This is a genomic window from Streptomyces sp. HUAS TT7, from assembly GCF_051550175.1.
Taxonomy (GTDB): domain Bacteria; phylum Actinomycetota; class Actinomycetes; order Streptomycetales; family Streptomycetaceae; genus Streptomyces.
Window position 1 is genome coordinate 3,456,811 of sequence record NZ_CP196175.1, and the last position, 112,136, is coordinate 3,568,946.

Here is a 112,136-nt window from a genome sequence, read left to right on the forward strand (position 1 = left end):
ATCCGTGGAGCTTCAGCGGGGTGATGGGCCTGGCGGAGCGCTGCCTCGATCCTTCGGAGTCGCCTCGTCTGGAGGCCCTGACGGCCACGCCGCCGGAGGAGGAGGGGTCGTCGCCGGGGGCCGGGGGGTACTGGGCGGAGGCGTTTCAGCGGCTGGTGGCGACATTGCGCTTGCGCGCGGCGATGCGGGAGGAACTCTCGGGCTAGCCCGGCCCGGGGGCTCCGCCCCCCCATTCCCCTTCCTCGCGCTTGCGCAGTTCCCCGCGCCCCTGGCGGGATGCTGGCGCGGGCGTCCCCGGGCTGCGCCCAGACCCCCGCCCCACGCCCCCTAGCGGGATACGGTGCGGGCTCCTTCGGGGCTGTGCCCAGAATCCCCCAAAACCCCATTTCGCCTGCGGACCGTGCATGGCTGGTCGCTCCCCCAAGTTCTCGGCTTCTCCCCCAAGGCCTAAAGGGCCAGGGGGGGACCCCCATGAACAGGGGGGACCCCCATCGCGGCGGAGCCGCACAATGTCGCGGCCCCGCGCCCCTAGCTGGGTTGACCCTGGCCAGCATCGGCATACCCAGCCCGTCATGGGGGTCCCCCTGGCTCTTAAGGCCTTGGGGGAGTTTGAGGACGAGCGCCCTTAAGGCGCGAACGGGGTCTGGGGCGGAGCCCCAGGGGACGACCACCGGGCCACAGCCGGGCATCAATCCCCCGGAGGGTCTCGGGAAGGGGCGGGGTGGGGAAAGGCCCCCAGGGTCGGTCGTTACGCTCCCGCCGGCTGGCGGACGTTCGCGTTGACCCAGGTGACGATCGACGCCGTGGTCGCGCCCGGAGTGAAGATCTCCGCCACCCCGAGTTCCTTCAGCGGCGGGATGTCGGCCTCGGGGATGATGCCGCCGCCGAAGACCTTGATGTCCTCCGCGTCGCGCTCCTTCAGGAGCTCCAGCACCTTCGCGAACAGGGTGTTGTGCGCACCGGAGAGGATCGAGAGGCCGATCGCGTCGGCGTCCTCCTGGATCGCTGTGTCGACGATCTGCTCGGGCGTCTGGTGCAGCCCGGTGTAGATGACCTCCATGCCGGCGTCACGCAGCGCCCGCGCGATGACCTTGGCCCCACGATCGTGACCGTCGAGACCCGGCTTGGCCACCACCACGCGGATCGGACCAGTTACACCCATCACTGCCTCCACATGTCCCACCTGCGCACCCCCGCGCCGAAGGGCCGGGGAAGTGAACGAACGTTATCTACAGCATCCCGCAACCCGCCGTTTCACGGTGGAGAGGGAGGGGGAAATCACACGTGGGACACGTTCGTTTTGCACCGTACCCGCATCAGTCGGCCCACCGGCACCGGCCGGAGGGCGGTCGTAACGGGGTGGGCGCGGTCGCAAGGGGAGCCGCTACGAAGGCGCCGCACCACCGTGCTGTCAGCCGCGCAGCACGGTGGTCCGGCCCCTCGTATTTCGGGGCCGGCTCAGGCGGGGGCCTTCAAAGGCGGAGCCCCATGAGGGCATACGGGGGACGGAGCGGCCTCCTGTGTGCCATTCGGGAGGTCGCCGCCGTGCAGTTCTTTTCGTTACTGCCGCTGTGTGTGCGCCGGGCGTGGCTGTCGGCGGCACTGATCAGGGCCACCGCGCTGGATCTGGCCGTGCTGGCCGGGCACCTGCTCCTGTATCCCTCAGGGCTGACCCCCGAGCGGCATCCCGCGTCCGATCCGGCCGCCGCGCCGCAGCTGCCGACGGCCGGCCGCTCGCACCCGCCCGTGGTCCTGCTGCACGGCTTCATCGACAACCGGTCCGTGTTCGTGCTGCTGCGCCGTTCGCTGGCCCGGCACGGCTGGCGGCACCTCGAATCGCTCAACTACTCGCCGCTGACCGGCGACATCAGGGTCGCCGCGGAGTTGCTCGGCCGCCACGTAGAGGAGATCTGCGCCCGCACCGGCCACCGCGAGGTGGACATGGTGGGACACAGCCTGGGTGGCCTGATAGCCCGCTATTACGTGCAGCGCCTGGGCGGCGACCTCCGGGTCCGTACGCTCGTCACGCTGGGCACCCCGCATTCCGGCACGCGCTCGGCACAGCTCGCGCATGCTCACCCGATCGTGCGGCAGATGTGCCCCGGCTCGGAACTCGTGGAGGAACTGCGCAGGCCGGCGCCCGGGATCCGGACCCGCTTCGTGAGTTTCTGGAGCGATCTGGACACGCTGATGATTCCGGTCGAGACGGCCCGCATCGAGCACCCGGATCTGATCGCGCAGAACGTCAGGGTGACGGGGATCGGTCATCTGGCGATGCCGGTTCATCCGGCCGTCGCGGCGGGGGTGCGGCAGGCGCTGACCGCCGGGGAACCAGAGGCCGCGGCCGAGGACGCGTTCTCGGTGGCCTGAGCGGAACGCCCCCCCCGCCCCGGAGCGGCACCGCCCGAGAAGACCACCGACCCTCGGCCGCCCGCACCGCCCGAGAAGGCCACCCGCCACCGGCCGCACGCACCAGCCCAAGGGCCCCTCCCCCGTGGCCTGATTCAGCCCCCCGCACCTCCCCGAACATCCCCGCTCGCCCCCCGCTCCACCCCCGCAGCAACGTATCCGCACCCCGACGCGCGTCGAACGAACTCCGAACACAGGGCCAAACCTCTGCCCACAGTCCACCGAAAGGCGGCTGATTGCCCGTTTCCCGTAACCAAGAAACCTGCCGAAGATTGTCGGTCTCGCATACCGCCGGGTACAGTCACGCCACTGCTGTCCCCGGGACCCCCGCCCCTTCGGGACCCGGCCGCAGGTTCTGTTGCCGAGGCGAGAGAGAAGTTGGTGACTGACCAGCACGCCCACGCCGGGTACGTCGGGCACGACGGTTACCTCAGCGGCAGCAGTGGCCATGACGGCAGCGACGCTCACACCGCGAGCACCGGAAGCTACGGCATCGATCCGTTCTTCGGCGCGATGCAGGACGGCTACGCCGGTCAGAGCGGCTACGCGGCGGGCCAGACAGGCCAGTTCGACACCGGCGCCTTCGCCTCCCCGTACGACACCACCGGCCAGTGGACGGTTCCGGCCCAGGCCACGGCGTACGAACCGGACGGCACGACCAGCACGTTCGACACCGGCACTTTCAGCACCGGCACGTTCGACACCGGCACGTTCGACACCGGCGCCTTCCAGACCAGCGCCTTCGGCACCGGCCAGTTCGACACCGGCACGTTCACCACCCCGGTCTTCCCCACCCAGAGCTCCGGCACCGAGACGTTCCACACCGGCGCCTTCGACACGACGGGCCAGTGGGACGCCAACGCGTGGAACCAGGCGCAGGGCACCGGCCAGTACGACAACACCGCGTTCACCTCCGCGTACGACACGACGGGCCAGTGGGCGGTGCCCGGCACGCAGTCCGAGACCGGGACGTACGACGCGACCGCGTGGAACACGATGGCGACGGCGGCCACGACGACGATGCCGGCCCAGCCCGAGCCCCAACTGGCTTACGAGACGGCTGAGTTCGCCCAGGCAGAGCTCGCGGACGAGTACGCGGACGCATTCGCCGAGTCGTTCACCGACGAGCCCGCTCCCGAGCCGGAGCCCACCGACCTGCCCGGCCCGGCCGTCCCCGGTTCGCGCGCCGAGGCCCGCCGCAACGCCGGCCGTCGGCGGCGCAGCCCCGCCAAGCGTTCGGCTCTGCTGACCGTCGCGGTTCCGTCCGTGTGCGTGATGGGGGTCGCGGGTGTCGCGGTCGCCTCCGTCGGCGGGCTCGGCGGCGGCAAGGACGACGGCGCCACCGTGACGGCCGCGGCCGACCCCGCGTCGGTCAAGCCGGTCGCCGCCAACACCAAGCTGGACACCCAGCTCGCCAATCTCAGCGCCGACGCGAACAGCTTCGCCGACCGGGCCAGCCGGACGCAGGAACGTATCGACCTCAAGGCCCGCCAGGACGCGGAGAAGAAGAAAAAGGAGGACGCGGCCGCCGCGAAGGAGGCCGCGCGCCCCAAGTTCGTCCTGCCGGTGACGCAGAAGGGCCTCAGCGCGTACTACGGGCAGGCCGGCGTCAACTGGATGTCGGTGCACACCGGCATCGACTTCCCGGTCTCGTACGGCACGCCGGTGATGTCCGCGATCGACGGCACGGTCCGCACGCAGTGGAACAGCGCGTACGGAAACATGGCCATAGTGACCGGCGCCGACGGCACCGAGACCTGGTACTGCCACCTGTCCAGCACCAAGATCCGCTCGGGTCCGGTGAAGGCCGGCGACCTCATCGCGTACTCGGGAAACTCCGGCAACTCCACCGGGCCGCACCTCCACTTCGAGGTGCGACCGGGCGGCGGCTCGTCGATAGACCCCCTGCCGTGGCTGCGCAGCCACGGCCTGGACCCGACGTAACCAAAGCTCGGTCAGAGCTTCTCCACCGGTGCGTACCGCAGCAGCAGCTTCTTCGGGCGTTCGTCGCCGAAGTCGATCGTGGCCTGGGCGTCCGAGCCCGAACCCGTCACCGACATCACGGTGCCCAGGCCGAACTGGTCGTGCGTGACGCGGTCGCCGACCGACAGGGCGATCACCGGCTTGTCGTTGCCGCGCCGCGTCGCGAAGCCCGAGGGCCCCGCCTTGGAGCGCGACGAGGACAGCGAGTTGCCGATCCCGCCGCCGAGCGACTTGCCCGACACGGGGCCCGCCGGGGCCGCCATCGGACCGGTGCGCTTCCACTCCAGGTGCTGGACCGGGATCTCCTCCAGGAAGCGCGAGGCCGGGTTGTACGAGGGCTGGCCCCAGGCACTGCGCATCGAGGAGCGCGTCAGATACAGCCGCTCGCGGGCGCGTGTGATGCCGACGTAGGCGAGGCGGCGCTCCTCCTCCAGCTCCTTGACCTGGCCAAGCGCCCGCATGTGCGGGAAGACGCCGTCCTCCATGCCGGTGAGGAACACGACGGGGAATTCGAGGCCCTTGGCGGTGTGGAGCGTCATGAGGGTGATGACGCCGGAGCCGTCCTCGTCCTCGTCGGGGATCTGGTCGGAGTCGGCGACCAGGGCGACCTTCTCCAGGAACTCGGCGAGCGTGCCCGCGCCCTCTTCCTCTCCGCGCTCCTGCTCGAACTCCAGGGCCACGGCGGCCAGTTCCTGAAGGTTCTCGATGCGAGTCTCGTCCTGCGGGTCGGTGGAGGCCTGCAACTCGGCGAGATAGCCGGTCCGTTCGAGGACGGCTTCGAGGACGACGGCGGGTCCGGCGCCGGAGTCCACGATCGTGCGGAGCTCCTCCATCAGCGCGTTGAAGCGCTTGACGGCGTTGGCCGAGCGGGCGGCCATGCCGTACGCCTCGTCGACGCGGCGCAGCGCCTGCGGGAAGGTGATCTTCTCGCGCAGCGACAGGGCGTCGATCATCGCTTCGGCGCGCTCGCCGATGCCGCGCTTGGGCACATTGAGGATGCGCCGCAGCGGGACGGTGTCCTCGGCGTTCGACAGGACGCGCAGGTAGGCCAGGACGTCCCTGACCTCCTTGCGCTCGTAGAAGCGGACGCCGCCGACGACCTTGTAGGGCAGGCCGACCCGGATGAAGATCTCTTCGAAGACACGGGACTGCGCGTTGGTGCGGTAGAAGACCGCGACGTCGCCCGCCTTGGCCTCGCCCTTGTCGGTGAGCCGGTCGATCTCGTCGGCGACGAACTGCGCCTCGTCGTGCTCGGTGTCGGCGACGTAGCCGGTGATCTGCGCGCCCGGCCCCGCGTCCGTCCACAGGTTCTTCGGGCGGCGGCTCTCGTTGCGCTCGATCACCGCGTTGGCGGCGGACAGGATCGTCTGCGTGGAGCGGTAGTTCTGCTCCAGGAGGATCGTCGTCGCGCTCGGGTAGTCCTCCTCGAACTGGAGGATGTTGCGGATCGTCGCGCCGCGGAAGGCGTAGATCGACTGGTCCGCGTCACCCACCACGCACAGCTCGGCGGGGGCCTGCGCCTCGCCGGAGGGGCCCACCAGTTCCCGCACCAGCGTGTACTGGGCGTGGTTGGTGTCCTGGTACTCGTCGACGAGGACGTGCCGGAAGCGCAGCCGGTAGTGCTCGGCCACGTCCGGGAAGGCCTGGAGGAGGTGGACCGTCGTCATGATGATGTCGTCGAAGTCCAGCGCGTTGGCCTCGCGCAGCCTCGCCTGGTACATCGTGTACGCCTGCGCCAGCGTCTTCTCGAAGCCGTCCGCGGCCTGGCCCGCGAAGGTCTCCTCGTCGATCAGCTCGTTCTTCAGGTTGGACACCTTGGCGCTGAACGACTTCGGCGGGAAGCGCTTGGGATCCAGGTCGAGGTCGCGGCAGACCAGCGCCATCAGGCGCTTGGAGTCGGCCGCGTCGTAGATCGAGAACGATGAGGTGAAGCCGAGCTTCTTCGATTCGCGGCGCAGGATCCGCACACAGGCGCTGTGGAACGTCATGACCCACATCGCGTTGGCGCGCGGGCCGACCAGCTGCTCGACGCGCTCCTTCATCTCGCCCGCGGCCTTGTTGGTGAAGGTGATCGCGAGGATCTGGCCGGGGTGCACCCCCCGGGTCGCCAGGAGGTGGGCGATGCGGTGCGTGAGCACCCGGGTCTTGCCGGAGCCGGCGCCGGCCACGATGAGCAGCGGCGAGCCCGCGTGCACCACGGCGGCGCGCTGCTGCTCGTTCAGCCCCTCCAGGAGGGCCGCCGCGTCGATCGCCGGGCGCGGGGCGCCGCCGCGGTAGTACGCGTCACGGTCCGCGGGCGCGTCGAAGGCGCCCCCGAACAGGTCGTCCGGCACCGCTTCGGGTGCGGGCGACTCCTCGGGCGGCGGCGGGTGCTCCTCCTCGGAGGGTTGGAGGTCCGCCAGGAAGCTGTCGTCAAAGAGGCTGCTCATCGTCTCCCGAGTCTAGGCCGACCCTCTGACACTCCGCCGCCGCCTTCGGAGAGACGGTTCGCGACTACGCACCGTAAAGGTCACGGGAATGTATCGGGCCTGTCGGACATCAACCTTCCCAGGGGCCACGGGAGTTGGCTAGCGTGCCGCAGCAAGCCGGGGAACGCCCCCGTCCGGAACGATCCGGAAGGAGGTGTCGGCCTTGCCCTCACACCGCAAGCCGCGCACTCGAATAGGCACTACCGCGCCCGCCCTGGGCGTGACGACGGCCGCGCTCGCCTCGGTGAGCCTGCTCGCACAGAGCGCGGACGCCGCGCCCGCCGAGCCGAAGCCGAGCATCGAAGAGGTACAGAAGAAGGTCGACGACCTCTACAGACAGGCGGATCTCGCCACCCAGAAGTACGACGCGGCCAAGGAGGCGACGGCCACCCAGCGCGCCAAGGCCGACGCGCTGCTCGACCAGGTGGCGGCCGGCACGGCGAAGCTGAACGAGACCCGCCGGGTGATCGGCAGCTATGCCGCGGCGCAGTACCGCGACGGCGGGGTCACCCCCACCATGACGCTGCTGTTCTCGGACGACCCGCAGGCCTTCTTCGACCAGAACCAGCTGATGGGCCGGCTCTCCGACGAGCAGCAGAAGACGCTGAGCACCTTCGAGACGGAACGCGCGGCGAACGCGAAGAAGCGGGCCGAGGCGAGCCGGAGCCTGGCCGCGCTGACCACCTCGCAGCAGACCCTGCGGGCCGGCAAGCAGGACGTGCAGACCAAGCTGGCGGCTGCCCGCACGCTGCTGTCGACGCTGACCACGCAGGAGAAGGCGCGGCTCGCCGCGATCGAGAAGAAGAAGCAGGACGAAGCCAGGCGCAAGGCCGCCGAGCTGGCCGCGCAGCAGGCGGCGGCCGCCGCGAAGAAGAAGTCCGCACCGCCCGCCGGCCACACGCCTTCATCGCCTTCGTCACCCTCGTCGCCTTCGGCGCCCGCCACGACCAAGGCGGCCAAGGCGCTCGCCTTCGCCCGCGCCCAGATGGGCAAGCCGTATGTGTGGGGCGCGACCGGCCCGGCCTCGTACGACTGCTCGGGGCTGACGCAGGCCGCGTGGAAGGCGGCCGGGGTGGATCTGCCGCGCACCACCTGGGACCAGGTGAAGGTGGGCACCCGGATCGCGACGGCCGATCTGCAACCCGGTGACCTGGTCTTCTTCTACGACGACATCAGCCATGTCGGCATGTACATCGGCAACGGCATGATGATCCACGCGCCGCACTCCGGGGCGTACGTACGCGAGGAATCGATCTACTACATGCCGATCTACGGCAGCGTGCGGCCCGCGTGACCCCGGCGGTCGGGCCTCAGGTCCAGAGCAGCGCGATGAAGATGTTCGCCACGGTGAGGCCGCCGACCACGCCGAACGCGGCCTTCTCGACCTTCTCCTCGTCCCGCTTCACATAGACGAGGCCCAGGATCACGATCAGAAGCGCGAGCTTCACACCGAGCTTGACGGTGTTCAGGGTGTGGTCGTCGGCCTGGTTGAGGCCGACCAGGGCGACGCCGGTGACCAGCATGGTCAGCGCGCCGTGCAGCATCGCCGGGACGAAGCGGGCGGTGCCCGCGCTCATCGCCTTCATCTGCGTCAGGAATCCGCCGAGCAGCGAAGCGATGCCGATGATGTGCAGGCCGACGACGACCTTGATGAGTACGTCCATGGGCCGGAGCCTAATTCCCTCGTAGCAGGCGTCGTGCAGCGGGTGGGGCCCAACCGGCACTTCGGTCACAGCAGGCGCGCACCCCGCGGGCCATCGTCCGGGCTTCGGTCGATGCCGGTCACGCGAACGCCGGAAAGAGGCACTTGCCGTCATTACGTCGCTCGACCGTGTCGCCCAGGTTTAGCGTCCTCCCCCAGGTGGCCGACTCCCCACCGCCGCCGCTCCACCGGGCGGCTGTCGGTCACCACCGCCGAAAGATCCGGCGGCGGGCCGTTCCCCCTGTGCGGTCCGTCGTCGGAACGGCTCCCCTCCCCGGAGCCGCAGCGCGGAAGCACTGCCGTACGGAAGGACGTGAAGGCCCTCGTGGCTGCGCACCGAAAGCCCAAGCAGCATCCGCTCACCGGCCCCGCCGCCCGCACCGCCGCGACGCTCGCCCTGGCGTCGGCGGCCACCGCCACCCTCTTCGAGGGCTCCGGGCACGCCGATCCGAAGCTCACTCCGGCGCAGGTCAAGGCCAAGGTCGACCAGCTGTACCAGGACGCGGAGGTCGCGACGGAGGCGTACGACGGCACGAAGGAGAAGGCGGACGCGACGGAGCGTTCACTGAACGAGCTGCGCGACGAGGCCGCTCGCAAGACCCAGCAGCTCAACACCGCGCGCAACGCGCTGGGTTCGCTGGCGGCCGCCCAGTACCGCAGCGGCACGGTCGCCCCCGAGCTCCAGCTGATCCTCTCCTCCGACCCGAAGCAGTACCTGGACGACGCCGCGATGGCCGAGCGCGCCGGGGACCGGACGGCCGTCGCGGTGTCCGGGGTGCAGAAGCAGCTCGGCGAGCTCGACCGGCTGCACACGACCGCCGACGGAAAGCTCACGGAGCTGCGTGCCCAGCAGTCCACGCTGCAGAAGCAGAAGAGCGACATCCAGTCGAAGATCACCTCGGCCGAGGCGCTGCTCGCCCAGCTCACCGCCCCGGAGCGGGCCGCATACGAGGAGCCGGCCGCGGCCCCCGCCGACACCCGGGCCAGCCGCTCGGCCGACGCCCCGCGCGCGCCGATGGCGGCCCCCATCGGGCGCGCCGCGGCCGCCGTCTCCTTCGCCTACAGCGCGCTCGGCAAACCGTACGTGTGGGGCGCGACGGGCCCCTCGTCCTTCGACTGCTCGGGCCTGACCCAGGCGGCCTGGCGCTCGGCCGGGGTGCAGCTGCCCCGGACCACGTACACCCAGATCAACGCGGGCAGCCGGGTGCCGCGTTCCCAGCTGGCGCCGGGCGACCTGGTGTTCTTCTACTCGGGGATCAGCCACGTCGGGCTCTACATCGGCGGCGGCCAGATGATCCACGCGCCGCACCCGGGGGCTCCGGTGCGGATCGCGCCGATCGACCAGATGCCGTTCGCGGGCGCCGTCCGGCCCGCGTGACCCGACGCCTGACGGTACGTCAGACCCCTTGCCCGGGCTCGACCTTGGCGCCCGCGCCCATCTCCTTGGTGAGCCAGCGGAAGACGTCCGGGACCTGGGTCTTCCACACCGCGCTCGCGTGGCCGCCGCCGTTGAGCTTGACCACGGTCACCGCGGTGGGCGCCTTGGCGGCCTTCTTCAGGGCGAGCCCGTCGTTGTAGCCGTCGGTCTGCTCACCGGAGACGAACAGCGAGATCCGCGGCAGCGTCTTGGCGTTCTTGAGGATCCACAGCGGGTTGGTCTCCTCGCGCAGCTTGGGGTCCTTCGCCGTGATGGAGTCCTTCTCGGCGGCCGGGTCGTTGTAGCCGGACAGGTCGACTCCGGCCCGGTAGCGGTCGGGGTGCTCGATGGCGAGCTTGGCCGCGCAGTGGGCGCCCGCCGAGTACCCGGCGACGGCCCAGCCCTCCGCGCGGGTGTCGGCCCGGAAGTTGTCGGTGACCATCTTGCGGACGTCCACGCTCAGCCAGGTATCCGCGTTCACGACCCCCGGCACGTTCGCGCAGCCGGTGTCCTTGCCGTCCAGGAGGGTGGTGCGCGGCGAGACCAGGATGAAGGGCGCGACCTCGCCCTTCTCCATCATCGGCGTGAGCTGCTCCTGCGTCTTGAGCGTGCCGAACCAGGCGCCTATCGACCCCGGGTAGCCGGGCAGCAGCTCGACCACGGGGAAGGTCTTGTCCTTGTACGCCGGGTCGTTGTACTGCGGCGGCAGCCACACCGCCACATCGCCCTCGACCCCGGAGACCTGCCCCTTGAGCGTGGTCTTCATGACGCCCTTGCCGACCTTGTTCGTGTACGGCTCGAACTTCTGCTTCACCTTGGGCTCGTTGGCCGCGTTCCTGCCGCCGGTGCCGTCGGGGCCGAGGTCGGGGGCGGCGTTCACATGGTTGCCGCCGCCGAGCAGGTCGTCCCAGGTGTCGTACAGGCCGTTGGCGTTGTTGACGAAGAGGAAGACCACGAGGATCGCGGTGACCTGGGCGAAGCCCAGCATGAGGAGCCGCGAGACCCAGCGCACGAAGGCCGGCCCACCGATTCTGGTCCACAGGACGAGCGGCAGCAGCAGCGCTGCCACCGCCGCGAGGATCGCGATCACGAGGAAGGGGGTTCCGGTCAGGCTCATCACGCCCCCCTAGAGGGGTGGCCGCGAACACCAGTTGCCCGATTTACCAGCGTTTTACCAAAGGGTGACGCCCCGTGCCCCTTACTTCTCACCCCGTACGCCACCGGCGCCCGTGGCCTGCACGACCGCCGCGTCGCCACTCCCGCCGACAGGCCGCGGGCCACCCTTGGCGTCCTGCACGTCCTTCGCGTTCTGCACGCCGCTGACCTGGCCGGACAGCCAGCGGAACACCTCCGGCAGGAGCGGCTTCCACACCACGTTCAGATGACCGCCGCCGGTCTTCTGCACCCACACCTTGGTGGGCGCCTTCGCGGCCGCGCGCAGCGCGAGCCCGTCCTCGTAGCCGTCGTGGGGCTGGCCGGTGAGGAAGAGCGAGGTCTTCGGCGGGTGTTTGGCGTGGGTCAGTATCCACAGCGGGTCGGTCTCGCGCCGCAGCGCCGGGTTGCCCGCCGTGATCGAGTCGGACTCGGCGGCCGGGTCGTTGTAGCCGGACAGCGAGACGCCCGCGCGGTAGCGGTCGGGGTGCTCGATCGCGAGCTTCGCCGAGCAGTGGGCGCCGGCCGATATCCCGGCGACGGCCCAGCCGTCCGCACCCGTCTCGGCCCGGAAGTTGTCGGTGACCATCTTGCGGACGTCCACGCTGAGCCAGGTGTCCGCGTTCACGACGCCCGGCACGTTGGCGCAGCCGGTGTCCTGCCCGGCGAGCAGCGAGGTGCGCGGCGCGACCAGGATGAACGGCTTGACCTCGCCATCGTCCATCAGCGGCCGCAGCTGCCCGGTGACGTCGAGGTTGGTGAACCAGTCCTTGGCCGAGCCGGGGTAGCCGGGCAGCATCTCGACCACTGGGAAGTCCTTGGCCTTGTACGCCGGGTCGTCGTACTGCGGCGGCAGCCACACGTACACCTCGCCGTCCGCCCCCGAGACCCGGCCGGTCAGATGCGTGACCTGGACACCGGTGCCCAGACTGGAGTCGTCGACCGGGGCGAAGGCCTGCTTGACGCGCGGCTCCTTGGCGATGCTGCGCCCGCCGGTGCCGTCGACGCCGAGGTCGGGGGCCGCGCCGACGTGGCTGTCGGTGCCGAGCAGGTCCCCCCAAGTGTCGTAGAGGCCGTTCGCGTTGTTGACGGCGACGAACACCACGACGACCGCCGAGGCCTGGGCGATGAGCACCATGAACAGCCGCACGGCCCCGCGCACCACGACCGGCCCGCCGACCTTGTGCCAGACAAGCAGCGGCACCAGAACGGCGAGCGCGGTCACCACGATCGCGGTGACGAAGAAGGGGGTTCCGGTCAGGCTCATCACGTCCGGCAAGAGTGACATGAGCGCGCCCGGGTTGCCGGTTTTGCCATGGTTTTACGAAGATGAAATCGTCGGTCACCCCCGTACGGCGACCGTTACGGGGGCTCAGACCAGCCGGCGTGCCGTGGCCCAGCGGGTCAGCTCGTGGCGGTTGGACAGCTGGAGCTTGCGCAGCACCGCCGAGACGTGCGACTCGACCGTCTTGACGGAGATGAACAGCTGCTTGGCGATCTCCTTGTAGGCATAGCCCCGGGCGATCAGGCGCAGCACCTCGCGCTCGCGCTGGGTGAGCCGGTCCATGTCCTCGTCGACCGGCGGCGCGTCCGTGGAGGCGAACGCGTCCAGGACGAAGCCCGCCAGGCGCGGCGAGAACACCGCGTCGCCGTCCTGCACCCGGAAGATCGAGTCGACCAGGTCGGTGCCGGTGATGGTCTTGGTGACGTAGCCGCGGGCACCCCCGCGGATCACGCCGATCACGTCCTCCGCCGCGTCCGAGACGGACAGCGCGAGGAAGCGGACCGGGTTCTCGGCGGCCGCCATCATGGCCGCCGAGCGGCGCAGCACCTCGACGCCGCCGCCCCCGGGCAGGTGCACGTCGAGCAGCACGACCTCGGGGCGGGTCGCGGTGATCACCGTGATCGCCTGGTCGACGTCGGCGGCCTCGCCGACCACCTCGACGCCCGTGCTCTCGGTCTGGCCGATCTCCGCCTGGACTCCGGTGCGGAACATCCGGTGGTCGTCGACGAGGACCACCCTGACGTGGCGGCCTGTCGTTTCCTCGGTCATCCCTCTGCCCTCTCCATTTCCAGCTCGACCTCCGTGCCCCCGCCGGGCACCGAACGCAGCCTGGCCGTACCGCCGTTGCGCTGCATCCGGCCGATGATTGATTCTCGTACGCCCATCCGGTCGGCGGGCACCGCGTCGGGATCGAATCCGGGGCCCCGGTCCCGTACGGAGACGAAGACTCTGCGGCCCTCGACCTCCGCGTACACCTGGACGGCGCCGCCCTCGCCACCGTACTTGGCCGCGTTCACCATCGCCTCGCGTGCGGCCTGCATCTGTGCGGTCAGGCCGTCGTCCAGCGGGCAGTCGCCCACGACGACCACTTCAAGGGGGACGCCGTGCTTGTCCTCGACCTCGGCCGCCGCCTTCTTGACGGCCTCGGCGAGCGTCGCGGGTTCCTCTTCCTTCTCCTTGCCGGTGCCCTCCGGCTTGTACAGCCAGGCGCGCAGCTCGCGCTCCTGCGCGCGGGCCAGGCGCCGCACCTCGCCGACGTTCTCCGCGTTGCGCTGGATCAGGGTCAGGGTGTGCAGCACCGAGTCGTGCACGTGGGCGGCGACCTCGGCGCGCTCCTGGGCCCGGATGCGCATCAGGCGCTCCTCGGACAGGTCCTGCGTCATGCGCACCAGGTAGGGCCCGGCGAGCAGGGCGATGCCGGCGAGCACCGCTATCGCCGCGGTCAGTACGTTGCCGAGCTGCGCGGCCGAGCCGTTGACGACGACGAAGCCGGTGAGCCCGGTGCCGACCAGGGCGACCCCGGCAAGCCCCCGGGCCACCGGGAGCCACCGGCTGCGGCGGGCGCCCTCGGTCCAGCGGGCCCGGCGCGTGTTGTCGGCCTGCCGCCACACCAGGATGACGCCGACGCCGATGAGGATGCTGGGGAAGATGTACGGGTTGGCCCAGCCGCCCACGTCCACCTTGGACGCGAAGATCGCGGCGCCGAAGACCAGCGCGATCAGCGCGACGACCTGGCCCTTGTCGGGCTTGCGCAGCCTTCGCCGGCCGTCCGGGCTGACCTCGAACGCGGAGCGCGGCTCGGCCGTCGTACCGCCGAGGCCCAGCGGCACCACGAACCAGAACACCGCGTAGAGCAGCGCGCCCAGGCCGTTGATCGAAAGCAGCCCCAGGAACGCCACCCGCACCCACACCACCGGGAGCCCGAGGTGCCCGGCGAGCCCGCGCGCGACGCCGCCGAGCATCCGCCCCTCGGCGGAGCGGTACAGCTTGCGGACCGGCGCTTCGTCGGCCTCGGGCGGCGACAGGCGGGGGGTGGCGACTGGCATGCCACGATCGTCACACGGCCACGGGCCCCCGGGCATCAGGGTTGGCCCCCAGGCTTCCCTGAGGACAGCCCCCTCGCACGGGGGAGGCCACCTCCCCCGTCAGGGGCGCTGCTCCTTTCCCTTCGGGGACGAAATCAGGGTGAGGCCAGGGTCGGGGCGGGTGCCGTGGGCCGCACGGGCCCGTCACCATGTACGTATGAGCACGCCGACCGAGACGCCCCTCGCGCCGCCCGATCCGGCCCCCGAGGCCCCGCAGCTGCGCCGCAGCAGCCGCAACAAGGTCATCGGCGGAGTCTGCGGCGGCCTCGGCCGGTACTGCGACCTCGACCCGGTGATCTTCCGGATCGCGCTCGGTGTGCTGTCCGTGACCGGCGGTCTCGGGCTTGTCTTCTACGGGTTCGCCTGGCTGATCGTGCCCATGGAGGGCGAGGACGAGAACGAGGCCCGCCGCCTGCTCACCGGCCGCGTCGAGGGCGCGGCGCTGGTGGCCGTGCTCATGGCCCTGGCGGGCTGCGGGATCTTCCTCACGATGCTGAAGAACGGCTCGGTGATGACGTTCGCCGTGCTGCTCGCGCTGCTCCTCGCGGGCGCGGCCGTCTGGTCGCAGCGCCGCTCCACCACTCCTGCGGACAGCCCGCTCGACCCGGTCGCGGCCCAGGCCGTCGCGGACGCGCCGCCCGAGACGAAGGCGCCGCCCGCGCCGTCCCCGCCGTCCTGGTGGCGGGACCCGATCGTCAAGGACGGCACCACCGGGCCGGTCCCGGGCGGCTATCTGTGGGGCCCGGCGGACGCGGACGCGCCGCCCGTCTCCAAGGCCACCCGCAAGGCCGCGAAGGCGGCGGTACGCGAGAGCCGGGGGCCGCGTTCCATCGGCGGGCTGATCTTCCTCACCGCGCTGCTGGCCTTCGGCGCCGGGTTCGGCGGTGCCTGGGACCACCAGCCGCTCGGCACCGGCCTGCAGATCGGTTTCGCGGCGGCGCTCGCGGTGTTCGCGCTCGGCCTGATGCTGAGCTCGTTCCTGGGCCGTACGGGGTTCGGCACGGTGTTCCTCGCGGTGCTCACGGCGGCTCTGCTCGCCGGGTCCGCGGCGCTGCCCAAGTCGATCGACTCGCACTGGGCCCGGACGGACTGGACGCCCGCCGCGATCAGCGACGTACGGCCGGGCTATCACCTCGGCACCGGCGTCGGCACCCTCGACCTGAGCCGGATCGCCGTGCCGCCCGGGCAGACCGTGACGACCGGCGCGGAGGTCGGCGCGGGCAAGGCGAAGGTCGTCGTACCGAAGGACGTGACAGTGAAGGTGACCTTCGACATGGGCCTCGGCGACATCCGGCTGCCCGGCGAGAAGCCGGACGACATCCACGTCACACCGGGTGAGAAGCGGACCGCGACCCTGGCTCCGCCCGCCGGGGCCAAGCCGGCCGGGACGCTCGAACTCCATCTCAAGGTCGGCGTCGGCCAGGTGGAGGTGGACCGTGCTGCGTCATGAGTTCCGCCCCGGCCGGCTCGTCGCCGGGCTCGCGCTCGCCGCGACCGCCGTCCTGTTCGCGGGGGACGCGGCCGGGCAGTGGAACACCCCCTCGCCGGTGGCGATCCCGCTGGTCTGCGGGGGCCTCGGGATCGCCTCGCTCGTGAGCTGGATCGACTACGGGGTGCGCAAGCGGCGCCGGTTGGCGAGGAGCGCGTCGGCGGAAAGGAACGGCGTCCCGGCCAGTACGAGCGGCAGCCAGGCCATCAAGTAGGCCAGGTCGTTGCCGTAGTAGTACGGGTTGGTCTGCCAGCTCACCGTGAGCCACAGGGAGAGCGAGATCAGCGCGCCGCCCAGTGCGGCGAGCCGCCCGAACAGGCCGAGCAGCGTGCCGATGCCGACGGCCAGCTCGCCGAACGCGATGGCGTACCCGAACCCCGCGGGGCTCTTCAGGGCGAGGTCCACGAGGGCGGGGATCGCGGAGCTGTCCCGCACGCCGTGCATCAGCTCGCCGATGGAGCCGGTGCCGGTCGCGTGGAAGAACGCGCTGTCCGTGAGCTTGTCGAGGCCGGCGTAGACGAAGGTCACGCCGAGGAAGATCCTCAGCGGCAGCAGTGCGTACCTGCGGGCCTGGTCGGCCCGGGTCCCTACCCCGGTCGCATGTCCATGTGCCATGGCTGATCCCGCCTCCATCCCATTCGCCTGTCACCAGACGATACGGACGAGGGGAACGGGTGTCTCATTCCCACCCCGGGTGGGGTCAGCCCCCTGGGGCTCCGCCCCGGACTCCCGGGGCGGGCCTCTACTCGGCCACCTCCACGTGTACGCCGTTCGTCTCCACCCCCGCCGCCGTCACCACCCGGACCTCCACCCGCCCCGCCTCCACGTCCACCGGCACCGGCACGGTCAGCACCCCGTCCGTCGGGTTCGCGAAGCCGCCCGGGACCGGGATCAGGGGGACGTGCACGTGGACCGCCCCGATGCGGACCACCATCCGGGCGAGCCGGTCCGGCGTGCCCGCGCCCGGCGGGACGAACCCCGCCCCGCGGATCTCGATGTCGTCCCCGGTACGGATCGGCGCGTCCAGGTCGCCCGCCTCCCGGGCCCGTACGACGGAAAGGACCACCGGACGGCCCCCCTCCGCGTACTTCCCCGCGACGTACGTCATCGCGGAGATCAGCACCAGGACCGCCAACCCCCAGGGAACATCCGGGAGTTGGTCCGGACGGCGGGCCAGACGCACGGCCGCGAACAGCACCCCGACCAGCGTCACCACCACGTACTGCGCGTCCGCGAAACTGCCCCGTCCCGCGTCGTCGGCGAGGAGGTCGGCCCCGCGCGGCCGGTCGGCGCGCACCTTCTGCAGCCGCTGCCCGTGGATGCGTACCGTCACGACCCGGCGGACCACCACCGCGATCAACGACACACAGAACACGATCGTCAACAGGCCGCCGCAGCGGGCCAGTTCGAGACCGTGTAAGACCTTCTCGCGCCCGGCCGAGCCGGAGGTCGCGGCCAGGCGCAGCGCGAGGAACAAGGCGGCGAAGGCCGCGAACAGGATCCAGGCCGCCGCGACCGCCCGCGAGGTGGAGAGGCGGTTGTCCTCGCCGAGCACGGGCGCGAGGAGGCCGCCGCGCGACCGGTGGAGGTACGCCGCCGCCGTCAGCAGGACCGCCGCCGCCAGGGCGGAGAGGAGTCCGACGGTGCGGGCCGCCGTCCAGCCCGCACCGACGGCCGTGGCGGTCTCGGCGAGGGAGAGGGCGAACACGCCGCCCCACACCGTCGCCAGCGTGCCGCGCCACACCCGTTCCGGCCAGGTCCGGCCCGCCTCCCGGCCGCGTTCGGCGACCAGCCGCGCGGACTGGGTGAGCTCGTCCGAGACCCACTGGCGGGACGCCCCGGCGGAGTGGGCCAGGGCGGCCGGCAGCCCCTCGCCCGCGGCGAGCCCGTCCCGCTTGGCGAGGAACGCCGCCACCGCGCGCCGGTGTCCGTCCCGCGCGCCGTGCGCGCAGTCACCCCCGCATTGCCGAGCCTCCTGCACTGCCACCGGGAACTCCGTCCGTGCGCCAAACCCCTTGAACCGTAAGCGAATTGTCGCGCACCAGAACCGCCCGGCGGTCGGCACCGCCCGGCCGGGCGGGTGATTGACGCACGATCAAATTGACGTACTACGACAGGAGTTCGGGCTCCGCCCGGCTTATCTGCCGCCACAGCGGCTGGTAGTTGATCCACGCCACGAGATCACTGCCGAGCTGGTCCCGGGTCGCCACCGCGTCCCGCCGGCCGATGAGTACGGGCTTGCCGGCCGCCCGCGCCGCGAGCTGCACCCGCGCGCACCGCTCCATCGAGATGAACCACCAGGCCGCCGCGTCCACCGAGTCCCCGACCGTGAGCAGCCCGTGGTTGCGCAGGACGACCGCCTTGTACGAAGCGAGCGCCGCCGCGATCCGCCGGCCCTCCTCGGTGTCCACGACCACCCCGGTATAGGCGTCGTACACGGCGTGATCCTCGAAGAACGCGCAGGCCTCCTGCGTGTACGGCTCGACGAACTCGCCCAGGGCCGCGAGCGCCCGCCCGTAGGTCGAATGCGTGTGGACGACGGCGACCGCGTCGGGGCGGGCCCGGTGCACCTCGGCGTGCACGGTGAACGCGGCCTGATTGACGTGGTGACTCCCCTGCACGACCTGCCCGTCCCCGTTGGCCAGGACCAGCTCGCCCGCGGTGACATGCGCGAACGGCACCCCGAACGGGTTCACCCAGTAGCAGTCCGCCAACTCCGGGTCCCGCGCGGTGACATGGCCCGACACGCCCTCCTCGTACCCGAACCGGGCGAAGAGTCTCAGCGCGCCCGCGAGCCGCTCCTTGCGGTGCTGCCGCTCCTCGGCGGGGCTTTCGTGCACGGGCGGCAGATCGAACCGCAGCTGGTCCACCGGTATCGGCTGGGGCATCTCAGTCATGGCCGGAAGCTACCTCGCGTTACCGCAGGTGAACAGAGTCGTGCGGTCCCCGGCGACAAAGGCGACGGCGCCGCCCCGGGTGCGGGACGGCGCCGTCGGTACGGCTGTGGGGACTACTCCCACTCGATCGTGCCCGGGGGCTTGCTCGTCACGTCGAGGACGACGCGGTTCACGTCGGCGACCTCGTTGGTGATGCGGGTGGAGATCTTCGCGAGCACGTCGTACGGCATCCGCGTCCAGTCCGCTGTCATGGCGTCCTCGGAGGAGACCGGGCGCAGCACGATCGGGTGGCCGTAGGTGCGGCCGTCGCCCTGGACGCCCACCGAGCGCACGTCGGCGAGCAGCACGACCGGGCACTGCCAGATCTCGCGGTCGAGGCCGGCCGCGGTCAGCTCCTCGCGGGCGATCGCGTCGGCCTCGCGCAGCAGGTCGAGGCGGTCCTTGGTGACCTCGCCGACGATGCGGATGCCGAGGCCGGGGCCGGGGAACGGCTGGCGCTGGACGATCTCGTCCGGCAGGCCGAGCTCCTGGCCGACCATGCGGACCTCGTCCTTGAACAGCTTGCGCAGCGGCTCGACGAGCTCGAACTCGATGTCGTCGGGCAGGCCGCCCACGTTGTGGTGCGACTTGATGTTCGCGGTGCCGGTGCCGCCGCCGGACTCCACGACGTCCGGGTACAGCGTGCCCTGGACGAGGAAGGCGACCTCGGGGCCGTCCTCCTGGAGGATCTCCAGCTGCGCCTGCTCGAAGACGCGGATGAACTCGCGGCCGATGATCTTCCGCTTGGTCTCCGGGTCGGAGACCCCGGCGAGCGCGGTGAGGAACCGCTCCTGCGCGTCGACGACCTTCAGCTGGACGCCGGTGGCGGCCACGAAGTCCTTCTCGACCTGCTCGGTCTCGCCCTTGCGCATCAGGCCGTGGTCGACGTACACGCAGGTCAGCTGGGAGCCGATGGCCTTCTGCACGAGGGCCGCGGCGACCGCGGAGTCCACGCCGCCGGACAGGCCGCAGATCGCGCGCTTGGTGCCGACCTGCTCGCGGATGAGGGCGACCTGCTCCTCGACGACGTTGTGCGTCGTCCAGGTCGGCTCGATGCCCGCGCCGCGGTAGAGGAAGTGCTCCAGGATCTGCTGGCCGTGCGTGGAGTGCAGCACCTCGGGGTGGTACTGGACGCCGTACAGCTTCTTCTCGTCGTTCTCGAAGGCGGCGACCGGGACGACGTCGGTGGAGGCCGTCACCGTGAAGCCCTCGGGGGCGGCCGAGCAGGCGTCGCCGTGCGACATCCACACCGACTGCTCGGCCGGGGTGCCCTCGAAGAGGGTGGAGCCGAGCTTGGAGACGGTCAGCGGGGTGCGGCCGTACTCGCGGGCGCCGTTGTCGTCGACCGTGCCGCCGAGCGTCGTCGCCATCAGCTGGAAGCCGTAGCACATGCCGAAGACCGGCACCCCGGCCTCGAAGATCTCGCGGTCCAGGCGCGGGGCCCCCTCGGCGTACACGGAGGACGGGCCACCGGAGAGGATGATCGCCTTCGGGTTCTTGGCCAGCATCTCGGCCACGGGCATGCTGCTCGGGACGATCTCGCTGTAGACCCGGGCCTCGCGGACGCGGCGGGCGATGAGCTGGGCGTACTGCGCGCCGAAGTCGACAACCAGGACGACGTCCGGGTTGCTGTCGGGCGCGGCTGCGGAGGGTGCTGCTGGCACGGGTGGCGGCCTTCCGGCGGTGGGAGGGGGTCGGTATTTGTCGATTCTACCGGGGCGGGCGGTGGCCGGTTCGTCTCACCATCCGAACCTGGATTGGCCCGCTTCCCGGGCGTCGGTCCATACTGTGCCCATGCGCAAGCACCAGACCTTCGTCTTTACCTATGGCATCCGGCCCGCCGGACGCCATGGTCGTGCTGCTTGAGCAACTGACGAGCGAACTTCCACAGAGCGCCCCGGGCCGACAAGGCCCGGGGCGCTCTGTCGGTTTCCGGTCCTTGCCGGTCCTGGGGCGCCGCACCGAATTCCGAGGAGCCCCCGTGAACATGTCCGTCACCGAGAAGACCGGCGCCCGCACCGACGAGGCCGCGGCCGTGATCACCGGCGCGCGCGAGCGCATCGACGCGCTGGACGACCACATCATCGGCCTCGTCCAGGAACGCATGGCCGTCTCGGCCGTCATCCAGGAGTCCCGCATCGCCTCCGGCGGCCGCCGGGTCAGTCTGAACCGCGAGATGGAGGTCCTGGCCCGCTTCCGCGACGCCCTGGGCAAGCCCGGTACCGCGCTCGCGATGACGATGCTGGAGCTGTGCCGGGGCCGTATCTGAGTTCGGTCGCTCCTCACCCGTACGGCACCGTGACCGTCCCCGGCCCGGCTTCGTTGGTGGGGTGTCCGTGCCAGCCAGGGGCGGGCCCGAAAAAACCACGCGTGGCTCCGCTGGGGCGTGTGACGCACCTGCAAGTGCGTCGTGGGACCTCGCCCCGGTGTGCGTGACCGGACGGCAGGGGACAGCAGCCCGGTCACCCCATAGGGGCGGTCGGTTCCGGGGACGCCCGGGGCCGACCGCATCCGGTCGAAACGGTTGCGCCGGGCGCAGCCCATCCAGCACGATGCAAAGACAAGTCCCGCACTCCGCACCCCTGTTGCCATTGGTCGACACCACTCGCGCGCCCCGCACGCGCCGGGTCGGCCACCCTGGCGCACCCGGACCAGCGGCGCACCCCCCGGCGCCGCCCCGCGGCACCGACGCTGCCCTGACGTCGGTGCTGACGGCCCAGGGCCCCGTCGGCCACCCGTACGAGTCAGCGGTACGGGGTGGCTGCGGGGCCCTTCGTCTGGTCAGCGGATTCAGCGGGTGAGGATGTAGCAGGTCGCGGCGTGCTGCGAGTCCCGCTTCCAGTCACCCTCGCTGGGCCAGGTGTACCAGAACGCCCCCTCGTCGACGCCTTCGCCGGTCCAGGCGGAAGGCGCGTCGTGGAAGGCCGTCTTGCACTCCGTGTCCGCCTGTTTCTTCGCTGCCGCGCTGCCGGGGTAGCCGCTGCCCTGGAGCTCGGGACGGGCGAGGATTCGGCCGTCGTGCGGGTGCCCGCACTCGGCCTTGACCACGAGGCTCGTGTCGGTCAGCCCCGTACCGAAGTCGACGCAGGCCCCGGCCTTGCTCCCCCGGAGCTGGACGACGGCGTCAGCCGCGGGGAGGACCTTGTCCGCGGCCGGTACGGCGCCGGGCGCCGAAGACCCGTAGCCGTCGAGCGTCAGCTTGATACGCGCGCTCTGCACCTGGGCGAGCTCGCTCTGATCCCCCTTGGCGACGGCCGCCGACGCGTCGGTCTCGACGGAGGTGATCCGGCCGTCCCGGTCCACGGTCATGGTGAGGGGGTAACGCGCCGTATTGCCGGCCTCGGCCAGCCCACCGTCGTGAACGATGCCCCTCAGGAGCTGAGTGACGGACCGTCCGACCAGGGCGGTCCGGTAGCGGCGGCCACCGTCCGGCAGCGCCTCCTCCTTGACCTCGGCGGTCGCCGCGAGGATTTCGAGCAGCGTGCCGTTGAGCGGCACCTGGGTGCCACGCCAGTCGTTGGCAGCCAGGGCCGCGTATCCGTACGGGTCCCCGGTCAGCGGGGTGGTTCCGGTGTAGCGCAGCCAGTAATCCGCCGTAGCCGAGCGGTAGTTGACGTTCTGGCGGTCGACGACCAGGCGGGCCACCCTGTCGTTCCGCTTGCGGTGGGCGTCCACCGTCCCCAGCGCCTTCGCCGCCCCCTCCGGGAACCCCTCCCCCACGTTCCAGCCCAGCGAGCCGTCCGCGCGGCCGCCCTCGAAGTCCAGCTTGCCGGTCGTCTTCAGGACCGCGTCGGCGCCCTTCGCCGAGAAGGTGACGGTCTGGGTGAACGTCGCGTTCTTCGCCGCCTTGGTCTGGCCCAGCGCCGCGTACGGGCGGGCGTCCAGGGGCTTGGAGAAGACCGGGTGGGCGGGCGAGGCGCTGGGTGCCGCCGGTTTCGCGGCCGGGGCGGACGGGCCGCAGGCGGTCAGGAGCAGCGCCCCCAGCGCCACCGCGGCACCGGCCGGCGCGGTACGGGTTCTCATGTCAACTCTCCATGTCTGCAAGGGAGTTCGGGAGAAGCAGCAGGACCTACGTGCGGCTGACCAGGCCGCAGCCCTCCGGGCGGTCCGGCGCCAGCTCCCTGCTGCGGTCGTACGGGTCGACGGGAGAGCCGCTCGGAGAGGGACCCGAAGGGGTCTCGTCGGCGAAGTCGGGGTGGAGATAGCCGTCGTTGCTGTCGCAGGCCGAGTTGGCGATGTCCACGTCGTACTTGACGATCCAGAGCTTTCCGGCGGTGGACCGCATGACGGACGGGTCGGAGACCTGGACGTCGAGGATCCGGCGCACGATCGTGCGGGCCACCTCCGTCGAGCCCGGCGCCGTCTTCACCAGCGGGTAGACGAAGGTGTAGTCGGCGTGCACGACGACCCCGCTCGTGGCGTCCTTGCCGACCGTCGTCCGGCCACGGGTCTTGACCACGTCCCCGACGAGCTTGACCTTCTTGGGGTCGAACCGGCTGAAGAAGTTCAGCGGGTCATGGTCCTTGTCCGGCTTGGCCAGGTCGGTGGTGAAGCGTGCGAGGACGTCCTTCTGCAGCGGGTCGATGAGCGCGAGGGCGGCCTCGGGGCGGCCGCCGCGCAGGGTCGCCGGGTTCAGGTTCGCGTCGATCAGGAGGTCGCGGGTGCGGGTCAGGGCCGCGGCCACCTGCTCCTTGGAGAGCCCGCCCAGGGCGGTGGCCTCGGGCAGCTCGATGCCAGCGGCGCCGTCCGCGTACTGCACCGCGGGCGAGCCGCGGAACGGCTCCTTCAGGGTGGGGCGGTCCGGGTCGGAGAAGGAGGGGGCGGCGGTGGGCGCGGCGGTCTCCGGCGGAAGCTGGGCCGTCGCCGAGTCGCCGGAGCTGTCGTCGCCGGTGATCAGGGACAGCGCGCGGGACGGGTTCAGTGCGACAAGGAGGACGCCGACGGCGGCGAAGATGCCGAGCACGCCCCACATGCGGCGCCTGCGCCCGGCGCGCCCGTTCATCTCCTGCCAGGCGGGGCCGGTGCGCCAGCCCTCCGGCTCGGCGGGGCGCTTCTTGCCCTTGCGGCCGCGGGCCCGGCTCTCGGCGGCCTCCTGCTCCCTGCGCAGCCGCTCGGTCACCATCCGGGCCCGCGCCGAGGGCTCCTTGGGCGCGGACTTCCTGATGTCCTGCTCGGTGTCGCGGACGAACTGCTCCCAGATCTCGTCCGGCATCCCGTCCGGCAGCGAGTCGTCGCCGGACGACCCCTTCGAGCTCGGCGGCTTCTCGCTCACTTCTGGTGGCCCCTCTTGGCATGTCCTGCGCAGCACGCACCGCGGCACGCGCCGCAGCAGCGGTTCGACATGCGGAGCCGCGCGAAGGTTGCCGCCAGAGAGCGGTGGCGTGGATCACATAAGGATTTCGTGAAGGCAGGACAACCATTCACAGGAGTCACAGGTCATGCATGCGGAACCAACAGCCTCGCCCGCGTTCTGTGCACGCCGGCGGGGCTCCACCAGGTCTCCGCATACGTAAGAGGCGCTGCACTCGGAGGGGGGTGCAGCGCCTCTTGCCGTGTGGGACCGGCGGCGTTACCCGTCCGCCTTCGGCGGCACGGCCGGCATTCCCAGGAACGGCAGCTTCAGGGCCCCGAACGCCTCCGCCGGGACCGCCGGGGACTTCGGCTCGACCGGGGCAAGGCGGACATAGGCGGCGCCCTGCGCGGGGCGCGGGTCCTCCTCGCCCTTGTTCGGCCAGAGCGACATCGCGCGCTCGGCCTGTGCGGTGATCGTCAGGGACGGGTTCACGCCGAGGTTCGCCGAGACGGCCGCCCCGTCGACGACCGAGATGCCGGGGTGCCCGTACAGCCGGTGGTACGGGTCGATCACTCCGGTCTCGGCCGAGTCGCCGATCGGGCAGCCGCCCAGGAAGTGCGCGGTGAGCGGGGTGCCCATGAGCTCGCCGACGTTCGAACCGGCGAAGCCGTTGATCTCCGCGGCGATCGCCGTCGCCCCCTCGGTGGCCGCCCTGATCTGCTTGGGGTTGGGCGCGCCGTGGCCCTGCTCGGCGGTCAGCAGGCCCTTGCCGACGCCGTCCGGCTTGAGATGGGTGGTGAGCGAATTGTCGAGTGACTGCATGACCAGGCCGATGATCGTTCGCTCGGACCAGCGGTGGTTGCTGATCGAACGCGCGAGGAGCAGGGGGTGCTTGGCCGCGTTGCCGAGCCAGTTGCGCACCCGGTTGACCCCGTACGGCACCTGGAGGATCGACATGCTGCCCATCGCGTTCGAGCCCCTGCCGTAGCGGACCGGCTCGATGTGGGTGTTCTCGTCCGGGTGGATCGAGGAGGTGATGGCGACGCCCCGGGTGAAGTCGACCCTGGGCGCGCCGTGCCGCCTGCGGTAGCGGCGGCTGGTGGTCTGCGCGCCGACGAGCGCCTCGGAGTTGGTCCGGGTCAGCTCGCCCAACTTCTTTGAGATGTACGGGAGTTGACCGCCAGCCTTCATCCGGTGCAGCAGGGTCTGGGTGCCGTAGGTACCGGCCGCGATGACGACACGACGGGCGGTGAAGAGCCGGCCCGCGGAGTTCTTGCGGTCGGTGGGCAGGGTGGCGACGGCGTGGCCGCCGCGCGAGTCGCCGGTCACCGAGACGACGGTCGTCATGGGGTGGACGACCGCGCCCGCCTTCTCCGCGAGGTAGAGGTAGTTCTCGTTGAGGGTGTTCTTCGCGCCGTGCCGGCAGCCCGTCATGCACTCGCCGCACTCGGTGCACGCCTTGCGCGACGGACCGGCCCCGCCGAAGTACGGGTCGTCAACCACCATGCCGGGCTTGGCCTTTGACGCACCGTCGGCGTCCCGGCCGTCGCCGAAGAAGACGCCGACGGGCGCCATATGGAAGGTGTCGCCGACCCCCATGCGCTGGGCGGCGGCCTTGAGGTGGACGTCGGAGGGCGTCATCGTCGGGTTGAGCCGCACCCCGAGCATGCGCCGCGCCTGGTCGTAGTACGGCGCCAGCTCGTCCTGCCAGTCGGTGATGTCCTTCCACTGCGGGTCGTCGAAGAACTGCTTCGGCGGCACATAGAGGGTGTTGGCGTAGTTGAGGGAGCCCCCGCCGACGCCGGCGCCGCCGAGCACCATCACGTTGCCGAGCAGGTGGATGCGCTGGATGCCGTACAGGCCGAGCTTCGGCGCCCACAGGTAGTTCTTGATGTCCCAGGAGTTCTTGGGGAGCGTGGCCGGGGTGAAGCGGCGGCCCGCCTCCAGAACGCCGACCCTGTACCCCTTCTCGGTGAGCCGCAGCGCCGTCACCGAGCCGCCGAAGCCCGAGCCGATCACGACGACGTCATAGTCGTAGCCGTGGCCGTCCCCGCTGTCCTCGTCCGGTTTCCGGGCTGGGGGTACCTGGGACATGGCTCTCCTCGTGCACAGGGGCGGACTGGTTTCCGGTGGGAGCTAGCGCAGGCGCAGGGCCTTCATCGCCTTCAGGCTGCGGCTCATGAAGGCCGCGTACTTCTCGTCGTCCATGCCGAAGGACGGGGCAAGGGGGAGGATGCGCTGCTGGGCGATGGTCTGGGCCTCGGTGTACTTGAGGATGCCCTCGGAGCCGTGCCGGCGGCCGAGGCCGGAGTCCTTCATGCCGCCCATCGGCGACTGGACGCTGCCGTACGCGGGCGCGTACCCCTCGTTGATGTTGACCGTGCCGGTGCTCAGCCTGGCCGCCACCTCGTGGCCGCGGCGCGAATCCTTCGTCCACACCGAGGAGTTGAGGCCGTACGGCGTGCCGTTGGCCTGCTCGACGACCTCGTCCTCGTCCTTGAAGCGGTAGATCGAGACGACCGGGCCGAAGGTCTCCTCGGTGCACACCGCCATGGGGGCCTCGACGCCGTCGAGGATGGTGGGCTCGTAGAAGAGCGGGCCGATGTCGGGGCGGGCGACGCCGCCCGCGACGAGCTTGGCGCCCTTGGCGACGGCCTCCTCCACGTGCCGGGTGACGGTCTCCAGCTGGCGCTCGCCGACCAGCGAGCCCATGTCCGCTCCGTACGCGAGTGATCGACCGAGCCGCATCGCCTTCGTACGTGCGGCGAATCGCTCGACGAAGGCGTCGGCGATCGATTCGTGAACGTACAGTCGCTCGATCGAAATGCAGAGTTGTCCTGCGGAGGAGAAGCAGGCGCGGACCGCGCCCGCGGCGGCCTTCTCCACGTCGGCGTCGTGGAGTACGAGCATGGCGTTCTTGCCGCCCAACTCCAGCGATACGCCGACCAGTCGGGCCGCGGCGCCCTGGGCGACCTCGCGGCCGGTACGGGTCGAGCCGGTGAAGGAGACGTAGTCGGCGTGCTTGACGACCTCGGGGCCGACGACCGGCCCGTCCCCGAGGACGACCTGGAAGACCTCGGCCGGAAGGCCCGCCTCGATCAGCAGGTCGCGCGCCCACAGGGCGGTCAGCGCGGTCTCGGTGTCGGGCTTCATGACGACGGCGTTGCCGGCGACGAACGCGGGCAGCGCGTCGCCCACCGACAGTTCGAGCGGGTAGTTCCAGGGCGCGATCTGCCCGACGACCCCGCGCGGCTGGCGCAGCTCGGTGACCTTGGTCAGGGTGGGCACAACTCCCGTGTGCCGCTTGGGCTTCAGATAGGCCGGGGCCTTTCGCCCGTAGTGCCGGGCGGCGACGGCGACGGCCTGCACCTCTTCGTGCGCGTGCAGGCGCGCCTTGCCGGTCTCCAGCTGGATCAGGTCGAGCACCTCGGCCTGGCGGGCGAGCACCAGGTCGTGGAAGCGGAGCAGCACGGCGGCGCGGGCACGGACCGGCGTCGCGGCCCAGGCGCGCTGCGCCGCGCGGGCGCGCACGAAGGCCTCGGCGACGTCCTCGGGCGTGGACTCGGGCAGGTCGGCCAGCTTCTCGCCGGTGAACGGGGTGTGGTTGGCGGTCCGTCCGGAGCCGGCCACACCCCGGGTGAGCTGGGCGACCAGCTGGCCCGTGACCACATCGGCGGCGGTGCGCGCGCCTGCCGGGGCCGGGGCGACCGGGTTGGTCCCGGCGGGCTTGAGGGTGGTCGTGGGCGAGGCCTGCGAGTCCGTCATGGGGCGAGCGTATGCCCGCCGGAGCACTTTCGGTACCCGTCGGTAACGGGTTTTCGGACCCCCGGTAACCCCGCCAGCGATCACTGGCTGCATAAGTGCTGATCAGCGACTTACGGCTACCAGGGGCCGAAGAAGTTACAGGTCGTGGATCTTCAGACCGTCCGCGACCCGAGTGAACAGCTCCTCGCCGTCCTTGGCCGCCTTGCCCGCGGCCGGCATGGACACCCGCAGCCGCCAGTAGGCGGTGCCCTTCCCGGGCACGAGCAGCTCGTGGTAGCGGTAGCGGGTCGGGTTGGGGTCGGAGGAGGCCGAGTTCGGGGTGTAGTCGGTGACGATGTCGTACGCCTGCTTGCCCTGGTGCTTGACGGTGGTGGTGGTCACCTTGCCGTCCCTGAACTCGATGCCGTTCCTGCCACCCTTCTCGTAGTACGTCTTCCACGCCCCGGGGTCGCCGGGCAGCGTGTTGTGGGTCTTGTCGGTGGCCGGGTCGAGCCGGTCGGCGTAGATCTGGAAGACGGCGCTCGGGTCCTTGTAGGAGACGTTGTCGCCGTCGGTGCCCTGGGTGCGCGCGTAGTCGTCGGGGACGGTGACGTCCGCGTGCAGCACCTCGTTCTCGGGCCGGACCTGCCAGCCCGCGGGCAGGCCGCCGCCGCCGAACGGGTCCGCCAGGAGCAGCACGAGCGCCGCGGCAACCGCCAACACACCGCCGCCGAGACCGAGTTGGGCCTTGCGGCTGCCGACGAGCACCGGCGGCACCCAGCGGCTCCCGCCGGTGGATCCCCCGTCGCCCGCGTACAGCCGGGTCGCCGCGAGCGGAGCCGGGGCCGGGTTTGCGGCCGGTTCCAGCGTCGCGCGGACCTCGGCGGCGCTGGGCCGGGCCGCCGGGTCCTTGCGCAGGAGCTGCATGACGAGGGTGCCGAACGCGCCGGAGCCGCGGGCGGGCATCTGCGGTTCGGCGGAGAGCACGGCCTGGAGGGTGGCGGGGGTGTTGCTGCGCCGGTACGGCGACATGCCCTCGACCGCCGCGTACAGCACGACGCCGAGCGACCAGAGGTCGGACTCGGGGCCGGGGCGCTGGCCGAGGACCCGTTCCGGGGCGATGAATTCGGGCGAGCCGACGAACGCGCCGGTCTCGGTCAGGCCCTGCTCGCCCTCGACCTGGGCTATGCCGAAGTCGGTGAGCACGACCCGGTCGCCGCGCCCGAGCAGCACGTTGTCCGGCTTCACGTCCCGGTGCAGGACGCCCGCCTCGTGGGCCGCCGACAGGGCGCCGAGCACGGCCAGGCCGATCCTGGCGGCCTCGCGGATGTCGAGGGTGCCTTCCTGGAGCCGGTCGGCGAGCGACTGGCCGCGCACCAGCTCCATGACGATCCAGGGCTTGCCGTCCTCCATGACGACGTCGTGCACGGTGACCACCGAGGGGTGGTCGATGCGGGCGGCGGCGCGGGCCTCGCGCTGCATGCGCAGGTATACGTTGGCTCGTTCCCGCTCCCCCAAGTGGTCGGGCACGCGGGGTTCCTTGACCGCGACGTCCCGGTCGACAACCTCGTCGCGGGCCCGCCAGACCGTGCCCATGCCGCCGTGCCCGAGCCGCCCCACCAGCCGGTAGCGGCCGCCGAGCAGCCGGCCCGTGCCGTCGCCGGTGCCGTCGGCCCGTTGCTGCTGCGTCGGCGCGTACGGCTTCGGTTCGTACGGCGTCTGCTGCGGCACCGGAGCGGGCTCCGGGGGCCGCAGGCCGTAGCTGGTGGGCTCGTTCGCCCGTCCCCCATCGTTCGTCATGTTCACATCCTGACGAACGGCCGTGCGGGGTGCCACATCGGGCCAAGTGCGGATGCACACCCGTGACAGAAGCGGGCGGCTCAGGGTCCCGGCACGAAGGAGTCGAGCGCGGTGTCGAAGGCCCGCTTCGCCTCGTCGAGCCGTCCGACCGGCGCCGACACCCACACGTCGTACATCCGCCCGAAGTCGTCCCAGCACTCGTCATAGGTGTGCCGGGCGCCCTCGGCCCGGGTGAATCCGTTCCAGGTGAACTCCCACAGCGCCGCGTCCCGCCCGTGGTGGGTGGTCGCGGTGACCTTGCCGTCGCGGTAACCGGGGTTGCTGGCGGGCCCGTTCGCGGCCGCGAGTTTCATGACGCCGAGCGGCCCGCCGGACACCGCGTTCTGAGTGCGGATGCCGATCCGGAGGGCGCCGTCCGGGGACTTGTAGAACACGCGCTGCTCGTCGGTGGTACGGACGTAACCCTCGGGCAGGACGAGTGTGAAGCCGTCCGGGTCGCGGACGGCGCGGAATCCGTCGGGCACCGGGGGCGGCGGGGCCTGCCCCGGGGGCGGCGGAGGAGGCGGCCGCCAGGAGGCGCCCGGCGGGGCGGCGCCGGTGCTCGGCGCGGACTGCTCCACCGAGGTACGGCCCCCTCCCGCGTCGCCGAGCGCGAGGACCGCGACGGCCGCGCCCGCCCCGGCGAGCACGATCACCAGCGCGGCTCCGACCAGCACACCCCGGGCCTGCCAGGGTCGCGCGACGGGCGAGGGCGATGTGACGGGTGTGGCGGGGAGTTCGGGGGCCGGCGGCACCGGCTGGTCGACGCGCTCGGTCGGCACGTAGCGCGGTCTGGGGGTGCTGCCCGTCGCGGCGAACGTACGCAGCAGCGACTCCGCCTCCACCGCCCCGAGCCGGTGCGCGGGGTCGCGCTCCAGGAGGCCGTGGACGACGGGGAGCAGCGGGCCGGCGGCCCGGGGCGGGCGGATCTCGTCGAGGACGACGGCGTGCAGGACGCCGCCCAACGAGTCGCGATGGAAGGGGGATTCGCCGCTCAGGGCCGCGCACAGCAGCGCGCCGAGGGACCACAGGTCCGACTCGGGCCCGGCGTTCGCGCCCTGCATCCGCTCGGGCGCGGTGTATTCGGGCGAGCCGACGAACGCGCCCTCCTCGCTGATGGTCGAGGTTCCCGGCACCTGCGCGATGCCGAAGTCGGTGAGCACGACACGTCCGCTGCCCTCCTCGATGAGGACGTTGGCGGGCTTGAGGTCGCGGTGAAGGACGCCCCGGGCGTGGGCGGTGGCGAGCGCGCCGAGGAGGGCGACCCCGATGCGGGCGGCCTCCTGGACCCCGACGGGCCCGGCGGAGGCGAGCCGGTCGGCGAGCGAGCCGCCGTCGACGAGTTCCATCACGATGTACGAACGCCCGCCCGCGCCTTCGGGGCCGGCCTCCTCGACGACGTCGTGGACGACGATGACGTGCGGGTGCTTGATCTGGGCGACCGCGCGGGCCTCACGCAGCGCCGCGGTGGCCGGCGCGCCGCCCTCGGGGTGCAGTTCCTTGACGGCGACCTGGCGGCCGAGCAGTTCGTCCTGCGCGCGCCAGACCGTGCCCATCCCGCCCCGGCCGAGCCTCCCCCCGAGGCGGTAACGCCCCGCCACCAGACGGGAATCGGGACGGCTTTGGGGATCTCTTGGATCCTGCTCTGCTGTGGTCACCGGGTCCCCCTCGATCCACCCGCACAACGTCCAGGGCCCATCATGCCGCACCCCGGGCGGGCTCCGACGGCGTTCGCCGCAGGTGGGAACGGCCCGGTCAGGCGCCGTTGGAGGAGGTGGGCTGCCAGCCCTGGAGCACCGTGTCGAACTGCTGGCGGATGGTCGCCCAGTCCTCGTCGGGGCCCGACATGTAGATGGCGTACTCGGGTTTGCCCCCCTCGCCGTAATACATCTGGTCGATGGCGTGCCGCTTGCCGGGGAAGTCCTGCTTCTCGTAGTAGGTGAACTCCCAGAGGGACGACTTCACCTGGTCCCGGAAGGTGTTGCTGTGCAGGGTGAGCCGCTTGTACTGCAGCCGCTCCTTCAGCGTCTTCTCCAGGTTGAGCATGTGCATGTACGGGTTCTCGAAGTCGGGCACCTTGTCGATGCTGATCCGGATGCGGTGCTTGCCGTTGTCCGGGGTGTAGTCGATCTCGGTGCCGTCCATCTGCCGCTTCCAGCCCTTGGGCACGAGCAGGGTGAAGCCGGCCGGGTCCTTGACCCGCTGAAAACCGGCGGGCACGGACGGGTCGCCGCCGGGCTTGTTGCCGGACTCGGGGGTGGTGGACGGGCTGGAGGCCCCCGTGCCGCCGCCCTCCGAGCCGTCCCTGCCCTCCTGGTACTTCATGTACGCGAATCCGGCGCCCACGCCGACGACCGCGGCCAGTACGACGACCAGGGCCACGGTGCGCCAGCGGCGCCTGCGCGGCGCGGGCCGGGTGGCGGTCTGCGGGGCGGGCCGCTCCGGGACCGGGCGCGGGGCTGCGTCGAGCTCGGTGGGCCCGGTCTGTGAGGCAGCGGCCGAGCGCATGTCCCGCTCGGACATCTGACGGGTCGGCACATAGGCCTGGGCGGCCTTGGAGGCACGCCCCTCCATCGCGTCGAGGAACATCCGCTCGGCCTCCGCGGCCGAGGGGCGCTCCTCCGGATCCTTGCGGAGCAGCGCGACGATCACGGGGGCCAGCGGTCCGGCCCGGTCGGGCGCCGGGGGTTCGTCCTCCACCACGGCCTGCATGGTGGAGATCGGCGAGTCCCGGCGGAACGGCGACTCGCCCTGCACGGCGGCGTACAGGGTGGCGCCGAGCGACCACAGGTCGGAGGCGGGGCCCGGGTGGGCGCCCTGGACCCGCTCGGGCGCCAGGTAGTCGATGGAGCCGACGAGTTCGCCGGTCTTGGTGATGGTGACGTCGCCCTCGATGGCGGCGATCCCGAAGTCGGTGAGCAGCACCCGCCCGTCACTGGCGAGCAGCACGTTGCCCGGCTTCACGTCCCGGTGCAGGACGCCGGCCGCGTGGGCCGCGCGGAGCGCGCCGAGGACGTGCAGGCCGATGCGGGCGGCCTCGCGCGCGTCGATGCGGTGGTCGTCGGCGGCCTTGACGGCGTCGGCGAGCGAGGGCCCGTCGACGTACTGCATGACGATCCAGGGCCGGTTGTCGTGGTCGAGGACGTCGTGCACGGTGACCACGCCGGGGTGGGTGATGCGGGCGGCGGCGCGGGCTTCCTTCTGGGTGCGTGCGTGCAGGATCGCCCGGTCGGCCTCGGCCACGTAGAGGGCGGCGGTGAGTTCCTTGACGGCGACGGTGCGGTGCAGGACCTCGTCGTGGGCACGCCAGACCTTGCCCATACCGCCGCGGCCTATCGCGTCGCCGAGCCGATAGCGCCCGGCGAGCAGCAGCCCCGCGCCGGAGCCGTTCGTGCTGTGAGTGTTTTCCACGTCCCCCGCCCGCCCAGACCTTCCCTACGAGGTCAGATTACGGAGCGGAATCCGGCCAGGGAACCTCGGGGCACCCAACCGTGACCATACGGACCGTTGGTCCCGCGGTGATCGGGTCTTTCGGCCGTGTTTCGAGCCGAACAAAACCGTCGAATCCCGTGCGGGCGGGGTGATTTCGGGGACTGCGCAGCGTGACCGGATGTCAGCGGGTGGCCTGATAGGCGCCGGTGGCCTGCCCGAAGACCTCCGTCACCTTGTCACGCTGCGCCTCCGGTCCGATGACCTGGACCACGTGATATCGGCCATTAATGATCATGGCGAGATTGCGCACATAGACCTGGCGGCCGTTGCTGTCGCGCCAGGTGAACTGCCCCTCGGCCATGGACCGCTGCCCCACGTCGATGCGCCGCAGCCCGGTGGAGGTGGACCAGCTGGAGTCCCGGTAGGGCTGGAGTTCGCGCTCCTTGTCGGCCTGGTAGGCCAGCGGATCCGACCCGTTGTCCTTCACCGGGTCCCGCCCGGGAACGACGATCAGAGTGAAGTCACCTCCGACATAACGGACTTGCCCGGCATCGTTCATGGGCTGCCGCTGCCAGCTCTTGTCGACACCGACCTGGAACCCCTCGGCGTCCTTGCGCACGGCGTAACCGGCGGCCGGGGTGGCACCGGTCCCGCCGGACCCGGTGGTCTGCGTCTGCTGCGAGGGCGGCGTGCCGCCGGGCGTGGGCACTTGGGAGGCTCCGCCGGGGCTCTGCTGCCCGTCGGTGTGCGGCGGGGTGACGCTGCCGGTGTTCTGCGCGGAGTCCGACCGCGGCATGAAGAGCACGGCGTACGCGATCGCCGCGGCGAGCAGCACCAGGATGAGCAGGAGGAGGAGCCGGCCGAGCGACCTCGGTCTCCGGCTCCGTGGCGCGGCCTGGCGGTGGCGGCCGTGCTCGGCGGGCGGGGCGACGGGCACGGGGGCGGCGCCGCGCCGTCTGCGCCGTACGAGTTCGCCGCGGCGGCGCAGGATGGGGAGCCGCTTGGCGTCGGGCACGATGAGCGGGGCGATGCGGGTACCCGCGTCCGGCTCGGGCGCGGACCGCACCAGCGAGCGCAGCCAGCCGCGCAGTTCCTCGAACTCCGGCCGCTCGGTGGGGTCCTGGCGCAGCAGCGACTCGACGACCGGCCGCAGCGGCCCGCACTCCTCGGCGAACGCCGGCGGCTCCCCGCACACCATCTGGACGAGCTCGGCCGCGCTCTCCTCCGGGTAGGGGGCGTGGCCCTGCACCGCGCGGAACAGCAGGGCGCCGAGCGCCCAGAGGTCGGTGGCGGGGCCGATCGGCGGGGCGAGCCGCCAGTTCTCGTGCACGGGCCCGGCCTGCTCGGGCGCCCAGCGCTCGGTGACCGCCCCCACGACGGCCATCCGGGCGTGCCGGGCCCGCTCGGCGGCGAGCCGGCTGGCGGGGCCGCGGTAGGGAGCGTCGGCCGGGTCGGTCCGCTGTTCCGGCGCTCGCTGCTTGACCACCGGGACGGGCAGCGGAGCACTGAGATGCGGCTGACGCTGCGAGTCGGCGCGGAAGGCGTCGGCCCGGAAACCCGGGGGCAGGGCGGGGGTTCTGGGGGCGGGAGCGGGGGCGGCAGACGCCGGGTTGTCCGAACTCCGTTGAGAATTCCGGGAGTTGGTCTCATCGATGGACGGGTTCGGGGTCTCGGCCGCCTGGCGCGGGGCGGGGCGCGGGACCCAGCGTCCGGTCACCGGGTCGTACTGGCGGCGGGTGCGCCCGGAGTCGGGGCCCTGGTCCTCGGCGTACGGGCTGGCGGGGGCGCCGCTCGGGACCCGGACACCGCGTACGGGGTCGTACATGCCCTGGTCGCCGCGGGCATCAGGGGTGGCCCAGCTCCCTTCGAGCCCGGCGCGGCGGGCCTGCTCGGAGGGAGGCGTGCCCTCGGGCGCGCTGTCCGGGGCGGGGCGCTGCACCGGGAGGTCCGTGCCGGTGCGGGCCGCGGCCCTGGCGCCCGCGCGGTACGCGGCGATCACCCCGGCCCGCGCGGCGGCCCCGGGCGACGCGGGGCGCGGGTCGGGCCCACCCCCGGAAGTGCTGGTCGGTACGGCCTCGTTCGAAGTGCCGCTCGGTGCGGCTTCGGCGGGGCCGGTCGATCGCTCGGGCGGTGACGCCTCGCCGAACCCGTCGCCGTCCGGCGGGAGCGGCACCGGGGCGTATCCGCACAGAGCCTCCTCGGCGGCGCCCGCCGCGAGGCCGGTGAGCACGACCCGGCCGTCGTCGCAGATCAGCACCGTACGGGCGGTGATGTTGCGGTGCGTCCAGCCGTGCGCGTGCAGCACAGCGAGCGCGGTCAGCACGTCGGAGGCGACCTCGGCCGCGCGGAAAGGGTTCAGCGGATGCTCTGCGAGCAGCGCCGACAGCGGGCGCGCGGCGACCAGTTCGCTGACGATCCACAGCGAACCGTCCTGCGCGAACACGTCGAAGACCTGGTCGAGGCGGGGATGGTCGGGGATCTGCGCGGCCGCCTGGGCCGCCTCGACGGCCCGGCGCACGGCCGGATCGGCGGGCCGCCGGGTGGTCCGCCCGTAGCCGGGCGCGGCGCCGTACCCGCTGCCGATCCCGCGCATATAGGCGTCGGGTGTCCCGTACGCGTCGTCGCCGTCGAGCACCTCGGCGTCGACGACCTCGGGCAACGGGACCTGCCGGACCAGGACTTCCTGTCCGCTGTAGGTGTCGAAGGCACGCGTCTCGACGAGGTCGTAGGTGTCGTCGGGGGGCAGCGGCAGCCGATAGCGGTCGGCGAGCACCCGACCCGCATAGTCGTCCACGACGCCTCCCCACAGCGCGCTGTTCCCCCGGACCACGGACCTCAGTCCCGCCGCAACCCGTCAATTCCGGTCGTTTACCGGCTCATTGTGGCTGCGTACGGTCCGCGAACTCTCACGATACGTGGCCCCGCCGCATCACGTCCGGGGGATGGACGTTTCCCCGGGCGGGGTCAGGCGGGCTGGAAGGTGGCGAAGAACGCCGCCAGCGTCTGCTGGGTCTCGGGCTTCGACCAGTCCGCGTCCTTGGCCGAGAACATGATTCCGTAGCCCTGGCTGAGGCTGACGACGAAGCCCCGGTCCACCGAGTGGTACTTGGCTCCGCTGTCGTCGTCGAAGGTGAACTCCCAGTCGGCGGCCGGCCAGCCCCGGTAGTTCGCCGCGGCTATCTTCACCCGCTTGTAGCCCGGCCTCGTCATGGACGACTCCTGGTCCGTCCAGTCCGCCACCGGGTTCGACTTGGGGCTGTCGGTCCAGCCGATCAGGAGGCGCTGACCGTTGGGACCGTTGAATCGGACGCCCGCGTCGTCGGTCTTGCTGTACGACCAACCCGCGGGCAGGCCTATGGAGAAGCCCTGGCTCGACTTGTAGGGAGTGGTGGCCGCAGTGCCCGTGCCGCCCGTGCCACCACCCTTGTTGTTGTCGCCGGTGCCCGTGCCCGTGCCCGTGCCGTCACCCTTGCCATCGCCCTGTCCGGCCGTGGCCGCGGAGCCCTGGCCGGACGGGGTGCCTCCGCCTGAGGGCTTCTGGCTGCCGGTGCCCTTCTTGCTGCTCGCCGGGGAGCCGGCGGTCGCGGGCCCGCTCGCGGTCGGCTTGTCGCTCTTCGACTTGCCTGCGGAATCGTCTCCTCCGCTGAGCGAGACGGCGAGCACGGTGCCGAGTATGACGAGCGCCGCGACCACCGCGATGATCACCAGGGTGCGGCGCGGCACGACATCGGTGAGCGGCGCGCGCGGCGGCGGCACCGGGCCGGACGGCGCCCCGGACTTGGGCCGCGGCGCGGGCACCGCCTTGTTCCGGACGTCCCGCGCCTCCCGGGCGCCCTGCGCCTTCTCCTTGGCCGACGCCTTGGCCTCGGCGGCCGCATTCCGTACGGACTTGAGCGCGCCGCGCACCCGCTCGGCGGCCGCGTCGGTCTTCGGCTCGCCCGGCAGCGGCGGCAGCGGCGGCAGCGGGACCACCCGGGTCGCCTCGGGCGAGACCGGCTCGGGAGCGGGCTCCGGGCGCTCCGGGGCGTTGAGCACCTCGGTGAGCAGCTTGCGCGCGGCAGCGTTGTCGAGCCGCTGCGCCGGGTCCTTCGCGAGCAGCCCGTAGATGACCTGCTCAAGGAGCGGCCCCGCGTTCTTCGGCGGATCGACCGGCTCGGTCATCACCGCGGTCAGCGTCGCGATCGCCGAGCCCTTGTCGTACGGGGGCACGCCTTCCACGCTCGCGTACAGCAGCCCGCCGAGCGACCAGAGGTCGGCGGCCGGACCGGGCTTGTGGCCACGGGCCCGCTCGGGCGAGATGTACGAGGGCGCGCCGACGAGCATGCCGGTGGAGGTGATGGAGGGGTCGCCCTCCACCTGCGCGATGCCGAAGTCGGTCAGCACGACCCGGCCGTCCTCGGCGATCAGCACGTTCGACGGCTTGACGTCGCGGTGCAGGATGCCTTCCCGGTGCGCGGAACGCAGCACGTCGAGGATCGCGAGCCCCACCTCTGCGGCCCGGCGGGGCGTCAGCGTCCCGTCCTCGCGCACCGCTTCGGCGAGCGACTTGCCCTCGACGAGCTCCATCACGATCCAGGGCCGGTCGTCCTCGTCCACGACGTCGTAGACGGTCACGGCGGCGGTGTTGCGGATCCGCGCGATCGCCTTGGCCTCGCGCAGGGTGCGCGTGATGAGCCGGCGCTTTTCGTCCTCGTCGATGCTGGAGGGGAAGCGGAGCTCCTTGACGGCAACGGTCCGCCCCAGCGTCTCGTCGACGGCCCGCCAGACGGTCCCCATCCCGCCGCGCCCGAGCACCCCACCGAGCCGGTAGCGGCCCGCGAGCAACCGGCCTTCACCGCCGCCCTTCTTGGGGGCTTCTGCTGCGGCAACGGGCTTGGCGTCGGCGGAGCGGCGAGCCGGCTTCGCGTCGGTGGTGGGCGTGGTGGACTTGGCGTCGGCCGAGGGGGAGGCCGACTTCCCGAGCGGCTTGGCACCCTCGGGCTTCGCTGCCGACTCGGCCCGGGAAACCTCAGGGCTCGGCTGAGCCACCGGCTTCGCAGCCGACTCGGCAACGGCAGACCGGGAACCCGACTCGGCGTCCGCAGCCTTGGCAACCGGCTTGGCCTCGGAGGCCCCGGAGCCCGGCTTGGGCTCGGTCGAGCCACCCTCCGCGCTCGGCTCGGCAGCCGCAGCGCCAGGCTTCGCAGCCGGCTTGGCGACCGACGTCCGGGGGTCCGGCTTGGTCTCCCGGGCAGCGGCATCCCGCTCGGCGCCCGCAGCGCCGGGCTTCGCATCCTCCGGCCGGGAACCCGAGTTGCCCTTCGGGGCAGCCGCATCCCGCCCGGCGTCCGACGACTTGCCCGCCGCCTTCGCCGGGCGTCGCCCGGACTTCGTGCCCGCCTCGCCCGAGGCGGACTCTGCGGGCGTCGGCGACGCCCCCGGTTCCTGCCGCTCGTCCCGCTGGGGTTCCCGCGACTGCTCCGCCTCCGACATGCGTCCCCTCTGCGATTCCTGATCTTCGCCCGCGCCGGCCTCGGCCCGCGGCCTGCCGCGACCTGCCTCGTGGAGGCGGCCCGGCTCACCGCTCCGACCTGCTTGTCCTGCCGGGTGCCCGGCCGCACCGGAGCCGCTCTCGAACTCGGCGTCCGCGCGAGGCCCGTAACCCGCCCTGGCAGAGCCCCCATTGTCCCTCACGCCAGGACCGGTGATGGTCCCGGGTCCGACGTCCGCCAAGATGGCTCCGGAGGAAGGGGAGCCCGCCATGCCGACGTTCCGGGCGCTGCTCGCCGCACCGCTGGCCACGACGCTGACCACGGCGCTGTGCGTGCTCGGCACGACGCCGCTGCCCGGCGAGGAAGCCCCTTCCACCACGCGCACCGCGCTGGTCCGCCTGGTCACCGACGGCGGCGCCCCGGCCGCCGCCCTGCTCACCGAGGACGCCTCCGGCACCCGGTACCGCACCGCGGGCAGCGCCCTCGGCCGCGCCGACCACTTCCGCGCGGGCAGCGTCACCAAGACGTTCGTGGCCACCGTCGTGCTCCAGCTGGCCGCCGAGGGCAGGCTGGGACTCGACGACACCGTGGACCGGTATCTGCCCGGGCTTGTGCGCGGGCACGGCAACGACGGCCGCCACCTCACCCTGCGCTCCCTGCTCTCCCACACCAGCGGTCTCTTCAACTACACGGCGGACACCACCGTTCCGGTTCCACTGGGCCCCGACGAAGCCATCCGCACCGCGCTCGCCCACTCCCCCGGGCCCCTCGGCACGTATGCCTACTCGAACACCAACTACGTGCTGCTCGGCCGGATCGTCCAGGCCGTCACCGGCCGCACCTACGCCGCCGAAGCCGAACGCCGCATCATCACCCCCCTCCATCTCACCGACACCTCCTTCCCGGGCGCCCGCACCACGCTCCCCGAACCGCACAGCCGCGCCTACACCCCCGGCGGCCGCGACGTCACCGAACTCGACCCGCGCCAGGCGGGCGCCGCCGGCGAGCTGATCTCGACTCTCGCCGATCTCAGCCGTTTCTACGCGGCCCTCCTCGACGGCACCCTGCTGCCCGCGCCCCAGCGACACGAACTGCTCGGCACCTCCGCCACCCGGGGCGTCTACGCGCTCGGCATCTACCCCCAGCGGCTCACCTGCGGCTTGACGGTATGGGGGCACAACGGCCACATATCCGGCAGCTACGTGCGCGCCGCCGCCACCCCCGACGGCCGCCACACCGCCGTCTTCCGTATCAACACCGACTCCCTGACCGACCCCTCCCTCGAACTCGCTCTCCTCGATGCCGAGTTCTGCCCGGCACCGGACCCCTAAACCGGTGCGATGTCCGGCGCACCGAGCCGGGCCGCGTCCGCCGTCAGGTCGTCCGGCTGACGCTGCGACTCCCGCTCCGCCTCCACCCGCTTCTCGTAGTGCTCCACCTCCTTCTCGATCTGCTTCTTGTCCCAGCCGAGCACCGGCGCCATCAGCTCCGCGCACTCCCGGGCCGAGCGCGTACCCCGGTCGAAGGTCTCGATCGAGATCCGGGTCCGCCGGGTGAGAACGTCGTCGAGGTGGCGGGCACCCTCGTGCGAGGCGGCGTAGACGATCTCGGCGCGGAGATAGTCGTCGGCCGCGGCGAGCGGCTCGCCGAGCGACGGATCGGCGGTGATCAGCTCCAGGAGGTCCTCGGCCATCGAGCCGTACCGGTTCAACAGGTGCTCCACGCGCACCACATGGAGCCCGGTCCTCGCCGCGATCCTGGCCCGGGCGTTCCACAGCGCCCTGTATCCCTCGGCGCCGAGCAGCGGGACGTCCTCGGTGACGCAGGCCGCCACCCGCTGGTCGAGCGCGTGCACCGCCTCGTCGACGGCGTCCTTCGCCATCACCCGGTACGTCGTGTACTTGCCGCCCGCCACCACCACGAGCCCCGGCACCGGATGCGCGACGGTGTGTTCGCGCGAGAGCTTGCTGGTGGCGTCGGACTCCCCGGCGAGCAGCGGGCGCAGCCCGGCGTACACGCCCTGGACGTCGTCCCGGGTCAGCGGCACCGCGAGCACCGAATTGACGTGTTCCAGGAGGTAGTCGATGTCGGCGCTCGATGCCGCGGGGTGCGCCTTGTCGAGGTCCCAGTCGGTGTCGGTGGTGCCGATGATCCAGTGCCTGCCCCAGGGGATGACGAAGAGCACGGACTTCTCGGTCCGCAGGATCAGCCCGGTATTCGAGTGGATCCGGTCCTTGGGCACCACCAGGTGGATGCCCTTCGAGGCCCGTACATGGAACTGCCCCCTCTCCCCGATCAGCGCCTGGGTGTCATCGGTCCACACCCCCGTCGCGTTCACGACCTGCTTGGCGCGGATCTCGTACTCCCCGCCCGCCTCTCCATCCTGCACCCTGGCACCGACAACGCGTTCGCCCTCGCGCAGGAAGCCCACCACCCGGGCCCGGTTGGCGACGTGTGCCCCGTACGAGGCCGCGGTGCGCACCAGGGTGGTCACATAGCGCGCGTCGTCCATCTGGGCGTCGTAGTACTGCAGCGCTCCGACCAGCGCCTCCTTCTTCAACGCGGGGGCGACGCGCAGCGCGTGGCGGCGGCTCAGATGACGGTGCGTCGGCAGCCCTCTGCCGTGCCCGGACGACACCGACATCGCGTCGTAGAGGGCCACGCCCGAGCCCGCGTACAGGCGCTCCCAGCCCTTGTGCTGCAGGGGGTAGAGGAAGGGGACCGGTTTCACCAGGTGTGGCGCGAGCCGTTCGAGCAGCAGCCCTCGTTCCTTGAGGGCTTCGCGTACGAGGGCGAAGTCGAGCATCTCCAGATAGCGCAGGCCGCCATGGATCAGCTTGCTGGAGCGGCTTGAGGTGCCCGATGCCCAGTCCCGCGCTTCGACCAGGCCGGTGGCCAGGCCCCGGGTCGCCGCATCGAGTGCCGTGCCCGCTCCGACCACCCCCGCGCCCACGACCAGCACGTCCAGTTCGCGTTCGGCCATGGCGGCGAGCGCCTGTGCGCGCTGCTCGGGTCCCAGTGTCGCTGTCCTCACGGCTTGCCTCCCGTGGATCGGGGTGGTCGCGCGGACCGGGTGGTCCGGCTCACATCCTCGATTCTGGACGGGACCACCGACATCGGCCACCGCCTGTGGACAACACTCGGATTGCCGCGCCCTCCCAATGCCGTAAATCGGTCATATTTCCTCTTAGTCTGACATTCCGCACGCTCGTTCTGTCCACAGGGCTTGCGCTCCATGTCCCCTCCGGCTAAGGGAAAGGACGGCCACATGCCCGCAGATCTCGCCGTCATCGGACTCGGCCACCTGGGCCTGCCCCTCGCCCAAGCCGCCGTCGCCGCCGGCATCCAGACCGTCGGGTACGACACGGACCCATGCGCCGTCGCCGAACTCAACGCCGGACGCACCCACGTAGACAGCTCGCTCACCCCCGCCGGTCTGCGCCGGATGCTCGCGGGCGGCTTCCGCACCGCGATGGACCCCGCCGAACTGGGCCGGGTCCGTACCGCCGTCATCTGCGCGCCCACCACCTTCGGCGCCGAACGCACCCTCGACCTCCGCGCGGTCGCCGAGGCCGCCCGCGCGCTGGCCGGGCGGCTGCGGCCGCACACCACCGTCATCCTGGAGTCGGCCGCACACCCCGGAACCACCGGGGAGTTCCTGCGCCCGCTCCTCGAAGAGGGCTCCGGCCTGCGGGCCGGGCGCGACTTCCACCTCGCCTACTCGCCGAGCCGCATCGACCCCGGCAACCGCACCCACAGCTTCGCGGCGACCCCGAAGGTCATCGGAGGGCTCACCCCCGCCTGCACGGAGTCGGCCGCAGCGTTCTACGGCCGCCTCACCGACAAGGTGGTCCGCGCCCGAGGCCTGCGCGAGGCCGAGATGTCCAAGCTCCTCGAAACCAACTTCCGGCACGTCAACATCGCCCTGGTCAATGAAATGGCCGTGCTCTGCCACGACATGGGCATCGACTTCTGGGACGTCATCCGCTGCTCGGAGACCAAGCCGTTCGGCTTCCAGGCCTTCCGGCCGGGACCGGGCGTGGGCGGCCCCGGCATCCCGCTCGACCCGGCCCCGCTGCCCTACGCGGGCCTGCGCATGGTCGGCCTCGCCCGCGAGATCAACGCGCACATGCCCGGCTACGTGATCCAGCGCTCCACCACGCTCCTGAACGAGCACGGCAAGTCGGCCCGCGGCGCCCGCGTCCTCCTGCTCGGCGTCACCTACAAGCCGGACTCCGCCTGCCAGGAGGGCTCCCCCGCCGATGAGATCGCCGGGCGGCTGATGGATCTGGGCGCGCAGATCACGTACCACGATCCCCATGTGCCGACCTGGCGCGTCCACGACCAGCCGGTGCCGCGCGCGGACGCACTCTACGAGGCCGCCGCCCACGCCGATCTGACAGTGCTGCTCCAGCACCACCGCACGTACGACCTCCAGGGCCTGGCGGTCAAGGCGCAGTTGCTTCTGGACACCCGCGGCGCGACCCCGGCGGGGGCGGCGCACCGACTGTGATCGGGCCTTTATTTATCTCTTACGCCCAGGCCGACAGGGCTGTTACTCTTCGGGGCCGCTCAATCGCACAGTCGTGCGCTTGTCCATGTTTGTTTCCAGGGGGGAACGCGAAGATGAGCCAGTCCTTTCCGCCACCGCACCAGCCGCAGCAGCCGGGCCAGTTCGACCAGGCCCAGCCTCCGCAGGGCGGTTTCGGCTACCCGGCGGCGCCGCCGGCCGCTCCGGTGCGGAACAACTTCGCGCTCGGCCTGATCGCCGCGGTCGTCGCCGCCGTCGTCACGGCGGGCATCTACGGCGCGATCATCGGCGCCACCAAGCACGAGATCGGCTACGCGGCCGTGGGTGTCGGCTTCCTCGTCGGCTTCGCCGCCGGCAAGGCGGGCGGCCGCAACCCCGCCCTCCCGGTCCTCGGCGCCGTGCTCTCGCTGGTCGCCGTGTACTTCGGCCAGCTGCTCGGCGCGGCGATCATCGTGAGCAAGGAGCTGCCGGTGACGGTCTCCGAGCTGTTCTTCGACCACTTCAGCGTTCTGAACGAGGCCTGGAAGGCCGACGCGGACCCGCTCACCTTCCTCTTCTTCGCGATCGCCGCCGTGGCGGCCTTCTCGGGCGCCAAGAAGGCCGCCTCTTAAGAGGGCTTCGACAGAGAGCCTCCTTAGGAGGTCTTCGTCACGAGCGCGGGACGTACGCCGAAGGGGCCCGGATCACCAGGTGATCCGGGCCCCTTCGCGTTGCGTGCGTCAGCGCTTGTGCTGCGCGTCCGCCACCGTGACCTCGACCCGCTGGAACTCCTTGAGCTCGCTGTAGCCGGTCGTCGCCATCGAGCGGCGCAGGGCGCCGAACAGGTTCATCGAACCGTCCGGGGTGTGCGAGGGACCGGTGAGGATCTCCTCGGTGGTGCCGACGATGCCCAGGTCGACGAGCTTGCCGCGCGGCACGTCCTCGTGGACGGCCTCCATGCCCCAGTGGTGGCCGCGGCCCGGCGCGTCGGTGGCGCGGGCCAGCGGGGAGCCCATCATCACCGAGTCGGCGCCGCAGGCGACGGCCTTCGGGATGTCGCCGGACCAGCCCACGCCGCCGTCCGCGATGACGTGGACGTACCGGCCGCCGGACTCGTCCATGTAGTCGCGGCGGGCCGCGGCGACATCGGCGACGGCGGTGGCCATCGGGACCTGGATGCCCAGGACGTTGCGGGTGGTGTGCGCGGCGCCGCCGCCGAAGCCCACCAGGACGCCGGCCGCTCCGGTGCGCATCAGGTGCAGGGCCGCGGTGTACGTGGCGCAGCCGCCGACGATGACCGGGACGTCCAGCTCGTAGATGAACTGCTTCAGGTTGAGCGGCTCGGCGGCGCCCGAGACGTGCTCGGCCGAGACGGTGGTGCCGCGGATGACGAAGATGTCGACACCCGCGTCCACGACGGCCTTGGAGAACTGGGCGGTGCGCTGCGGGGAGAGCGCGGCGGCGGTGACGACACCGGAGTCGCGCACCTCCTTGATGCGCTGCCCGATCAGCTCTTCCTTGATGGGCGCCGCGTAGATCTCCTGGAGGCGGCGGCTGGCGGTCGCCTCGTCCAGCTCGGCGATCTCGTCGAGCAGCGGCTGCGGGTCCTCGTACCGGGTCCACAGACCCTCTAGGTTCAGCACGCCGAGGCCGCCGAGCTCACCGATGCGGATCGCCGTCTGCGGCGAGACCACGGAGTCCATGGGGGCGGCCAGGAAGGGCAGCTCAAAACGGTAGGCGTCGATCTGCCAGGCGATCGAGACCTCCTTCGGGTCCCGGGTACGCCGGCTCGGGACGATGGCGATGTCGTCGAACGCGTACGCCCTGCGGCCGCGCTTGCCGCGCCCGATCTCGATCTCAGTCACGTTGTGTGGGCCTTTCCCTCTACGTCTGCATGCCCCAGTATCCCCGACATACGGGCGAGGGGCGGCCCCGGGAACTCCCGGGGCCGCCCCTCGCCGGGTACCGCGTGCTACTTCCTGCTGTAGTTCGGCGCCTCGACGGTCATCTGGATGTCGTGCGGGTGGCTCTCCTTGAGACCCGCCGAGGTGATCCGGACGAACTTGCCGTTCTGCTGGAGCTGGGGGACGGTGCGGCCGCCGACGTAGAACATCGACTGGCGCAGACCGCCGACGAGCTGGTGCACGACCGCGGAGACCGGGCCGCGGTAGGGCACCTGGCCCTCGATGCCCTCGGGGATCAGCTTGTCGTCGGTGGACACGGCCTCCTGGAAGTACCGGTCCTTGGAGAACGAACGCTGGTCGCCGCGGGACTGCATCGCGCCGAGCGAGCCCATGCCGCGGTACGACTTGAACTGCTTGCCGTTGATGAAGAGCAGCTCGCCCGGGGACTCCTCGCAGCCCGCGAGCAGCGAGCCCAGCATCACCGTGTCGGCGCCCGCGACCAGGGCCTTGGCGATGTCGCCCGAGTACTGCAGGCCGCCGTCGCCGATGACGGGGACGCCCGCGGCCTTGGCGGCGAGCGAGGCCTCGTAGATCGCGGTGACCTGCGGGACGCCGATGCCGGCGACGACGCGGGTGGTGCAGATGGAGCCGGGGCCGACGCCGACCTTGATGCCGTCGACGCCCGAGTCGATGAGCGCCTGGGCGCCGTCACGGGTGGCGATGTTGCCGCCGATGAGGTCGACGCCCGAGGAGTTCGACTTGATCTTGGCGACCATGTCGCCGACCAGGCGGGAGTGGCCGTGCGCGGTGTCCACGACGATGAAGTCGACACCGGCGGCGATCAGCGCCTGGGCGCGCTCGTAGGCGTCGCCCGCGACACCGACGGCCGCGCCGACGAGCAGCCGGCCGTCCTTGTCCTTGGCGGCGTTGGGGTACTTCTCGGCCTTGACGAAGTCCTTGACCGTGATGAGGCCCTTGAGGATGCCCTGCTCGTCCACGAGCGGCAGCTTCTCGATCTTGTGGCGGCGCAGCAGCTCCATGGCGTCCACGCCGGAGATGCCGACCTTGCCGGTGACCAGCGGCATCGGGGTCATGACCTCGCGCACCTGGCGGCTGCGGTCCGACTCGAAGGCCATGTCGCGGTTGGTGACGATGCCGAGCAGCTTGCCCGCCGAGTCGGTCACCGGGACACCGCTGATACGGAATTTGGCGCACAGCTCGTCGGCGTCGCGCAGCGTCGCGTCCGGGTGCACCGTGATCGGGTCGGTGACCATGCCGGACTCGGAGCGCTTCACCAGGTCGACCTGGTTGGCCTGGTCCTCGATGGAGAGGTTGCGGTGCAGCACGCCGGCGCCGCCCTGACGGGCCATGGCGATGGCCATGCGCGCCTCGGTGACCTTGTCCATCGCCGCGGAGAGCAGCGGGACGTTCACCTTGATGTTCTTCGAGAGGTACGAGGAGGTGTCGATCTGGTCGGGCGCCATGTCGGACGCGCCCGGCAGCAGCAGCACGTCGTCGTATGTCAGCCCGAGCGTCGCGAACTTCTCGGGCACTCCGTCGACGTTTGCAGTCATGACACCTTCCCCAATGGCCTTGATCGGTGCGGATGTCCATGCTAACGGGCTGTGCGGGTGTCTCATTCCACGAGCAAGATCATCTGGATTCTTTGTATGTTCGCACGTGGTTGGCAGGGGGCTGGCGCGCCTTTTACGCGCCCAGGTACCGCCTACTGCTCGGCGAGCGCTCGCAGCCGACTCAGCGCGCGGTGCTGGGCGACCCGGACCGCGCCGGGCGACATGCCCAGCATCTGCCCGGTCTCCTCGGCGGTGAGGCCGACGGCGACCCGCAGCACCAGGAGCTCGCGCTGGTTCTCCGGAAGGTTGGCGAGGAGCTTCTTGGCCCATTCCGCGTCGCTGCTGAGCAGCGCGCGCTCCTCCGGGCCGAGCGAGTCGTCGGGCCGCTCCGGCATCTCGTCGGACGGCACGGCCGTCGAACCGGGGTGGCGCATAGCCGCCCGCTGAAGGTCGGCGACCTTGTGCGAGGCGATGGCGAAGACGAAGGCCTCGAAGGGGCGCCCGGTGTCGCGGTAACGCGGCAGCGCCATCAGGACGGCGACGCAGACTTCCTGGGCGAGGTCCTCCACGAAGTGGCGAGCATCACCCGGCAGCCGGTTGAGCCGGGTGCGGCAATAGCGCAGCGCGAGGGGGTGGACATGCGCGAGCAGATCGTGCGTCGCCTGCTCGTCGCCGTCGACCGCGCGGCGAACGAGTGCACCGATGACCCCTTGGGCCGCAGCCTCGTCGTCGCGCATCGATCCATGGTGCCCCGGCGTCGTCCCCTCCGTGGCACCGCGTCCGTAGTTGTGCACCGAAGCGTTATGAGCGGGTGCGCCGGAACTCATCCCCTGCACCCCCCTCCCGCTCGACCGACCTGTCCCCGAGGAACTCCACACCTACAAGGATGCGGCATCGCGGCGGAAGCATCACCTACTGCTGCCTTTCGCGGGGCGACCGGGCCCGCCCGCCCGACGGCGGACGGGGCTCCGACCGGCTGTTGCACCTGCCGTCAGCGCACCAGGCCCCAGCGGAAACCGAGCGCCACGGCGTGCGCCCTGTCCGAGGCGCCGAGCTTCTTGAACAGCCGTCGGGCATGCGTCTTGACCGTGTCCTCGGAGAGGAACAGCTCGCGGCCGATCTCGGCGTTGGAGCGGCCGTGGCTCATGCCTTCGAGCACCTGGATCTCCCGCGCGGTGAGCGTAGGCGCCGCACCCATTTCGGCCGACCGCAGCCTGCGCGGGGCGAGCCGCCAGGTCGGGTCGGCGAGCGCCTGGGTGACGGTCGCCCGCAGCTCGGCGCGCGAGGCGTCCTTGTGCAGATAGCCGCGGGCCCCGGCGGCGACCGCGAGCGCCACCCCGTCGAGATCCTCGGCGACCGTGAGCATGATGATCCGGGCGCCCGGGTCTGCGGACAGCAGCCGGCGGACGGTCTCCACGCCGCCCAGACCGGGCATGCGTACGTCCATCAGAATCAGGTCCGAGCGATCGGCACCCCAGCGGCGGAGGACTTCCTCGCCGTTGGCCGCCGTCGTCACACGCTCGACGCCGGGCACGGTCGCAACCGCGCGGCGGAGCGCCTCGCGGGCAAGCGGGGAGTCGTCGCAGACGAGGACTGATGTCATGGCCGCCCTCCGCAGCTGATGCGCGTCACCTTGAGCCTCCAGGCTGGGTACATGTGTCACCTGTGCGATTGACGCCCTCGGACACCTGCCCGAGCGCTTGTTCTTTCAATCGCCTCCGCACTCTCAACGACGGTCACTCGAAAGAGTTACGGGTCGGGCGGGCACGTTCGGCACTCTACGTGAGGAAGCGCGCACACAGGAGAGTGTCGCGAACTGTCCGCCCAACTTTTGGAGCTATGCCCCATTTAGCGGCTTTTCTTCCCTTTTTCTGGTGTCTGCGGCTAGATTCCCAATGAGTCATATTTACATCTACTTACACAGGAGATGTACCTTCGTCGGTACCTACGTTTCGGATGAGCCCCTGTGCGCACCCGTACCGGCCCGCCCATCCGCCTCAGCACGGTTTCAAGGGGACAAGAGCAATGGCAGATTTCTCCCGCCTTCCCGGACCGAACGCCGATCTGTGGGACTGGCAGCTCCTCGCGGCCTGCCGTGGGGTCGACAGCTCGCTCTTCTTCCACCCGGAAGGCGAGCGCGGCGCGGCGCGGAGCGCGCGCGAGAGCTCGGCGAAAGAGGTGTGCATGCGCTGCCCGGTGCGTGCGCAGTGCGCGGCCCACGCCCTGGCGGTACGAGAGCCCTACGGCGTGTGGGGCGGGCTCACCGAGGACGAGCGCGAAGAGCTTATGGGCAGGGCGCGCAACCGCCTGGTGACGGCCGCCGCACCGGCCGGCGGCGACGTGGGCCCCTCCTAGAGACCTGGGCTCGGACCGGATCAGAAGAAACGTTTCTGCACCGTTTGGCACAGCGCCGGCGGCAAAGCGGTGGCTTGTGGCCGCGCCCTCTTGTCGCGCCTAGCCCCGCGCGGCGGCCCGGGCCAACTGGTCCAGGGTGGCCGCGACGGCCGGGACCTGCGCCAGGTCGGGCAGCGTGAGGGCGACGATCTCCCGCTCGACGGCGGGCTCGACGGTGACCGTGCGCGCACCCTTGGGCCGTACGGATTCGATGGCGAGCTCCGGCATCACCGCGACGCCCAGACCCGCGCCCACCAGGCCGATCACCGCCGGGTAGTCGTCGGTGGCGAAGTCGATGCGCGGAGTGAACCCGGACTCCTCGCAGACCTCCACCAGTTGGCGCCGACAGCGCGGGCAGCCCGCGATCCAGGGCTCGTCCGCCAGGTCCTTGATGGCGACGGTGCCCGCCTCGGCCAGCGCATGCCCCTCGGGCACCAGGCCGACCAGGCGGTCGACGAGCAGCGGGCGCACCACCAGGTCGTCCCACTCCGTGGCGTTCGAGCCGTACCGGAAGGCGAGCGCGATGTCGCAGTCGCCCTCGCGGAGCATCTCCACCGAGCGCGGCGGCTCGGCCTCGACGAGCGAGACCCGGGTGCCCGGGTGGGCCGCGCGCAGGGCGGCGAGCGCGGTCGGCACGAGCGTGGAGGAGCCGCTCGGGAAGGAGACCAGGCGCACCCGGCCGGCCCGCAGCCCGGCGATGGCGGCGACCTCCTCCTCCGCCGCGGTCAGCCCGGCGAGGATGCCGGCGGCGTGCCGGACCAGGACCTCGCCGGCCTGGGTCAGGCGCGTCTCGCGCCCGGTGCGGATCAGGAGCGGGGTGCCCGCGGACGATTCGAGGGCCTTCATCTGCTGGCTGACGGCGGGCTGGGTGCAGCCCAGCTCGCGGGCCGCCGCCGAGAAGGAGCCGGTGGCGGCGACGGCGCGCAGGACGCGGAGATGACGGGCCTCGATCATCCCTCAAGCATAAGCGAATCTTGGAGGGCGCGGCGAGAAATCGTTCGCCGCTTTGGGTTTGGCTCGGCTAGCGTGCCTCTATGGAGCTTCTGTCTGTGAACCTGGGCCGCGCCAAGGCCGCCGGCTACACCGACGCCAAGGGCGGCGTCACCGGCATCGACAAGCGGCCGGTGAGCGGCTTGGTCCGCGTGTTCGCTCCGGGCCCCAAGGGCGTGGGGGCCAGCGGTGTCGAGGGCGACGACGTCTGCGACCTGCGCCATCACGGCGGTGACCACCAGGCCGTCTACGCCTACGCCCGCGAGGACCTGGACGTCTGGGCCGAGGAGCTCGGCCGCGACCTGCCCAACGGCTCGTTCGGCGAGAACCTCACTACGTACGGCGTCGATGTGAACGATGCCCGGGTCGGCGAGCGCTGGCGGATAGGCCGCGACGTGGTCCTCGAAGTCACGTCCGGACGGATTCCCTGCCGGACGTTTGGGGACTGGCTCGATCAGAAGGGCTGGGTCCGGCGCTTCACACAGGCGGCGGTTCCGGGCGCGTACTTCCGGGTGATCGAACCGGGCGCGATCCGTGCGGGCGATGCGATCGAGGTGATCGAGCGACCGGATCACGAAGTTTCGGTGACCTTCTGGTTCCGGGCGTTCACGACCGAGCGGGCACTGCTGCCGCGCACCCTGGCGGCGGGCGACGCCCTGGAGCCCGAGGCGATCGAGACCGTACGGAAGTACCTGGCCAAGCAGGGCTCATAGGGACCGGACCCGAGCCGCTCCCCTCAAGATCACCACAAACCCCTCAAAGTCTGTCGCTATTGGGGCAGTTCATGGGAGTCACGACCGGTTGGACGGCCGGGCGGGGGCGGTCATCGCACGCCCACCGGGGGCATTAACGTGCGCCTATGACGACTGCACTGATTACGGGAGCAACGGCGGGCATCGGCGCCGCGTTCGCGCGGCGCCTCGCGGCCGATGGACACGATCTGGTGCTGGTGGCCCGGGACACCGAGAGGCTGAGCGAGCAGGCCACCGAGCTGCACGACCGCCACGGCATCGAGGCCGAGGTGCTGACCGCCGACCTGTCCACGGAGGACGGGATCGCCGCGGTCGAGGCGCGGCTCTCGCAGCCCAGGCAGCCGGTCGATCTCCTGGTCAACAACGCCGGGTTCGGCAACAAGGGCCGCTATCTCGAAGTGTCCATGGCGGACGAACTCACCATGATCAAGGTGCACATTGAGGCGGTTCTCAGGCTGACCTCGGCGGCGACCGCCTCGATGCGCGAGCGCGGGCGCGGCGGGATCGTGAACGTGGCCTCGGTCGCCGCCTTCGTACCGCGCGGGACCTATGGCGCGTCCAAGGCGTGGGTCGTGCAGTTCACCCAGGGCGCGGCCCGGGACCTCGCCGGGTCCGGGGTGCGGCTGATGGCGCTGTGCCCCGGCTTCGTGCGGACCGAGTTCCACCAGCGGGCCGGCATGGGCACCGACAACATCCCGGGCTGGCTGTGGCTGGACGCCGACAAGCTGGTGGCGGCCGCGCTGACCGACCTCGCGCGCGGCAAGTCGCTCTCGATCCCCGACCCGCGCTACAAGGCGCTGATGGGCGCGGTGAAGCTGGCGCCGCGCGGTCTGCTCGGCGGCATCACCTCCAAGACGGGCCGGAAGTACGGCCCGAAGTGAGCCGGCTGAGCCCCCGGCCTGCGCAGGCACCGATGTCGGGGGCGGCGGTCGGCGTCGGCGATGGGGGACGGGGTCTCACATGTCCTCCGTACGGACGGTTGGGGAGGCGGAGTCGAGCACGAGCCGGCAGGTGGTTCCGTTCTGCCAGGTCACCCGGACGGTGTGGCCGGTGACCTGGATGTCGGCGAGGGTGTGGACCGGGCTCGGGTCCGGTTCGGCGGTGAGGGAGGCGAGCGCGATGAACAGGGTTGGTGCGGTGCCGGTCACTCCTTCGAGCGCCCGGATATCGGAGCCGGTCCCGAACAGAGTTGATCCTGCGGCCAGTTGGTGTGCTTCTGCCGCGTAGCCGTGCACGGGGTGCAGCTGGGCGGTGCGGCCGGGGGTGGTGGCCCAGCCGGTCTGGCGGACGGGGGTGCCCGGTTCGGCCCCGGTGACCAGGTGGGCGCGGAGTTCGGCGCGGCCGTGCGCGAGGGTGACCGAGACGATCCGCACGCCGGGCGGGCCCGGTCGCGGCTCGGACAGGGATGCCGCCCAGCCGGGACCGCTGCCGAGCGGGGCGGCCGGGCCCCGGGTGGTGGACTCCCCCTCTGTCAGCAGCCCGAAGTGGTTGTCGGGCACGCCGTCAAAGGTGGGTCCGGTGGCGGTCGAGTAGGCGAAGCGGGAGTAGCAGGGGTCCTCGTCCGCGCCGCCGTCCACGTGGTGGTTGCTGCCGTGGTTGTGGAGGCGGACCAGGCCGTCCCCGGCCGTCGACTGGATCAGCAGGCCTGGCGGGCCGAGGGACACGGTGGTGTCCTCGGTCTCGGCGGGCAGCGGCTCCTCGACGGCCGTCCATACGGGGTGCTCGGGCGGCAGCAGCAGTCCGAGGTAGCCCTTGGACGCCCAGTACGGGGACGCGGGGCCCGAGTAGCGCTGGATCACCGGTGGGCAGGGGCCGTGCCAGCCCAGGGTGAGCAGCCCGGCGGCGTCGGTCGCGCCCTGGCCTTCGGGCCGGTCGAGGAAGTACTTCAGGGTGCCCGAGGCCAGCCTGCGGGTGGCGCCGGGGGTGAGCGGGGTGTGGCCGGTGAGTGCGCCGAGCCAGGGTGCGGCCGCGGCGGCGAACCGGTAGGTCAGCGAGCGCCCGTACGGCATCGGCGCGCCGTCGGCGCCGAACAGGCGGGTGTGGGCGTCGAGTTGGGCGTGCAGCCGGGGGCCGTAGCGGTCAAGGAGTTCCTGGTCGGCACTCAGATGGGCGTGCAGGACGGGATAGAAGTGGAGGGCCCAGGCGTTGTAGTGGTCGAAGGAGCGGTTCGGTCCGTCGCTGTACCAGCCGTCGCCGAGGTACCACTGGTCGATGCGTTCCAGGGCGCGCTCGATGGTGGCCTTGGCGCGGTCGGTCTCGATGCCGGCGTCCTGGAGGAATCCGGCGACGGTGAGGCCGAACAGCCACCAGTTGTTGTCGACCGGGGACGCGCCGAGGGCGGGCAGCAGCCAGTCGACAGTGCGTCGGCGGGTGCGGTCGTCGAGCTGGTCCCACAGCCAGGGGCGGGTGAGGCGGAGACCGAGGGCGACGGAGGCCGACTCGACGATCGCCTGCCGTACGTGGGTGGCGAGCGGCCAGGCCTCGGGAGACGCGGGGCTCAACTCCCCGGTGGGTACGGGTAGTTGGGTGCCCGAGGCGAGCCCCTCGGCGTAACGGTCGAGGTGGCCGTGCGGGTCGTCGCCCCGGGCCCCGGCCACGCGGAGCGCTGCGAGCAGCCAGGTACGGGCATAGCCTTCGAGCCCGTCGGAGCGCGGCCCCGACCAGCTGGGCCGGGCCCCGGGCAGATTGATCAGCCCCCGCCGGGGCGAGGCGTAGGGCCGCACGGCCAGGAGCAGTTGATCCGCCGACCGCTCCCAGTGCGCACGGGTCCAGCCGGTGTAAGGGCTGAGCTCCCGGTTCTCGGACGGGGTGGGCATGGTGTCCCCCTGGAGACGGTGGTGGAGGGTGGGGTGGGGACGGCGGGGTGGGTGGGCAGGTCCATCGGAACCTCGGCACAGGCACAGGCACAGGCACAGGCACGGGCCACGGTCCGGGCGTTCGGCCGGAGCCGCGCCGGGCTCACGACCCGGCGCGCCCAGGTCAGGGCCCGCCCCTTTCGGACCCCCACCGAGCCAGAGCACCCCGGCCCCGGCCCGGTAAATCTCTGGGAACTTAGAACTCGGTCTGATCGAACGTCAATGGATCGGACCGAATGATCGAAACTCCCATCGTTCGATCACGTTGCATTAGGGTCTGGGCCCAACCGGGCCACCACACCGCGAAGGGGATGCCGCTGTGCGTGAAAGTGCTGCTGAACGTCATGACCGACTGCTGGAACTGGTGCGTGGGCGCGGCTCGGCGCGGGTGTCCGAGCTCGCCGCGCAGCTGGGGGTCTCGCCGGTGACCGTGCGGCGGGACGTGGAGTTCCTCGCCAACGAGGGGCGGCTCGACCGGGTGCACGGGTCGGTGTCCTGGCCCGGCGCCGGGGAGGGCACCCCCACCCAGGCCCCGACCCACGCCCCGCACCAGGGCCCCGGCTCGCGCGAGCCCGTCATCGGCATGCTGGCGCCCAACGCCACGTACTACTTCGCCGAGGTCATCCGGGGTGCGCACGAGGCGGCCGCCGCCGCGGGGGCGCGGCTCATCCTTCGGATCTCGGACTACCGGCCGCAGGAGGACGCGGGCCGGGCGGCCGGGCTGCTCGCGGCCGGGGCCGAGGGGCTGCTGATCGCGCCGGGCTGGAAGGAGCCGGACGACCCGGTCGAGCACGGCGCCTGGATCGCCGGCCTCCCGGTGCCGACGGTGCTCCTGGAGCGGCGCGGAGTGCCCGGCCGGGAGCTGGACGACCTGGACCGGGTCTGCTCGGACCACAGCCACGGCGTGCTCATCGCGGTGCGCCACCTGCTCGGGCTCGGACACAGCACGCCCCTGCTCGTGGCGCGCGCGGACAGCCCGACGGCGATCGCCGTGCGCGCCGGATACCGGTACGCACTCGACTCGCTCGGCCTCAAGCCGCCGCTCCCGGTGATCGGTTCGGTGTCGGCCGAGGCGGACCCGGCCGGGTTCGAGCGGGCCGTGCAGGCGCTGCGTACCGCGGTGCTGGCCGGGCAGGCCACGGCGGCGCTGGTGCACAACGACGTGGACGCGATCCGGATCGTGCAGCGCCTGGCCGAACTGGGCGTGCGGGTGCCGGAGAACCTGGCGCTCGTGGCGTACGACGACGAGGTGGCCGCCCTCGCGGACATCCCGCTCACCGCGGTCGCGCCGCCCAAGCACGAGGTCGGGCGGTACGCCGCCGAGCTGCTGATCGAGCGTCTGCGCGGCACGCCCACGGCGGGTTCGGGCGGGGCCGAGGAAGCCCCGCGGCGCCATGTCGACCTGCTGCCGAGGCTGCGTGTGCGGGCCTCCTGCGGGGCTCCCTCCGACACCTTGGGGAGCCCGATGAGCCTTCAGTCCTGAGCCGCGACCGTCACCCGCGACGCCACATACGACCCCACCCTCGACGCCACACACGACCGTTCGAAACCGTTCAGGACCGTTCAACCCTTCTCTGATCTTTTTTCGATCAATCGAACTTTCGCTCTTGACTTCGGTCAGAACTGGGCCAAGGATCGCGGCCATCGCCTCGTCCCCTCACGTTCAGGAGCCGTTCCGTGAGCCGCAGTTGGACCAGATCGACCTCCGCCCTCGTCGGCACCGCCACCGCTCTCGCCGTGCTCACGTCCTGCGGTGGCGGGGACAGCAAGTCGGGCGACGCGGGCAAGGGCACCGCCGACAAGCCCGTCACCATCACGTTCTGGGCCTGGCAGAAGGGCTCGAAGGACGTAGTGGACGCCTTCAACGCGTCCCACAAGAACATCCAGGTGAAGTTCGAGGAGATCCCCTCCGGGAACGCCGGCGGCTACGCCAAGATCTCCAACGCCGTGAAGGCCGGCAACGCCCCGGACCTCGTCACCGTCGAGTACCCGATGCTCCCGGAGTTCGTCAGCCAGGGCTCGTTCCAGGACATCAGCAAGTACGTCACCGACGACGTGAAGAAGCAGTTCCTGCCGCAGTCGATCCAGCAGACCACGCTCGGCGGCAAGAGCTGGGCGATCCCCTTCGACGCCGCGCCCCAGGCGTACTTCTACCGCAAGGACTTCTTCGAGAAGAACAAGATAGAAGTCCCCAAGACCTGGGACGAGTTCAAGGCCGCAGCCCAGAAGGCCAAGGCCGCCGACCCCAAAGCGCGCATCGGCACGTTCTTCCCGGACGACCCGACCACCTTCGAGGCGATGGCCTGGCAGGCCGGCGCCCAGTGGTTCAAGGCCGACGGCGACACCTGGAAGCTCAGCACCGCCGACGCCGCCACCAACAAGGTCGCCGACTACTGGCAGGGCTTGATCGACGACAAGCTCGTACAGAACGCGGTCTCCTTCAGCCCCGAGTGGACGGCCTCGCTCAAGGACGGCTCCACCGTCGGCTACCTCGGCGCCTCGTGGGGCGCGGGCGTCCTCAAGGGCACCGTGCCCGACCAGAGCGGCAAGTGGGCGGTGGCCCCCGTGCCCGCCTGGGACGGCAAGCCGGCCAGCGGCATGCTCGGCGGCTCCACCTGGGCGGTGACCAAGGGCAGCACGAAGACCGAGGCGGCGCTCGCATTCGCCCAGTGGATGTCGACCACCCCGGAAGGCGTCGACGCCCGCATCAAGTCCGGTACGTCGAGCGCCTTCCCGGCAGACATCGCGCTGCGCCCGACCGCCAAGAAGGCTTTCGACACGAGCTTCTACACCGGCCAGGACATCTACCGGCTCTTCGACGCCGCGGGCAGTTCGATCAACGCCAACTGGGGCTGGGGCCCGAGCATGGGCACCACCAACACCACGCTCAAGGACCAGCTCGGCAAGGTCGCGGGCGGTTCTGTGAAGATCACCGACGCCATCAAGGCCGCCCACGACGCCACCGTCACCGAGCTGAAGAAGCGCGGGCTGAAGGTCGAGGGCTGACGACCGTGAGGACGAAGGGGCGTCCTGCGGGACGGGCCGGAGCGGGGGGCGGGGCCCCACGCGTGCCACTGCCGGGCGGCGGAAGCGATCATGGCGCGGCCATGGCGGAGGACGACGACACAGCGGCCGTACGCGCCGGGGCACCCCAGCCAGGACCGGCCCGCAGAACACCCCGCAGAACACCCCACGGAGCCCGCGGCCGTACCGGCGCTGCGGCGAGCGTGCTGCTCACCCCCTTCTTCGTCCTGTTCACCGCCGTGACGGTGGTGCCGATCGGGTACGCGGTCTGGCTGAGCCTGTTCACCGAGAAGCAGTCCGGGCTCGGCTTCGGCGGCGCCACGTCCGTGTTCAGCGGGCTCGACAACTACACGGCGGCGCTGGGCGACCGAGCCTTCCGCGAGGGCTTCTGGGTGCTGGCCGGCTACTGCGTCGTGTACATCCCGCTGATGGTCGGCGGTGCCCTCGCGCTCGCGCTGCTGCTCGACTCGACGCTGGCCCGCGCCCGCCGCTTCTTCCAACTGGCGCTGTTCCTGCCGCACGCCGTGCCCGGCATCATCGCCGCGCTGGTCTGGGTCTACCTCTACACCCCGGGCCTCAGCCCCGTCGTGAAGGCCATGAACTCCGGCGGCATCGGCTTCGACTTCTTCTCCTCCAGCGGCACGCTCCCCTCCGTCGTCAACATCGCGCTGTGGGAATGGCTCGGCTACAACATGGTGATCTTCTACGCGGCGCTCCAGGCCATCGACCGCTCCGTCCTGGAGGCGGCCACCATGGACGGCGCGGGCGAGTGGCGCACCGCGTTCGGGATCAAACTCCCGCTGATTCGCGCCTCGTTGATGATGGTGTCGCTCTTCACCGTCATCGGCTCGCTCCAGCTCTTCACCGAGCCGCTGATCCTCAACCAGGGCGGCAGTTCCACGGTCACCTCCACCTGGACGCCCAACATGTACGCCTACACCGCCGCGTTCAGCCGCAACGACTACGGCCTCGCCGCCGCCTCGGCCGTGCTCCTCGCGCTCGCCGCGGCCCTGCTCTCCTTCGTCGTCACCCGCCTCACCAACCGGAAGGGGGCCAGGGCATGACCGCCCCCGCCGCCGTGCCCCGGCGACCGAGCCGCTGGCTGTCCAGAACCGCGGTCAACGGCACACTGCTGCTCTCCGTGCTCTACACGCTGCTCCCCCTGGTGTGGCTGGTCACGGCCGCGACCAAGGACACCGGCGGCCTGCTGTCCGGCGAGGCCTTCTCGTTCAAGGGCTTCGACCTCGGCCACAACCTGTCACAGCTCGCCTCGTACAACGACGGTGTCTACTTCCGCTGGTACCTCAACTCCCTTCTGTACGCGGGCGGTGGCGCCGCCGTGTGCGCGCTGGTCAGCGTCGCCGCGGGGTACGCCTTCGACAAGTACGCCTTCCGCGGCAAGGAGAAGCTGTTCGGCGTCGTGCTGCTCGGCGTGCTCGTGCCCACCACGGCGCTCGCCCTGCCCATGTACCTGCTGGCGAGCAAGGTCGGCCTGGTCAACACGTACTGGTCGGTGCTGATCCCCGTTCTGGTCAACCCGTTCGGGGTGTATCTGTCCCGGGTGTTCAGCGCGAGCTACATCCCCGACGAGGCCCTGGAGGCCGCCCGTATCGACGGGGCGAGCGAGCTGCGCACGTTCTGGTCGGTCGGTCTGCGCATGGTGATGCCGGGCTTCGTGACCGTGTTCCTCTTCCAGTTCACCGCGATCTGGAACAACTTCTTCCTCCCCCTGGTCATGCTCAGCGACCAGAAGCTCTTCCCGCTGAGCCTCGGTCTGTACGCCTGGAACAGCAACACCCATGCCGAGCCGAGCTACTACCCTCTCGTCGTCACCGGCTCCCTCCTCGCCGTCATCCCCCTGATCGTCGCCTTCATCTCCCTCCAGCGGCACTGGAAGGCCGGGCTCGCCGCCGGCAGCGTCAAATGACCGGCCCGGACACCCAGTTACCCCTGGCCAGCGCCTCGTGAGGAGCCCGAGTCCCACCATGCACCACACCACTGACAATCGGCCCGCTCTGCTGCTCGCGATGGGTCCCGGCATCGCGGGCCGCCTCCTCGCGGAGCGGCACCGCACCCGGCTCACCGCCCTCGCCCGCACCGACCCGTACCTGGTCGCCCACGACCTCGCCGCGCCCACCGGACCGGTCGCCGCCGCCCTCGCCGAGGCCCGGATCCTGCTCACCTGCTGGGGCGCGCCCCCGCTCACCGCGGACGTCCTGGACTCGGCCCCCCACCTGCGCGCGGTGGTCCACGCGGCGGGCTCCGTCAAGCACCACATCACGGACGCCTGCTGGGAACGGGGCATCGCGGTGACGTCGGCCGCCGCGGCCAACGCCCTGCCGGTCGCCGAGTACACGCTGGCCGCGATCCTCTTCGCGGGGAAGGACGTGCTGCGCTCGGCCCAGCGCTACGCCGAACTGCGCACCGCCCCCGAGTGGTTGAGCGAGACCGAACGCACGGGGAACTACCGCCGCACCGTCGGCCTGATCGGCGCGTCCCGCATCGGCCGCCGCGTCATCGAGCTGCTGCGCCCCTTCGATTTCGAAGTCCTTCTGTACGACCCGTACCTGAGCGGAACCGAAGCGGCATCGCTGGGCGTTGAGCAGGTGTCCCTGGACGCGCTGTGCGCCCGCAGCAGCGTCGTCTCCGTCCACGCGCCCCAGCTCCCCGAGACCCACCGCATGATCGACGCCCGCCGGCTTGCCCTGATGCCGACGGGTGCCACGCTGGTCAACACCGCGCGCGGCTCCCTGATCGACGAGCCCGCCCTGCTCGCCGAACTCCTCTCGGGCCGCCTGCACGCGGTCCTGGACGTGACGGAGCCCGAACTGCCGCCCCGGGAATCCCCGTTGTACGACCTCCCGAACGTCCTGCTGACCCCGCACATCGCGGGCTCGCTGGGCAACGAGCTGCACCGCATGGCGGATCGGGCGCTGGACGAGGTGGAGCGGTTCGCGGCCGGTGTGCCGTTCGCGGATCCCGTACTCCCGGCGGCGCTGCACCACTCGGCGTGAGCCACCACCCACGGAGCAAATGGGCTAAATATCACTAAACTGGATGTAATGCACCCCGAGCCAGCCGGGAGGAGTCATGACATTCGCACAGGTGATCGACTTCAAGACCGAGCGGTTCAGTGACCTGGACCGGCTCATGGACCGCTGGGTCGAACAGACCAAGGGCAGGCGGACCGCTTCCCACGCCCTCATCGGCAAGGACCGCACCGACGGGAACCACTTCGTCGAGATCGTCGAGTTTCCCTCGTACGAGGAGGCGATGGCGAACTCGAAGCTCCCGGAGACGGACCGGATCTTCGCCGAGATGGTGGCGCTCTGCGACGGAGCGCCCACCTTCACGGACCTGGATGTGGTGCGCAACGACCAGTTGAACGCGACAACCGCCCGCCGCTTCTTCCACGAGATCGCCACGGGCGGCAACCTCGACGCGATCGACGAGGTGTTCGCGGCCGACTACGCCGACCACGACATCATCAAGGAGCAGGACACGGTCGTCGGCCGCGACGAGATACGCAACGACGTCACCGGATGGCGGTCGGCCTTCGACTTCTCCTTCGACCTCGACCGGCAGATCTGCGAGGGCGACGACGTGGTGACGCTGTGGACGTGGAAGGCCACCCACACGGGCGACTTCCAGGGCCTCCCGGCCACCGGCAAGCAGGTCACCATGACCGGCACCACGATCTTCCGGTTCAAGAACGACAGGATCCAGGAAGGCTGGTGGCACTACAACGTCATGGGGCTGATGAAGCAGTTGGGCATCGCGGGCTGAGCAGCCGAGCCCTCCCGCAACGGGGAAGGCCCCCGCCCCGCCTCGACGGCGGGAGCGGGGGCCTTCACACGTACTGCGGGCCCGACGTCGCAGACGTCAGTGGGAGTGGCCGTGACCGTGGCCGTGACCGGCGTCGGCCTCTTCCTCGGCCGGCTTCTCGACGACCAGGGTCTCGGTCGTGAGCAGCAGGGACGCGATGGAGGCGGCGTTCTCCAGGGCGGAGCGGGTGACCTTGACCGGGTCGATGACGCCGGCCTTGACCAGGTCGCCGTACTCGCCGGTGGCGGCGTTGAAGCCGAAGCCCTTGTCGAGCTCGCTCACCTTGGAGGTGATGACGTAGCCCTCAAGGCCGGCGTTCTCGGCGATCCAGCGCAGCGGCTCGACGACGGCGCGGCGGACGACCGCGACACCGGTGGCCTCGTCGCCGGCCTTGTCCAGGTTGCCGTCCAGGACCTTGGCGGCGTGCACCAGGGCGGAGCCACCACCGGAGACGATGCCCTCCTCGACCGCGGCGCGGGTCGCGGAGATGGCGTCCTCCAGACGGTGCTTGCGCTCCTTGAGCTCCACCTCGGTGGCGGCGCCGACCTTGATCACGCACACGCCGCCGGCCAGCTTCGCGAGGCGCTCCTGGAGCTTCTCGCGGTCCCAGTCGGAGTCCGTGGCCTCGATCTCGGCCTTGATCTGGTTGACGCGGCCCTCGACGTCGGCGCTGTTGCCGCCGCCGTCGACGATCGTGGTGTCGTCCTTGGTGATGGTGACGCGGCGCGCGGTGCCGAGCACCTCAAGGCCGGCCTGGTCGAGCTTGAGGCCGACCTCTTCGGCGATGACGGTCGCGCCGGTGAGGGTGGCGATGTCCTGCAGCATGGCCTTGCGGCGGTCGCCGAAGCCCGGGGCCTTGACGGCCACGGCGTTGAACGTGCCGCGGATCTTGTTGACGACCAGGGTGGAGAGCGCCTCGCCCTCGACGTCCTCGGCGATGATCAGGAGCGGCTTGGAGGCGCCGGCCTGGATGACCTTCTCCAGGAGCGGCAGCAGGTCCTGGATCGAGGAGATCTTGCCCTGGTTGATCAGGATGTACGGGTCGTCGAGGACGGCCTCCATGCGCTCCTGGTCGGTGACCATGTAGTGCGAGAGGTAGCCCTTGTCGAAGGCCATGCCCTCGGTGAACTCCAGCTCCACACCGAAGGTGTTGGACTCCTCGACGGTGATGACACCGTCCTTGCCGACCTTGTCCATGGCCTCGGCGATGAGCTCGCCGATCTGCTTGTCCTGGGCGGACAGCGCGGCGACGGCGGCGATGTCGGTCTTGTCCTCGATCGGACGGGCGGTCGCGAGGAGCTCGTCGGAGACGGCCTTGACCGCGGCGTCGATGCCCTTCTTGAGGGCGGCCGGGGAGGCGCCGGCGGCGACGTTGCGCAGACCCTCGCGGACCAGCGCCTGGGCCAGGACGGTCGCGGTGGTGGTGCCGTCACCCGCGATGTCGTTGGTCTTGGTCGCCACCTCCTTGACCAGCTGGGCGCCCAGGTTCTCGTACGGGTCGTCGAGCTCGACCTCGCGCGCGATGGTGACACCGTCGTTGGTGATGGTGGGGGCGCCGAACTTCTTGTCGATGACGACGTTGCGGCCCTTGGGGCCGATCGTCACCTTGACGGTGTCGGCAAGCTTGTTGACGCCGCGCTCAAGGGCGCGACGGGCGTCCTCGTCGAACTTCAGGATCTTCGCCATGGGAGCGGTTCAGCCCTCTCGAAAACTCGGGTTAATGACACTGCGCCCCTCGCCGCCCGGCAATCAGCGGGGTGACCAGGGGCGCAGCTCTCAAAGCATTCGCTTCGAACTCGAAGTACTCGCGTACTTCGGTGAATTACTTCTCGATGATCGCGAGCACGTCGCGGGCCGAGAGGACGAGGTACTCCTCGCCGTTGTACTTCACCTCGGTGCCGCCGTACTTGCTGTACAGCACGATGTCGCCGGTGCTGACGTCGAGCGGCAGACGCTCGCCGTTCTCGAAGCGGCCCGGACCCACGGCCAGGACGACGCCCTCCTGGGGCTTCTCCTTGGCGGTGTCCGGAATGACCAGGCCGGAGGCCGTGGTCTGCTCGGCGTCGAGCGGCTGGACCACAATGCGGTCCTCGAGCGGCTTGATGGCAACCTTGGAGCTGGCGGTCGTCACGATCCGGTCTCCCCCTTCGGAGATCTCACGGGGTTAACTGTCTGGGGTGGCGACCAGGTGGATCCGTCGTCGCGGGTGCCGGACCTGCCCGTCGCTACTTGGCACTCTCCGGTGGGGAGTGCCAGAAGCGAGACTAGGACGGTGATTAGCACTCGGTCAAGCGGAGTGCCAATCTGCCACCGCCACGGCGGACGCTTCCCGGGCTTGTGGCCACCTGTGTGACCCTGGACGGCATGCGCATTCTGGTCGTCGAGGACGAAACCGGGCTCGCCGACTCGCTGCGTCGGGGCATCTCCGCCGAGGGCCACTGGGTCGACCTCGCGCACGACGGCCACCGCGGGCTCGACCTGGCGCTCACCGGCGGGTACGACGCGATCGTGCTCGACCTGATGCTGCCGGGGCTCAGCGGCTACGAGATCTGCCGGCGGATGCGGCGGCTCGGCGATCTCACCCCCGTCCTGATGCTGACCGCCAAGGACGGCGAGTACGACGAGGCCGACGGGCTCGACTCGGGGGCCGACGACTATCTGACCAAGCCCTTCTCCTTCGTGGTGCTGCTCGCCCGGCTCCGCGCGCTCGGCCGCCGGGCCGGGGCCGCGCGCCAGGACACCCTCCAGGCCGGCGACCTCACCCTCGACACCGCCGCCCGGCGCTGCCGGCGCGGCGAGCGCGAGATCGAGCTGACCGCCCGCGAGCTGGCGGTCCTGGCCTGCCTGATGGCCGAGCCGGGCCAGGCCGTCGCCAAGCAGCACATCCTGGACGAGGTCTGGGACAGCGCCACGGGGGCGGACGGCGGGATCGATCCGAACATCGTCGAGGTCTATGTCTCTTCGCTCAGGAAAAAGATCGATTCTCCGTTCGGCCGTCGATCGATCCTGACCGTGCACGGGGTCGGCTACCGGATGGCGCCCGATGGGGGCTGAGCCACACAAGCCCATGAAGTGGCCGCGGCCCCGGACCGTGCGCGGGAAGGTCGCCGCGGCCGCCGCCCTCGCGATGGCGCTGCTGCTCGCCGCGGGCGGGATCTGGCTCTACATCGTCCTGCGCTCCAACCTCCTCGACAACACCACCGGCCGCACCGAGCTGGCCGCCCGCAAGGTCGCCGCCCAGGTCGACACCGGGACCGTACGAACACAGCTGCCGCCGCCGGACGACGGCGTCGACCTCGTCGTCGTGCTCGACGAGCGCGGCCGGGTCACCGCCGCCAGCCAGGAGACCGGCGCCGCCGAGGGGCTGGCCGATCTGCGCCCGCCGGACGGACAGGACTCGGCGTCCCGGCTCCTGAAGGAGGCGGGCCGCCACGAGGTCGCCGTCGTCGTACGCGCCCAGATTCCCGGCGGCCCGGCGAGCTATGTGTACGGGATGACCGTGCTCAGCGACGTCGACGACGCGACCGGCGCCATCGGGTGGGCCCTGCTCGCCAGCGCCCCGCCGCTGATCGCGCTCGCCGCCGCCATCGCCTGGGCCGGCACCGGGCTCGCGCTGCGCCCGGTGACCTCGATCCGCACCGAGCTCGCCGAGGTCAGCTCCAGCGAACTGGACCGGCGGGTCCCCGACCCCGGCGGCGCCGACGAGATCGCGCTGCTCGCCCGGACCGTGAACGCCACGCTCGACCGGCTCGAACAGGCCCATGTCCGCCAGCGCGAGTTCGTCGCGGACGCCTCTCACGAGCTGCGCAACCCGATCGCCGCCGTCCGCTCCCGGCTCGAAGTCGCCCTCACCGCACCGGACTCGGCGTCGGTGCGGGCCGCGCTCGACGACACCGAGCGGCTCCAGCGGATCGCCGCCGACCTGCTGCTCCTGGCCCGCCTCGACGGCCACCCGCAGCCCCTGGCCGAGCCGGTCGACCTGACGCTGCTCGCGGCCGAGGACACCGCGCGCAGGCGGGCCGCCCGGGTCCCGGTCGAGCTGCTCGCCGATGCTCCCGTGCCGGTGCGCGGCGACCCGGCGCAGCTGGAGCGGATGCTGGCCAACCTCGTCGACAACGCGGTACGCCATGCCCGTACGAAGGTGCGGGTGCGGGCCGCCCGGGAGGGCACGGACGCGGTACTCGAAGTCGCCGACGACGGGCCCGGCATCCCGGCCGCCGACCGGTCCCGGATCTTCGAGCGCTTCGTACGCCTGGACACCGCCCGCGCCCGCGAGAGCGGCGGCACCGGGCTCGGGCTCGCGATCGCCCGCGAGATCGCGCGGGCCCACGGCGGGGAGCTGTCGGTGGGGGCGGGCCCGGGCGCGACGTTCACGGCGCGGCTGCCGGGGCGGTTCTGAAGCCGTAGGGAGCCAGGTGGTTCTGAAGGCGTCTTCAGGACCCTCAGGATTCCTTCAGCGCCCGGGGCACAGCATCGGTCGGCGTGAGCCACCGTCGAATGAGCCGCAGCCGAATCAGCCGCCGTCGCACAAAGCGTTCCGGCCCGATGCGCCTGGTGCGCACGTTCGCCCTTGCCGCCGCCGTCCTGGTGCTGTGCGCGCTGGCCGGCGGCTGGTACCTCTACCGCGACCTGGCCGGGAGCATCGGCACCTCGCACGCGCTCGGCGACAACGCGCCCAAGTCGGTCGGCGGGGACACCAACATCCTGCTGATGGGCCTGGACAGCCGCAAGGACCAGAACGGCGACGACCTGCCGCCCGAGGTCCTCGACAAGCTGCACGCGGGCAGTTCCGACATCGGCGGCTACAACACCAACACCCTGATCCTCCTTCACGTGCCCGGCGACGGCAGCAGGGCGAAGGCGTTCTCGGTGCCCCGCGACGACCTGGTCGACATCCCCGGCCACGGCCAGGACAAGATCAAGAAGGCGTACGGCCTGGAGAAGGCCCGCACCGAGGAGAAGCTGGCCGCGCAGGGCGTGACCGACAAGGGGAAGCTGGAGACGGCGGGCCGCGAGGCGGGCCGCCGGGCCGAGATCGAGACCGTACGCAACTTTCTGGGCGTGCCCATCGACCACTTCGCCGAGGTGAATCTCGCCGGGTTCTACCACCTGGCCGACGCCCTGGACGGAGTGACGGTCTGCCTGAAGAAGCCCGTGAAGGACAAGTACTCGGGCGCCGACTTCCCGGCCGGCAGGCAGACCCTGAACGGGCAGCAGTCCCTCGCGTTCGTGCGGCAGCGGCACGGGCTCGACGGCGGCGACCTGGACCGTACGCGCCGTCAGCAGGCGTTCCTCGCTTCGGCGACGCAGAAGCTCGACTCGGCGGGCACCTTCACCGACCCGGTCCGCCTCCTGAATCTGCTGAACGTGGCCAAGCAGGATCTCGTCACCGACAAGGGCTGGGACCTGATGTCGTTCGTCAAGCAGGCCAGGAATGTATCGGGCGGGAATGTGGCATTCACGACACTTCCGATCGAGCGATTCGCCAAACACCGGGGCGAAGACGTCAATATCGTCGATCCGGTGAAGATCAAGCAGATAGTCGCGGAACAGACCAATCCGGTTCATTCGACACCGCCCACCGCGCCCGAGGGCTCCCCGGCGCCGGGCAGGAGCAAGGCGCCACCCGCTCCCGCACCCCCGGTCATCGACGGCGGCGGCATCCCGTGCGTCGACTGAGCCGGGCCGGCGGTCCGGGCCCAATCGCGGCCCGGCGCCGCCGTTCCGAGGCGCTGCTCCTGCTGCTCGTCGTCGCCGTGACCGCGTTCGGCCACGCGGCGGCCGCGATGGCCATGACGGGTCAACTCACGCGTGCCACCTACGAGTTCGCTGTCAGCATGGCGCTGATCGCGCTCGCCGGACATCTCACGGTGCGCCGGTACGCCGCGTACGCCGACCCTCTGATCCTGCCGCTCGCCCTGCTCCTTTCGGGGCTCGGCCTGGTGCTGCTCTACCGGCTCGACGCCACGTACGCGCACAAGTTCAAGTCGGAGGCCACCGCCTCGGGCCAGCTCATCTGGACGGTCATCGGCTTCGCGGTCGCGCTCGCCACCCTGGCCGTGCTGCGCGACCACCGACGGCTCCAGCGCTACATCTACCTCTGCATGGCCGCGGCGCTCGTGCTGCTCATGGCCCCGGCGTTCTTCCCCGGCGACACCTACGGCGCCAAGCGCTGGATCTTCATCGGCTCGTTCTCACTGCAGCCCGGCGAGTTCGTCAAGATCATGATCGCGGTGTTCTTCGCGGGCTATCTCGTCGTCCACAAGGACTCGCTCGCGCTCACCGGCCGCAAGGTGCTCGGGGTCCGGCTGCCGCCCGGCCGCCAGCTCGCGCCGATCCTGACCATCTGGATGGTGAGCCTGCTCGTCCTGGTCTTCGAGCGCGACCTCGGCACCTCGCTGATCTTCTTCGGCCTGTTCGTGGTGATGCTGTACGTCGCCACCCAGCGCACCAGCTGGGTCCTGACCGGCATCGTGATGGCGGCGGCCGGGGCGTTCGTGGTCGGCTCGACGGAGCCGCACGTCAAGGGCCGTATCGTCGCCTGGCTGCACCCCTTCGACATCTATCTGCCGCCCGCCGAACGCCCGCCGGGCCTCATCTCCGACCAAGCGGCCCAGGCCCTGTTCAGCTTCGGCAGCGGCGGCATGACCGGCACCGGCCTCGGCCGCGGCCACCCGGAACTCGTCGGCTTCGCGGGCCGCAGCGACTTCATCCTGACCACGGTCGGCGAGGAACTCGGCCTCGCCGGAATGATGGCGGTCCTCGCCCTGTACGCGCTGCTCGTGCAGCGGGGTCTGCGTGCCGCGCTCTCCGCGCACGACGGCTTCGGCAAGCTGCTCGCGACGGGCCTCGCGGCGGCCCTCGCGCTCCAGGTGTTCGTGGTCGCGGGCGGGGTGACGGGCCTGATCCCGCTGACCGGCAAGGCGCTGCCGTTCCTCGCCAAGGGCGGCTCGTCCCTGGTCGCCAACTGGCTGATGATCGCGCTGCTCATCCGGATCAGCGACAGCGGTGAACGGCAGCGGGAGGCCGAACTCGGCGTGCCGGAGCGGGAGTTGGAGCTCGAACCGATGAGGGCAGGCGCTCGGGCATAGTCGCCCGGCGCGCGGCACGGCCTTCCGCGCGGCCCTGCGCCCGAGCCGCTCGAACGGGGCGGCGGGCGCGGTCGGCTCCGTACATCCGGCCGGCGGGCCGAGCAGCGCACCGGCGGCGAGCAGACCGGCCAGGGAGGCCCGGAGCCGGTGCGCGCGCTTCACCGCGGCTCCTCGGGAAAGGTCACACGTAGTCCTCCAGACGAGCCACCGCGTATCCCTTGTCGGTGATCACCTTCATCACCTGCCGGATCATGTCGGGCATGGTTCCGTTCCAGTCCTGACGGCCGCGGAAGTGGGTCAGGATGATGTCGCCGGGGTGCAGGTCGCGGTCCCACTCGCGCCATTCCATGTGATCGGTGAAGGCCTCGGCGGCCCACAGCGGCGCGGCCTTGATGCCGCAGGACTGGGCGGCCCTGAGGGTGTCCTCGTTGTAGTTGCCGTACGGCGGTCGGAACAGCCGGGGCCGCACGCCCGCCCACTGGCCGATCTTGTCCTGCTGGTCGCAGATCTCGTGCCGCTGCTCGTCGTAGGACAGCGCGGGCATGTAACGGTGGTTGAGGGTGTGGTTGTTGAGCGTGACCCCGAGGCCCTGCATCTTCCTGAAGTAATCGTGGTCGTCCTTGACCAGGTAGTCGCTGAGGAACGCGCTGTAGGGGATGCGGAGTTCCTGCATCATCTTCAGGAAGGTGGGGTCCTTCTCGGCGCCGTCGTCGATCGTGAGGAAGACGATCCGGTCCTTGGTGGGGACGGTGGTGAAGACCGGCGGCAGCGAGTCTCCGCCGTCCGTCTCGAACCCGGGGCGGTTGGTGATCCTCGGCTTGACGGCGGGCGGCGGGGGCGCAAGCAGCGGCGGCTTGGCGAGGCCCCATTTCTTGACGGCCGCGAGCCGGGCGGCCTCGGCGCTCTTGAGCTGGTCGGAGTGGTCGGCGGGGCCCTTCTTGGCGGCCTCGGCGCCGGGGCGGCCGACCTCGCCTTCCTCGGAGGAGCAGCCCGAGGTGAGCAGGGCGGCGCCGAGGGCGAGGGCAAGACAGGCGACCTTCGTCCGGGATTTTCCTTTTTGTCGTACTAGCTGCATGGCGCCGCATCCTGTCAGGCGCGGGCCCCGCGACCCGTACGACACCGCCGCCGGCGGCCGCGCCATCGCCCGCCTGGCCCACAGCGGGGCGGCGGCTGGACGACAATGACGGGGTGAACGACCTCGACACCTTCTCCCTGCTGCTCACCGACGAGGGCCGCACCCTGCTCGCATCGCTGCGGGACTACGACCCGTCCCAGGAACTGGCGGTCGCCACCCGGCTGCGCCGCGAGCACGACGCGGGCCTGGTGTCGGCGGCGCTCGGGCAGGCACGGCTGCGGCAGCGGGCGGTGGCGAAGTTCGGCGCGGCGGACGCGCACCGGATGTTCTTCACGCCGAACGGCGTCGAGCAGTCGACCCGCACCTCGGTCGCCACCCACCGCGCGGAGGCCTTCGCCTCTCACGGCGTACGCAGCGTGGCGGACTTGTGCTGCGGCATCGGCGGCGACGCGCTGGCCCTCGCGCGGGCCGGGATCTCGGTCCTCGCGGTGGACCGCGACCCCCTGACGGCGGCGGTGGCCCGCGCCAACGCGGAGGCGCTGGGCCTCGCGGACCTGATCGAGGTGCGCTGCGCGGACGTCACGGACGTCGATACGTCGGGATACGACGCGGTCTTCGTGGACCCGGCGAGGCGAGGCGGCAGACAAGGAGGGGTCGCGCGAAGCGCGTCGGTGAGGGGCGGTGGCCGGGCGACGGGCGGGCGAATCTTCGACCCGGAGGCGTACTCTCCCCCGCTCTCGTGGGCGATTTCGGCGGCCCTCGCATCCCCCTTCGCCGCGCTGAAGATCGCCCCCGGCATCCCGCACGAGGCGATCCCGCCGCAGGCCGAGGCGGAGTGGATCTCGGACGGGGGCGACGTGAAGGAAGCGGTGCTGTGGTTCGGCACCGGCGTGACCCCGGGCGCCTTCCGCGCCACCGTGCTGCCCGCGGCCGCCGCGCTGTGGGCCCCGTCCCCGCTCGCCGCGCCGCCGGTGGGCCCGGTCGGCCGCTACCTCTACGAGCCGGACGGCGCGGTCATCCGCGCGCACCTGGTCGCCGAGATCGTCGAGCAGTGCGGGGGCCGTCTGATCGACGAGACGATCGCGTACGTCACGAGCGACGAGCCGTACGCGTCCCCGTACACCTCGGCGTACGAGATCACCGACCAACTCCCGTTCAACATGAAGAAGTTGAAGGCGTTGTTGCGGGAGCGGGGGGTGGGGGTACTGACGGTGAAGAAGCGGGGGTCGGCGGTGGAGCCGGAGGAGGTGCGGCGCAAGGTGAAGCCGCAGGGGCCCCATGCGGCGACGGTGTTCCTGACGCGGGTGTCGGGTGCGCCGACGATGCTGATCGGCAACCCTGTGCCGCGCCCTTAGGGGGACCCCCATGACGGGCTGAAGATCCCGGTACCGGCCAGGGCTGGTCCCGCTAGGGGCGCGGGGAACTGCGCACCCCGCCCTCGCCGGCCCGCACTCACATTCCCGCCCCCCCAGCGGAGCGCCTAGCCGAGGTCGGTCAGTTCGTCCGCGTAGACCTGGGACAGGGGCTGAGGCCCCACATACTGCTGGCAGTTGCACTGGGCCGACTCGAAGCGGAGCGGCTTCTTGTTCTCGTCCCAGGCGACCGGAACCTCAACCCGCTCATGACACTTCCCCGCCTTGTCATGCTTGGCCAAGTGGTGCGTGCACCCGCACACCGGCTCCGGCGGCTTGTTCGCGGCCTCCACGGCAAGACGTTCCTGCTTGGCCGCCTCAAGACGCTCCATCTTCCGCTCGTGCCGGGTACGCAGCGCGGTCCGGGCGTTGTCGATCGCCCAGCCGAACCCGCCCATCCAGAAAACGATCAGAATCCACCAGTACCAGGCCACTGCGACCGTCCTTCCCCCGGGATGCATCACCGCATGCCTCTGCGGCATCCCAAGGATAGGCCTGGGGTCAGCGCGATGCCCTGGGGGCCAGGGAGCGCAGCACCCAGCGCCGGTGCGCGGCCGCCTTCACGACGCCGACCAGTCCGGTCAGCCAGCAGATGAGGCCGAGCCCCATGCCGTAGACGACGAGCGCGTACGTGTCGTGGCCCGGGTCTGCGGTCGCGGGCAGCACCAGACACACCGCGAGGCCGCCCGCGCACAGCAGCACCGAGGGAACCAGCCAGGCCAGGCTCAGACCGGGCCTGCGCAGGTTCCGGTCGAGCACGGGATCGCGGTCCAACTCGCCCCACTGGCGCAGGAGTTCACGGATCCGGCGGTCCTTGCGCAGCCCGAACCCGACGGCGAACCCGGTCGGGATCATCACGCCGAGGCCGAGCAGCAGGAACACCCCACCGACGATCGCGGTGAGGACGTCGGTGAGCGAGGTGAGCGCCGTGCCGACCAGCGACCAGCCGAGCGCGAAGAGCGCCGCCCACAGCCAGTGCAGCCCGAGCCGCCCCACCCCCAAGTACCCCTTGACCAGCGCCTCCAGGACCCGCGCCCGGTCGGCGAGCAGCGCGTTGCGGTCGGGCCAGGCGCGTATCTCGGCCGGGGGCGGCGAGGGCGGAAGCGGCGAACGGGGCGACATGCGCCAGAGATTATCGGGGCCGGCCCCCCGCCCCACCCCGGGGCTCCGCCCCAGACCCCGTGCCTGCCGGGCTCAACCCCGCCAGGGGCGCGGGGAACTGCGCAACCAGCCACCCGCCCCAGCCGCGCCCGCGTCGCGTCACGCGTCCCGCATCGCCTGAAGGTCCAGCTTCTTCATGCCCATGACCGCCGCCATGACCCGGTCGGACTTCTCCGCGCCCTGGCCGAGCAGCTCGGGCAGCTCGGCGGGGACGATCTGCCAGGACAGGCCGTACTTGTCCTTCAGCCAGCCGCAGGGTCCCTCTTCGCCGCCCTCGCCCAGCCGCGTCCAGAACCGGTCGATCTCCTCCTGGCTGCCGCAGGCCACCGAGAGCGAGATCGCCTCGGTGAAGGAGAATTGCGGGCCGCCGTTGAGGGCGGTGAACTTCTGGCCCGCGAGCTGGAAGTCGACCGTCATGACCGTGCCGGGCTCGCCCGGCGTCGACGCCGAGTAGTGGGTGATCCCCACGATCTTCGAGTCGCCGCCGAAGATCGAGACGTAGTGGTTGGCGGCTTCCTCGGCCCGGTTGTCGAACCAGAGGAAGGTGGTGATCTTCTGGGTGATCTTCGCGGACATCCTCGGCCTCCTTGGCGTTGCCCGGCCCCCTCTGGGCGGCATCAACAGGTAGACCGGCCCCGCCCGCGAAACTCATCGCCGTACGGCCCGGAGAATCGCCGCCTCCTCGCGGCCCGGCCGTACCAGCAGATCACCGCGGCCACCGGGCGGCAACATTTCCCGGAACGCTTCCCGAGGGGCCGGGGCCGAAGCCCCGGCCGCAGCAGGCCGAGGGCCTAGCCCTCGGCGATCTCCCGCACCTCCGAGGTGACGTCCCACTCCTTCTCGTGGATCTGGAGGAACCGCTTGGTCCACTCGATCGCCTCCGCCTTGTCCTTGGCCTGGATGATCGCGTAACCGCCCACGACCTCCTTGGACTCGGTGAACGGGCCGTCGGTGACGGTCAGTTGACCGCCGCTCCAGCGGACCCGGGTGCCCTCGGCCGAGGGTGTGAGCCCGGCGGTGTCGAGCAGGACCCCGGCCTTGGTCATCTCGCCGATCAGGTTGCCCATCCGCTCCATGAGCTCGGGGCTGGGGCCGCCCGCGGGGGTGTTGTTCTCATCGAGGCGGACCATCGACAGGTAGCGCGGCATGATCGTCTCCGTTTCCAGTTCCGTGGATCCCGTTTCTGCGGATCCCGTTTCCACGGGTTCCGTTTCTGCGGGTTCCGTTTCTGCGGTTCCGTGCAGGGCGGGGACCGTTTCCCCGCCTCTCGCTCATACGTCGAACGGGAGACGGCCCGATCGACACCGCCCCGGAAATCCAGCGGGATTTTTTTCCGGCGCCGATCGGTGCTGGTCAGGCGCTCGTCAGGACGACCAGCTGCTGTGTCGCCCGGGTCATCGCCACATAGCGGTCGACCGCCCCTTCGATGCCCTCGCCGAACTCCGCCGGGTCGACGAGCACGACCAGGTCGAATTCGAGGCCCTTCGACAGCTCCGGCGTCAGGGACCGGACCCGGGACGTGGCCCGGAAGCCGGGGGCCCCGATGACGCAGGCGATCCCGTCGGCGTGCTCGGCGAGCCAGCTCTCCAGGACCGAGTCGAGGTCCGCGACGGATCCGTGGACCACCGGGATGCCGCTGCTGCGGATGGACGTCGGCACGTTGGCGTCCGGGAGCGCGGCCCGGATGACCGGCTCGGCCTCGGTCATGACCTCTTGAGGCGTGCGGTAGTTGATGCTGAGCGACGCCACGTCGTTCCGGTCGAGCCCGATCCGCTCCAGGCGCTCCTGCCACGACTCGGTGAACCCGTGCCGGGCCTGCGCGCGGTCGCCGACGATGGTGAAGCTGCGGGACGGGCAGCGAAGGAGCAGCATCTGCCACTCCGCGTCCGTCAGTTCCTGGGCCTCGTCCACGACGACGTGCGCGAACGGCCCGGCGAGCAGGTCCGGTTCGGCGGTGGGCAGGGCGCTCTCGTCGATCAGGGTGTCCTGGAGGTCCTTGCCGCGCAGCATGCGCAGCGCGCCTTCGCTCTCGTCGCCGGCCGAGTTGAAGTTGGAAGCCGAGATGATCTCGTCGATGACGCCGGCCATGCGCTCGCGTTCGGCGGCGACCACGGCGTCGTGCTGCCGCTTGCGCCGTTCCGCCTCCCGGTCGCCGAGACGGAGCCTGGCCGCGTCCAGGAGCGGCAGGTCGGACACCGTCCAGGCCTTGGCGTCCGCGCGCCGCAGCCTGCGTACGTCGTCGGGGGCGAGCCAGGGCGCGCACATCCGCAGGTAGGCGGGCACCGACCACAGGTCGCCGACGACATCGGCCGCGTCGAGCAGCGGCCACGCGCCGTTGAGGGTCTCGACGAGCTCCCGGTCCTGGCGCAGCGCCTTGCGGAACTCCTCGGGCGTGACGTCGTCGCCGTCGTGCTTGTCGAGGAGGATCGAGACCAGCGCCTCCCACACCAGCTCGCGGCCCTCGTTGTGCGGGGTGCCCGGTCCGGGCGCGTCGAATGCCTCGGCCCAGTCGTCGGCGGTCAGCCGGACGTCGGACCAGGGCGTCGTGACGGTCATGCCCCGGGTGGGCGGGTCCTCGTAGAACCGGACGGCCGTCTCGACCGCCTTCACCATGTCGGCGGACGACTTCAGGCGTGCCACGTCCGGGTCGCTCTCGTCCTGTGCCTCGGCCCCCTCGGTGACGAGGTCCCGCAGGATGCAGGTCTGCACGCCCTCCTCGCCGAGGCTCGGCAGGACGTCGGCGACGTAGTCCAGGTAGGGCCGGTGCGGGCCGACGAACAGGACGCCGCCGCGGCGGTGGCCGAGGCGCGGGTCGGAGTACAGCAGGTAGGCGGAGCGGTGCAGGGCGACGACAGTCTTGCCCGTACCGGGGCCGCCGTCGACGACGAGGGCACCGCGCGATCCGGCCCGGATGATGGCGTCCTGGTCGGACTGGATGGTGGAGAGCACGTCGCGCATCCGGGACGAGCGGTTGGTGCCCAGGCTCGCGATGAACGCGGACTGGTCGTCGAGGGCGGCGTGCCCTTCGAGCCCGTCGGCGCTGAACACCTCGTCCCAGTAGTCGCTGATCCGGCCGCGGGTCCAGCGGTAGCGGCGGCGGCTCGCCAGGCCCATCGGCTCGGCGTGGGTGGCCGCGAAGAACGGCTCGGCGGCGGGGGAACGCCAGTCGAGCAGCAGCCGGCGGCCCTCGCTGTCGGTGAGGCCGAGCCGTCCGATGTAGAGGGGCTCGGAGTCGTCCGCGCCGACGATGCGGCCGAGGCACAGGTCGAGGCCGAAGCGGCGCAGCGCGCGAAGGCGGCCCGTCACGTGGTGGACCTCGACGTCCCGGTCCATCACGGCCCGGCCGACGCCGCCGGGCGCCTTGCGCAGGGTGTCGAGGCGGTCGGACAGCTCGGCGATCGTCTGGTCGAGGCTTTCCGCGATGGCCGCGAAGTGGCGCTCGTCGTCACCGATCAGCGTCGGGTCGGCCTTGGCGGCAAGGCGGTCGGGAAGGTCGAAGGCGCTCGTGGTCAGGTGGTCCATGCCATCAGCTCCGAACAGCACACGCACTGAGTGAATCTCCCGTTTACGCAGGTAGGGGCCTTAGGCGAGAGATTGTGCGGCACGATGGGGGCCTTGCCGCAAGCCCCCCGGTGCGCTATATCTTGAGAGTGGCAGGGAGAGTATTCACTCCTTGCCTTCTTCTTTTGTGTGGTCTGCTGATGAACGCGGCGTGCCGTCCGCTGATGGACGCGACGTCGGCCGCCTGCCCCCCGTGGTTCTCCTAGACGTAGTCCTCCAGGCGGGCCACTGTGAAGCCCTGCTCCTGGATGTGGCGGAGCATGTTCGCGGTCATCTCCGTCATGGACGCGCCCTTGAGCTCCTTGGGGCCGCGGAAGTGCGCCAGGATGATGTCGCCGGGGTGCAGCTTCTTGTCACCGCGCTGGTACTGCATGTTCGTGATCTGCATCGACTCGCGCCACAGCACGATGGCCTGGAGGTCGCAGGACTTGGCGGCGGCCCGGGTGTTCTCGTTCCAGTTGCCGTACGGGGGCCGGAAGAGCCGGGGCGTCTTGCCGTACTCCTTGCCCAGCTTCTTCTGCTGGGTGCATATCTCGTTCTTCTGCGCGGCCTCGCCCAGCGTGCGCAGGTTGGGGTGCGAGAGCGTGTGGTTCTCGATGGAGTTGCCGAGCTCCTGCAGCGGTTTGAAGTAGCCGTAGTCGCTGCGGATGATGTCGTCGGTCAGGAACATGGTGAAGGGGATCTTCAGGTCCTTCATCATCTCGACGAACTTGGGGTCCTTCTCGGCCCCGTCGTCGAACGTCACGAAGACGATCTTGTCCTTGGTGGGGATGTCACTCACCACCGGCACCTCGCCGGGCTTCGCCTTCACCGGCTTCTCGGCCGGGGGCGCGGGCGGCGCGGCGAACGGCTTGAGCCCCCACTTGCGGTACGCGGCCTCTGCGCCCGCCGTGTCGGCGCCCGGGGACGCCGTGTCGCTGCCCTTCGCGGACGGCGCGGAGGCGGACGGCGTGCTGCCCGATCCACCGCCCGACGAGCAGCCCGCGACCATCAGAAGTCCGAGGACGGCCGCACCGACCGCCTTCTTGCGCACGAGCCAGCCCATGTTCAATTACCCGTCCGTTTCAGCCATCACCTGCTCCTAGCTTGATGCCGAAATCGGTTGCGAGGTTGCCTTGAACGATCAGGAGGCGGCTCAGCCGACCGACTCGAAGCGCCAGCGGTGCACCGGCCTGGCCGCCAACTCCCCGTCGGGCTCGGGGAGTTCGGGCAGCTCGGCGTCGTAGGACGCGTCCCACCAGGTGATGACGAGGACCCGGTCGCCGGGCGCGCGCAGGACCTCGCGGCGCAGCGGCGACCCGGCCACGGTCTGCTCCCGCACCCAGGCGAGGAGCTCGGCGCCGCGGCCCTCGGCGGCCCGGGCCTCCCACATCAGCGCGACGGTCATGAGTACAGGTTCTTCTTGCTGACCTCGTGCACATGGTCGTGGCCGTGGGAGTGCGCGTGCGCCTCGCCCGGTACGTGTGGCTCGGTCACCGGGAGCGAGGAGTCCGCCGAGAGCTCCAGGTCGGAGGCGGGCCGGTTCCTGGCCACCATCTCCGCGCCGAGGGCCGCGACCATCGCGCCGTTGTCCGTGCACAGGCCGGGCCGCGGCACCCGCAGCCGGATCCCGGCCCGCTCGCAGCGCTCCTGGGCGAGCGCGCGGAGCCGGGAGTTGGCGGCGACGCCGCCGCCGATCATCAGGTGGTCGACGCCCTCGTCCTTGCAGGCCCGTACGGCCTTGCGGGTCAGCACGTCCACCACGGCCTCCTGGAAGGACGCGGCGACATCGCGCACCGGGACCTCCTCGCCCGCGTTGCGCTTGGCCTCGATCCAGCGGGCCACGGCGGTCTTCAGGCCGGAGAAGGAGAAGTCGTACGCCGGGTCGCGCGAGCCGGTCAGGCCGCGCGGGAACGCGATCGCCTTCGGGTCGCCCTCCTTGGCGAGCCGGTCGATGACCGGGCCGCCGGGGAAGCCGAGGTCGAGGACCCGGGCGATCTTGTCGAAGGCCTCGCCCGCGGCGTCGTCGATGGTGGCGCCCATGGGACGGACGTCGGCGGTGATGTCGGGGGCGAGCAGCAGCGAGGAGTGGCCGCCGGAGACGAGCAGCGCCATCGTCGGCTCGGGCAGCGGCCCGTGCTCCAGCTGGTCGACGCAGATGTGCGAGGCGAGGTGGTTGACCCCGTACAGCGGCTTGTTCAGGGCGTACGCGTACGCCTTGGCGGCCGAGACGCCGACGAGCAGCGCGCCCGCCAGCCCGGGGCCCGCGGTGACCGCGATGCCGTCGAGGTCGCGCGCCGAGACCCCTGCGGTCTTCAGGGCGCGCTCGATGGTCGGCACCATCGCTTCGAGGTGGGCCCGCGACGCGAACTCGGGGACCACGCCGCCGAACCGGGCGTGCGTGTCCACGCTGGAGGCGATGGCGTCGGCGAGCAGCGTCGTACCGCGCACGATGCCGACGCCGGTCTCGTCGCAGGAGGTCTCGATGCCCAGTACGAGCGGTTCGTCAGCCATCAGTCAGTCTCTTCTGTTCCTTGGACGTGTTCCTGGACGTTCAGCCGCATCACGAGTGCGTCGACGTTGCCCGGCTGGTAGTAGCCGCGTCTGAAGCCGATGGGCTCGAAGCCGAAGCGCTCGTAGAGCCTCTGGGCCCGGGTGTTGTCCACGCGCACTTCGAGCAGGACCTCGTCGCACTCGAAGGCGGTGGCGTGCTTGAGCAGATCGGTCAGGAGGCGGGCGCCGAGCCCGGTGCCCCACTGGTCGCGGGCGGCGGCGATGGTCTGCACGTCGGCGAGGTCGCCGGCCGCGGCGAGCCCGGCGTACCCGACGAGCCGCCCGTCGGCGTCCTCGGCGACCACGTAGCGGCGGGTGGCGCCCGGCCCGCGCGCGTGCGCGAGCTCGGACCAGAACATCCCCGCCGACCAGGCGTCCTCGGGGAACAGCTCGTGTTCGAGTTCGAGCACGGGCGCGATGTCCCACCAGCGCATCTCGCGCAGTACGGCCCCGCTCACTTGGGGGTGACCACCTTGTAGTTCTTGGGCACCTGCGCGTCCGGGCGGCGCAGGTACAGCGGCGTCGGCGGCAGGAAGGCCGAGCCCTCGGCGAGCTTCTCGGCGGCGAGGGCGGCGAGCGCGCCCGCCGACTGGTACTCGGGACCGCGTGCCTCGGGGAAGGACTCCGGGTAGAGCAGGGCGCCCGCGCCGACGACGGGCAGGCCGCTCAGCTCGTCCGCGATGTCGGCGGGCCGGTCGACGCCGGGCTCGCCCGCGCGCGTACGGAAGTCGTCGTACCTGGCCCAGTAGACCTCCTTGCGGCGGGCGTCGGTGGCGACCGCGAAGGGGCCCTCGATGCCCGAGGCGTAGGCGAGGCCGTCCAGGGTGCACAGGCCGTGGACGGGGACGCCGAGCACCGAGCCGAAGGTCGCGGCGGTGACCAGGCCGACCCGCAGGCCGGTGTAGGGGCCGGGGCCGACGCCGACGACCAGGTCCGTCACGGCGTCGAGTTTCAGGCCGGCCACGGCGAGCACCCGGTCGACGGCGGGCAGCAGCAGCTCCCCGTGCCTGCGGGCGTCGACCTGACTCGACTCGGCGACGACGGCGGTGCCGTCGTGCAGGGCGACGGTGACGGCGGGGGTGGCGGTATCAACGGCGAGCAAGAGCACGCGAACAGCCTACGACCAAGGCGGCGGGGGCACGGCGTCCTGCCCAAGCCGTCACCTGCTGCTACCGTCAGCCGCAGGTATGACCGTAGGCATGCACGTACGTACGAAAGGGGAAGCCCAGGTGGCAAGGAGCAGCACGGGGTTCGTGGCCGGGCTGACCGCGGCCGCTCTCGCGGTGGTCGGCTTCCTCGCCTACCAGGCCTCGGCGAGCGCGCCTCCGCGGTCCCAGCTCGCGGCCCCCGGTACCAGCGCGTCCCCGTCGGTGGAGCCGTCGAACGCGCCGCCCGCCGGGTCCCCCGCCAACAAGCCCGACCTCGCGGTGCCGGCGAATTCCGGCACCGGTGTCCGTGTCGTGTACGCGCTCGGCGCGAAGCGGGTGTGGCTGGTGGGCGTGACGAAGACGCCGAAGACGTTCGCGGTCGTGCCGTCCAGCATCAGCCCGAAGCCCGGCACCTACGCCGTGCTCTCGCGGACCGGCGGCAAGATCCAGGGCTCGGACGGGGTGATGGTCGAGCACGTCGTGCGGTTCGCCGTCAACGAGAACGTGACGATCGGCTTCAGCGCGGCGGTGGACGGCTCGATGACGAGCCCCAAGACCGACAAGAAGGCCGGCGGCATCCGTATGACGCGGGCGGACGGCGACGCGATGTGGACGTTCGCGACCCGCAACTCGAAGGTCGTCGTCGTCCCGTAGGCGCCTGGAACCCGGCCCGACGAACACCCGATAGGACTACGCGGCGTCCTTGCGCGCGTCACCCTCGTCGGCCGCCGGGGCGCTCTCGCGCGGCGGCGTCGACACGGCGGTGGCCGCGGCGCACGAGGCGAGCAGATCGTGTATCGACACCCCGAGCGGCACCGGGACGCCCCGCGGGGCCTGCGGCTTCGCTTCGCGTTCCGGCACGGTCATGGCGGCCTCCTGGGGCTGCGGAAGAAGGCGCGGTTAGGTAGACCTAACCAGGTCTCTGTCTCCATGTGACCATGCCCGGTGCGACCGGCGCAACACTTTGCCGACGTCTTGTCGGAACGTACGGCCCGCTCCAGCCGCACCCGGCCGGGGCCTCAGAGACTCTCGACCCCGGCGCCGGTCCAGCGGGGCCCGATTCCCGCGACCGTGACGATCCGGCGGTCGTCGTCGGTCTCGCCCACGACGCGGTCGATCAGGACCTGGAGCCGGTCCTCGGACAGCTCCTCGACCTTGCCCTCGCCCCACTCGACGACCACCACGGACTCGGGCAGCGACACGTCGAGATCGAGGTCCTCCATCTCGTCGAGGCCCCCGCCGAGCCGGTACGCGTCCACGTGCACCAGCGCGGGCCCGCCGGTCAGCGAGGGGTGGACGCGGGCGATGACGAAGGTGGGGGACGTTACGGCGCCGCGCACGCCGAGGCCCTCGCCGAGGCCGCGGGTGAGGGTCGTCTTGCCGGCGCCGAGTTCCCCGGTGAGCATGACGAGGTCGCCGGGGCGGAGCAGTTTGGCGATGCGGCGGCCCAACTCCTGCATTTCGGAAGGGGAGTTGAGCGTCAGGCGGGTGCCGGCGTCAGCCGCCGGGCTGCTGTGCGGTGCTTCCATACGTCCCAACGTTAGCGGCCTGCGGCACCGCGCCGACCCGGGCCAGGAGGTCCGCGAGGCGGTCGGTGACCGTCTCGGGGTGCTCCAGCATCACCAGGTGCCCGCCGTCCGGCACGATGACCAGCTCCGCGTCGGGCAGCAGATCGGCGATGGCCTCGCTGTGCGAGCTGGGCGTGACCAGGTCGCGGTCGCCGGCCAGGACCAGGACGGGGACCTCCGCGAAGATCGCCAGGGCGGCCGTCTTGTCGTGCTCCGAGAAGGCCGGATAGAACTCCGCGACCACGTCGATGGGGGTGTTCTCGATCATCCGCTCGGCGAACCGGGCCACCGCCGGGTCGACGTCCTTGGAGGAGAACGAGTAGCGCTTGATCATGCCCGCGAACAGGTCGGCCGTCGCCCGCCGCCCCCGCTCCACGAGCTCGGCCTGCGAGCCCAGCGCCTTGAGCACGCCCGGCAGCACCCGGCGCACCGCGTTGACCCCGGCCACCGGGAGCCCGTAGTTGACCTCGCCGAGCTTGCCCGAGGACGTACCGACGAAGCCGACGCCGACCACGCGGTCCCTGATCAGCTCGGGGTACTGGTCGGCCAGGGCCATGATCGTCATGCCGCCCATGGAGTGGCCGACCAGGACGAGCGGGCCGTCCGGAGCCGCCGCGTCGATGACGGCCTTCAGATCGCGGCCGAGCTGGTCGATGTCGACCGGGATGCCGTCGCGCTGGGCCTTGCCGCGGTCCGAGCGGCCGTGGCTGCGCTGGTCCCAGTGCACCGTGCGCAGCACTCCGCGCAGCGCGGCCCGCTGGAAGTGCCAGGAGTCCTGGCTGAGGCAGTAGCCGTGCGAGAACACCACGGTGACCGGGGCCGGGACCTTGCGCCCGAACAGCCGGCGCTTGCGCGAGCCGTTGGCACCCGCCTCCGGCTCGACCTCGTCGGTCTCGTAGTAGAGGACCGTGCCGTCATCGGCGACCGCCCTGCCGGGCATGCCCCGCAGCGACCCGTAGGGCCCGGACGCGTCGAGCGCGAGCCGTGCCTTTCTGCGCATGCCGCGCCCGACGGTGAGGCGCTCTATGGCGACACCCGCCGCCGCGCCCGCCGCGACCACGCCTATCGCGGCCCCCGCGATCCCGGCAAGGCGCCAGTTCCCCACCGCCGACTGGGCATCCTGGACCGCGGATACGACGGCGTCCCCCGTGCTGCTCTCGCTCACCGTGCCGCTCCGCTCTTACTCGTCGTCGTCGGAACACTCATTCACGTAGACGCGGGGCACCCGCGAACCGATGCGCGTCACGATCTCGTAGCCGATGGTGTCGGCCGCCCGCGCCCAGTCCTCGGCCGTGGGCTCCCCGTGGTCGCCCGGTCCGAACAGCACCGCCCGGTCGCCCGGCTCGACCCTGTCCCCCTCAAGGTCGACCACGAACTGATCCATGGCAATGCGGCCCGCCGCGGTACGTACTTTCCCGCCCACCAGAACCGGACCGCGCCCGGAGGCGTGCCGCGGGATGCCGTCGGCGTAACCGAGCGGGACGAGGCCGAGGGTGGTCTCGCCCTTCGTGACGTAGTGATGCCCGTAACTGACGCCGTGACCCGCCGGAACCTGCTTGGCGAGCGCCACCGAGGCCGAAAGGGTCATGACCGGCCGCAGGCCGAGCTCGCGCGCCGTACCGAGCTCCGGCGCGGGCGAGATGCCGTACATGGCGATGCCGGTGCGTACGAGGTCGAAGTGGGACTCGGGGAGGGTGAGCGTGGCCGGGGAGTTGGCGATGTGCCGCACCTCGGGGCTGATGCCCGCCTTCTCCGCGAACGCGGTCATCTCCTGGAACACCGAGAGCTGGGCCGCGATCGAGGGGTGACCCGGCTCGTCGGCGCAGGCCAGGTGCGACCACAGGCCGGTGACCGTGACCCCGGGGGCGGCGAGCGCCGCGTGGACGAGTTCCGGCCAGTCGGCGGGCTGGCAGCCGTTGCGACCGAGCCCGGTGTCGGCCTTGAGCTGGACTCTGGCGGTACGCCCGGCGGCGCGAGCGGCCTCGACGACCTCCCGCAGCGCCCACATGCCACTGACCGAGACGTCGATGTCCGCCTCGACGGCCTCGCGCCAGGGGCCGCCCGGCGTCCACAGCCAGCACATCATCGGGCCCTCGATGCCGGCCGCGCGCAGCTCCAGCGCCTCGTGCGGGGTCGCGGTGCCGATCCACGCGGCGCCCGCCTCCTGCGCCGCCCTGGCGCACGGCACCGCGCCATGCCCGTACGCGTCCGCCTTCACCACGGCCATGAGCTGCGCGCCGGGCGAACAGGCGCGCAGCGTGCGCACGTTGGCGCGCAGCGCGCCGAGATCGATCTCGGCGCGGGCGCGCCCGGCGGGGTACTGAGTCATCGTGGTCATCGCGCCAAGTCTCTCAGAGCGCACGGGGACTCGGATTGTGCCGCAGGACACATCGGCGGGGGCGGCTCAGGTGCCCTCGCGGTGCCCCCACACATAGACGCCGTCGCCCTGGCGCAGGACGTCCCACAGTTTGCGCGCATCACCGACGCTGAGGTTCACACACCCGTGGCTTCCCTCCGATGTGTACACGCTGTGGTAGATGGCGTGGAAGGCCTGCCCGCCGTCGAAGAACTGGGCGTACGGCATGGACTGGTGGTAGATCGTCGACCAGTGGTTCTTGTGCCGCCAGTAGACCTTGTGCCACCCAACCCGGGTGGGCAGCGAGGCCCGCCCACTACGAATGGGCACAGGGCCGAAGGTGACTTTCTTCCCCGTCTGCACCCACATCAACTGCCGCGCCAGATCCACGCAGGCCACCCGCTGGGCCTTCACGGGGCACTCGTGCGCGGCGTTGGGATTCTTGCCCGCGGACAGGAACTGCATCCGGGACCAGGTGACCGGCCCCGCGAACCCGATGGCCGGCGAAATCCCCTGCGCCTGCTGGAACTTGCGGACCGCGGCACAGTCGGCGGCGGACTGCCGCCCGTCCACCGTGAGCCCGAGCCACCGCTCGATCTGCTTCTGGTACGGCCCGGCCTTGGCGGTACAGCTACCGGGCTTGGCGGCGACCTCACTCTGCGGCACGTACTCGACGAGCCGGTACGCCCCCTCGGGCGCGGCAACCGGTTCGAGCCGGTCCTCGGCGGCACTGGGCTGGTAGACGAGCGGAGGCAGCGCCTGATCGGGGGTGTCGAGCGGCCCCGCCTGCGAGTCGAGCACCTCACCGGGGACGAGGACCTCGGGGATGCTGGGGGTGGCGTTGCCCGGCGCGGGGTCACCGGGGGCGGGCGGAGCGGGATCGCCGGGGGCGGGCGGGGCGGAGCTGCCCAGCGCCGGGTCGCTGGGGGCGGGGTTGCCCGGTGCGGGCGGGACGGGAGGCGCGGGCACTGCGAATCGGCGGGGTGGCGGGGGCAGGGGGACGCCGGTGCTGGGCGCGGCGGCCCCGAGCGCGAGAGTGGCGGCCAGCAGCAGCCCGCAAGCGCCGAATCCCTGCCGCTTCTTCGATCTCTGTCGTTTTTGGGGTTTTTGTGTTTTCTGATGAGTTTGTCCTTGGCTCATAGGCCTAGAGAACCCCCGGCTCCGGGCGTGTCGCGGAAGCCGCGCGGCGGATGTCACCCGGTGGCAGGGGTTGCCCTGGTGGGCGCGGCGGCGGGCGGCGGAAGGTCCCGCCAGGCGCAGCACCGGGCCGCGAACTCCTCCACCCTCGCGAAGACCCGGTCGGGGGTCGCGGGCTCCGGCCCACCGGGGGCCGCGGCGAACGCCGCCGCGAGAGCCGCCGCCTGCACCCCGCCTCCGCGCCCGCCGACGTACCCGAACTCGGCGAGCGCGCTCCAGAGATCACCGCGGTGCCGCCGCAGGGCCCCGGCGAGGTGCCGCGGGGTGCAGGCCTCGCCCGGCACGGCGTACGAGGACGGCTCACCAAGCCTCAACAACCCTGCGGAGGAAGCGAGTTGACCGTCCTCGACGGCGACGACCTCCCTCTCGGCCACCGCGATCCGCTCGACGGGCCCGAGGCCGGCGGGCCCGGGCCGGACGACCGCGGTGAGCTCGGCGGCCATGGCCGGGGGCGCGGGGACGAGCACGGCGACGGGGCCGAGCAGCAGGGCGGCGATGCGGCCGGGTTCGAGGGTGACGTGGGGGTGCGGCTGGTTCATGCGGGCCATGAAACCGGTGGGGGCGGGTGAGGGGGGTGCGCACACGCGGGGCGCGGCCGAGCCGCTTCAGCGGGCTGAGGATCTGGTGCGCTTCGGCCTGCGGGCCGGGGGTGGCCGGTCGCTCCCCCAAGTTCTCGGCTTCTCCCCCAAGGCCTAAAGGGCCAGGGGGGACCCCCATGAACAGGGGGGACCCCCATCGCGGCGGAGCCGCACAATGTCACAGCCCCGCGCCCCTAGCAACGTCGGTGCTGGCCCGCATCAGGGCATTTCAGCCTGTCATGGGGGTCCCCCCTGGCCCTTAAGGCCTTGGGGGAGATTGAGGACGAGCGCCCTTAAGGCGCGAACGGGGTCTGGGGCGGAGCCCCAGGAGTCGAGCTCGGCACGCCCACAACCCCCGGAGGCCACGCGGCGGAGCCGCAGAGTGTCACAGCGGGAAGGGGCGGGGTGGGGCCCCCTCCCCTCACCCGGCCGACGCGGCCACATCCCGCCAGACCCCCGGCACCGCCTCAGCCACCCCGTACGCGGTCGCAGGCGCCCCCTGCGAGGCATGGCGCCCGGCCAGGCCATGGAGGTAGGCCGCCACCGACCCCGCATCCCGACCCCGCAGCCCCGCCGCGAGCAACGAGCCCGCAAGCCCCGACAGCACGTCGCCGCTGCCCGCCGTGGCCAGCCAGGGCGTACCGGTCGGGTTGACCCGTACCGGACCGGCCGCGTCCGCGACCAGCGTGGTCGATCCCTTGAGCAGCACCGTCGCCCCGTACCGCGAGGCCAGTTCGCGCACCGAGGCCAGCCGCTCGGCCTCGACCTTCTCGCGCGGCACCCCGAGCAGCGCGGCCGCCTCGCCCGCGTGCGGGGTGAGCAGGGTGGCCGCCGAGCGGGCCCGTACGGCGTCGGGGTCGAGACCGCGCAGCCCGTCCGCGTCCACCAGAACGGGCACGTCCGAGCCGAGCACCTCGTCAACGTCCGGCATTTCCCCAAACTCTCGACTCCGCTCGATCAAGGGAGACCCCAATCCCAGCCCCGGCCCGACCACCCACGCCTGTACCCGCCCGGCCTTCGCGGGCGAGCCGTCCGACACGAGGGTCTCGGGGAAGCGCGCGATGACCGCGTCGCCGCAGGGCCCGACGTACCGCACCGCCCCGGCCCCGCCCCTCAGCGCGCCCGCGACCGCGAGAACCGCCGCGCCGGGATAGCGCGCCGAACCGGCGACGACGCCGACGACGCCGCGTCGGTACTTGTCGCTCTCGGCGGCGGGGGTGGGCAACAGGTCGGCCACGTCGGCGTGTTGGAGGGCCTCGGCGTCGGGGACGGAGGGCAGGTCGAGCCCGATGGGGATGAGCCGGACGGCCCCCGCGTACTCGCGTGCCGGGTCGATGAGCAGCCCCGGCTTGTACGCCCCGAACGTGACGGTCGCGTCCGCCCGCAGCGCCTCGCCGGGCACCTCGCCGGTGCCCGCGTCCACTCCGCTGGGGAGGTCGACGGCGACGACGACGGCGTTGGATCCGCGGGCCGCCCGGGCGAGCGGGATCGCGTCGGGGCGGAGCCCCCCGCGGCCGCCGATGCCGGTAATGCCGTCCAGTACGAGGTCGGCGACGGCAAGCACCTCGAAGGGGTCGTCGGCGACGCGGCCGCCGGCCCTCAGCAGCGCCGCCAGCCCTTCGAGGTGGGCGCGGTCCGGGTTGAGCAGCACCGCGCTGACGCCTGCGCCCCGGCGGGCCAGGCGGGCCCCCGCGAACAGGGCGTCGCCGCCGTTGTCCCCGCTGCCGACGAGCAGCACGACTCTGGCGCCGTAGACCCGGCCCAGCATGTCCGCGCAGGCCGCGGCGAGGCCGGCGGCGGCGCGCTGCATGAGCGTGCCGGGTGGGAGGAGGGCCATGAGCTCGCCCTCGGCGGCCCGAACGGTGTCGACGTCGTAGGCAGTACGCATGCCACCCACTCTCCCCCACCCCGCCCCTCCCCGCCCTGCCATTCGCGGCTCCGCCGCGCGCCCGTCGGGGGGGTGCACGGGGACTCCGCCCCAGCCCCGGCGGATTCCCCCACCCCCCGTCAGCTTCGGGGGCTGCGCCCCGGGCCCCGTTCGCACCAGCAGGGCTGAATGGGATGAACGACTTCCCTCTGCGGACCGTGGATGGCTGGTCGCGCAGTTCCCCGCGCCCCTAGCGGCACGATCCTGGGCCACGCTGGCATCTTCAGCCCGTCCGGCGTTTGAGGACGAGCGCCCTTTAGGCGCGAACGGGGTCTGGGGCGGAGCCCCAGGAGTCCAGCTCAGCACACCCACAACCCCCGGAGGCCACGCGGCGGAGCCGCAGAGTGTCACAGCGGGAAGGGGCGGGGTGGGGGGAGACTCACCCCTCCGCGATCACCACCGCAGACGCGACCCCCGCATCATGGCTGAGCGAAACATGCCAATGCCGAACCCCCAGCTCCGCCGCCCGCGCAGCGACAGACCCTCGCACCCGGAGCCTCGGCTGCCCACTCCCCTCCACGTACACCTCCGCATCCGTCCACAGCAGCCCCGGCGGCGCCCCCAGGGCCTTCGCAAGGGCTTCCTTCGCCGCGAACCGCACCGCCAGCGAGGCGACTCCGCGCCGCTCGCCGCTGGGCAGTATCAACTCGTCCTCCACGAACAGCCGTTGGAGCATCGCGGGGGTGCGCTCGATGGACTCCCCGAACCGCTCGATCTCGGCAACGTCGATCCCCACGCCAATGATCACGCGCTCACTCCACCGTCACGGACTTGGCCAGGTTGCGAGGCTGGTCGACCTCGTTGCCCCGCGCCGTGGCCAGCTCGCACGCGAAGACCTGGAGCGGCACGGTCGACACCAGGGGCTGGAGCAGCGTGGGCGTGACGGGGATGCGGATCAGATGGTCCGCGTACGGCGCCACCGCCTCGTCCCCCTCCTCCGCGATCACGATCGTCCGCGCCCCGCGCGCCCGGATCTCCTGGATGTTCGAAACGATCTTGTCGTGCAACACCGACCGCCCCCTCGGCGACGGAACGACCACCACCACCGGCAGGTCCTCCTCGATCAGCGCGATCGGCCCGTGCTTCAGCTCCCCCGCCGCGAAGCCCTCGGCGTGCATGTACGCCAGCTCCTTGAGCTTGAGCGCGCCTTCGAGGGCGACCGGGTAGCCGACGTGCCGGCCGAGGAAGAGCACCGTGTTCTTGTCGGCGAGCGAGCGCGCCAACTCCCGTACGGGCTCCATGGTTTCGAGGACGCGGTCGACCTCGGTGGCGATCGCGGCGAGGTCGTGGACGACGGCCTGGATCTCGTCGCCCCACTTGGTGCCGCGCACCTGCCCGAGGTACAGCGCGACGAGGTAGCAGGCCACCAGCTGGGTGAGGAAGGCCTTCGTCGAGGCGACGGCCACCTCGGGGCCCGCGTGCGTGTACAGGACCGCGTCCGACTCGCGCGGGATCGTCGACCCGTTGGTGTTGCAGATCGCGAGGACCTTCGCGCCCTGCTCGCGGGCGTGCCGCAGCGCCATCAGCGTGTCCATCGTCTCGCCGGACTGCGAGATGGCGATGACCAGCGTGCGCTGGTCGAGGATCGGGTCCCGGTAGCGGAACTCGCTGGCCAGCTCCGTCTCGCACGGGATCCGCGTCCAGTGCTCGATCGCCAGCTTCGCGATCATGCCCGCGTGGTAGGCGGTCCCGCACGCCACGATGACGACCTTGTCGACCTCGCGCAGCACGGAGTCGGGGATGCGCAGCTCGTCCAGGGTCAGCGAGCCCGCCGCGTCGATCCGGCCGAGCAGCGTGTCGGCGACCGCCTTCGGCTGCTCGGCGATCTCCTTGAGCATGAAGTAGTCGTAGCCGCCCTTCTCGGCGGCGGAGGCGTCCCAGTCGACGTGGTACGCCCGGGTCTCGGCCGGCGCCCCGTCGAAGTCGGTGACCACCACGCCGTCCCGGCGCAGCTCGACGACCTGGTCCTGGCCGAGTTCGATCGCGGAGCGGGTGTGCGCGATGAACGCGGCGACGTCCGAGGCGAGGAAGGCCTCCCCTTCGCCGATGCCCACCACGAGCGGCGAGTTGCGCCGCGCGCCCACCACCACGTCCGGCTCGTCCGCGTGCACCGCGACCAGCGTGAACGCGCCTTCGAGCCGCCGGCACACCTGCCGCATGGCCTCCGCCAGGTCCTCGGCCGAGGAGTGGCACTCGGCGAGGAGGTGCGCGACGACCTCGGTGTCCGTCTCGGAGGCGAGCTGGTGGCCGCGCTCGGCGAGCTCGGCCCGCAGCGCGGCGAAGTTCTCGATGATCCCGTTGTGTACGACGGCCACCCGCCCGGCGTTGTCCAGGTGCGGGTGCGCGTTGCTGTCGGTCGGCCCGCCGTGCGTGGCCCACCGGGTGTGCCCGATGCCGGTCGCCCCGGCGGGCAGCGGCGCCTCCAGGAGCGCCTTCTCCAGATTGACCAGCTTCCCTGCCCTCTTCGCCGCGGCGAGCCCGCCGTCCGCGAGGACCGCGACGCCCGCCGAGTCGTATCCGCGGTACTCCAGCCGCTTGAGCCCCGCCACGACGACGTCCAGCGCCGACTGCCCGCCTACGTAACCCACGATTCCGCACATAGAAACCCCTCCATGGCCGCCCGGCCAGGTCCTCATGACCGAGCCACCTTGCCACGAGAACCGGCGACTCCCCGCTTCCAACGCCCAGGGACACGGGTTGTACCTGGAGCAGAGCGAGGAAGCCGGGCCGGCGTCCGTGCCACGGCCGGCGCCGTCACCATGAGGGACGATCCGCAGGCCCCCAGCGGCCGTACGTCTTCGTGATCACCGACGACTCCGGCCTCCAGGTCAACTGGTGATCCCTGGCCTAGACGGCGACCACGGGCGGGCTCCCCCGGCGGAGCCCGCCACCCGTCATGCCTCCATCGCAGGTCAGGAGGGGTTTCAGCGCATCGTCGCCCCAGGAGCGGCGAGGGCTCGGGAGCAGGGGCCGCCGTTTCATGCCGCGCGGCCCACGTGACCCACCCCACCCCCCACGCACGTCATACAGCCGCAACAATGGACCCGTGATCACTTCGCCGCCACGGAGCGCCCACCGCAAGCCGGAGACGACTCCCTACGTGGACCTGACCCGCGCAGAGTGGAGTGCCCTGCGCGACAAGACGCCGCTGCCGCTCACCGCCGACGAGGTCGAGCGGCTGCGCGGGCTCGGTGACGTCATCGACCTCGACGAAGTGCGCGACATCTATCTGCCGCTGTCCCGGCTGCTCAACCTGTACGTGGAGGCCACCGCCAATCTGCGCGGCACCCTCAACACGTTCCTGGGCGACGCGGGCAACGGCCACGGCACCCAGCGCGGCACCCCGTTCGTCATAGGGGTCGCCGGTTCCGTGGCGGTCGGCAAGTCGACCGTGGCCCGACTGCTCCAGGCGCTGCTCGCCCGCTGGCCCGAGCACCCCCGCGTCGAGCTGGTCACCACCGACGGCTTCCTGTATCCGATGGCCGAGCTCCAGCGCCGCGGCCTGATGTCCCGCAAGGGCTTCCCCGAGTCGTACGACCGCCGGGCCCTGACCCGGTTCGTCGCGGACATCAAGGCGGGCAAGGACGAGGTCACCGCACCCGTCTACTCGCACCTGATCTACGACATCGTGCCGGACGAGCGCCTCGTGGTGCGCCGCCCCGACATCCTGATCGTGGAGGGCCTCAACGTCCTTCAGCCCGCCCTGCCCGGCCAGGACGGCCGCACCCGGGTCGGCCTCGCGGACTACTTCGACTTCAGCGTGTACGTGGACGCGCGCACCGAGGACATCGAGTCCTGGTACCTCAACCGCTTCCGCAAGCTGCGCGAGACCGCCTTCCAGAACCCGTTCTCGTACTTCCGCAAGTACACCCAGGTCTCCGAGGAAGAGGCCCTCGACTACGCCCGGACGACCTGGCGCACCATCAACCGGCCCAACCTGGTGGAGAACGTGGCCCCCACGCGCGGCCGCGCCACCCTCGTCGTACGCAAGGGGCCCGACCACAAGATCCAGAAGATCTCCCTGCGCAAGCTCTGAGGCCGCTGATTCCGGACATGCGAGAGCGCCGGCCCACCCCTCAAGGGCGGACCGGCGCTCTCGTCAACTCCCTTAGCCCAGAGCCGACTTGACCACATCGGCGAGGCGGCTCGCGACCGAGCGGGCCTGCTCGATGTCGGCGGCCTCGACCATCACGCGGACCAGCGGCTCGGTGCCCGACGGGCGGAGCAGCACCCGGCCGGTGGCACCCAGCTCGCGCTCGGCCTCGGCGACGGCCGCGCCCAGCTCGGCGGAGGTGGACACGCGGGACTTGTCGACGTCGGGGACGTTCACCAGGACCTGCGGCAGGCGCTCCATGACCCCGGCGAGGTCGGCGAGCGTGCGGCGGGTGGCCGCGACACGGGCGGCCAGCATCAGGCCGGTCAGCGTGCCGTCACCGGTGGTCGCGTGGTCCAGGATGATCACGTGGCCGGACTGCTCGCCGCCGAGCGCGTACCCGTGCTCCTTCATCGACTCCAGGACGTAGCGGTCGCCGACCGCGGTCTGGACGAGCTGGATGCCCTCGCGCTCCATGGCGATCTTGAAGCCCAGGTTGGACATGACGGTGCCGACGACGGTGTTGCCGCGCAGCGTGCCCGCCTCGCGCATGGCGAGGGCGAGGACCGCGAGGATCTGGTCGCCGTCGACCTCGTTGCCCGCACCGTCCACGGCCAGGCAGCGGTCGGCGTCGCCGTCGTGCGCGATGCCGAGGTCGGCGCCGTGCTCGACGACGGCCGCCTTCAGAAGGTCGAGGTGGGTGGAGCCGCAGCCGTCGTTGATGTTGAGCCCGTCCGGCTCGGCACCGATCGTGACGACCTCGGCGCCGGCCCGCGTGAACGCCTCCGGCGAGACCCGGGCGGCCGCGCCGTGCGCCTCGTCCAGGACGACCTTGAGACCGTCGAGGCGGTTGGGCAGCACGCCGATGAGGTGCGCGACGTACCGGTCGAAGCCCTCGTCGTACGAGCGGACGCGGCCCACACCGGCACCGGTCGGGCGCTCCCACGGCTCGCCCGTGCGGTGCTGCTCGTAGATCGACTCGATGCGGTCCTCCAGCTCGTCGGCGAGCTTGTGGCCGCCGCGCGCGAAGAACTTGACACCGTTGTCCGGCATGGCGTTGTGGCTGGCCGAGAGCATCACGCCGAGGTCGGCACCCAGCACGCCGGTGAGGTACGCCACCGCGGGGGTGGGCAGCACACCGACCCGCAGGACGTCCACGCCCGCGCTCGCGAGGCCCGCGACGACCGCGGCCTCCAGGAACTCTCCCGACGCCCTGGGGTCGCGCCCGACCACGGCGGTCGGCCGATGCCCCTCAAAGGTCCCCGCCTCGGCGAGCACGTGCGCCGCCGCGACCGACAGGCCGAGCGCGAGCTCCGCCGTCAGATCCGAGTTGGCGACACCGCGCACGCCGTCCGTGCCGAAGAGTCGTCCCACGTCTGTCCTCCGAAAACCTCAAAGTGCGGGGTAGATAGACGAACGCCCCGGCAGCACGGAGTGTGCTGCCGGGGCGAACGAAAGCCGTAGTGGCAGGCGCGGATTTAGCGCTTGCTGTACTGCGGAGCCTTGCGGGCCTTCTTGAGACCGGCCTTCTTGCGCTCGACCGCACGGTCGTCGCGGGAGAGGAAGCCGGCCTTCTTGAGGGCGCCGCGGTTGTTGTCCACGTCAGCCTCGTTCAGCGCACGGGCCACGCCGAGGCGCAGGGCGCCGGCCTGACCGGACACGCCGCCACCCGAGATGCGGGCGATGACGTCGTAGCGGTTGTCGAGCTCGAGCACCTTGAAGGGCTCGTTGACTTCCTGCTGGTGGACCTTGTTCGGGAAGTAGTCCTCGAGCGTACGCCCGTTGATCTTCCACTTGCCGGTGCCCGGAACGATCCGGACGCGGGCGATGGCGTTCTTGCGACGACCCAGGCCGGCGGCCGGCTGCGGGTCACCGAAGCGGGAAGCCATCGACTCGGAGGTGTACTCGCCCTCGACGGGCACCTCGGACTCGAAGGTGGTCACTTCGGCGTAGGTCTCGTCGCCCTCAAGCGGGGTCTCGACGGTGGTCTCGGCCACGATTCTCCTCAGATTTCTTTACGTCTTAGGGGGTGGCCGGAACTACTGCGCGACCTGGGTGATCTCGAACGGCACCGGCTGCTGGGCAGCGTGGGGGTGCTGGTCGCCCGAGTAGACCTTCAGCTTCGAGAGCATCTGACGGCCCAGGGTGTTCTTGGGGATCATGCCCTTGATGGCCTTCTCGACGGCCTTCTCCGGGTTGTTCGCCAGGAGGTCGTCGTAGCGCACCGAGCGGAGACCGCCCGGGTAGCCGGAGTGGCGGTAGGCCATCTTCTGGGTCTTCTTGTTGCCCGACAGGTGAACCTTGTCAGCGTTGATGATGATGACGAAGTCACCCATGTCCATGTGGGGCGCATAGACGGGCTTGTGCTTGCCCCGGAGGAGGTTCGCGGCGGTGGTCGCCAGACGACCCAGGACGACGTCCCGGGCATCAATGACGTGCCACTGGCGAGTGATGTCGCCGGGCTTGGGGCTGTACGTACGCACTTCGTAGCCTTCGCTTCTTCAGTGGATGGGGTCCAAACACATTGCACCCTGAAGCGATCATGCAGCTGGGACTCACAATGCCGGGGACGCTGCCCGTATGCGAGTCACTGGTAACTGCTCCAGAGAACTTGCGTAAGGGCTCTTCGCGTGAGAACGACCAAGCCAATACGCATAACGAACCAGAAGAATACCCGGGCGCCCCCGGGCGGGTCAAAACCGCCCGGGGCACACCTCGACGAATCCGGCTTCCCCAGCCCCTGACCTGGGCAAACGGCTAGCGGGCCCGCTCCACCCGGCGCTCGTCCCACACCGGCTCGGCGGTCTCCCGCACCACGCCGTCCGAGCCGAAGACCAGATAGCGGTCGAACGTCTTCGAGAACCAGCGGTCGTGGGTGACGGCGAGCACCGTGCCGTCGTACGACTCCAGACCGTCCTGGAGGGCCTCCGCCGACTCCAGGTCGAGGTTGTCCGTCGGCTCGTCGAGGAGCAGCGCGGTCGTGCCGGCCAGCTCCAGGAGCAGGATCTGGAAGCGGGCCTGCTGGCCGCCGGACAGCTTGTCGAAGGGCTGGTCCCCCTGCCGCTCCAGCTCGTACCGGCGAAGCACCGACATCGCGGCCCCGCGGTCCTTGGCGTGCTCGCTCCACAGGATGTCGACGAGCGTGCGCCCCAGCAGCTCGGGGTGCGCGTGGGTCTGCGCGAAGTGCCCGGGCACGACCCGCGCGCCCAGCTTCCAGTTCCCGGTGTACGCCACCGACTCGTCCCCCGCGAGCAGCCGCAGGAAGTGCGACTTGCCGGAGCCGTTGGAGCCGAGGACCGCGACCCGCTCGCCGTAGAAGACCTCAAGGGAGAACGGCTTCATCAGGCCGGTCAGCTCAAGGTTCTCGCAGGTCAGGGCGCGCACGCCGGTACGGCCGCCGCGCAGCCGCATGGTGATCGCCTGCTCGCGCGGCGGCTCGGGCGGCGGGCCCGCCTCCTCGAACTTCTTGAAGCGCGTCTGCATCGCGTGGTAGCGCGACGCCATGTCCGGGCTGATCGCGGCCTGGTTGCGCAGCCGCAGCACCAGCGCCTTCAGCCGGGCGTGCTCCTCGTCCCAGCGCCGCTTGAGCTCCTCGAAGCGCGCGAACCGCTCCCGCCGCGCCTCGTGGTACGTGCCGAATCCGGCGCCGTGCACCCACACGTCCGTCCCGGCGGGGCTCGGCTCCAGGCTCACGATCCGCTCGGCGGCCCGCGACAGCAGCTCCCGGTCGTGCGAGACGAACAGCACGGTCTTACGGGTCTCCCGCAGCCGCTCCTCCAGCCAGCGCTTGCCCGGCACGTCCAGATAGTTGTCCGGCTCGTCCAGGAGCAGCACCTCGTCCGGCCCGCGCAGCAGCGCTTCGAGCACGAGCCGCTTCTGCTCGCCGCCGCTGAGCGTGCGCACCTCGCGGAACTGCGCCTTGTCGTACGGCACCCCCAGCGCGGCCATGGTGCACATGTCCCAGACCGTCTCGGCCTCGTACCCGTGCGCCTCGGCCCAGTCGCTGAGGGCCTGCGCGTACTTCATCTGCGCGGCCTCGTCGTCGACCGTCATGATCAGGTGCTCGGCCGCGTCCACCTCGGCCGCGGCCTTCCGGATCCGCGGCTGGGCGACGGAGACCAGCAGGTCACGCACCGTACGCTCGTCCCGCACCGAGCCCACGAACTGCGGCATCACGCCGAGCCCGCCGCTCACCGACACCGAGCCGCCGTGCGGCTGGAGCTCGCCGGAGATCATGCGGAGGAGCGTCGTCTTGCCGGCCCCGTTGGCGCCGACCAGGGCCACCACCGAGCCCTCCGCCACCCGGAACGAGGCGTCGCCGAGCAGCACCCGCCCGTCCGGCAGGTAGTACTCCAGATGTGCAGCCTCAAGATGTCCCATGGGCGGATTGTCGCGCAGGCCCTGGCCCCCTGGACAATCGAATTAAGATGCGCGGCATGAGCTTTGGGCAAGGGGGACCCGGGTGGGGCCCGGGGGATCAGCAGACACCGGACTGGGCGGCGCTCGCGGATGCGTCGGCCGCGCGCAGCCGGCGCAAGAAGTGGCTGTTCATAGGCGGCGGCGCGGTCGCGACGGCGGCGGTCGTCGCGGTCGTGGCCACCGTGATCGTCAACGCGGGCAGCAAGGACGACGGCAAGGCGGCCAGTGAGCTGCCCTCTCCCCCGGCGCTGCCCAGCAGCAGCGCGCAGCCGCAGCCCTCGTTCTCCCAGGTGGCCCCGCCGCCCCCGCCCAACCCGTACGACTACGTCTCCAACGCGAAGAAGGACACGGCGCCGCTGAGCGCCGACACCCTCTTCCCGGGCCAGAGCCTCACCTTGGGCAGCGGCGCCTACGCCAAGGGCCCGACCGACAGGGTCACCGACTGCGCCTCGGTCACCCAGGGTTCGCTCGGCTCGGCCCTCAACAACAACGGCTGCCGCCAGGTCATCCGGGCCACGTTCACCAAGGACGGCATCGCGGTCACCGTCGGGGTCGCCGTGTTCGACACGGACACCGCGGCGACGAAGGCCAAGGAGCAGGCGAACGGCGGCATCGCCTCGCTCTCCGGCTCGGGCGTGAACACGTTCTGCCGGGGCGGTTCGGTCTGCCGCAACACCACCAACTCCTATGGCCGCTACGCCTACTTCACGACCGGCGGCTTCGCCGACGGCAAGAGCGTGACGAAGAGCGACACAGGCGTGTTCACGGCGGGCGACGAGCTCGCGAAGTTCACCTTCGACCAGATCGTCGCCCGCGGCCGCAACCAGGCCTCAGCAGCAGCCACCCGCCCCGCCGCCTGAACTGCCGGACAGCGTGCGCATGTTGCGCGCCTCCTTGCTGCGCGCTGCGAGCAACTCGTCGGCGGGGTAGCCGACTTCCTCCAGGGTGAGGCCGTGCGGTTTCACCACATGCACGGAGGAGTCGCGCACCGCCGCCGCGAGGACCTTGCCGGGCCACTCGGGACCCCGGTGGCCGTCGCCGACGTACAACAGCGCGCCCACGAGCGAGCGCACCATGTTGTGACAGAAGGCGTCCGCGCGCACGGTCGCGGTGACGATCCCGTCCTCCCCACGCGCCCAGGAAAGCTCCTGGAGCGTCCGGATGGTGGTGGCACCTTCCCTCTTCTTGCAGTACGCCGCGAAGTCGTGCTCGCCGAGCAGCGCGGCGGACGCCGCGTTCATGGCGTCGACGTCCAACTCCCAGTCGTGCCACAGGACATGACCGCGCAACAGCGGGTCGACACCGCCGACGTTGTCGGTCACCCGGTACGCGTACCGCCGCCAGATCGCCGAGAACCGCGCGTTGAAACCGCTCGGCGCCTCCTCGATCCGCCAGATCCGCACGTCGTGCGGCAGCCGCCCGGCCATGCGCCGCAGCAGCTTCTCGCAGTGCTCGGCCCACACCGCCTCGGGCAGGTCGACGTGCGCGACCTGGCCGCGCGCGTGCACCCCGGCGTCGGTGCGCCCGGCGACGGTCAGGTCGTACGTCACGTCGGAGCGCGTCACCGTGCGCAGCGCGTCCTCGATCTCACCCTGCACGGTCCTGCGGCCGAGCGGCTGCCGGGCCCAGCCGGAGAAGTCCTTGCCGTCGTACGACAGATCGAGCCGCACCCGGACGAGGCCGGGCTCCACCTCATCACTCACGTAACCGTTCCTCTCAAAGCATCCACACAGCAGAACGGGCCCGCCCCCCGAAGGGAACGGGCCCGTTCACCAGCCTTCAGAACGCTTACGCGTCCTTCGCCTCGTCGGCCGGCTTGGCGTCCTCGACGACCTCGGCCTCAGCAGCCTTGGCGTCAGACTCCTTGACGGCGCGCACGGTGGCGGCCTCGGCCTCGGCAACGGTCGCCTTCTTGGCGATCTCGCCCTCGACCAGCTCGATCACGGCCATCGGCGCGTTGTCACCACGACGGTTGCCGATCTTGGTGATACGGGTGTAACCACCCGGACGCTCCTCGTAGCGGGGCGCGATCTCGGTGAAGAGGGTGTGGACGATGCCCTTGTCGGTGATCGTCTGCAGCACCAGGCGACGGTTGTGGATGTCGCCCTTCTTCGCCTTGGTGATCAGGCGCTCGGCGACCGGACGCAGGCGGCGGGCCTTGGCCTCGGTCGTCGTGATGCGGCCGTGCTCGAAGAGCGACTTCGCCAGGTTGGCGAGGAGCAGACGCTCGTGCGCGGCGGAACCGCCGAGACGGGCACCCTTTGCGGGACGCGGCATGGTGTTTCTCCTAGTGATCTGCACCGGCCGTACGAGGTACCGATGTCAGTGTCCGAGCAGGCGGTTACCTGTCGGAGATCCGGACAAGCCCCGAAGGGGCGAGTCCGGAAGGGGCGCGGGGCGGAGCCGATTTGCGACTCCGTCGCGTGAGCGCGGTCAAGCACAGCGGACCCGCACCCGAGTACGGACCGGACGGCCCGAGCTCTTAGTACTGCTCGGTCTCGACGAAGCCGGCATCGGCGTCGTCGTCCGCGCCGAAGGCGTCGGCTGCGGCGGTCGGGTCGAAGCCGGGAGGCGAGTCCTTCAGCGCGAGGCCCATACCGGCCAGCTTCGCCTTGACCTCGTCGATCGACTTCGCACCGAAGTTGCGGATGTCGAGCAGGTCCGCCTCGGAGCGCGCCACGAGCTCACCCACGGAGTGGATGCCCTCACGCTTGAGGCAGTTGTACGAGCGAACGGTGAGCTCAAGCTCCTCGATCGGCAGCGCCAGGTCGGCGGCGAGGGCGGCGTCCGTGGGGGACGGGCCCATGTCGATGCCCTCGGCGTCGATGTTGAGCTCGCGCGCCAGACCGAACAGCTCGACCAGGGTCTTACCGGCCGACGCCATGGCGTCACGGGGACGCATGGCCTGCTTGGTCTCGACGTCGACGATCAGCTTGTCGAAGTCGGTGCGCTGCTCGACACGGGTCGCCTCGACCTTGTACGTGACCTTGAGCACCGGGGAGTAGATGGAGTCGACCGGGATGCGGCCGATCTCCTGGCCCAGCTGCTTGTTCTGCACGGCGGAGACGTAGCCGCGACCGCGCTCGACGGTCAGCTCCATCTCCAGCTTGCCCTTGCCGTTGAGCGTGGCGAGCACCAGGTCGGGGTTGTGCACCTCGACACCGGCCGGCGGGGCGATGTCAGCAGCGGTGACCAGGCCGGGCCCCTGCTTGCGCAGGTACATCACGACCGGCTCGTCGTGCTCCGAGGAGACGACCAGCTGCTTGATGTTCAGGATGAGGTCGGTGACGTCCTCCTTGACGCCCGGCACGGTGGTGAACTCGTGCAGGACACCGTCGATCCGGATGCTGGTGACAGCGGCACCGGGGATCGAGGAGAGGAGCGTACGACGCAGGGAGTTGCCGAGCGTGTAGCCGAAGCCCGGCTCCAGGGGCTCGATGACGAACCGCGAGCGGTACTCGTCAACAACCTCTTCGGTCAGCGAAGGGCGCTGAGCGATAAGCATGTGGAGATCCTTCAGTCATGGGCACCCACTATTTGATGCCCTGCTGGGTTACTGCGTACTGCAAGGGTACGGGCGGCACGGCCGGAATGAGCCGTACCGCCCGAACCTCAAGGCAATCCTTGAAGCAGCCGTGCGTCAGACGCGGCGGCGCTTCGGGGGACGGCAGCCGTTGTGCGGCGTCGGGGTGACGTCCTGGATCGAGCCGACCTCAAGGCCGGTGGCCTGGAGGGAGCGGATCGCGGTCTCGCGACCGGAGCCCGGGCCCTTGACGAAGACGTCAACCTTGCGCATGCCGTGCTCCTGCGCGCGGCGGGCGGCCGACTCGGCGGCCATCTGCGCGGCGAACGGAGTCGACTTGCGGGAGCCCTTGAAGCCGACGTGGCCGGCGGACGCCCAGGAGATCACGTTGCCCGAGGGGTCCGTGATCGAGACGATGGTGTTGTTGAACGTGCTCTTGATGTGCGCGTGGCCGTGAGCGACGTTCTTCTTTTCCTTGCGGCGCACCTTCTTGGCAGCGCCCTGACGACCCTTGGGGGGCATGTCTTACTCCAGATGGAGGGGAGGTGATCGGTCCTACAGCGAAGACCGCTGAAAAGCGTCCGCTGTGGACTACTTCTTGCCCGGCTTCTTCTTACCGGCGATGGCGCGACGCGGGCCCTTGCGGGTACGAGCGTTCGTGCTGGTGCGCTGACCGTGGACCGGCAGACCACGACGGTGGCGCAGACCCTGGTAGCAGCCGATCTCGACCTTGCGGCGGATGTCGGCGGCAACCTCACGGCGAAGGTCACCCTCGGTGCGGAGGTTGGCGTCCACGTACTCGCGGATCTTGACCAGGTCCTCTTCGGCCAGGTCACGAACGCGGGTGTTCGGGTTCACGCCGGTCGAGGCGAGGATCTCCTTGGACCGGGTGCGCCCGATACCGAAGACGTAGGTGAGTGCGATCTCCACACGCTTTTCGCGCGGGATGTCAACACCGGAAACGCGTGCCATTTACTGGCTCCAGTTGTTTTCGGGGGTCTTCCGCAGCACCGCTCCCGACCGCCGTACTAGGTACGTTTCGGGTCCCCGGCCCCCGCCGGAGGTGTCACCAGCCGGGGAAACCGGCCAGGTGGATGCTGCGTATGTACGTTTTGCTCGCGTCGCGGGAAGAACTGCGAAATGCAGGTCGGTCGGCGTGCGTCAGCCCTGGCGCTGCTTGTGGCGCAGGTTGTCGCAGATGACCATGACCCGGCCGTGACGGCGGATCACCTTGCACTTGTCGCAGATCTTCTTGACGCTCGGCTTGACCTTCATGGGATGTCAGGTTCTCCGGGTCAGTGCCACCGCCGCTGGAACAGCGACGTGGGCAAGATCTACTTGTACCGGTAGACGATCCGGCCACGCGTCAGGTCGTAGGGAGAAAGCTCCACCACAACCCGGTCATCCGGGAGGATACGGATGTAGTGCATCCGCATCTTGCCGCTGATGTGCGCGAGGACCTTGTGACCGTTCTGGAGTTCCACCTTGAACATGGCGTTCGGGAGGGACTCGATCACGGTGCCCTCGATTTCGATGGCACCTTGCTTCTTGGCCACGCTTCGCCTTTCGAATCGGCTACCTTGATCGACTCCCGCAGCCGTGTGTGGACACACGGGTACACGAGAGCCGACGCATCAGTCTACGTCAGGGCACTCGAAAAGACGAATCAGATGAGTTTGCCCCAACGCGGAGATCGTTACGCCGCAGGGTCGGGGGCAGTGGTGATGCCATACTCCGCCAGCTTCGCCTTGCCGCCGTCCGGCATCGTCAGGACCAGGGGGCCGTTCTCCGTCAGGGCGATGGAGTGCTCCCAGTGCGAGGACCAGGAGCCGTCGGTCGTGACGACCGTCCAGTCGTCCTCCAGGACCTCGGTGCGGGGCGTGCCGAGCGAGACCATCGGCTCGATCGCCAGGCAGAAGCCCGGGATCAGCTTCGGGTTGTGGCGGCCCAGCATGCGGCGCTTGTCGACGTAGTTCAGGAGGTGCGGGTCCATGTGCATCTCGGAGCCGATGCCGTGGCCCCCGTACTCCTCGACGATCCCGTACTTACCCGTCGAGGGGCGCGGCTGGCGCCGGATGTACGACTCGATCGCGCGCGAGACGTCGAGGAGCTTGTTGCCCTTCTTCACCGCGGCGAGGCCGGCCCACATGGACTCCTCGGTCACCCGGGACAGCTCGATCAGCTCGGGCGCGTGCCCGGTGCCGACGAACGCGGTGTACGCGGCGTCGCCGTGCCAGCCGTCGATGATCGCGCCGGCATCGATGGAGATGATGTCGCCGTCCTTCAGGACGGTCTTGTCGTCGGGGATCCCGTGCACGACGACCTCGTTGACCGAGGTGCAGATCGTGGCGGGGAATCCGCCGTACCCCAGGAAGTTCGACTTGGCGCCGTGCTCGGCGATCACCTTGCGGGCCACCTCGTCCAGGTCCTTCGTCGTGGACCCGGGCACCGCGGCCTCGCGGGTGGCGGCGTGGATCGCGGCGACGACCAGCCCCGCCTCGCGCATCTTCGCGATCTGCTCGGGGGTCTTGATCTCCACCATGTGCGGCTCACGCCTTTCTGGACAGGTACGGGTCACCAACAACGATAAGGCTTCCTCGCCGGGTGCCGGATTCCTATCCCCCTCCGGCATACCCAGCCCGTCATGGGGGTCCCCCTGGCCCTTAAGGCCTTGGGGGAGTTTGAGGACGAGCGCCCTCAAGGCGCGATACGGGGTCTGGGGCGGAGCCCCCAGGACGACAGGCTGGCCGGCATGCAAACGGCCGCGGCACCCCCGCCAGGGGGCACCGCGGCCGTAGGGCAGCGTTGGGTGCGAGGACTACGCCGCTTCGCGGCGAAGCGCGGCCATCGCCTTGCTCGTGACCTCGTCGACCTTGCCGAGCGCGGAGATCGTGATGACCAGCCCCTGCGCACGGTAGTAGTCGATGATCGGCTCGGTCTCGCTGTGGTAGACCTCGAGCCGCTTGCGCACGGTGTCCTCGGTGTCGTCACCGCGCTGGTACAGCTCGCCGCCGCACTTGTCGCAGACGCCGTCCTGCTTCGGGGCGTTGTACGCCACGTGGAAGACGTGCGCGCTGTCGTTGCGGCAGATGCGCCGGCCGGCGATGCGCTTGACGACCTCGTCCTCGGGGACTTCCAGGTCGAGCACGGCGTCCAGCTTCACGCCGTCCGCCTTCAGCACCTCGTCCAGCGCTTCGGCCTGCACCACGTTGCGGGGGAAGCCGTCGAGCAGGAAGCCGTTCACGGCGTCCGGCGCTTCCATGCGGTCCTTGGCCATCCCGATGGTGACCTCGTCCGGTACCAGGTTGCCGGCGTCCATGTACGCCTTGGCCTGCTTGCCGAGGTCCGTGCCCTGGCTGATGTTGGCACGGAAGAGGTCGCCCGTGGAGATGTGCGGGATCGCCAGATTCGCGGCAAGGAACGCGGCCTGCGTTCCCTTGCCTGCACCGGGCGGTCCGACGAGGACGATTCGCATCAGCGGAGGAACCCTTCGTAATTGCGCTGCTGAAGCTGGCTCTCGATCTGCTTAACGGTTTCCAGACCCACACCCACGATGATGAGGATGCTCGTCCCGCCGAGCGGGAAGCTCTGGACACCGCCGAAGATGATCAACGCCATTGTCGGTACGAGCGCGATCAGCCCCAGATACAGCGACCCCGGCCAGGTGATCCGGTTGAGTACGTAGCTCAGGTACTCAGCGGTCGGTCGGCCAGCCCGGATGCCCGGGATGAAGCCACCATACTTCTTCATGTTGTCGGCGACTTCCTCGGGGTTGAACGAGATCGCCACATAGAAGAAGGCGAAGAACACGATCAACAGGAAGTAGCTGACGATGTAGTAAGGATGGTCGCCCTTGGTCAAGTTGTCCTTGATCCAGGTCGCCCAGCCCGCCGTCGAGTTCGAGAACTGGACGATCAGCGCCGGAATGTAGAGCAGCGACGAGGCGAAGATGACCGGGATCACACCGGCCTGATTGACCTTCAGCGGGATGTACGTGGAGGTTCCGCCGTACGACCTGCGGCCGATCATGCGCTTCGCGTACTGCACGGGGATGCGCCGCTGTGCCTGTTCGACGAAGACCACGAGCCCGACCATGACCAGGCCGACGAGCACCACGGTGCCGAACTCGATCCAGCCACCGGCGAGGTGGCCCTGCTTCTTGATGGCCCACAGGGAGCTCGGGAAGCTGGAGGCGATCGAGATGAACATCAGGATGGACATGCCGTTGCCGATGCCGCGGTCAGTGATGATCTCACCGAGCCACATGACGCAGGCGGTACCGGCGGTCATCGTGATGACCATCGTGATGGTGGTGAAGATCGACCGGTTCGGGATGATCTCCGTGGCGGCCGAGCAGCCGTTGAAGAGCGCGCCGTTGCGGGCGGTGGCCACGAGGCCGGTGCCCTGAAGGATCGCCAGCGCGACGGTCAGGTAACGCGTGTACTGCGTGATCTTCGCCGTACCCGCCTGACCCTCCTTCTTGAGGGCTTCCAGGCGTGGGATCACCACGGTCAGCAACTGCAGGATGATGCTCGCCGTGATGTACGGCATGATGCCAAGCGCGAAGATCGTGATCTGCAGCAGCGCACCGCCGCTGAACATGTTGACCAGGCTGAACAGACCGCTGTTCTGCTGGGCCTGGTCCACACAGATCTGGACGTTCTTGTAGCTCACCCCGGGCATGGGCACATGCGTACCGAGCCGGTAGATCACGATGATGCCGAGTGTGAAGAGCAGCTTCTTGCGCAGGTCAGGCGTCTTGAACGCCTGGGCGAACGCGGTGAGCACGGTGCCTCCTGCGACCCCCGCGCAAGTGCGTCAGGGTGACGGTCTTGAGGATCGACGAATAAGGACTGAAGTCTTGAATCTGCTAAAAATCCGTACTGTAGCCGTCCAGGCACACAGCACGGAACTTAGACAGTGCACGCCACCTTACCGGCGACTATGCCCCCCTAGGAACGACCAACCGGGGATGCCCCATTTGAGAGGCATCCCCGGTCGGATGTTCAAGCCATCAAGCTGTCTCAGACGAGCTCGGTGACGGTGCCGCCGGCAGCGGCAATCTTCTCCTTGGCGGAGCCGGAGACGGCGTCAACCGTCACCTGCAGCGCCACGGAGATCTCGCCCTGGCCCAGGACCTTGACGAGGCTGTTCTTGCGCACCGCGCCCTTGGCGACCAGGTCGGCCACCGTGACCTCTCCACCCTCGGGGTAGAGAGCGCCGAGCTTGTCCAGGTTCACGACCTGGTACTCGGTGCGGAACGGGTTCTTGAAGCCCTTGAGCTTCGGGAGACGCATGTGGAGGGGCATCTGGCCACCCTCGAAGCGCTCCGGAACCTGGTAGCGGGCCTTCGTACCCTTGGTACCACGACCTGCGGTCTTACCCTTGGACGCCTCACCACGACCCACGCGGGTCTTGGCGGTCTTCGCGCCCGGGGCAGGACGGAGGTTATGGGCCTTCAGCGGGCTGTTCTCACCCATGTCAGTCAACCTCCTCAACCGTCACGAGGTGGCGGACGGTCTGCACCATGCCGCGGAACTCGGGGCGGTCCTCCTTGACAACCACGTCGTTCAGGCGCTTGAGCCCGAGCGAACGCAGGGTGTCGCGGTGGTTCTGCTTGCTGCCGATGTACGACTTCGTCTGCGTGATCTTGAGACGGGCCATTACGCACCCGCTCCCGCACGCGCACGAAGCAGAGCCGCGGGGGCAACGGCCTCAAGGGGCAGACCACGGCGAGCCGCGATCTCCTCGGGACGCTGCAGGCCCTTGAGGGCCTCCACGGTCGCGTGCACGATGTTGATCGCGTTGTCGGAGCCGAGCGACTTCGACAGGATGTCGTGAACGCCGGCGCACTCGAGCACCGCGCGCACCGGGCCACCGGCGATAACACCGGTACCGGGGGAAGCAGGCTTCAGCAGGACAACGCCGGCCGCCTTCTCGCCCTGGATCGGGTGCGGGATGGTGCCCTGGATGCGGGGAACCTTGAAGAAGTTCTTCTTGGCTTCCTCGACGCCCTTGGCGATGGCCGCGGGAACTTCCTTGGCCTTGCCGTAACCGACACCTACGGTGCCGTCACCGTCGCCCACCACGACCAGCGCGGTGAAGCTGAAGCGGCGACCACCCTTGACAACCTTGGCAACGCGGTTGATCGCGACAACGCGCTCAACGTAAGCGGTCTTCTCGGCAGCAGCGCCACCGTCGCGACCCTTCCGGTCCCGCCGCTCGCCGCCACCGGCACCGCTTCCGCGGCGCTGGGGTCCAGCCATTGGATTTACCTCTCTCTGTTACGTCCGTTAGTCCCGGAACCGGGGCTTAGAACTTCAGCCCGGCTTCGCGGGCGGCGTCAGCCAGAGCGGCAATGCGCCCGGCGTACCTGTTGCCACCACGGTCGAACACGACGGTCTCGACGCCGGCGGCCTTGGCGCGCTCAGCGACCAGGGCACCGACCTGCTTGGCCTGCGCGGACTTGTCGCCCTCGCCACCGCGGATCGAAGCGTCCAGAGTCGACGCCGACGCCAGGGTGTGACCCTTGAGGTCGTCGATGACCTGAGCGGTGATACCGCGGTTGGAACGCGTCACGACGAGGCGCGGACGCTCCGCCGTACCCGACACGTGCTTGCGGATGCGGACGTGGCGACGTGCCTTGGCGGCACGCTTGTAAGCGTCGCCCTTGGCGATCTTCACACCGTATGCCATGGCTTACTTACCAGCCTTTCCGACCTTGCGGCGGATGACCTCGCCGGCGTACTTGACACCCTTGGCCTTGTACGGGTCGGGCTTCCGCAGCTTGCGGATGTTGGCGGCGACCTCGCCGACCTTCTGCTTGTCGATGCCCTCGACCGAGAACTTCGTGGGCGACTCGACCTTGAAGGTGATGCCTTCGGGGGCCTCGACGGTGATCGAGTGGCTGTATCCCAGCGCGAACTCCAGGTTGGAGCCCTTCGCCTGGACGCGGTAACCGACACCGCTGATCTCGAGCGCCTTGGTGTATCCCTGGGTCACACCGGTGATCATGTTGGCCACCAGCGTGCGGGACAGGCCGTGCAGGGCCTTGTTCTGACGCTCGTCGTTGGGGCGGGTGACGTTCAGAACGCCGTCCTCACCCTTCACGATCTCGATGGGAGCCGCAACGGCGTGCGTGAGGGAACCCTTGGGGCCCTTCACGTGAACCGTACGGCCATCGATGGTGACGTCCACACCGGCGGGAACCTGGATGGGGAGCTTGCCGATTCGCGACATTAGCTTTTCCTCCGTTCCCGACTACCAGACGTAGGCGAGGACTTCCCCACCTACGCCCTTCTTGCCTGCCTGCTGACCGGTGAGCAGACCGTGCGACGTGGAGATGATCGCCACGCCCAGGCCGCCGAGCACCTTCGGCAGGTTGGTGGACTTCGCGTACACACGCAGACCGGGCTTCGAGATCCGCTTGATGCCCGCGATGGAGCGCTCACGGTTCGGCCCGAACTTCAGCTCGAGGACGAGGTTCTTGCCGACCTCGGCGTCCTCGACCTTCCAGCCGGTGATGAAGCCCTCCTGCTGGAGGATCTCCGCGATGTGCGACTTGATCTTGCTGTGCGGCATCACGACGGAGTCGTGGTACGCCGAGTTTGCGTTACGCAGACGAGTGAGCATGTCTGCGATCGGGTCAGTCATGGTCATGAATCGGCCTTCGGCCTCTCTCGCCGCGGTTTCCTGTATGCGCCATCCCTCTCCCCACTCAGTGGCGGGACGGGTGCGGTGCGGGGACCTACGGCGTAGTAAGTCGTTATGGGCGGCGGACGCCCAACCCCACAAGCCTACGGCATATGGAGGAGGGCATCCGCCGACCAGATACTTACCGAGAGCGTCCGGAAATTCCCAAGTCCCTAAGGACAGAGGGGAATTACCAGGAGCTCTTGGTCACGCCCGGCAGCTCGCCACGGTGAGCCATCTCACGAAGGCACACGCGGCACAGGCCGAACTTGCGGTACACGGAGTGGGGACGACCGCAGCGCTGGCAGCGGGTGTACGCACGCACACCGAACTTGGGCTTGCGGGCAGCCTTCGCGATGAGAGCCTTCTTCGCCATCTCGCTTACGCCTCCTTGAAGGGGAAGCCGAGGTGACGAAGGAGCGCGCGGCCCTCGTCGTCGTTGGTCGCCGTGGTGACCACGGTGATGTCCATACCCCGGGTACGGTCGATCTTGTCCTGGTCGATCTCGTGGAACATGACCTGCTCGGTGAGACCGAAGGTGTAGTTGCCACGGCCGTCGAACTGCTTCGGCGACAGACCACGGAAGTCACGGATACGCGGCAGCGCGAGCGACAGCGTACGGTCCAGGAACTCCCACATGCGGTCACCACGGAGGGTGACGTGGCAGCCGATCGGCTGACCCTCACGCAGCTTGAACTGCGCGATGGACTTGCGGGCCTTGGTGACGGCCGGCTTCTGGCCGGTGATCGTGGTGAGGTCGCGAACCGCGCCATCCATCAGCTTGGAGTCGCGGGCGGCGTCGCCCACACCCATGTTGACCACGATCTTCACGAGGCCGGGGATCTGCATGACGTTCTCGTACGAGAACTCCTCACGCAGCTTGCCCGCGATCTCCTCGCGGTACTTCGTCTTGAGACGCGGAGTGGTGGTGGTAGCCATCAGATGTCCTCACCCGTCCGCTTGGCAACGCGGATCTTGTTGCCCTCGTCGTCGAAGCGGAAACCGACGCGGGTGACGACCTTGTTGCCGTCCTTCTCCACGACGAGCTGAACGTTGCTCACGTGGATCGGGGCCTCGGTCGTCACAATGCCACCGGTCTGCGAACCGCGAGCGGTCTGGCCGGCCTTGGTGTGCTTCTTGACCCGGTTGACACCCTCGACCAGGACGCGGTCCTCGCGGGGGAAGGCCGCGATGACCTTGCCCTGCTTGCCCTTGTCCTTACCGGTGATGACCTGAACCAGGTCGCCCTTCTTGATCTTCATGCTTACAGCACCTCCGGCGCGAGCGAGATGATCTTCATGAACTTCTTCTCGCGCAGCTCCCGGCCCACCGGGCCGAAGATGCGGGTGCCGCGGGGGTCGCCATCGTTCTTGAGGATGACGGCCGCGTTCTCGTCGAAGCGGATGTACGAGCCGTCCTGACGACGACGCTCCTTGACGGTGCGCACGACGACAGCCTTGACGACGTCGCCCTTCTTCACGTTGCCACCGGGGATCGCGTCCTTGACGGTGGCGACGATGACGTCACCGATACCCGCGTAGCGGCGACCGGAGCCACCGAGCACACGGATGCAAAGGATTTCCTTCGCACCAGTGTTGTCGGCGACACGCAGTCGCGACTCCTGCTGGATCACGTCTATCTCCTGATCGTCTGCCGGTTCCCGGCCGGGGCTTGAGGTATCAAGCCCCGGCCGAGCCTGGCGGAACTAACCCGAGGGAAAACCCCTCGGACTGTTTCTGTATGGAATTCGCTTGCGCGAATTGCCTTACTTGGCCTTCTCGAGGATCTCGACGATGCGCCAGCGCTTGCTCGCCGACAGCGGACGCGTCTCCATGATGAGGACGCGGTCGCCGACACCGGCAGCGTTCTGCTCGTCGTGCGCCTTGAGCTTGTTCGTACGGCGGATGACCTTGCCGTACAGCGCGTGCTTCACACGGTCCTCGACAGCGACGACGACGGTCTTGTCCATCTTGTCGCTGACGACCAGACCCTCACGGGTCTTGCGGAAACCGCGCTGCTCAGTCGTCTCAGTCACATTCTTCTCGCTCATCAGGCGCTCTCCACCGTCTCGATGCCCAGCTCGCGCTCGCGCATCAGGGTGTAGATCCGGGCGATGTCCTTACGGACGGACTTGAGCCGACCGTGGTTCTCGAGCTGGCCCGTCGCCGCCTGGAAGCGGAGGTTGAACAGCTCTTCCTTGGCTTCGCGGAGCTTGCCGAGAAGCTCCTCGTCGCCCAGCTCGCGCAGTTCGGACGCCTTGGTTCCGGCCGACATCACGCCTCACCTGCCTCGCGCCGGACGATGCGGCACTTCATCGGGAGCTTGTGAGCAGCTCGGGTGAGCGCCTCACGAGCAATCTTCTCGTTCGGGTAGGACAGCTCGAACATCACCCGGCCCGGGTGAACGTTCGCGACCCACCACTCCGGAGAACCCTTACCGGAACCCATGCGGGTCTCGGCAGGCTTCTTCGTCAGCGGGCGGTCCGGGTAGATGTTGATCCAGACCTTGCCGCCACGCTTGATGTGGCGGGTCATCGCGATACGAGCCGCCTCGATCTGGCGGTTGGTCACGTACGCCGGCGTGAGGGCCTGAATGCCGTACTCGCCGAACGCAACCGTCGTACCACCCTTGGCCATACCGCGGCGCTTGGGGTGGTGCTGCTTGCGGTGCTTGACCCTACGGGGGATCAGCATTTCGGTCAGGCCTCCGTTCCGGTGCTCTCAGCCGGAGCGGCGGCGGCGGGAGCCTCGGCCTTGGGGGCCTCGGCAGCCGGCGCAGCCTGCTGCGGCTTGCGGCCGCGACCGCCACGCTCGCCGCCACGGCCACCGCGGCCACCGGCCGGACGGTCGTTGGCGCCACCACGGGCCGGGCGGTTACCCGCACGGGCCGCTGCGTTCTCGGCGCGAACCTCGGCGATGTTCTTGACGTCGCCCTTGTAGATCCAGACCTTCACGCCGATGCGGCCGAAGGTCGTCTTGGCCTCGAAGAAGCCGTAGTCGATGTTCGCGCGCAGGGTGTGCAGCGGCACACGGCCTTCGCGGTAGAACTCCGAGCGGGACATCTCGGCGCCGCCGAGACGGCCGCCGCACTGGATCTTGATGCCCTTGGCGCCGGCCTTCATCGTGCCCTGCATGCTCTTGCGCATGGCACGACGGAAGGAGACGCGGGAGGAGAGCTGCTCGGCAACGGCCTGAGCAACCAGCTGAGCGTCCATCTCGGGGTTCTTGACCTCGAGGATGTTCAGCTGGACCTGCTTGCCCGTGAGCTTCTCGAGGTCGCCGCGGATGCGGTCGGCCTCGGCGCCACGGCGGCCGATGACGATGCCGGGACGCGCGGTGTGGATGTCCACCCGCACGCGGTCACGGGTGCGCTCGATCTCAACCTTCGAGATGCCGGCGCGCTCCATGCCGGACGTCATCATCCGACGGATGGCGACGTCTTCCTTGACGTAGTCCTTGTACAGCTTGTCGGCGTACCAGCGGGACTTGAAGTCCGTGGTGATACCGAGCCGGAACCCATGCGGGTTAACCTTCTGGCCCATTACCGGGTTCCTTCCTTGCTGCTGACGACCACGGTGATGTGGCTGGTCCGCTTACGGATCCGGTAGGCACGGCCCTGAGCACGCGGACGGAACCGCTTCAGGGTCGGGCCCTCGTCCACAAACGCCTCGCTGATGTACAGCGAAGAGGCGTCCGTGTGGTCGTAGTTGTGCGCGGCGTTGGCAATGGCGCTGTCCAGCACCTTGCCGACCGGCACGCTCGCGGCCTGCGGGGCGAAACGCAGGACCGCCTGAGCCTCCGTGGCATCCATGCCACGGATAAGGTCCACCACGCGGCGGGCCTTCATGGGCGTAACGCGGATGTACCGCGCCTGGGCCCTGGCTTCCATGGTTGTCCTTCCAGTGTCTGTCATGGTCATTCCACCCCGCGTTAGCGGCGCTTCGACTTCCGGTCGTCCTTGACGTGGCCGCGGAAGGTGCGAGTCGGCGAGAACTCACCGAGCTTGTGGCCGACCATCGACTCGGAGACAAACACCGGGACGTGGGTCTTGCCGTTGTGCACCGCGATCGTGTGGCCGAGCATGGCCGGGATGATCATCGAGCGACGGGACCAGGTCTTGATGACGTTCTTGGTACCAGCTTCGTTCTGAGCGTCCACCTTCTTGATGAGGTGTCCGTCGACGAAGGGTCCCTTCTTGAGACTGCGCGGCATCTAAACCCGCTCCTAGCGCTTCTTGTTCGTCTTGCGGCGGCGGACGATGTACTTGCTCGATGCCTTCTTCGGCGAGCGAGTACGACCCTCCTTCTGACCCCACGGGGAGACCGGGTGGCGACCACCACTGGTCTTGCCCTCACCACCACCGTGCGGGTGGTCAACCGGGTTCATCGCGACACCGCGGACGGTCGGGCGGACGCCCTTCCAGCGCATGCGGCCGGCCTTGCCCCAGTTGATGTTCGACTGCTCGGCGTTGCCGACCTCGCCGATGGTGGCGCGGCAGCGGGCGTCGACCAGGCGAATTTCGCCGGACGGCATACGAAGGTGGGCCATCGTGCCCTCCTTCGCCAGCAGCTGCACCGAAGCACCCGCGGAGCGGGCGAACTTCGCACCGCCGCCGGGACGCAGCTCGATGGCGTGGATGGTCGTACCGACCGGGATGTTGCGCAGCGCCAGGTTGTTGCCCGGCTTGATGTCGGCCCCGGGGCCGTTCTCAACGCGGTCACCCTGGCCGAGGCCACGGGGCGCGATGATGTAGCGCTTCTCGCCGTCTGCGTAGTGCAGGAGCGCGATGCGCGCGGTGCGGTTCGGGTCGTACTCGATGTGAGCGACCTTGGCCGGCACGCCGTCCTTGTCGTGACGACGGAAGTCGATCACGCGGTAGGCACGCTTGTGGCCACCGCCCTGGTGACGGACGGTCACACGACCGGTGTTGTTACGGCCGCCCTTGCTGTGCAGGGGGCGGACCAGCGACTTCTCCGGCGTGGACCGCGTGATCTCGACGAAGTCGGCGACGCTGGAGCCACGACGGCCCGGAGTCGTCGGCTTGTACTTGCGGATACCCATTTCTCAGTCCTCGTCCGATATTCGGACCAGGGCGCTCCGTTAGGAGGCCTGGCCGAAGATGTCGATACGGTCGCCCTCAGCAAGGGTCACGATGGCGCGCTTGGTGTCGGCACGCTTGCCGAAACCGGTCTTCGTGCGCTTGCGCTTGCCCTGGCGGTTGATCGTGTTGACCCCGGTGACCTTGACCGAGAAGACCGCTTCCACGGCCTGCTTGATCTGGGTCTTGTTGGAGCCCGGCGCGACGATGAACGTGTACTTGTTCTCGTCGAGCAGCGCGTAGCTCTTCTCGGAAACAACCGGCTTGACAAGAATGTCGCGCGGGTCCGTGAAGGTCTTGCTGGTGATCTCGGCCATCAGGCCTCGCTCCCCTCGTTGTCATCGGCCTTGGGGCCAGACACGAAGGACTCGAAAGCGGCCTGGGTGAAGACCACGTCGTCGGAGACGATCACGTCGTACGTGTTCAGCTGGCCCGGCTCCAGGATGTGGACCTGGGGCAGGTTGCGGGCGGACAGCCACGCGGCCTCTTCGGCGCGGTCGACGACCAGGAGCAGGTTGTTGCGCTCCGAGATCTTGCCGAACAGCGTCTTGGCGGCCTTGGTGGAAGCCGTGCCCTCGACCACGCCGGTGACGACGTGGATGCGGGAGTGGCGCGCCCGGTCGGAGAGGGCACCACGCAGGGCGGCGGCCTTCATCTTCTTCGGGGTGCGCTGCGAGTAGTCACGCGGCACGGGGCCGTGGACGACGCCACCGCCGGCGAACTGCGGCGCACGGGTCGAACCCTGGCGCGCGCGGCCGGTGCCCTTCTGGCGGTAAGGCTTCTTGCCACCACCGCGGACTTCGCCACGGGTCTTGGTCTTGTGCGTGCCCTGACGGGCAGCTGCCAGCTGAGCGACGACGACCTGGTGGATCAGCGGAACGCTGGTCTTCGCGTCGAAGATCTCCGCGGGGAGCTCGACGGTACCGGCCTTGTCGCCTGCCGGCGAAAGGATGTCAATGGTGCTCATTACCTCAAGCCCCCTTGGCCGCGGTACGGACCAGGACGAGGCCGCCGTTCGGACCGGGGACCGCGCCCTTGATGAGCAGCAGACCCTTCTCCGCGTCAACCGCGTGGATGGTCAGGTTCTGGGTGGTGACACGCTCGTTGCCCATGCGGCCCGCCATGCGGGTGCCCTTGAACACACGGCCAGGGGTGGCGCAGCCACCGATGGAAC

Annotated in this window: 111 protein-coding genes (2 of these 111 only partly in view); 28 read left to right on the forward strand and 83 right to left on the reverse strand. The window is 70.5% G+C overall.

All coding sequences use genetic code 11. The features are described 5' to 3' along the window. Positions 1-206, forward strand: the end of a protein-coding gene (locus ACSHXC_RS15395) for a DUF5691 domain-containing protein (RefSeq protein WP_438292169.1). Its footprint begins 1,372 nt before the window's first position; the window shows 206 of its 1,578 coding nt (coding positions 1,373-1,578); the start codon falls outside the window, past its left edge; its stop codon occupies positions 204-206. Positions 207-748: 542 nt separating this feature from the next. Here the strand turns inward: ACSHXC_RS15395 and ACSHXC_RS15400 are convergent. Next, entirely contained in the window at positions 749-1,162 is a 414-nt protein-coding gene (locus ACSHXC_RS15400; RefSeq protein ID WP_189762011.1) for a cobalamin B12-binding domain-containing protein, read from the reverse strand. A 383-nt stretch (positions 1,163-1,545) separates the two neighbouring features. Here ACSHXC_RS15400 and ACSHXC_RS15405 point away from each other — a divergent pair, with 383 nt between their 5' ends. Further along, complete coding sequence (locus ACSHXC_RS15405) at positions 1,546-2,370, forward strand: esterase/lipase family protein (protein ID WP_438292170.1); 825 nt, start codon at positions 1,546-1,548, stop codon at positions 2,368-2,370. A gap of 420 nt (positions 2,371-2,790) precedes the next feature. Further along, a complete protein-coding gene (locus tag ACSHXC_RS15410) occupies positions 2,791-4,353 on the forward strand; it encodes a M23 family metallopeptidase (protein ID WP_438292171.1) in 1,563 nt (520 codons plus the stop codon). Positions 4,354-4,364: 11 nt separating this feature from the next. Here the strand turns inward: ACSHXC_RS15410 and pcrA are convergent, their stop codons facing one another. Continuing rightward, positions 4,365-6,821: a DNA helicase PcrA gene (gene pcrA / locus ACSHXC_RS15415; RefSeq protein WP_438292172.1), complete on the reverse strand. Its 2,457-nt coding sequence runs from the start codon at positions 6,819-6,821 to the stop codon at positions 4,365-4,367. Positions 6,822-7,023: 202 nt separating this feature from the next. On the opposite strand from pcrA, the gene ACSHXC_RS15420 reads away from it, so the two are divergent. Then, positions 7,024-8,154 carry an NlpC/P60 family protein gene (locus tag ACSHXC_RS15420; protein WP_438292173.1) on the forward strand — a complete coding sequence of 377 codons (1,131 nt, stop codon included), beginning with the start codon at positions 7,024-7,026 and terminating at the stop codon, positions 8,152-8,154. Between the two features lie 16 nt (positions 8,155-8,170). Here the strand turns inward: ACSHXC_RS15420 and ACSHXC_RS15425 are convergent, their stop codons facing one another. Next, entirely contained in the window at positions 8,171-8,524 is a 354-nt protein-coding gene (locus ACSHXC_RS15425; RefSeq protein ID WP_189963007.1) for a hypothetical protein, read from the reverse strand. 363 nt (positions 8,525-8,887) lie between these two features. Between ACSHXC_RS15425 and ACSHXC_RS15430 the strand changes: the two genes are divergently transcribed. Further along, a complete protein-coding gene (locus ACSHXC_RS15430) occupies positions 8,888-9,940 on the forward strand; it encodes an NlpC/P60 family protein (RefSeq protein ID WP_438292176.1) in 1,053 nt (350 codons plus the stop codon). A 19-nt stretch (positions 9,941-9,959) separates the two neighbouring features. Here the strand turns inward: ACSHXC_RS15430 and ACSHXC_RS15435 are convergent, their stop codons facing one another. From ACSHXC_RS15435 to ACSHXC_RS15450, 4 genes are all read right to left on the reverse strand, one after another. Next, a complete protein-coding gene (locus ACSHXC_RS15435; protein ID WP_438292177.1) occupies positions 9,960-11,096 on the reverse strand; it encodes an alpha/beta hydrolase in 1,137 nt (378 codons plus the stop codon). A gap of 81 nt (positions 11,097-11,177) precedes the next feature. Beyond that, positions 11,178-12,419, reverse strand: coding sequence for an alpha/beta hydrolase (locus ACSHXC_RS15440; protein WP_438292178.1), 1,242 nt, complete (start codon positions 12,417-12,419; stop codon positions 11,178-11,180). Positions 12,420-12,503: 84 nt separating this feature from the next. Further along, entirely contained in the window at positions 12,504-13,184 is a 681-nt protein-coding gene (locus tag ACSHXC_RS15445; RefSeq protein WP_053728328.1) for a LuxR C-terminal-related transcriptional regulator, read from the reverse strand. Next, the gene (locus tag ACSHXC_RS15450; RefSeq protein ID WP_438292180.1) at positions 13,181-14,461 is read right to left on the reverse strand and encodes a PspC domain-containing protein; all 1,281 of its coding nucleotides are present in this window, start codon (positions 14,459-14,461) and stop codon (positions 13,181-13,183) included. Before ACSHXC_RS15450 ends, ACSHXC_RS15445 begins: the two co-directional genes overlap by 4 nt. A 196-nt stretch (positions 14,462-14,657) precedes the next feature. Between ACSHXC_RS15450 and ACSHXC_RS15455 the strand changes: the two genes are divergently transcribed. Together ACSHXC_RS15455 and ACSHXC_RS15460 are read left to right on the forward strand one after the other, a co-directional pair. Beyond that, complete coding sequence (locus tag ACSHXC_RS15455; protein WP_438292181.1) at positions 14,658-15,950, forward strand: PspC domain-containing protein; 1,293 nt, start codon at positions 14,658-14,660, stop codon at positions 15,948-15,950. Next, positions 15,937-16,203 carry a hypothetical protein gene (locus ACSHXC_RS15460; protein ID WP_438292183.1) on the forward strand — a complete coding sequence of 89 codons (267 nt, stop codon included), beginning with the start codon at positions 15,937-15,939 and terminating at the stop codon, positions 16,201-16,203. Before ACSHXC_RS15455 ends, ACSHXC_RS15460 begins: the two co-directional genes overlap by 14 nt. On the opposite strand, the gene ACSHXC_RS15465 is transcribed toward ACSHXC_RS15460, so the two are convergent. The 4 genes from ACSHXC_RS15465 to guaA all read right to left on the reverse strand — a co-directional run bounded on the left by ACSHXC_RS15465 (position 16,107) and on the right by guaA (position 20,589). Beyond that, the gene (locus ACSHXC_RS15465; protein WP_438292184.1) at positions 16,107-16,604 is read right to left on the reverse strand and encodes a DoxX family protein; all 498 of its coding nucleotides are present in this window, start codon (positions 16,602-16,604) and stop codon (positions 16,107-16,109) included. The genes ACSHXC_RS15460 and ACSHXC_RS15465 overlap by 97 nt on opposite strands. A gap of 127 nt (positions 16,605-16,731) precedes the next feature. After that, positions 16,732-17,976, reverse strand: a complete 1,245-nt coding sequence (locus ACSHXC_RS15470) for a hypothetical protein (protein ID WP_438292186.1) — start codon at positions 17,974-17,976, stop codon at positions 16,732-16,734. Between the two features lie 121 nt (positions 17,977-18,097). Next, entirely contained in the window at positions 18,098-18,886 is a 789-nt protein-coding gene (locus ACSHXC_RS15475) for a class II aldolase/adducin family protein (protein ID WP_438292188.1), read from the reverse strand. 113 nt (positions 18,887-18,999) lie between these two features. Next, entirely contained in the window at positions 19,000-20,589 is a 1,590-nt protein-coding gene (gene guaA, locus ACSHXC_RS15480; RefSeq protein WP_053730344.1) for a glutamine-hydrolyzing GMP synthase, read from the reverse strand. Between the two features lie 323 nt (positions 20,590-20,912). On the opposite strand from guaA, the gene ACSHXC_RS15485 reads away from it, so the two are divergent. After that, complete coding sequence (locus ACSHXC_RS15485) at positions 20,913-21,194, forward strand: chorismate mutase (protein WP_344375438.1); 282 nt, start codon at positions 20,913-20,915, stop codon at positions 21,192-21,194. Between the two features lie 521 nt (positions 21,195-21,715). Here the strand turns inward: ACSHXC_RS15485 and ACSHXC_RS15490 are convergent. From ACSHXC_RS15490 to ACSHXC_RS15530, 9 genes are all read right to left on the reverse strand, one after another. Continuing rightward, complete coding sequence (locus ACSHXC_RS15490; protein WP_438292190.1) at positions 21,716-22,948, reverse strand: hypothetical protein; 1,233 nt, start codon at positions 22,946-22,948, stop codon at positions 21,716-21,718. A 46-nt stretch (positions 22,949-22,994) separates the two neighbouring features. After that, positions 22,995-24,197, reverse strand: coding sequence for a hypothetical protein (locus tag ACSHXC_RS15495; RefSeq protein ID WP_438292191.1), 1,203 nt, complete (start codon positions 24,195-24,197; stop codon positions 22,995-22,997). Positions 24,198-24,494: 297 nt separating this feature from the next. Continuing rightward, positions 24,495-26,312 (reverse strand): GMC oxidoreductase, encoded by a 1,818-nt coding sequence (locus tag ACSHXC_RS15500; RefSeq protein ID WP_438292192.1) that lies wholly within the window; start codon positions 26,310-26,312, stop codon positions 24,495-24,497. A 42-nt stretch (positions 26,313-26,354) separates the two neighbouring features. Continuing rightward, positions 26,355-27,983 (reverse strand): succinic semialdehyde dehydrogenase, encoded by a 1,629-nt coding sequence (locus ACSHXC_RS15505; RefSeq protein ID WP_438292194.1) that lies wholly within the window; start codon positions 27,981-27,983, stop codon positions 26,355-26,357. A gap of 135 nt (positions 27,984-28,118) precedes the next feature. Then, on the reverse strand, positions 28,119-29,762 hold the full coding sequence (locus tag ACSHXC_RS15510; RefSeq protein ID WP_438292196.1) for a serine/threonine-protein kinase: 1,644 nt from the start codon (positions 29,760-29,762) through the stop codon (positions 28,119-28,121). Positions 29,763-29,842: 80 nt separating this feature from the next. Then, positions 29,843-31,357, reverse strand: a complete 1,515-nt coding sequence (locus tag ACSHXC_RS15515; protein ID WP_438292198.1) for a serine/threonine-protein kinase — start codon at positions 31,355-31,357, stop codon at positions 29,843-29,845. Between the two features lie 199 nt (positions 31,358-31,556). Continuing rightward, on the reverse strand, positions 31,557-33,122 hold the full coding sequence (locus ACSHXC_RS15520) for a serine/threonine-protein kinase (RefSeq protein WP_438296605.1): 1,566 nt from the start codon (positions 33,120-33,122) through the stop codon (positions 31,557-31,559). Positions 33,123-33,414: 292 nt separating this feature from the next. Continuing rightward, positions 33,415-36,027 (reverse strand): protein kinase, encoded by a 2,613-nt coding sequence (locus tag ACSHXC_RS15525; protein ID WP_438292199.1) that lies wholly within the window; start codon positions 36,025-36,027, stop codon positions 33,415-33,417. A gap of 170 nt (positions 36,028-36,197) precedes the next feature. After that, a complete protein-coding gene (locus ACSHXC_RS15530; RefSeq protein WP_438296607.1) occupies positions 36,198-38,057 on the reverse strand; it encodes a protein kinase domain-containing protein in 1,860 nt (619 codons plus the stop codon). A gap of 916 nt (positions 38,058-38,973) precedes the next feature. Here ACSHXC_RS15530 and ACSHXC_RS15535 point away from each other — a divergent pair. Further along, positions 38,974-40,035, forward strand: coding sequence for a serine hydrolase domain-containing protein (locus ACSHXC_RS15535; RefSeq protein ID WP_438292201.1), 1,062 nt, complete (start codon positions 38,974-38,976; stop codon positions 40,033-40,035). Here ACSHXC_RS15535 and ACSHXC_RS15540 read toward each other — a convergent pair. Next, the gene (locus ACSHXC_RS15540) at positions 40,032-41,738 is read right to left on the reverse strand and encodes a glycerol-3-phosphate dehydrogenase/oxidase (protein WP_438292202.1); all 1,707 of its coding nucleotides are present in this window, start codon (positions 41,736-41,738) and stop codon (positions 40,032-40,034) included. The two genes, ACSHXC_RS15535 and ACSHXC_RS15540, sit on opposite strands and share 4 nt — an antisense overlap. 234 nt (positions 41,739-41,972) lie before the next feature. Here ACSHXC_RS15540 and ACSHXC_RS15545 point away from each other — a divergent pair, with 234 nt between their 5' ends. Together ACSHXC_RS15545 and ACSHXC_RS15550 are read left to right on the forward strand one after the other, a co-directional pair. After that, entirely contained in the window at positions 41,973-43,217 is a 1,245-nt protein-coding gene (locus ACSHXC_RS15545) for a nucleotide sugar dehydrogenase (RefSeq protein WP_438292203.1), read from the forward strand. Between the two features lie 113 nt (positions 43,218-43,330). Next, positions 43,331-43,846, forward strand: coding sequence for a hypothetical protein (locus tag ACSHXC_RS15550; protein ID WP_438292204.1), 516 nt, complete (start codon positions 43,331-43,333; stop codon positions 43,844-43,846). A gap of 108 nt (positions 43,847-43,954) precedes the next feature. Here the strand turns inward: ACSHXC_RS15550 and ACSHXC_RS15555 are convergent, their stop codons facing one another. The 4 genes from ACSHXC_RS15555 to ACSHXC_RS15570 form a co-directional block, all read right to left on the reverse strand. Continuing rightward, positions 43,955-45,079: a GuaB3 family IMP dehydrogenase-related protein gene (locus ACSHXC_RS15555; RefSeq protein WP_053730355.1), complete on the reverse strand. Its 1,125-nt coding sequence runs from the start codon at positions 45,077-45,079 to the stop codon at positions 43,955-43,957. 107 nt (positions 45,080-45,186) lie between these two features. Then, positions 45,187-46,692: an IMP dehydrogenase gene (guaB, locus tag ACSHXC_RS15560; protein ID WP_438292205.1), complete on the reverse strand. Its 1,506-nt coding sequence runs from the start codon at positions 46,690-46,692 to the stop codon at positions 45,187-45,189. Positions 46,693-46,844: 152 nt separating this feature from the next. After that, complete coding sequence (locus ACSHXC_RS15565) at positions 46,845-47,429, reverse strand: sigma-70 family RNA polymerase sigma factor (protein WP_053730357.1); 585 nt, start codon at positions 47,427-47,429, stop codon at positions 46,845-46,847. A 254-nt stretch (positions 47,430-47,683) separates the two neighbouring features. After that, positions 47,684-48,295 carry a response regulator transcription factor gene (locus ACSHXC_RS15570; protein WP_003948568.1) on the reverse strand — a complete coding sequence of 204 codons (612 nt, stop codon included), beginning with the start codon at positions 48,293-48,295 and terminating at the stop codon, positions 47,684-47,686. 422 nt (positions 48,296-48,717) lie between these two features. Here ACSHXC_RS15570 and ACSHXC_RS15575 point away from each other — a divergent pair, with 422 nt between their 5' ends. Continuing rightward, a complete protein-coding gene (locus ACSHXC_RS15575) occupies positions 48,718-49,047 on the forward strand; it encodes a WhiB family transcriptional regulator (RefSeq protein ID WP_438292206.1) in 330 nt (109 codons plus the stop codon). Between the two features lie 99 nt (positions 49,048-49,146). Here the strand turns inward: ACSHXC_RS15575 and ACSHXC_RS15580 are convergent, their stop codons facing one another. Then, positions 49,147-50,040 carry a LysR family transcriptional regulator gene (locus tag ACSHXC_RS15580; RefSeq protein ID WP_438292207.1) on the reverse strand — a complete coding sequence of 298 codons (894 nt, stop codon included), beginning with the start codon at positions 50,038-50,040 and terminating at the stop codon, positions 49,147-49,149. 80 nt (positions 50,041-50,120) lie between these two features. On the opposite strand from ACSHXC_RS15580, the gene ACSHXC_RS15585 reads away from it, so the two are divergent. Both ACSHXC_RS15585 and ACSHXC_RS15590 read left to right on the forward strand, forming a co-directional pair. Next, complete coding sequence (locus ACSHXC_RS15585) at positions 50,121-50,789, forward strand: MOSC domain-containing protein (protein WP_438292208.1); 669 nt, start codon at positions 50,121-50,123, stop codon at positions 50,787-50,789. A gap of 146 nt (positions 50,790-50,935) precedes the next feature. Continuing rightward, on the forward strand, positions 50,936-51,709 hold the full coding sequence (locus tag ACSHXC_RS15590) for an SDR family NAD(P)-dependent oxidoreductase (protein ID WP_438292209.1): 774 nt from the start codon (positions 50,936-50,938) through the stop codon (positions 51,707-51,709). A gap of 75 nt (positions 51,710-51,784) precedes the next feature. Here ACSHXC_RS15590 and ACSHXC_RS15595 read toward each other — a convergent pair whose 3' ends face one another. Further along, positions 51,785-53,644, reverse strand: a complete 1,860-nt coding sequence (locus tag ACSHXC_RS15595; protein WP_438292210.1) for a DUF2264 domain-containing protein — start codon at positions 53,642-53,644, stop codon at positions 51,785-51,787. 358 nt (positions 53,645-54,002) lie between these two features. On the opposite strand from ACSHXC_RS15595, the gene ACSHXC_RS15600 reads away from it, so the two are divergent. From ACSHXC_RS15600 to ACSHXC_RS15625, 6 genes are all read left to right on the forward strand, one after another. Beyond that, complete coding sequence (locus tag ACSHXC_RS15600) at positions 54,003-55,166, forward strand: substrate-binding domain-containing protein (protein ID WP_438292211.1); 1,164 nt, start codon at positions 54,003-54,005, stop codon at positions 55,164-55,166. A 194-nt stretch (positions 55,167-55,360) separates the two neighbouring features. Further along, on the forward strand, positions 55,361-56,689 hold the full coding sequence (locus ACSHXC_RS15605) for an ABC transporter substrate-binding protein (protein WP_438292212.1): 1,329 nt from the start codon (positions 55,361-55,363) through the stop codon (positions 56,687-56,689). Between the two features lie 101 nt (positions 56,690-56,790). Further along, entirely contained in the window at positions 56,791-57,771 is a 981-nt protein-coding gene (locus ACSHXC_RS15610) for a carbohydrate ABC transporter permease (protein ID WP_438292213.1), read from the forward strand. After that, on the forward strand, positions 57,768-58,634 hold the full coding sequence (locus tag ACSHXC_RS15615; RefSeq protein ID WP_438292214.1) for a carbohydrate ABC transporter permease: 867 nt from the start codon (positions 57,768-57,770) through the stop codon (positions 58,632-58,634). The genes ACSHXC_RS15610 and ACSHXC_RS15615 overlap by 4 nt, the downstream gene beginning before the upstream one ends. A 58-nt stretch (positions 58,635-58,692) precedes the next feature. After that, positions 58,693-59,721: a hydroxyacid dehydrogenase gene (locus ACSHXC_RS15620; RefSeq protein ID WP_438292215.1), complete on the forward strand. Its 1,029-nt coding sequence runs from the start codon at positions 58,693-58,695 to the stop codon at positions 59,719-59,721. Between the two features lie 76 nt (positions 59,722-59,797). Then, positions 59,798-60,493 carry an ester cyclase gene (locus ACSHXC_RS15625; protein WP_438292216.1) on the forward strand — a complete coding sequence of 232 codons (696 nt, stop codon included), beginning with the start codon at positions 59,798-59,800 and terminating at the stop codon, positions 60,491-60,493. Positions 60,494-60,589: 96 nt separating this feature from the next. Here ACSHXC_RS15625 and groL read toward each other — a convergent pair whose 3' ends face one another. Both groL and groES read right to left on the reverse strand, forming a co-directional pair. Then, positions 60,590-62,218, reverse strand: coding sequence for a chaperonin GroEL (gene groL, locus ACSHXC_RS15630; RefSeq protein WP_189963042.1), 1,629 nt, complete (start codon positions 62,216-62,218; stop codon positions 60,590-60,592). Positions 62,219-62,354: 136 nt separating this feature from the next. After that, complete coding sequence (groES, locus tag ACSHXC_RS15635; RefSeq protein WP_053727656.1) at positions 62,355-62,663, reverse strand: co-chaperone GroES; 309 nt, start codon at positions 62,661-62,663, stop codon at positions 62,355-62,357. A gap of 233 nt (positions 62,664-62,896) precedes the next feature. Between groES and ACSHXC_RS15640 the strand changes: the two genes are divergently transcribed. The 4 genes from ACSHXC_RS15640 (at position 62,897) to ACSHXC_RS15655 (ending at position 67,623) form a co-directional block, all read left to right on the forward strand. Then, entirely contained in the window at positions 62,897-63,586 is a 690-nt protein-coding gene (locus ACSHXC_RS15640; protein WP_438292217.1) for a response regulator transcription factor, read from the forward strand. 13 nt (positions 63,587-63,599) lie between these two features. Then, the gene (locus tag ACSHXC_RS15645; RefSeq protein WP_438292218.1) at positions 63,600-64,931 is read left to right on the forward strand and encodes a sensor histidine kinase; all 1,332 of its coding nucleotides are present in this window, start codon (positions 63,600-63,602) and stop codon (positions 64,929-64,931) included. Between the two features lie 98 nt (positions 64,932-65,029). After that, positions 65,030-66,211, forward strand: coding sequence for an LCP family protein (locus ACSHXC_RS15650; RefSeq protein ID WP_438292219.1), 1,182 nt, complete (start codon positions 65,030-65,032; stop codon positions 66,209-66,211). Continuing rightward, positions 66,199-67,623 carry an FtsW/RodA/SpoVE family cell cycle protein gene (locus ACSHXC_RS15655; RefSeq protein WP_438292220.1) on the forward strand — a complete coding sequence of 475 codons (1,425 nt, stop codon included), beginning with the start codon at positions 66,199-66,201 and terminating at the stop codon, positions 67,621-67,623. Before ACSHXC_RS15650 ends, ACSHXC_RS15655 begins: the two co-directional genes overlap by 13 nt. 181 nt (positions 67,624-67,804) lie before the next feature. Here ACSHXC_RS15655 and ACSHXC_RS15660 read toward each other — a convergent pair whose 3' ends face one another. After that, positions 67,805-68,698 carry a polysaccharide deacetylase family protein gene (locus tag ACSHXC_RS15660; protein ID WP_438292221.1) on the reverse strand — a complete coding sequence of 298 codons (894 nt, stop codon included), beginning with the start codon at positions 68,696-68,698 and terminating at the stop codon, positions 67,805-67,807. A 113-nt stretch (positions 68,699-68,811) separates the two neighbouring features. Here ACSHXC_RS15660 and ACSHXC_RS15665 point away from each other — a divergent pair, with 113 nt between their 5' ends. Next, on the forward strand, positions 68,812-70,053 hold the full coding sequence (locus ACSHXC_RS15665; protein ID WP_438292222.1) for a class I SAM-dependent methyltransferase: 1,242 nt from the start codon (positions 68,812-68,814) through the stop codon (positions 70,051-70,053). A gap of 125 nt (positions 70,054-70,178) precedes the next feature. Here ACSHXC_RS15665 and ACSHXC_RS15670 read toward each other — a convergent pair whose 3' ends face one another. From ACSHXC_RS15670 to tsaB, 10 genes are all read right to left on the reverse strand, one after another. Continuing rightward, positions 70,179-70,544: a hypothetical protein gene (locus ACSHXC_RS15670; protein WP_438292223.1), complete on the reverse strand. Its 366-nt coding sequence runs from the start codon at positions 70,542-70,544 to the stop codon at positions 70,179-70,181. Between the two features lie 67 nt (positions 70,545-70,611). Continuing rightward, positions 70,612-71,232, reverse strand: coding sequence for a hypothetical protein (locus tag ACSHXC_RS15675; RefSeq protein ID WP_438292224.1), 621 nt, complete (start codon positions 71,230-71,232; stop codon positions 70,612-70,614). A 138-nt stretch (positions 71,233-71,370) separates the two neighbouring features. Then, positions 71,371-71,847 (reverse strand): VOC family protein, encoded by a 477-nt coding sequence (locus ACSHXC_RS15680; protein ID WP_438292225.1) that lies wholly within the window; start codon positions 71,845-71,847, stop codon positions 71,371-71,373. Positions 71,848-72,062: 215 nt separating this feature from the next. Then, complete coding sequence (locus tag ACSHXC_RS15685) at positions 72,063-72,419, reverse strand: YciI family protein (protein WP_438292226.1); 357 nt, start codon at positions 72,417-72,419, stop codon at positions 72,063-72,065. A gap of 205 nt (positions 72,420-72,624) precedes the next feature. Then, positions 72,625-74,793: an RNA polymerase recycling motor ATPase HelR gene (gene helR, locus ACSHXC_RS15690; protein WP_438292227.1), complete on the reverse strand. Its 2,169-nt coding sequence runs from the start codon at positions 74,791-74,793 to the stop codon at positions 72,625-72,627. A gap of 241 nt (positions 74,794-75,034) precedes the next feature. Further along, positions 75,035-75,877: a polysaccharide deacetylase family protein gene (locus tag ACSHXC_RS15695; RefSeq protein WP_438292228.1), complete on the reverse strand. Its 843-nt coding sequence runs from the start codon at positions 75,875-75,877 to the stop codon at positions 75,035-75,037. 90 nt (positions 75,878-75,967) lie between these two features. Further along, positions 75,968-76,219: a hypothetical protein gene (locus ACSHXC_RS15700; RefSeq protein WP_438292229.1), complete on the reverse strand. Its 252-nt coding sequence runs from the start codon at positions 76,217-76,219 to the stop codon at positions 75,968-75,970. Continuing rightward, positions 76,216-77,325, reverse strand: a complete 1,110-nt coding sequence (gene tsaD / locus ACSHXC_RS15705; protein WP_438292230.1) for a tRNA (adenosine(37)-N6)-threonylcarbamoyltransferase complex transferase subunit TsaD — start codon at positions 77,323-77,325, stop codon at positions 76,216-76,218. The genes ACSHXC_RS15700 and tsaD overlap by 4 nt, the downstream gene beginning before the upstream one ends. Then, positions 77,325-77,798, reverse strand: coding sequence for a ribosomal protein S18-alanine N-acetyltransferase (gene rimI, locus ACSHXC_RS15710; RefSeq protein ID WP_438296609.1), 474 nt, complete (start codon positions 77,796-77,798; stop codon positions 77,325-77,327). The genes tsaD and rimI overlap by 1 nt, the downstream gene beginning before the upstream one ends. 20 nt (positions 77,799-77,818) lie before the next feature. Further along, a complete protein-coding gene (gene tsaB / locus ACSHXC_RS15715) occupies positions 77,819-78,472 on the reverse strand; it encodes a tRNA (adenosine(37)-N6)-threonylcarbamoyltransferase complex dimerization subunit type 1 TsaB (RefSeq protein WP_438292231.1) in 654 nt (217 codons plus the stop codon). 145 nt (positions 78,473-78,617) lie between these two features. Here tsaB and ACSHXC_RS15720 point away from each other — a divergent pair, with 145 nt between their 5' ends. Beyond that, the gene (locus ACSHXC_RS15720) at positions 78,618-79,166 is read left to right on the forward strand and encodes a hypothetical protein (protein WP_438296611.1); all 549 of its coding nucleotides are present in this window, start codon (positions 78,618-78,620) and stop codon (positions 79,164-79,166) included. A gap of 36 nt (positions 79,167-79,202) precedes the next feature. Here the strand turns inward: ACSHXC_RS15720 and ACSHXC_RS15725 are convergent, their stop codons facing one another. The 9 genes from ACSHXC_RS15725 to glmS form a co-directional block, all read right to left on the reverse strand. Then, positions 79,203-79,379, reverse strand: a complete 177-nt coding sequence (locus ACSHXC_RS15725) for a hypothetical protein (protein ID WP_199827021.1) — start codon at positions 79,377-79,379, stop codon at positions 79,203-79,205. Positions 79,380-79,531: 152 nt separating this feature from the next. Further along, positions 79,532-80,041 carry a tRNA (adenosine(37)-N6)-threonylcarbamoyltransferase complex ATPase subunit type 1 TsaE gene (gene tsaE, locus ACSHXC_RS15730; RefSeq protein WP_438292232.1) on the reverse strand — a complete coding sequence of 170 codons (510 nt, stop codon included), beginning with the start codon at positions 80,039-80,041 and terminating at the stop codon, positions 79,532-79,534. Further along, positions 80,010-81,245: an alpha/beta fold hydrolase gene (locus ACSHXC_RS15735; protein ID WP_438292233.1), complete on the reverse strand. Its 1,236-nt coding sequence runs from the start codon at positions 81,243-81,245 to the stop codon at positions 80,010-80,012. Before ACSHXC_RS15735 ends, tsaE begins: the two co-directional genes overlap by 32 nt. Before the next feature lie 15 nt (positions 81,246-81,260). After that, on the reverse strand, positions 81,261-82,409 hold the full coding sequence (gene alr / locus ACSHXC_RS15740; RefSeq protein WP_438296612.1) for an alanine racemase: 1,149 nt from the start codon (positions 82,407-82,409) through the stop codon (positions 81,261-81,263). 75 nt (positions 82,410-82,484) lie between these two features. Beyond that, the gene (locus ACSHXC_RS15745; protein ID WP_438292234.1) at positions 82,485-83,405 is read right to left on the reverse strand and encodes a L,D-transpeptidase family protein; all 921 of its coding nucleotides are present in this window, start codon (positions 83,403-83,405) and stop codon (positions 82,485-82,487) included. 224 nt (positions 83,406-83,629) lie between these two features. After that, the gene (locus tag ACSHXC_RS15750; RefSeq protein WP_438292235.1) at positions 83,630-84,172 is read right to left on the reverse strand and encodes a hypothetical protein; all 543 of its coding nucleotides are present in this window, start codon (positions 84,170-84,172) and stop codon (positions 83,630-83,632) included. Between the two features lie 460 nt (positions 84,173-84,632). Next, positions 84,633-86,099: an NAD(P)H-hydrate dehydratase gene (locus ACSHXC_RS15755; RefSeq protein ID WP_438292236.1), complete on the reverse strand. Its 1,467-nt coding sequence runs from the start codon at positions 86,097-86,099 to the stop codon at positions 84,633-84,635. 418 nt (positions 86,100-86,517) lie between these two features. Next, a complete protein-coding gene (locus ACSHXC_RS15760; protein ID WP_438292237.1) occupies positions 86,518-86,886 on the reverse strand; it encodes a holo-ACP synthase in 369 nt (122 codons plus the stop codon). A gap of 4 nt (positions 86,887-86,890) precedes the next feature. Further along, entirely contained in the window at positions 86,891-88,738 is a 1,848-nt protein-coding gene (glmS, locus tag ACSHXC_RS15765; protein ID WP_438292238.1) for a glutamine--fructose-6-phosphate transaminase (isomerizing), read from the reverse strand. Positions 88,739-89,184: 446 nt separating this feature from the next. Here glmS and coaA point away from each other — a divergent pair, with 446 nt between their 5' ends. Further along, complete coding sequence (coaA, locus tag ACSHXC_RS15770; protein ID WP_438292239.1) at positions 89,185-90,174, forward strand: type I pantothenate kinase; 990 nt, start codon at positions 89,185-89,187, stop codon at positions 90,172-90,174. A 72-nt stretch (positions 90,175-90,246) separates the two neighbouring features. Here coaA and glmM read toward each other — a convergent pair whose 3' ends face one another. The 4 genes from glmM to ACSHXC_RS15790 all read right to left on the reverse strand — a co-directional run bounded on the left by glmM (position 90,247) and on the right by ACSHXC_RS15790 (position 94,611). Next, on the reverse strand, positions 90,247-91,605 hold the full coding sequence (gene glmM, locus ACSHXC_RS15775) for a phosphoglucosamine mutase (RefSeq protein ID WP_438292240.1): 1,359 nt from the start codon (positions 91,603-91,605) through the stop codon (positions 90,247-90,249). Positions 91,606-91,709: 104 nt separating this feature from the next. Then, on the reverse strand, positions 91,710-92,228 hold the full coding sequence (gene rpsI / locus ACSHXC_RS15780; protein WP_053727626.1) for a 30S ribosomal protein S9: 519 nt from the start codon (positions 92,226-92,228) through the stop codon (positions 91,710-91,712). A gap of 42 nt (positions 92,229-92,270) precedes the next feature. Beyond that, a complete protein-coding gene (rplM, locus tag ACSHXC_RS15785; protein WP_053727625.1) occupies positions 92,271-92,714 on the reverse strand; it encodes a 50S ribosomal protein L13 in 444 nt (147 codons plus the stop codon). 274 nt (positions 92,715-92,988) lie between these two features. Further along, a complete protein-coding gene (locus ACSHXC_RS15790) occupies positions 92,989-94,611 on the reverse strand; it encodes an ABC-F family ATP-binding cassette domain-containing protein (protein WP_438292241.1) in 1,623 nt (540 codons plus the stop codon). 56 nt (positions 94,612-94,667) lie between these two features. Between ACSHXC_RS15790 and ACSHXC_RS15795 the strand changes: the two genes are divergently transcribed. After that, complete coding sequence (locus tag ACSHXC_RS15795) at positions 94,668-95,510, forward strand: hypothetical protein (RefSeq protein ID WP_438292242.1); 843 nt, start codon at positions 94,668-94,670, stop codon at positions 95,508-95,510. Here the strand turns inward: ACSHXC_RS15795 and truA are convergent. The 30 genes from truA to rplC all read right to left on the reverse strand — a co-directional run. Then, positions 95,481-96,353: a tRNA pseudouridine(38-40) synthase TruA gene (truA, locus tag ACSHXC_RS15800; protein ID WP_438292243.1), complete on the reverse strand. Its 873-nt coding sequence runs from the start codon at positions 96,351-96,353 to the stop codon at positions 95,481-95,483. The two genes, ACSHXC_RS15795 and truA, sit on opposite strands and share 30 nt — an antisense overlap. A gap of 85 nt (positions 96,354-96,438) precedes the next feature. Further along, a complete protein-coding gene (rplQ, locus tag ACSHXC_RS15805; protein ID WP_189963071.1) occupies positions 96,439-96,927 on the reverse strand; it encodes a 50S ribosomal protein L17 in 489 nt (162 codons plus the stop codon). Positions 96,928-97,132: 205 nt separating this feature from the next. Continuing rightward, on the reverse strand, positions 97,133-98,155 hold the full coding sequence (locus ACSHXC_RS15810; protein WP_010473911.1) for a DNA-directed RNA polymerase subunit alpha: 1,023 nt from the start codon (positions 98,153-98,155) through the stop codon (positions 97,133-97,135). Positions 98,156-98,290: 135 nt separating this feature from the next. Further along, entirely contained in the window at positions 98,291-98,695 is a 405-nt protein-coding gene (gene rpsK / locus ACSHXC_RS15815; RefSeq protein ID WP_003956432.1) for a 30S ribosomal protein S11, read from the reverse strand. A gap of 69 nt (positions 98,696-98,764) precedes the next feature. Further along, positions 98,765-99,145, reverse strand: coding sequence for a 30S ribosomal protein S13 (rpsM, locus tag ACSHXC_RS15820; protein ID WP_053727621.1), 381 nt, complete (start codon positions 99,143-99,145; stop codon positions 98,765-98,767). A 189-nt stretch (positions 99,146-99,334) separates the two neighbouring features. Then, positions 99,335-99,448 carry a 50S ribosomal protein L36 gene (gene rpmJ / locus ACSHXC_RS15825; RefSeq protein ID WP_003956441.1) on the reverse strand — a complete coding sequence of 38 codons (114 nt, stop codon included), beginning with the start codon at positions 99,446-99,448 and terminating at the stop codon, positions 99,335-99,337. Between the two features lie 59 nt (positions 99,449-99,507). Beyond that, on the reverse strand, positions 99,508-99,729 hold the full coding sequence (gene infA, locus ACSHXC_RS15830) for a translation initiation factor IF-1 (RefSeq protein ID WP_003956442.1): 222 nt from the start codon (positions 99,727-99,729) through the stop codon (positions 99,508-99,510). Between the two features lie 140 nt (positions 99,730-99,869). After that, complete coding sequence (gene map / locus ACSHXC_RS15835; RefSeq protein WP_438292244.1) at positions 99,870-100,715, reverse strand: type I methionyl aminopeptidase; 846 nt, start codon at positions 100,713-100,715, stop codon at positions 99,870-99,872. A gap of 276 nt (positions 100,716-100,991) precedes the next feature. After that, a complete protein-coding gene (locus ACSHXC_RS15840; RefSeq protein ID WP_438292245.1) occupies positions 100,992-101,648 on the reverse strand; it encodes an adenylate kinase in 657 nt (218 codons plus the stop codon). Continuing rightward, positions 101,648-102,961, reverse strand: a complete 1,314-nt coding sequence (gene secY / locus ACSHXC_RS15845; protein ID WP_438292246.1) for a preprotein translocase subunit SecY — start codon at positions 102,959-102,961, stop codon at positions 101,648-101,650. Before secY ends, ACSHXC_RS15840 begins: the two co-directional genes overlap by 1 nt. A 236-nt stretch (positions 102,962-103,197) precedes the next feature. Next, positions 103,198-103,653 carry a 50S ribosomal protein L15 gene (gene rplO / locus ACSHXC_RS15850; RefSeq protein WP_100578128.1) on the reverse strand — a complete coding sequence of 152 codons (456 nt, stop codon included), beginning with the start codon at positions 103,651-103,653 and terminating at the stop codon, positions 103,198-103,200. A 1-nt stretch (position 103,654) separates the two neighbouring features. Further along, the gene (gene rpmD, locus ACSHXC_RS15855; protein ID WP_053682614.1) at positions 103,655-103,837 is read right to left on the reverse strand and encodes a 50S ribosomal protein L30; all 183 of its coding nucleotides are present in this window, start codon (positions 103,835-103,837) and stop codon (positions 103,655-103,657) included. Further along, the gene (gene rpsE / locus ACSHXC_RS15860; protein WP_189963075.1) at positions 103,837-104,439 is read right to left on the reverse strand and encodes a 30S ribosomal protein S5; all 603 of its coding nucleotides are present in this window, start codon (positions 104,437-104,439) and stop codon (positions 103,837-103,839) included. The genes rpmD and rpsE overlap by 1 nt, the downstream gene beginning before the upstream one ends. Positions 104,440-104,485: 46 nt before the next feature. Continuing rightward, positions 104,486-104,869 carry a 50S ribosomal protein L18 gene (rplR, locus tag ACSHXC_RS15865; protein ID WP_189963076.1) on the reverse strand — a complete coding sequence of 128 codons (384 nt, stop codon included), beginning with the start codon at positions 104,867-104,869 and terminating at the stop codon, positions 104,486-104,488. 3 nt (positions 104,870-104,872) lie between these two features. Then, complete coding sequence (gene rplF / locus ACSHXC_RS15870) at positions 104,873-105,412, reverse strand: 50S ribosomal protein L6 (protein WP_189963077.1); 540 nt, start codon at positions 105,410-105,412, stop codon at positions 104,873-104,875. Between the two features lie 21 nt (positions 105,413-105,433). Beyond that, positions 105,434-105,832 (reverse strand): 30S ribosomal protein S8, encoded by a 399-nt coding sequence (gene rpsH / locus ACSHXC_RS15875; protein ID WP_003966947.1) that lies wholly within the window; start codon positions 105,830-105,832, stop codon positions 105,434-105,436. A gap of 223 nt (positions 105,833-106,055) precedes the next feature. After that, complete coding sequence (locus ACSHXC_RS15880) at positions 106,056-106,241, reverse strand: type Z 30S ribosomal protein S14 (RefSeq protein WP_003956452.1); 186 nt, start codon at positions 106,239-106,241, stop codon at positions 106,056-106,058. A gap of 5 nt (positions 106,242-106,246) precedes the next feature. Then, positions 106,247-106,804, reverse strand: a complete 558-nt coding sequence (rplE, locus tag ACSHXC_RS15885; RefSeq protein ID WP_261712270.1) for a 50S ribosomal protein L5 — start codon at positions 106,802-106,804, stop codon at positions 106,247-106,249. After that, positions 106,804-107,127, reverse strand: coding sequence for a 50S ribosomal protein L24 (rplX, locus tag ACSHXC_RS15890; RefSeq protein ID WP_053727612.1), 324 nt, complete (start codon positions 107,125-107,127; stop codon positions 106,804-106,806). The genes rplE and rplX overlap by 1 nt, the downstream gene beginning before the upstream one ends. A 2-nt stretch (positions 107,128-107,129) precedes the next feature. Beyond that, the gene (rplN, locus tag ACSHXC_RS15895) at positions 107,130-107,498 is read right to left on the reverse strand and encodes a 50S ribosomal protein L14 (protein ID WP_053727611.1); all 369 of its coding nucleotides are present in this window, start codon (positions 107,496-107,498) and stop codon (positions 107,130-107,132) included. A gap of 132 nt (positions 107,499-107,630) precedes the next feature. Further along, positions 107,631-107,915: a 30S ribosomal protein S17 gene (gene rpsQ / locus ACSHXC_RS15900; protein WP_008739702.1), complete on the reverse strand. Its 285-nt coding sequence runs from the start codon at positions 107,913-107,915 to the stop codon at positions 107,631-107,633. After that, positions 107,915-108,139, reverse strand: a complete 225-nt coding sequence (gene rpmC, locus ACSHXC_RS15905) for a 50S ribosomal protein L29 (RefSeq protein WP_100578218.1) — start codon at positions 108,137-108,139, stop codon at positions 107,915-107,917. Before rpmC ends, rpsQ begins: the two co-directional genes overlap by 1 nt. Further along, complete coding sequence (gene rplP / locus ACSHXC_RS15910; RefSeq protein ID WP_053727610.1) at positions 108,139-108,558, reverse strand: 50S ribosomal protein L16; 420 nt, start codon at positions 108,556-108,558, stop codon at positions 108,139-108,141. The genes rpmC and rplP overlap by 1 nt, the downstream gene beginning before the upstream one ends. A 5-nt stretch (positions 108,559-108,563) precedes the next feature. Beyond that, on the reverse strand, positions 108,564-109,406 hold the full coding sequence (gene rpsC, locus ACSHXC_RS15915; RefSeq protein ID WP_053727609.1) for a 30S ribosomal protein S3: 843 nt from the start codon (positions 109,404-109,406) through the stop codon (positions 108,564-108,566). Beyond that, entirely contained in the window at positions 109,406-109,753 is a 348-nt protein-coding gene (gene rplV / locus ACSHXC_RS15920; RefSeq protein ID WP_031012097.1) for a 50S ribosomal protein L22, read from the reverse strand. Before rplV ends, rpsC begins: the two co-directional genes overlap by 1 nt. Before the next feature lie 41 nt (positions 109,754-109,794). After that, entirely contained in the window at positions 109,795-110,076 is a 282-nt protein-coding gene (gene rpsS, locus ACSHXC_RS15925; RefSeq protein ID WP_053727608.1) for a 30S ribosomal protein S19, read from the reverse strand. A gap of 12 nt (positions 110,077-110,088) precedes the next feature. Then, positions 110,089-110,925, reverse strand: a complete 837-nt coding sequence (gene rplB / locus ACSHXC_RS15930) for a 50S ribosomal protein L2 (RefSeq protein ID WP_189963078.1) — start codon at positions 110,923-110,925, stop codon at positions 110,089-110,091. A gap of 39 nt (positions 110,926-110,964) precedes the next feature. After that, the gene (gene rplW, locus ACSHXC_RS15935) at positions 110,965-111,279 is read right to left on the reverse strand and encodes a 50S ribosomal protein L23 (RefSeq protein WP_438292247.1); all 315 of its coding nucleotides are present in this window, start codon (positions 111,277-111,279) and stop codon (positions 110,965-110,967) included. After that, positions 111,279-111,929: a 50S ribosomal protein L4 gene (gene rplD / locus ACSHXC_RS15940; RefSeq protein WP_438292248.1), complete on the reverse strand. Its 651-nt coding sequence runs from the start codon at positions 111,927-111,929 to the stop codon at positions 111,279-111,281. The genes rplW and rplD overlap by 1 nt, the downstream gene beginning before the upstream one ends. A gap of 4 nt (positions 111,930-111,933) precedes the next feature. After that, positions 111,934-112,136 carry the final stretch of a 50S ribosomal protein L3 gene (rplC, locus tag ACSHXC_RS15945; RefSeq protein WP_344375256.1) on the reverse strand. It continues 442 nt past the right edge of the window, so 203 of the gene's 645 nt are visible here — the last part of the coding sequence; its start codon lies beyond the right edge, outside the window; its stop codon occupies positions 111,934-111,936.

Bases quoted from the DNA above. Each gene is read 5' to 3' on its own strand.
- rpsK (WP_003956432.1), bottom strand. From the start codon at position 98,695: ATGCCCCCCAAGGGTCGTCAGGGCGCTGCCAAGAAGGTGCGCCGCAAG.
- ACSHXC_RS15620 (WP_438292215.1), top strand. From the start codon at position 58,693: ATGCACCACACCACTGACAATCGGCCCGCTCTGCTGCTCGCGATGGGT.
- ACSHXC_RS15580 (WP_438292207.1), bottom strand. From the start codon at position 50,040: ATGATCGAGGCCCGTCATCTCCGCGTCCTGCGCGCCGTCGCCGCCACC.
- glmS (WP_438292238.1), bottom strand. From the start codon at position 88,738: ATGTGCGGAATCGTGGGTTACGTAGGCGGGCAGTCGGCGCTGGACGTC.
- rplV (WP_031012097.1), bottom strand. From the start codon at position 109,753: ATGGAAGCCAGGGCCCAGGCGCGGTACATCCGCGTTACGCCCATGAAG.
- tsaD (WP_438292230.1), bottom strand. From the start codon at position 77,325: ATGGCTGACGAACCGCTCGTACTGGGCATCGAGACCTCCTGCGACGAG.
- ACSHXC_RS15675 (WP_438292224.1), bottom strand. From the start codon at position 71,232: ATGTCGCCCCGTTCGCCGCTTCCGCCCTCGCCGCCCCCGGCCGAGATA.
- ACSHXC_RS15490 (WP_438292190.1), bottom strand. From the start codon at position 22,948: ATGAGAACCCGTACCGCGCCGGCCGGTGCCGCGGTGGCGCTGGGGGCG.
- rplF (WP_189963077.1), bottom strand. From the start codon at position 105,412: ATGTCGCGAATCGGCAAGCTCCCCATCCAGGTTCCCGCCGGTGTGGAC.
- ACSHXC_RS15880 (WP_003956452.1), bottom strand. From the start codon at position 106,241: ATGGCGAAGAAGGCTCTCATCGCGAAGGCTGCCCGCAAGCCCAAGTTC.
- ACSHXC_RS15840 (WP_438292245.1), bottom strand. From the start codon at position 101,648: ATGCGAATCGTCCTCGTCGGACCGCCCGGTGCAGGCAAGGGAACGCAG.
- ACSHXC_RS15700 (WP_438292229.1), bottom strand. From the start codon at position 76,219: ATGACCGTCGCGCTGATGTGGGAGGCCCGGGCCGCCGAGGGCCGCGGC.
- rplR (WP_189963076.1), bottom strand. From the start codon at position 104,869: ATGGCATACGGTGTGAAGATCGCCAAGGGCGACGCTTACAAGCGTGCC.
- rpmJ (WP_003956441.1), bottom strand. From the start codon at position 99,448: ATGAAGGTCAAGCCGAGCGTCAAGAAGATCTGCGACAAGTGCAAGGTG.
- ACSHXC_RS15725 (WP_199827021.1), bottom strand. From the start codon at position 79,379: ATGACCGTGCCGGAACGCGAAGCGAAGCCGCAGGCCCCGCGGGGCGTC.
- ACSHXC_RS15625 (WP_438292216.1), top strand. From the start codon at position 59,798: ATGACATTCGCACAGGTGATCGACTTCAAGACCGAGCGGTTCAGTGAC.
- helR (WP_438292227.1), bottom strand. From the start codon at position 74,793: ATGGACCACCTGACCACGAGCGCCTTCGACCTTCCCGACCGCCTTGCC.
- ACSHXC_RS15515 (WP_438292198.1), bottom strand. From the start codon at position 31,357: ATGGGCACGGTCTGGCGCGCGCAGGACGAACTGCTCGGCCGCCAGGTC.
- ACSHXC_RS15650 (WP_438292219.1), top strand. From the start codon at position 65,030: ATGAGCCGCAGCCGAATCAGCCGCCGTCGCACAAAGCGTTCCGGCCCG.
- rpsQ (WP_008739702.1), bottom strand. From the start codon at position 107,915: ATGAGCGAGAAGAATGTGACTGAGACGACTGAGCAGCGCGGTTTCCGC.
- ACSHXC_RS15585 (WP_438292208.1), top strand. From the start codon at position 50,121: ATGGAGCTTCTGTCTGTGAACCTGGGCCGCGCCAAGGCCGCCGGCTAC.
- ACSHXC_RS15465 (WP_438292184.1), bottom strand. From the start codon at position 16,604: ATGGCACATGGACATGCGACCGGGGTAGGGACCCGGGCCGACCAGGCC.
- ACSHXC_RS15505 (WP_438292194.1), bottom strand. From the start codon at position 27,983: ATGACGGACTCGCAGGCCTCGCCCACGACCACCCTCAAGCCCGCCGGG.
- ACSHXC_RS15500 (WP_438292192.1), bottom strand. From the start codon at position 26,312: ATGTCCCAGGTACCCCCAGCCCGGAAACCGGACGAGGACAGCGGGGAC.
- rpmD (WP_053682614.1), bottom strand. From the start codon at position 103,837: ATGGCCCGTCTCAAGATCACGCAGACGAAGTCGTACATCGGCAGCAAG.
- ACSHXC_RS15790 (WP_438292241.1), bottom strand. From the start codon at position 94,611: ATGGGACATCTTGAGGCTGCACATCTGGAGTACTACCTGCCGGACGGG.
- pcrA (WP_438292172.1), bottom strand. From the start codon at position 6,821: ATGAGCAGCCTCTTTGACGACAGCTTCCTGGCGGACCTCCAACCCTCC.
- guaB (WP_438292205.1), bottom strand. From the start codon at position 46,692: ATGACTGCAAACGTCGACGGAGTGCCCGAGAAGTTCGCGACGCTCGGG.
- rimI (WP_438296609.1), bottom strand. From the start codon at position 77,798: ATGCGCTGGTGGGACATCGCGCCCGTGCTCGAACTCGAACACGAGCTG.
- rplW (WP_438292247.1), bottom strand. From the start codon at position 111,279: ATGGCCGAGATCACCAGCAAGACCTTCACGGACCCGCGCGACATTCTT.
- ACSHXC_RS15485 (WP_344375438.1), top strand. From the start codon at position 20,913: ATGTCCGTCACCGAGAAGACCGGCGCCCGCACCGACGAGGCCGCGGCC.
- rplD (WP_438292248.1), bottom strand. From the start codon at position 111,929: ATGAGCACCATTGACATCCTTTCGCCGGCAGGCGACAAGGCCGGTACC.
- ACSHXC_RS15510 (WP_438292196.1), bottom strand. From the start codon at position 29,762: ATGACGAACGATGGGGGACGGGCGAACGAGCCCACCAGCTACGGCCTG.
- rpsH (WP_003966947.1), bottom strand. From the start codon at position 105,832: ATGACCATGACTGACCCGATCGCAGACATGCTCACTCGTCTGCGTAAC.
- rplE (WP_261712270.1), bottom strand. From the start codon at position 106,804: ATGGCTACCACCACCACTCCGCGTCTCAAGACGAAGTACCGCGAGGAG.
- groL (WP_189963042.1), bottom strand. From the start codon at position 62,218: ATGGCGAAGATCCTGAAGTTCGACGAGGACGCCCGTCGCGCCCTTGAG.
- ACSHXC_RS15610 (WP_438292213.1), top strand. From the start codon at position 56,791: ATGGCGGAGGACGACGACACAGCGGCCGTACGCGCCGGGGCACCCCAG.
- rpsS (WP_053727608.1), bottom strand. From the start codon at position 110,076: ATGCCGCGCAGTCTCAAGAAGGGACCCTTCGTCGACGGACACCTCATC.
- rplB (WP_189963078.1), bottom strand. From the start codon at position 110,925: ATGGGTATCCGCAAGTACAAGCCGACGACTCCGGGCCGTCGTGGCTCC.
- ACSHXC_RS15475 (WP_438292188.1), bottom strand. From the start codon at position 18,886: ATGACTGAGATGCCCCAGCCGATACCGGTGGACCAGCTGCGGTTCGAT.
- ACSHXC_RS15640 (WP_438292217.1), top strand. From the start codon at position 62,897: ATGCGCATTCTGGTCGTCGAGGACGAAACCGGGCTCGCCGACTCGCTG.
- ACSHXC_RS15680 (WP_438292225.1), bottom strand. From the start codon at position 71,847: ATGTCCGCGAAGATCACCCAGAAGATCACCACCTTCCTCTGGTTCGAC.
- rpsC (WP_053727609.1), bottom strand. From the start codon at position 109,406: ATGGGCCAGAAGGTTAACCCGCATGGGTTCCGGCTCGGTATCACCACG.
- ACSHXC_RS15570 (WP_003948568.1), bottom strand. From the start codon at position 48,295: ATGACATCAGTCCTCGTCTGCGACGACTCCCCGCTTGCCCGCGAGGCG.
- ACSHXC_RS15445 (WP_053728328.1), bottom strand. From the start codon at position 13,184: ATGACCGAGGAAACGACAGGCCGCCACGTCAGGGTGGTCCTCGTCGAC.
- ACSHXC_RS15450 (WP_438292180.1), bottom strand. From the start codon at position 14,461: ATGCCAGTCGCCACCCCCCGCCTGTCGCCGCCCGAGGCCGACGAAGCG.
- ACSHXC_RS15440 (WP_438292178.1), bottom strand. From the start codon at position 12,419: ATGTCACTCTTGCCGGACGTGATGAGCCTGACCGGAACCCCCTTCTTC.
- ACSHXC_RS15575 (WP_438292206.1), top strand. From the start codon at position 48,718: ATGGCAGATTTCTCCCGCCTTCCCGGACCGAACGCCGATCTGTGGGAC.
- rpsM (WP_053727621.1), bottom strand. From the start codon at position 99,145: ATGGCACGCGTTTCCGGTGTTGACATCCCGCGCGAAAAGCGTGTGGAG.
- ACSHXC_RS15695 (WP_438292228.1), bottom strand. From the start codon at position 75,877: ATGGGCTGGCTCGTGCGCAAGAAGGCGGTCGGTGCGGCCGTCCTCGGA.
- ACSHXC_RS15660 (WP_438292221.1), bottom strand. From the start codon at position 68,698: ATGCAGCTAGTACGACAAAAAGGAAAATCCCGGACGAAGGTCGCCTGT.
- rplP (WP_053727610.1), bottom strand. From the start codon at position 108,558: ATGCTGATCCCCCGTAGGGTCAAGCACCGCAAGCAGCACCACCCCAAG.
- ACSHXC_RS15750 (WP_438292235.1), bottom strand. From the start codon at position 84,172: ATGAACCAGCCGCACCCCCACGTCACCCTCGAACCCGGCCGCATCGCC.
- ACSHXC_RS15545 (WP_438292203.1), top strand. From the start codon at position 41,973: ATGCCCGCAGATCTCGCCGTCATCGGACTCGGCCACCTGGGCCTGCCC.
- rplX (WP_053727612.1), bottom strand. From the start codon at position 107,127: ATGAAGATCAAGAAGGGCGACCTGGTTCAGGTCATCACCGGTAAGGAC.
- ACSHXC_RS15615 (WP_438292214.1), top strand. From the start codon at position 57,768: ATGACCGCCCCCGCCGCCGTGCCCCGGCGACCGAGCCGCTGGCTGTCC.
- rplO (WP_100578128.1), bottom strand. From the start codon at position 103,653: ATGGGTGAGAACAGCCCGCTGAAGGCCCATAACCTCCGTCCTGCCCCG.
- ACSHXC_RS15400 (WP_189762011.1), bottom strand. From the start codon at position 1,162: ATGGGTGTAACTGGTCCGATCCGCGTGGTGGTGGCCAAGCCGGGTCTC.
- ACSHXC_RS15810 (WP_010473911.1), bottom strand. From the start codon at position 98,155: ATGCTTATCGCTCAGCGCCCTTCGCTGACCGAAGAGGTTGTTGACGAG.
- ACSHXC_RS15755 (WP_438292236.1), bottom strand. From the start codon at position 86,099: ATGCGTACTGCCTACGACGTCGACACCGTTCGGGCCGCCGAGGGCGAG.
- ACSHXC_RS15685 (WP_438292226.1), bottom strand. From the start codon at position 72,419: ATGCCGCGCTACCTGTCGATGGTCCGCCTCGATGAGAACAACACCCCC.
- map (WP_438292244.1), bottom strand. From the start codon at position 100,715: ATGGTGGAGATCAAGACCCCCGAGCAGATCGCGAAGATGCGCGAGGCG.
- tsaE (WP_438292232.1), bottom strand. From the start codon at position 80,041: ATGGAAGCACCGCACAGCAGCCCGGCGGCTGACGCCGGCACCCGCCTG.
- ACSHXC_RS15435 (WP_438292177.1), bottom strand. From the start codon at position 11,096: ATGAGCCTGACCGGAACCCCCTTCCTCGTGATCGCGATCCTCGCGGCG.
- ACSHXC_RS15425 (WP_189963007.1), bottom strand. From the start codon at position 8,524: ATGGACGTACTCATCAAGGTCGTCGTCGGCCTGCACATCATCGGCATC.
- rplQ (WP_189963071.1), bottom strand. From the start codon at position 96,927: ATGCCGCGTCCCGCAAAGGGTGCCCGTCTCGGCGGTTCCGCCGCGCAC.
- ACSHXC_RS15535 (WP_438292201.1), top strand. From the start codon at position 38,974: ATGCCGACGTTCCGGGCGCTGCTCGCCGCACCGCTGGCCACGACGCTG.
- alr (WP_438296612.1), bottom strand. From the start codon at position 82,409: ATGACTCAGTACCCCGCCGGGCGCGCCCGCGCCGAGATCGATCTCGGC.
- ACSHXC_RS15590 (WP_438292209.1), top strand. From the start codon at position 50,936: ATGACGACTGCACTGATTACGGGAGCAACGGCGGGCATCGGCGCCGCG.
- ACSHXC_RS15595 (WP_438292210.1), bottom strand. From the start codon at position 53,644: ATGCCCACCCCGTCCGAGAACCGGGAGCTCAGCCCTTACACCGGCTGG.
- ACSHXC_RS15550 (WP_438292204.1), top strand. From the start codon at position 43,331: ATGAGCCAGTCCTTTCCGCCACCGCACCAGCCGCAGCAGCCGGGCCAG.
- ACSHXC_RS15455 (WP_438292181.1), top strand. From the start codon at position 14,658: ATGAGCACGCCGACCGAGACGCCCCTCGCGCCGCCCGATCCGGCCCCC.
- rpsE (WP_189963075.1), bottom strand. From the start codon at position 104,439: ATGGCTGGACCCCAGCGCCGCGGAAGCGGTGCCGGTGGCGGCGAGCGG.
- ACSHXC_RS15645 (WP_438292218.1), top strand. From the start codon at position 63,600: ATGAAGTGGCCGCGGCCCCGGACCGTGCGCGGGAAGGTCGCCGCGGCC.
- ACSHXC_RS15520 (WP_438296605.1), bottom strand. From the start codon at position 33,122: ATGGGCAAGGTCTGGCGTGCCCACGACGAGGTCCTGCACCGCACCGTC.
- rpmC (WP_100578218.1), bottom strand. From the start codon at position 108,139: ATGTCGGCCGGAACCAAGGCGTCCGAACTGCGCGAGCTGGGCGACGAG.
- ACSHXC_RS15795 (WP_438292242.1), top strand. From the start codon at position 94,668: ATGAGCTTTGGGCAAGGGGGACCCGGGTGGGGCCCGGGGGATCAGCAG.
- ACSHXC_RS15565 (WP_053730357.1), bottom strand. From the start codon at position 47,429: ATGCGCGACGACGAGGCTGCGGCCCAAGGGGTCATCGGTGCACTCGTT.